The organism is Alphaproteobacteria bacterium, from assembly GCA_005883305.1.
In the GTDB taxonomy this organism is placed as follows: domain Bacteria; phylum Pseudomonadota; class Alphaproteobacteria; order Sphingomonadales; family Sphingomonadaceae; genus Allosphingosinicella.
Genome location: VBAC01000001.1, coordinates 1,228,508 through 1,336,052, shown reverse-complemented (window position 1 = coordinate 1,336,052; position 107,545 = coordinate 1,228,508). Strand labels below are relative to the sequence as shown.

Annotated in this window: 126 protein-coding genes, 3 tRNA genes, 1 other RNA gene and 3 pseudogenes (2 of these 133 cut by a window edge); 75 read left to right on the top strand and 58 right to left on the bottom strand. The window is 67.5% G+C overall.

Translation table 11 applies throughout. The features are described from left to right. Positions 1-62, top strand: the end of a protein-coding gene (locus E6G92_06705) for a hypothetical protein (GenBank protein ID TMJ19462.1). Its footprint begins 340 nt before the window's first position; the window shows 62 of its 402 coding nt (coding positions 341-402); its start codon lies off the left edge, out of view; it ends in the stop codon at positions 60-62. A gap of 57 nt (positions 63-119) precedes the next feature. Here the strand turns inward: E6G92_06705 and E6G92_06700 are convergent, their stop codons facing one another. Then, on the bottom strand, positions 120-719 hold the full coding sequence (locus E6G92_06700; protein TMJ19461.1) for a class I SAM-dependent methyltransferase: 600 nt from the start codon (positions 717-719) through the stop codon (positions 120-122). Positions 720-755: 36 nt separating this feature from the next. On the opposite strand from E6G92_06700, the gene E6G92_06695 reads away from it, so the two are divergent. Continuing rightward, positions 756-1,424 carry a protein-L-isoaspartate(D-aspartate) O-methyltransferase gene (locus tag E6G92_06695; protein ID TMJ19460.1) on the top strand — a complete coding sequence of 223 codons (669 nt, stop codon included), beginning with the start codon at positions 756-758 and terminating at the stop codon, positions 1,422-1,424. Between the two features lie 55 nt (positions 1,425-1,479). Then, positions 1,480-1,839 carry a hypothetical protein gene (locus tag E6G92_06690; GenBank protein ID TMJ19459.1) on the top strand — a complete coding sequence of 120 codons (360 nt, stop codon included), beginning with the start codon at positions 1,480-1,482 and terminating at the stop codon, positions 1,837-1,839. Positions 1,840-2,033: 194 nt separating this feature from the next. Here the strand turns inward: E6G92_06690 and E6G92_06685 are convergent, their stop codons facing one another. Both E6G92_06685 and E6G92_06680 read right to left on the bottom strand, forming a co-directional pair. Continuing rightward, positions 2,034-3,083, bottom strand: a complete 1,050-nt coding sequence (locus E6G92_06685; GenBank protein ID TMJ19458.1) for an ACP S-malonyltransferase — start codon at positions 3,081-3,083, stop codon at positions 2,034-2,036. Beyond that, complete coding sequence (locus tag E6G92_06680) at positions 3,076-5,283, bottom strand: MFS transporter (GenBank protein ID TMJ19457.1); 2,208 nt, start codon at positions 5,281-5,283, stop codon at positions 3,076-3,078. The genes E6G92_06685 and E6G92_06680 overlap by 8 nt, the downstream gene beginning before the upstream one ends. A gap of 104 nt (positions 5,284-5,387) precedes the next feature. Here E6G92_06680 and E6G92_06675 point away from each other — a divergent pair, with 104 nt between their 5' ends. After that, positions 5,388-5,687, top strand: coding sequence for an SCP2 sterol-binding domain-containing protein (locus tag E6G92_06675; protein ID TMJ19456.1), 300 nt, complete (start codon positions 5,388-5,390; stop codon positions 5,685-5,687). Positions 5,688-5,746: 59 nt separating this feature from the next. On the opposite strand, the gene E6G92_06670 is transcribed toward E6G92_06675, so the two are convergent. Both E6G92_06670 and E6G92_06665 read right to left on the bottom strand, forming a co-directional pair. Next, positions 5,747-5,935, bottom strand: a complete 189-nt coding sequence (locus E6G92_06670; GenBank protein ID TMJ19455.1) for a hypothetical protein — start codon at positions 5,933-5,935, stop codon at positions 5,747-5,749. Positions 5,936-6,087: 152 nt separating this feature from the next. After that, positions 6,088-6,825 (bottom strand): proline hydroxylase, encoded by a 738-nt coding sequence (locus tag E6G92_06665; protein TMJ20744.1) that lies wholly within the window; start codon positions 6,823-6,825, stop codon positions 6,088-6,090. 146 nt (positions 6,826-6,971) lie between these two features. On the opposite strand from E6G92_06665, the gene E6G92_06660 reads away from it, so the two are divergent. From E6G92_06660 to E6G92_06635, 6 genes are all read left to right on the top strand, one after another. Then, positions 6,972-7,679, top strand: a complete 708-nt coding sequence (locus E6G92_06660; GenBank protein ID TMJ19454.1) for a CoA transferase subunit A — start codon at positions 6,972-6,974, stop codon at positions 7,677-7,679. Continuing rightward, a complete protein-coding gene (locus E6G92_06655; protein ID TMJ19453.1) occupies positions 7,676-8,653 on the top strand; it encodes an acid phosphatase in 978 nt (325 codons plus the stop codon). Before E6G92_06660 ends, E6G92_06655 begins: the two co-directional genes overlap by 4 nt. Beyond that, positions 8,653-9,288: a 3-oxoacid CoA-transferase subunit B gene (locus tag E6G92_06650; protein ID TMJ19452.1), complete on the top strand. Its 636-nt coding sequence runs from the start codon at positions 8,653-8,655 to the stop codon at positions 9,286-9,288. The genes E6G92_06655 and E6G92_06650 overlap by 1 nt, the downstream gene beginning before the upstream one ends. Before the next feature lie 85 nt (positions 9,289-9,373). Further along, on the top strand, positions 9,374-9,721 hold the full coding sequence (locus E6G92_06645; GenBank protein TMJ19451.1) for a hypothetical protein: 348 nt from the start codon (positions 9,374-9,376) through the stop codon (positions 9,719-9,721). Beyond that, positions 9,718-11,055 carry an NAD(P)H-hydrate dehydratase gene (locus tag E6G92_06640; protein TMJ19450.1) on the top strand — a complete coding sequence of 446 codons (1,338 nt, stop codon included), beginning with the start codon at positions 9,718-9,720 and terminating at the stop codon, positions 11,053-11,055. The genes E6G92_06645 and E6G92_06640 overlap by 4 nt, the downstream gene beginning before the upstream one ends. Further along, on the top strand, positions 10,983-12,200 hold the full coding sequence (locus E6G92_06635; protein ID TMJ19449.1) for a class I SAM-dependent RNA methyltransferase: 1,218 nt from the start codon (positions 10,983-10,985) through the stop codon (positions 12,198-12,200). Before E6G92_06640 ends, E6G92_06635 begins: the two co-directional genes overlap by 73 nt. Here the strand turns inward: E6G92_06635 and E6G92_06630 are convergent. The 5 genes from E6G92_06630 to E6G92_06610 form a co-directional block, all read right to left on the bottom strand. Continuing rightward, positions 12,197-12,643 (bottom strand): MAPEG family protein, encoded by a 447-nt coding sequence (locus E6G92_06630; GenBank protein TMJ19448.1) that lies wholly within the window; start codon positions 12,641-12,643, stop codon positions 12,197-12,199. The genes E6G92_06635 and E6G92_06630 overlap by 4 nt on opposite strands. Positions 12,644-13,057: 414 nt before the next feature. Further along, positions 13,058-13,375, bottom strand: coding sequence for a hypothetical protein (locus E6G92_06625; GenBank protein TMJ19447.1), 318 nt, complete (start codon positions 13,373-13,375; stop codon positions 13,058-13,060). 10 nt (positions 13,376-13,385) lie between these two features. Further along, the gene (locus tag E6G92_06620; protein TMJ19446.1) at positions 13,386-14,306 is read right to left on the bottom strand and encodes a hypothetical protein; all 921 of its coding nucleotides are present in this window, start codon (positions 14,304-14,306) and stop codon (positions 13,386-13,388) included. A gap of 127 nt (positions 14,307-14,433) precedes the next feature. After that, positions 14,434-15,489 (bottom strand): deoxyhypusine synthase, encoded by a 1,056-nt coding sequence (locus E6G92_06615; GenBank protein TMJ19445.1) that lies wholly within the window; start codon positions 15,487-15,489, stop codon positions 14,434-14,436. Between the two features lie 107 nt (positions 15,490-15,596). Next, positions 15,597-16,835: a type III PLP-dependent enzyme gene (locus E6G92_06610; protein ID TMJ19444.1), complete on the bottom strand. Its 1,239-nt coding sequence runs from the start codon at positions 16,833-16,835 to the stop codon at positions 15,597-15,599. 199 nt (positions 16,836-17,034) lie between these two features. On the opposite strand from E6G92_06610, the gene E6G92_06605 reads away from it, so the two are divergent. After that, positions 17,035-17,946, top strand: a complete 912-nt coding sequence (locus tag E6G92_06605; protein ID TMJ20743.1) for a pyridoxal-phosphate dependent enzyme — start codon at positions 17,035-17,037, stop codon at positions 17,944-17,946. Further along, positions 17,903-19,123 (top strand): hypothetical protein, encoded by a 1,221-nt coding sequence (locus tag E6G92_06600; GenBank protein TMJ19443.1) that lies wholly within the window; start codon positions 17,903-17,905, stop codon positions 19,121-19,123. Before E6G92_06605 ends, E6G92_06600 begins: the two co-directional genes overlap by 44 nt. Before the next feature lie 145 nt (positions 19,124-19,268). Here E6G92_06600 and E6G92_06595 read toward each other — a convergent pair whose 3' ends face one another. Continuing rightward, positions 19,269-19,925, bottom strand: coding sequence for an alpha/beta fold hydrolase (locus tag E6G92_06595; GenBank protein ID TMJ19442.1), 657 nt, complete (start codon positions 19,923-19,925; stop codon positions 19,269-19,271). 105 nt (positions 19,926-20,030) lie between these two features. Between E6G92_06595 and E6G92_06590 the strand changes: the two genes are divergently transcribed. From E6G92_06590 to E6G92_06550, 9 genes are all read left to right on the top strand, one after another. Next, a complete protein-coding gene (locus E6G92_06590) occupies positions 20,031-21,095 on the top strand; it encodes an aminotransferase class V-fold PLP-dependent enzyme (GenBank protein ID TMJ19441.1) in 1,065 nt (354 codons plus the stop codon). Between the two features lie 56 nt (positions 21,096-21,151). Beyond that, a complete protein-coding gene (locus tag E6G92_06585; protein ID TMJ20742.1) occupies positions 21,152-22,312 on the top strand; it encodes a cysteine desulfurase in 1,161 nt (386 codons plus the stop codon). An 8-nt stretch (positions 22,313-22,320) separates the two neighbouring features. Further along, positions 22,321-22,656 (top strand): 2Fe-2S iron-sulfur cluster binding domain-containing protein, encoded by a 336-nt coding sequence (locus E6G92_06580; GenBank protein ID TMJ19440.1) that lies wholly within the window; start codon positions 22,321-22,323, stop codon positions 22,654-22,656. Between the two features lie 32 nt (positions 22,657-22,688). After that, positions 22,689-22,931 carry a type II toxin-antitoxin system ParD family antitoxin gene (locus E6G92_06575; protein TMJ19439.1) on the top strand — a complete coding sequence of 81 codons (243 nt, stop codon included), beginning with the start codon at positions 22,689-22,691 and terminating at the stop codon, positions 22,929-22,931. Next, positions 22,889-23,218, top strand: a complete 330-nt coding sequence (locus tag E6G92_06570; protein TMJ20741.1) for a type II toxin-antitoxin system RelE/ParE family toxin — start codon at positions 22,889-22,891, stop codon at positions 23,216-23,218. The genes E6G92_06575 and E6G92_06570 overlap by 43 nt, the downstream gene beginning before the upstream one ends. A gap of 24 nt (positions 23,219-23,242) precedes the next feature. Beyond that, positions 23,243-23,342: signal recognition particle sRNA small type (gene ffs / locus E6G92_06565), an RNA gene on the top strand. Between the two features lie 49 nt (positions 23,343-23,391). Then, entirely contained in the window at positions 23,392-24,018 is a 627-nt protein-coding gene (locus E6G92_06560; GenBank protein ID TMJ19438.1) for a hypothetical protein, read from the top strand. A gap of 93 nt (positions 24,019-24,111) precedes the next feature. Then, positions 24,112-25,701: a DNA polymerase III subunit gamma/tau gene (locus E6G92_06555; protein TMJ19437.1), complete on the top strand. Its 1,590-nt coding sequence runs from the start codon at positions 24,112-24,114 to the stop codon at positions 25,699-25,701. After that, entirely contained in the window at positions 25,701-26,024 is a 324-nt protein-coding gene (locus E6G92_06550) for a YbaB/EbfC family nucleoid-associated protein (protein TMJ19436.1), read from the top strand. Before E6G92_06555 ends, E6G92_06550 begins: the two co-directional genes overlap by 1 nt. Here E6G92_06550 and E6G92_06545 read toward each other — a convergent pair. The 4 genes from E6G92_06545 to aroA all read right to left on the bottom strand — a co-directional run bounded on the left by E6G92_06545 (position 26,021) and on the right by aroA (position 28,894). Further along, complete coding sequence (locus E6G92_06545; protein ID TMJ19435.1) at positions 26,021-26,335, bottom strand: hypothetical protein; 315 nt, start codon at positions 26,333-26,335, stop codon at positions 26,021-26,023. The genes E6G92_06550 and E6G92_06545 overlap by 4 nt on opposite strands. A gap of 164 nt (positions 26,336-26,499) precedes the next feature. After that, positions 26,500-26,781 (bottom strand): hypothetical protein, encoded by a 282-nt coding sequence (locus E6G92_06540; GenBank protein ID TMJ19434.1) that lies wholly within the window; start codon positions 26,779-26,781, stop codon positions 26,500-26,502. Positions 26,782-26,990: 209 nt separating this feature from the next. Continuing rightward, the gene (locus tag E6G92_06535) at positions 26,991-27,611 is read right to left on the bottom strand and encodes a (d)CMP kinase (protein TMJ19433.1); all 621 of its coding nucleotides are present in this window, start codon (positions 27,609-27,611) and stop codon (positions 26,991-26,993) included. Further along, positions 27,608-28,894: a 3-phosphoshikimate 1-carboxyvinyltransferase gene (gene aroA / locus E6G92_06530; protein ID TMJ19432.1), complete on the bottom strand. Its 1,287-nt coding sequence runs from the start codon at positions 28,892-28,894 to the stop codon at positions 27,608-27,610. Before aroA ends, E6G92_06535 begins: the two co-directional genes overlap by 4 nt. A gap of 98 nt (positions 28,895-28,992) precedes the next feature. Between aroA and E6G92_06525 the strand changes: the two genes are divergently transcribed. Both E6G92_06525 and E6G92_06520 read left to right on the top strand, forming a co-directional pair. Further along, a complete protein-coding gene (locus E6G92_06525) occupies positions 28,993-29,319 on the top strand; it encodes a TIGR02300 family protein (GenBank protein TMJ19431.1) in 327 nt (108 codons plus the stop codon). An 85-nt stretch (positions 29,320-29,404) separates the two neighbouring features. Continuing rightward, positions 29,405-29,480: transfer RNA gene (locus E6G92_06520), tRNA-Ala, on the top strand. Between the two features lie 179 nt (positions 29,481-29,659). On the opposite strand, the gene E6G92_06515 is transcribed toward E6G92_06520, so the two are convergent. From E6G92_06515 to E6G92_06505, 3 genes are all read right to left on the bottom strand, one after another. Then, positions 29,660-29,959: a hypothetical protein gene (locus E6G92_06515; protein TMJ19430.1), complete on the bottom strand. Its 300-nt coding sequence runs from the start codon at positions 29,957-29,959 to the stop codon at positions 29,660-29,662. 113 nt (positions 29,960-30,072) lie between these two features. Then, the gene (locus E6G92_06510) at positions 30,073-30,693 is read right to left on the bottom strand and encodes a hypothetical protein (GenBank protein TMJ19429.1); all 621 of its coding nucleotides are present in this window, start codon (positions 30,691-30,693) and stop codon (positions 30,073-30,075) included. A gap of 523 nt (positions 30,694-31,216) precedes the next feature. Continuing rightward, positions 31,217-32,605, bottom strand: a complete 1,389-nt coding sequence (locus E6G92_06505; protein ID TMJ19428.1) for an MFS transporter — start codon at positions 32,603-32,605, stop codon at positions 31,217-31,219. Positions 32,606-32,814: 209 nt separating this feature from the next. Between E6G92_06505 and pgsA the strand changes: the two genes are divergently transcribed. Further along, on the top strand, positions 32,815-33,381 hold the full coding sequence (gene pgsA / locus E6G92_06500; GenBank protein TMJ19427.1) for a CDP-diacylglycerol--glycerol-3-phosphate 3-phosphatidyltransferase: 567 nt from the start codon (positions 32,815-32,817) through the stop codon (positions 33,379-33,381). Positions 33,382-33,426: 45 nt separating this feature from the next. Here the strand turns inward: pgsA and E6G92_06495 are convergent, their stop codons facing one another. Continuing rightward, on the bottom strand, positions 33,427-34,326 hold the full coding sequence (locus E6G92_06495) for a hydrogen peroxide-inducible genes activator (protein ID TMJ19426.1): 900 nt from the start codon (positions 34,324-34,326) through the stop codon (positions 33,427-33,429). A 113-nt stretch (positions 34,327-34,439) separates the two neighbouring features. On the opposite strand from E6G92_06495, the gene E6G92_06490 reads away from it, so the two are divergent. Beyond that, positions 34,440-34,982 carry a peroxiredoxin gene (locus tag E6G92_06490; protein TMJ20740.1) on the top strand — a complete coding sequence of 181 codons (543 nt, stop codon included), beginning with the start codon at positions 34,440-34,442 and terminating at the stop codon, positions 34,980-34,982. A 97-nt stretch (positions 34,983-35,079) separates the two neighbouring features. Further along, positions 35,080-35,598: an alkyl hydroperoxide reductase gene (locus tag E6G92_06485; GenBank protein ID TMJ19425.1), complete on the top strand. Its 519-nt coding sequence runs from the start codon at positions 35,080-35,082 to the stop codon at positions 35,596-35,598. 5 nt (positions 35,599-35,603) lie between these two features. On the opposite strand, the gene E6G92_06480 is transcribed toward E6G92_06485, so the two are convergent. The 6 genes from E6G92_06480 to E6G92_06455 all read right to left on the bottom strand — a co-directional run bounded on the left by E6G92_06480 (position 35,604) and on the right by E6G92_06455 (position 40,903). Next, positions 35,604-35,933, bottom strand: coding sequence for a hypothetical protein (locus E6G92_06480; protein ID TMJ19424.1), 330 nt, complete (start codon positions 35,931-35,933; stop codon positions 35,604-35,606). Positions 35,934-35,945: 12 nt separating this feature from the next. Then, positions 35,946-36,959 (bottom strand): adenosine deaminase, encoded by a 1,014-nt coding sequence (locus E6G92_06475; protein ID TMJ19423.1) that lies wholly within the window; start codon positions 36,957-36,959, stop codon positions 35,946-35,948. A gap of 37 nt (positions 36,960-36,996) precedes the next feature. Further along, complete coding sequence (locus tag E6G92_06470) at positions 36,997-37,284, bottom strand: hypothetical protein (GenBank protein ID TMJ19422.1); 288 nt, start codon at positions 37,282-37,284, stop codon at positions 36,997-36,999. Next, positions 37,281-39,470, bottom strand: a complete 2,190-nt coding sequence (gene katG, locus E6G92_06465) for a catalase/peroxidase HPI (protein ID TMJ19421.1) — start codon at positions 39,468-39,470, stop codon at positions 37,281-37,283. The genes E6G92_06470 and katG overlap by 4 nt, the downstream gene beginning before the upstream one ends. A gap of 128 nt (positions 39,471-39,598) precedes the next feature. Next, on the bottom strand, positions 39,599-40,429 hold the full coding sequence (locus E6G92_06460; protein ID TMJ19420.1) for a hypothetical protein: 831 nt from the start codon (positions 40,427-40,429) through the stop codon (positions 39,599-39,601). A 99-nt stretch (positions 40,430-40,528) separates the two neighbouring features. Further along, a complete protein-coding gene (locus tag E6G92_06455; GenBank protein ID TMJ20739.1) occupies positions 40,529-40,903 on the bottom strand; it encodes a DUF202 domain-containing protein in 375 nt (124 codons plus the stop codon). A 154-nt stretch (positions 40,904-41,057) separates the two neighbouring features. On the opposite strand from E6G92_06455, the gene E6G92_06450 reads away from it, so the two are divergent. Genes E6G92_06450 through E6G92_06440 form a run of 3 tightly spaced genes read left to right on the top strand, consistent with a single transcriptional unit; the run spans position 41,058 to position 44,024 of the window. Next, positions 41,058-42,905 carry a DUF885 family protein gene (locus E6G92_06450; protein ID TMJ19419.1) on the top strand — a complete coding sequence of 616 codons (1,848 nt, stop codon included), beginning with the start codon at positions 41,058-41,060 and terminating at the stop codon, positions 42,903-42,905. A gap of 52 nt (positions 42,906-42,957) precedes the next feature. Beyond that, positions 42,958-43,674, top strand: a complete 717-nt coding sequence (gene cysE, locus E6G92_06445; GenBank protein ID TMJ19418.1) for a serine O-acetyltransferase — start codon at positions 42,958-42,960, stop codon at positions 43,672-43,674. Further along, positions 43,674-44,024 carry a DUF2794 domain-containing protein gene (locus E6G92_06440; protein TMJ19417.1) on the top strand — a complete coding sequence of 117 codons (351 nt, stop codon included), beginning with the start codon at positions 43,674-43,676 and terminating at the stop codon, positions 44,022-44,024. Before cysE ends, E6G92_06440 begins: the two co-directional genes overlap by 1 nt. A gap of 60 nt (positions 44,025-44,084) precedes the next feature. Here the strand turns inward: E6G92_06440 and E6G92_06435 are convergent, their stop codons facing one another. The 9 genes from E6G92_06435 to E6G92_06395 form a co-directional block, all read right to left on the bottom strand. After that, positions 44,085-45,197, bottom strand: coding sequence for a hypothetical protein (locus E6G92_06435; protein TMJ19416.1), 1,113 nt, complete (start codon positions 45,195-45,197; stop codon positions 44,085-44,087). Between the two features lie 126 nt (positions 45,198-45,323). Continuing rightward, the gene (locus tag E6G92_06430; GenBank protein ID TMJ19415.1) at positions 45,324-45,683 is read right to left on the bottom strand and encodes a hypothetical protein; all 360 of its coding nucleotides are present in this window, start codon (positions 45,681-45,683) and stop codon (positions 45,324-45,326) included. 108 nt (positions 45,684-45,791) lie between these two features. Next, a complete protein-coding gene (phoB, locus tag E6G92_06425) occupies positions 45,792-46,595 on the bottom strand; it encodes a phosphate regulon transcriptional regulatory protein PhoB (GenBank protein TMJ19414.1) in 804 nt (267 codons plus the stop codon). Beyond that, entirely contained in the window at positions 46,483-47,196 is a 714-nt protein-coding gene (phoU, locus tag E6G92_06420) for a phosphate signaling complex protein PhoU (protein ID TMJ19413.1), read from the bottom strand. The genes phoB and phoU overlap by 113 nt, the downstream gene beginning before the upstream one ends. An 11-nt stretch (positions 47,197-47,207) precedes the next feature. Then, complete coding sequence (locus E6G92_06415; protein ID TMJ19412.1) at positions 47,208-48,014, bottom strand: phosphate ABC transporter ATP-binding protein; 807 nt, start codon at positions 48,012-48,014, stop codon at positions 47,208-47,210. A gap of 5 nt (positions 48,015-48,019) precedes the next feature. Further along, positions 48,020-48,958: a phosphate ABC transporter permease PstA gene (gene pstA, locus E6G92_06410; protein ID TMJ19411.1), complete on the bottom strand. Its 939-nt coding sequence runs from the start codon at positions 48,956-48,958 to the stop codon at positions 48,020-48,022. Then, positions 48,951-50,333, bottom strand: coding sequence for a phosphate ABC transporter permease subunit PstC (gene pstC / locus E6G92_06405; GenBank protein ID TMJ19410.1), 1,383 nt, complete (start codon positions 50,331-50,333; stop codon positions 48,951-48,953). Before pstC ends, pstA begins: the two co-directional genes overlap by 8 nt. A 27-nt stretch (positions 50,334-50,360) precedes the next feature. Beyond that, positions 50,361-51,398, bottom strand: a complete 1,038-nt coding sequence (locus tag E6G92_06400; protein ID TMJ20738.1) for a phosphate ABC transporter substrate-binding protein — start codon at positions 51,396-51,398, stop codon at positions 50,361-50,363. Positions 51,399-51,442: 44 nt separating this feature from the next. Further along, complete coding sequence (locus E6G92_06395; protein ID TMJ20737.1) at positions 51,443-52,507, bottom strand: ATPase; 1,065 nt, start codon at positions 52,505-52,507, stop codon at positions 51,443-51,445. 255 nt (positions 52,508-52,762) lie between these two features. Here E6G92_06395 and E6G92_06390 point away from each other — a divergent pair, with 255 nt between their 5' ends. From E6G92_06390 to E6G92_06375, 4 genes are read left to right on the top strand one after another with little or no spacing between them, the layout of a single operon-like run. After that, entirely contained in the window at positions 52,763-53,170 is a 408-nt protein-coding gene (locus tag E6G92_06390; protein ID TMJ19409.1) for a hypothetical protein, read from the top strand. Between the two features lie 14 nt (positions 53,171-53,184). After that, a complete protein-coding gene (locus tag E6G92_06385) occupies positions 53,185-53,451 on the top strand; it encodes an HPr-rel-A system PqqD family peptide chaperone (protein TMJ19408.1) in 267 nt (88 codons plus the stop codon). Next, a complete protein-coding gene (locus tag E6G92_06380; protein TMJ19407.1) occupies positions 53,448-54,314 on the top strand; it encodes an HprK-related kinase A in 867 nt (288 codons plus the stop codon). The genes E6G92_06385 and E6G92_06380 overlap by 4 nt, the downstream gene beginning before the upstream one ends. After that, a complete protein-coding gene (locus tag E6G92_06375) occupies positions 54,311-55,303 on the top strand; it encodes a nucleotidyltransferase family protein (protein ID TMJ19406.1) in 993 nt (330 codons plus the stop codon). The genes E6G92_06380 and E6G92_06375 overlap by 4 nt, the downstream gene beginning before the upstream one ends. On the opposite strand, the gene gph is transcribed toward E6G92_06375, so the two are convergent. Then, positions 55,300-55,962: a phosphoglycolate phosphatase gene (gene gph, locus E6G92_06370; GenBank protein ID TMJ19405.1), complete on the bottom strand. Its 663-nt coding sequence runs from the start codon at positions 55,960-55,962 to the stop codon at positions 55,300-55,302. The two genes, E6G92_06375 and gph, sit on opposite strands and share 4 nt — an antisense overlap. Positions 55,963-56,023: 61 nt before the next feature. On the opposite strand from gph, the gene glmU reads away from it, so the two are divergent. From glmU to E6G92_06340, 6 genes are all read left to right on the top strand, one after another. Beyond that, complete coding sequence (gene glmU / locus E6G92_06365) at positions 56,024-57,385, top strand: bifunctional UDP-N-acetylglucosamine diphosphorylase/glucosamine-1-phosphate N-acetyltransferase GlmU (GenBank protein TMJ19404.1); 1,362 nt, start codon at positions 56,024-56,026, stop codon at positions 57,383-57,385. 31 nt (positions 57,386-57,416) lie between these two features. Then, the gene (locus tag E6G92_06360) at positions 57,417-57,650 is read left to right on the top strand and encodes a CopG family transcriptional regulator (GenBank protein ID TMJ19403.1); all 234 of its coding nucleotides are present in this window, start codon (positions 57,417-57,419) and stop codon (positions 57,648-57,650) included. A 5-nt stretch (positions 57,651-57,655) separates the two neighbouring features. After that, positions 57,656-58,021 (top strand): type II toxin-antitoxin system VapC family toxin, encoded by a 366-nt coding sequence (locus tag E6G92_06355; GenBank protein ID TMJ19402.1) that lies wholly within the window; start codon positions 57,656-57,658, stop codon positions 58,019-58,021. A 14-nt stretch (positions 58,022-58,035) separates the two neighbouring features. Continuing rightward, the gene (glmS, locus tag E6G92_06350) at positions 58,036-59,859 is read left to right on the top strand and encodes a glutamine--fructose-6-phosphate transaminase (isomerizing) (GenBank protein TMJ19401.1); all 1,824 of its coding nucleotides are present in this window, start codon (positions 58,036-58,038) and stop codon (positions 59,857-59,859) included. Between the two features lie 91 nt (positions 59,860-59,950). After that, positions 59,951-60,802, top strand: coding sequence for a PilZ domain-containing protein (locus tag E6G92_06345; protein TMJ19400.1), 852 nt, complete (start codon positions 59,951-59,953; stop codon positions 60,800-60,802). Between the two features lie 7 nt (positions 60,803-60,809). Next, on the top strand, positions 60,810-61,220 hold the full coding sequence (locus tag E6G92_06340) for a hypothetical protein (protein ID TMJ19399.1): 411 nt from the start codon (positions 60,810-60,812) through the stop codon (positions 61,218-61,220). Here the strand turns inward: E6G92_06340 and mtgA are convergent. Continuing rightward, positions 61,211-61,954, bottom strand: coding sequence for a monofunctional biosynthetic peptidoglycan transglycosylase (gene mtgA, locus E6G92_06335; GenBank protein ID TMJ19398.1), 744 nt, complete (start codon positions 61,952-61,954; stop codon positions 61,211-61,213). The two genes, E6G92_06340 and mtgA, sit on opposite strands and share 10 nt — an antisense overlap. A 45-nt stretch (positions 61,955-61,999) precedes the next feature. On the opposite strand from mtgA, the gene E6G92_06330 reads away from it, so the two are divergent. Together E6G92_06330 and E6G92_06325 are read left to right on the top strand one after the other, a co-directional pair. Then, positions 62,000-63,157 (top strand): aminotransferase, encoded by a 1,158-nt coding sequence (locus E6G92_06330; protein ID TMJ19397.1) that lies wholly within the window; start codon positions 62,000-62,002, stop codon positions 63,155-63,157. 53 nt (positions 63,158-63,210) lie between these two features. Next, complete coding sequence (locus E6G92_06325; protein TMJ19396.1) at positions 63,211-63,366, top strand: DUF3309 domain-containing protein; 156 nt, start codon at positions 63,211-63,213, stop codon at positions 63,364-63,366. On the opposite strand, the gene E6G92_06320 is transcribed toward E6G92_06325, so the two are convergent. Together E6G92_06320 and E6G92_06315 are read right to left on the bottom strand one after the other, a co-directional pair. After that, positions 63,363-63,926: a hypothetical protein gene (locus tag E6G92_06320; protein TMJ19395.1), complete on the bottom strand. Its 564-nt coding sequence runs from the start codon at positions 63,924-63,926 to the stop codon at positions 63,363-63,365. The two genes, E6G92_06325 and E6G92_06320, sit on opposite strands and share 4 nt — an antisense overlap. A 157-nt stretch (positions 63,927-64,083) precedes the next feature. Continuing rightward, on the bottom strand, positions 64,084-65,301 hold the full coding sequence (locus E6G92_06315; GenBank protein ID TMJ19394.1) for a toxic anion resistance protein: 1,218 nt from the start codon (positions 65,299-65,301) through the stop codon (positions 64,084-64,086). Positions 65,302-65,616: 315 nt separating this feature from the next. Here E6G92_06315 and E6G92_06310 point away from each other — a divergent pair, with 315 nt between their 5' ends. Genes E6G92_06310 through E6G92_06300 form a run of 3 tightly spaced genes read left to right on the top strand, consistent with a single transcriptional unit; the run spans position 65,617 to position 67,647 of the window. After that, positions 65,617-66,081: a cytochrome c gene (locus E6G92_06310; protein TMJ19393.1), complete on the top strand. Its 465-nt coding sequence runs from the start codon at positions 65,617-65,619 to the stop codon at positions 66,079-66,081. After that, positions 66,081-66,722: a Ni/Fe-hydrogenase 1 b-type cytochrome subunit gene (locus E6G92_06305; GenBank protein TMJ19392.1), complete on the top strand. Its 642-nt coding sequence runs from the start codon at positions 66,081-66,083 to the stop codon at positions 66,720-66,722. Before E6G92_06310 ends, E6G92_06305 begins: the two co-directional genes overlap by 1 nt. A 58-nt stretch (positions 66,723-66,780) precedes the next feature. After that, a complete protein-coding gene (locus E6G92_06300) occupies positions 66,781-67,647 on the top strand; it encodes a helix-turn-helix transcriptional regulator (GenBank protein TMJ19391.1) in 867 nt (288 codons plus the stop codon). 205 nt (positions 67,648-67,852) lie between these two features. On the opposite strand, the gene ligD is transcribed toward E6G92_06300, so the two are convergent. The 4 genes from ligD to E6G92_06280 all read right to left on the bottom strand — a co-directional run bounded on the left by ligD (position 67,853) and on the right by E6G92_06280 (position 71,865). Then, complete coding sequence (gene ligD, locus E6G92_06295; protein ID TMJ19390.1) at positions 67,853-70,330, bottom strand: DNA ligase D; 2,478 nt, start codon at positions 70,328-70,330, stop codon at positions 67,853-67,855. A gap of 144 nt (positions 70,331-70,474) precedes the next feature. Continuing rightward, entirely contained in the window at positions 70,475-71,329 is an 855-nt protein-coding gene (locus E6G92_06290; protein TMJ19389.1) for a Ku protein, read from the bottom strand. 58 nt (positions 71,330-71,387) lie between these two features. Further along, complete coding sequence (locus E6G92_06285) at positions 71,388-71,771, bottom strand: hypothetical protein (protein TMJ19388.1); 384 nt, start codon at positions 71,769-71,771, stop codon at positions 71,388-71,390. A 20-nt stretch (positions 71,772-71,791) separates the two neighbouring features. Next, a tRNA-Cys gene (locus E6G92_06280) sits at positions 71,792-71,865 on the bottom strand. Positions 71,866-71,927: 62 nt separating this feature from the next. Between E6G92_06280 and E6G92_06275 the strand changes: the two genes are divergently transcribed. Genes E6G92_06275 through E6G92_06260 form a run of 4 tightly spaced genes read left to right on the top strand, consistent with a single transcriptional unit; the run spans position 71,928 to position 74,224 of the window. Further along, positions 71,928-72,668: a ComF family protein gene (locus tag E6G92_06275; protein TMJ19387.1), complete on the top strand. Its 741-nt coding sequence runs from the start codon at positions 71,928-71,930 to the stop codon at positions 72,666-72,668. 46 nt (positions 72,669-72,714) lie between these two features. After that, positions 72,715-72,972: a glutaredoxin 3 gene (gene grxC / locus E6G92_06270; protein TMJ19386.1), complete on the top strand. Its 258-nt coding sequence runs from the start codon at positions 72,715-72,717 to the stop codon at positions 72,970-72,972. Then, on the top strand, positions 72,969-73,796 hold the full coding sequence (locus E6G92_06265) for a carbon-nitrogen hydrolase family protein (protein ID TMJ19385.1): 828 nt from the start codon (positions 72,969-72,971) through the stop codon (positions 73,794-73,796). Before grxC ends, E6G92_06265 begins: the two co-directional genes overlap by 4 nt. Continuing rightward, complete coding sequence (locus E6G92_06260; GenBank protein ID TMJ19384.1) at positions 73,793-74,224, top strand: DUF1178 family protein; 432 nt, start codon at positions 73,793-73,795, stop codon at positions 74,222-74,224. Before E6G92_06265 ends, E6G92_06260 begins: the two co-directional genes overlap by 4 nt. Here the strand turns inward: E6G92_06260 and E6G92_06255 are convergent. After that, positions 74,221-74,928 carry an isoprenylcysteine carboxylmethyltransferase family protein gene (locus E6G92_06255; GenBank protein TMJ19383.1) on the bottom strand — a complete coding sequence of 236 codons (708 nt, stop codon included), beginning with the start codon at positions 74,926-74,928 and terminating at the stop codon, positions 74,221-74,223. The two genes, E6G92_06260 and E6G92_06255, sit on opposite strands and share 4 nt — an antisense overlap. A gap of 59 nt (positions 74,929-74,987) precedes the next feature. On the opposite strand from E6G92_06255, the gene E6G92_06250 reads away from it, so the two are divergent. From E6G92_06250 to E6G92_06230, 5 genes are all read left to right on the top strand, one after another. Then, a tRNA-Arg gene (locus E6G92_06250) sits at positions 74,988-75,064 on the top strand. Between the two features lie 74 nt (positions 75,065-75,138). Continuing rightward, a complete protein-coding gene (locus tag E6G92_06245) occupies positions 75,139-75,990 on the top strand; it encodes a hypothetical protein (GenBank protein TMJ19382.1) in 852 nt (283 codons plus the stop codon). Between the two features lie 55 nt (positions 75,991-76,045). Next, entirely contained in the window at positions 76,046-76,660 is a 615-nt protein-coding gene (gene folE, locus E6G92_06240) for a GTP cyclohydrolase I FolE (protein TMJ19381.1), read from the top strand. Further along, complete coding sequence (locus E6G92_06235; protein ID TMJ19380.1) at positions 76,660-77,130, top strand: hypothetical protein; 471 nt, start codon at positions 76,660-76,662, stop codon at positions 77,128-77,130. Before folE ends, E6G92_06235 begins: the two co-directional genes overlap by 1 nt. 53 nt (positions 77,131-77,183) lie before the next feature. Then, the gene (locus E6G92_06230) at positions 77,184-78,437 is read left to right on the top strand and encodes an MHS family MFS transporter (GenBank protein ID TMJ20736.1); all 1,254 of its coding nucleotides are present in this window, start codon (positions 77,184-77,186) and stop codon (positions 78,435-78,437) included. Positions 78,438-78,570: 133 nt separating this feature from the next. On the opposite strand, the gene E6G92_06225 is transcribed toward E6G92_06230, so the two are convergent. From E6G92_06225 to E6G92_06215, 3 genes are read right to left on the bottom strand one after another with little or no spacing between them, the layout of a single operon-like run. Beyond that, the gene (locus tag E6G92_06225; GenBank protein ID TMJ19379.1) at positions 78,571-79,236 is read right to left on the bottom strand and encodes a Fe2+-dependent dioxygenase; all 666 of its coding nucleotides are present in this window, start codon (positions 79,234-79,236) and stop codon (positions 78,571-78,573) included. Then, positions 79,236-80,231, bottom strand: a complete 996-nt coding sequence (locus tag E6G92_06220; GenBank protein TMJ19378.1) for a hypothetical protein — start codon at positions 80,229-80,231, stop codon at positions 79,236-79,238. The genes E6G92_06225 and E6G92_06220 overlap by 1 nt, the downstream gene beginning before the upstream one ends. A 2-nt stretch (positions 80,232-80,233) precedes the next feature. Continuing rightward, positions 80,234-81,643, bottom strand: coding sequence for a beta-lactamase family protein (locus E6G92_06215; GenBank protein TMJ20735.1), 1,410 nt, complete (start codon positions 81,641-81,643; stop codon positions 80,234-80,236). A 309-nt stretch (positions 81,644-81,952) separates the two neighbouring features. On the opposite strand from E6G92_06215, the gene E6G92_06210 reads away from it, so the two are divergent. Then, entirely contained in the window at positions 81,953-83,026 is a 1,074-nt protein-coding gene (locus E6G92_06210; protein ID TMJ19377.1) for a hypothetical protein, read from the top strand. Positions 83,027-83,241: 215 nt separating this feature from the next. Here E6G92_06210 and E6G92_06205 read toward each other — a convergent pair whose 3' ends face one another. From E6G92_06205 to E6G92_06195, 3 genes are read right to left on the bottom strand one after another with little or no spacing between them, the layout of a single operon-like run. Beyond that, positions 83,242-83,892 carry a 50S ribosomal protein L9 gene (locus tag E6G92_06205; protein TMJ19376.1) on the bottom strand — a complete coding sequence of 217 codons (651 nt, stop codon included), beginning with the start codon at positions 83,890-83,892 and terminating at the stop codon, positions 83,242-83,244. Positions 83,893-83,904: 12 nt separating this feature from the next. Continuing rightward, positions 83,905-84,129 carry a 30S ribosomal protein S18 gene (gene rpsR, locus E6G92_06200; protein TMJ19375.1) on the bottom strand — a complete coding sequence of 75 codons (225 nt, stop codon included), beginning with the start codon at positions 84,127-84,129 and terminating at the stop codon, positions 83,905-83,907. A 14-nt stretch (positions 84,130-84,143) separates the two neighbouring features. After that, entirely contained in the window at positions 84,144-84,578 is a 435-nt protein-coding gene (locus E6G92_06195) for a 30S ribosomal protein S6 (protein TMJ19374.1), read from the bottom strand. Positions 84,579-84,785: 207 nt separating this feature from the next. Between E6G92_06195 and E6G92_06190 the strand changes: the two genes are divergently transcribed. Genes E6G92_06190 through fabG form a run of 4 tightly spaced genes read left to right on the top strand, consistent with a single transcriptional unit; the run spans position 84,786 to position 87,670 of the window. Continuing rightward, the gene (locus tag E6G92_06190) at positions 84,786-85,457 is read left to right on the top strand and encodes a spermidine synthase (GenBank protein TMJ19373.1); all 672 of its coding nucleotides are present in this window, start codon (positions 84,786-84,788) and stop codon (positions 85,455-85,457) included. Positions 85,458-85,517: 60 nt separating this feature from the next. Beyond that, positions 85,518-86,441: an ACP S-malonyltransferase gene (fabD, locus tag E6G92_06185; protein ID TMJ19372.1), complete on the top strand. Its 924-nt coding sequence runs from the start codon at positions 85,518-85,520 to the stop codon at positions 86,439-86,441. A 43-nt stretch (positions 86,442-86,484) separates the two neighbouring features. After that, complete coding sequence (locus E6G92_06180) at positions 86,485-86,928, top strand: GxxExxY protein (protein TMJ19371.1); 444 nt, start codon at positions 86,485-86,487, stop codon at positions 86,926-86,928. Positions 86,929-86,932: 4 nt separating this feature from the next. Beyond that, complete coding sequence (gene fabG, locus E6G92_06175) at positions 86,933-87,670, top strand: 3-oxoacyl-[acyl-carrier-protein] reductase (GenBank protein ID TMJ19370.1); 738 nt, start codon at positions 86,933-86,935, stop codon at positions 87,668-87,670. On the opposite strand, the gene E6G92_06170 is transcribed toward fabG, so the two are convergent. Then, complete coding sequence (locus tag E6G92_06170) at positions 87,640-88,854, bottom strand: DUF2029 domain-containing protein (protein TMJ19369.1); 1,215 nt, start codon at positions 88,852-88,854, stop codon at positions 87,640-87,642. The genes fabG and E6G92_06170 overlap by 31 nt on opposite strands. Positions 88,855-89,000: 146 nt before the next feature. Here E6G92_06170 and E6G92_06165 point away from each other — a divergent pair, with 146 nt between their 5' ends. The 3 genes from E6G92_06165 (at position 89,001) to mltG (ending at position 91,790) form a co-directional block, all read left to right on the top strand. Next, positions 89,001-89,237, top strand: coding sequence for an acyl carrier protein (locus tag E6G92_06165; protein TMJ19368.1), 237 nt, complete (start codon positions 89,001-89,003; stop codon positions 89,235-89,237). Positions 89,238-89,346: 109 nt separating this feature from the next. After that, positions 89,347-90,603, top strand: a complete 1,257-nt coding sequence (fabF, locus tag E6G92_06160; protein ID TMJ19367.1) for a beta-ketoacyl-ACP synthase II — start codon at positions 89,347-89,349, stop codon at positions 90,601-90,603. Positions 90,604-90,797: 194 nt separating this feature from the next. After that, a complete protein-coding gene (gene mltG, locus E6G92_06155; protein ID TMJ19366.1) occupies positions 90,798-91,790 on the top strand; it encodes an endolytic transglycosylase MltG in 993 nt (330 codons plus the stop codon). A gap of 201 nt (positions 91,791-91,991) precedes the next feature. On the opposite strand, the gene E6G92_06150 is transcribed toward mltG, so the two are convergent. From E6G92_06150 to E6G92_06135, 4 genes are all read right to left on the bottom strand, one after another. Then, positions 91,992-92,408 (bottom strand): hypothetical protein, encoded by a 417-nt coding sequence (locus E6G92_06150; protein TMJ19365.1) that lies wholly within the window; start codon positions 92,406-92,408, stop codon positions 91,992-91,994. Between the two features lie 58 nt (positions 92,409-92,466). Beyond that, positions 92,467-93,378 carry an NlpC/P60 family protein gene (locus E6G92_06145; protein ID TMJ19364.1) on the bottom strand — a complete coding sequence of 304 codons (912 nt, stop codon included), beginning with the start codon at positions 93,376-93,378 and terminating at the stop codon, positions 92,467-92,469. Next, on the bottom strand, positions 93,293-93,634 hold the full coding sequence (locus E6G92_06140; GenBank protein ID TMJ20734.1) for a MarR family transcriptional regulator: 342 nt from the start codon (positions 93,632-93,634) through the stop codon (positions 93,293-93,295). The genes E6G92_06145 and E6G92_06140 overlap by 86 nt, the downstream gene beginning before the upstream one ends. Before the next feature lie 137 nt (positions 93,635-93,771). Next, positions 93,772-95,160, bottom strand: coding sequence for a leucyl aminopeptidase family protein (locus tag E6G92_06135; protein TMJ19363.1), 1,389 nt, complete (start codon positions 95,158-95,160; stop codon positions 93,772-93,774). Positions 95,161-95,333: 173 nt separating this feature from the next. Here E6G92_06135 and E6G92_06130 point away from each other — a divergent pair, with 173 nt between their 5' ends. Together E6G92_06130 and E6G92_06125 are read left to right on the top strand one after the other, a co-directional pair. After that, positions 95,334-95,618: a hypothetical protein gene (locus E6G92_06130; GenBank protein ID TMJ19362.1), complete on the top strand. Its 285-nt coding sequence runs from the start codon at positions 95,334-95,336 to the stop codon at positions 95,616-95,618. Between the two features lie 235 nt (positions 95,619-95,853). Then, a complete protein-coding gene (locus E6G92_06125; protein ID TMJ19361.1) occupies positions 95,854-96,300 on the top strand; it encodes a hypothetical protein in 447 nt (148 codons plus the stop codon). Here E6G92_06125 and rimO read toward each other — a convergent pair. From rimO to surE, 3 genes are all read right to left on the bottom strand, one after another. Continuing rightward, positions 96,282-97,625: a 30S ribosomal protein S12 methylthiotransferase RimO gene (rimO, locus tag E6G92_06120; protein TMJ19360.1), complete on the bottom strand. Its 1,344-nt coding sequence runs from the start codon at positions 97,623-97,625 to the stop codon at positions 96,282-96,284. The two genes, E6G92_06125 and rimO, sit on opposite strands and share 19 nt — an antisense overlap. Positions 97,626-98,124: 499 nt before the next feature. Next, on the bottom strand, positions 98,125-99,174 hold the full coding sequence (locus E6G92_06115) for a potassium channel family protein (protein TMJ19359.1): 1,050 nt from the start codon (positions 99,172-99,174) through the stop codon (positions 98,125-98,127). Between the two features lie 246 nt (positions 99,175-99,420). Further along, positions 99,421-100,188, bottom strand: coding sequence for a 5'/3'-nucleotidase SurE (surE, locus tag E6G92_06110; GenBank protein ID TMJ19358.1), 768 nt, complete (start codon positions 100,186-100,188; stop codon positions 99,421-99,423). An 88-nt stretch (positions 100,189-100,276) separates the two neighbouring features. Between surE and E6G92_06105 the strand changes: the two genes are divergently transcribed. The 5 genes and pseudogenes from E6G92_06105 (at position 100,277) to dksA (ending at position 102,895) form a co-directional block, all read left to right on the top strand. Further along, the gene (locus E6G92_06105) at positions 100,277-100,717 is read left to right on the top strand and encodes a host attachment protein (protein TMJ19357.1); all 441 of its coding nucleotides are present in this window, start codon (positions 100,277-100,279) and stop codon (positions 100,715-100,717) included. A gap of 77 nt (positions 100,718-100,794) precedes the next feature. Next, a complete protein-coding gene (locus E6G92_06100) occupies positions 100,795-101,112 on the top strand; it encodes a hypothetical protein (protein TMJ20733.1) in 318 nt (105 codons plus the stop codon). A gap of 31 nt (positions 101,113-101,143) precedes the next feature. Beyond that, positions 101,144-101,233, top strand: a pseudogene (locus E6G92_06095) (NUDIX hydrolase). 23 nt (positions 101,234-101,256) lie between these two features. Continuing rightward, positions 101,257-101,613: pseudogene (locus E6G92_06090) on the top strand (hypothetical protein). 841 nt (positions 101,614-102,454) lie between these two features. After that, positions 102,455-102,895: an RNA polymerase-binding protein DksA gene (dksA, locus tag E6G92_06085; GenBank protein TMJ19356.1), complete on the top strand. Its 441-nt coding sequence runs from the start codon at positions 102,455-102,457 to the stop codon at positions 102,893-102,895. A gap of 43 nt (positions 102,896-102,938) precedes the next feature. Here the strand turns inward: dksA and E6G92_06080 are convergent, their stop codons facing one another. After that, entirely contained in the window at positions 102,939-103,115 is a 177-nt protein-coding gene (locus E6G92_06080; protein ID TMJ19355.1) for a DUF465 domain-containing protein, read from the bottom strand. A 215-nt stretch (positions 103,116-103,330) separates the two neighbouring features. On the opposite strand from E6G92_06080, the gene E6G92_06075 reads away from it, so the two are divergent. The 7 genes and pseudogenes from E6G92_06075 to E6G92_06045 form a co-directional block, all read left to right on the top strand. Next, complete coding sequence (locus E6G92_06075; protein TMJ19354.1) at positions 103,331-103,543, top strand: DUF465 domain-containing protein; 213 nt, start codon at positions 103,331-103,333, stop codon at positions 103,541-103,543. Between the two features lie 80 nt (positions 103,544-103,623). After that, positions 103,624-104,085 carry a DUF1465 family protein gene (locus E6G92_06070; protein TMJ19353.1) on the top strand — a complete coding sequence of 154 codons (462 nt, stop codon included), beginning with the start codon at positions 103,624-103,626 and terminating at the stop codon, positions 104,083-104,085. Between the two features lie 126 nt (positions 104,086-104,211). Next, complete coding sequence (locus E6G92_06065) at positions 104,212-105,672, top strand: acyl-CoA thioesterase (protein ID TMJ20732.1); 1,461 nt, start codon at positions 104,212-104,214, stop codon at positions 105,670-105,672. 23 nt (positions 105,673-105,695) lie between these two features. Then, positions 105,696-105,935, top strand: a pseudogene (locus E6G92_06060) (hypothetical protein). Further along, positions 105,928-106,398 (top strand): type II toxin-antitoxin system VapC family toxin, encoded by a 471-nt coding sequence (locus tag E6G92_06055; GenBank protein ID TMJ19352.1) that lies wholly within the window; start codon positions 105,928-105,930, stop codon positions 106,396-106,398. Before E6G92_06060 ends, E6G92_06055 begins: the two are co-directional and overlap by 8 nt. A gap of 29 nt (positions 106,399-106,427) precedes the next feature. Continuing rightward, on the top strand, positions 106,428-106,877 hold the full coding sequence (locus tag E6G92_06050) for a GFA family protein (protein TMJ19351.1): 450 nt from the start codon (positions 106,428-106,430) through the stop codon (positions 106,875-106,877). Between the two features lie 19 nt (positions 106,878-106,896). Then, positions 106,897-107,545, top strand: the 5' portion of a protein-coding gene (locus tag E6G92_06045; GenBank protein TMJ19350.1) for an alpha/beta hydrolase. The gene runs 95 nt beyond the window's last position; only the first 649 of its 744 coding nucleotides appear in the window; the start codon lies at positions 106,897-106,899; its stop codon lies off the right edge, out of view.

The window sequence follows — 107,545 nt, the reverse complement described above, 5'->3', positions numbered from 1 at the left end:
CCCGCCAGCAAGGCGAAGACAGCGACGATTTCGAGAAAGGCGGCTCGGGCCAGCCCAGCTGACCCCTCCGCGATCACGACGACTAATTTGCCGCGGCCGGTCGATCCGGCCGCGGCTTTTCATTCCTTTATCGCGAGCCACACCGTCGAGCCGCCGCAGTCGGGATCGCTCGCCTTGTGGGCGGCGACGCCGAAGCCGTTCGCGGCGAGCAGCGCTCGATATTCCTCGGGCGCGAGGCTGCCATGATAGAGCGGCTCGCCCATCCACTCGCCGATCGCCTCGCCATGGCTGGTTCCGCTGGTGAACATCAAGGGCGCGCCGGGAGCCGAATGGGCGGCGAAGATGGGAAACATCCCCCGCTGGTCGTCATGGGCGAGGTGGAAGAAGCTGTGCCAGGCGAGGATGCCGTCGAACGCCCGGCCGAGGTCCAGCCCGCGCATGTCTCCGACGAGCCATTCCATCTCGGGGAAACGGCTTTCGGCGAGGGCGATCAGCGAGGGCGCGGAATCGGTGCCGGTGATCCGGTAGCCCCGCTCGATGAACCAGCGGGCGACCGGCTCGCCCATGCCGCAGCCGATGTCGAGCACGCTGCCGCCGGCCGGAAGGAAGGCGGCGAAGCGCTCGAGCCAGGCCGCCTCGTGCAGATCGCGGGGGCGCTGGCGGTCCCAGGCGGCGGCATGGTCCTCGTACAGGCCGACGATCCGCTTCGAATGAGACATCGGGAACGCGCTCCGGCTTCAACCATTTAGCGCTGCATGCCAGACTTCGCGGCCGCGCGCGAGGAGATGGTCCGCCGCCAGATCGAGGGCCGCGGACTTGCCGATCCGCGCCTGCTTGGAGCGATGCGCGAGGTGCCGCGCGAGGCTTTCGTGCCCGAGCACCTCGCCCATCTGGCGCACGCCGATACGCCGCTGCCGATCGAGGCCGATCAGACTATCTCCCAGCCCTATATCGTCGCTCTGATGATCGACGCGGCCGAGATCGCGCCGGGGGATAAGGTGCTCGAGATCGGGGCCGGCTCCGGCTACGCGGCGGCGGTGATGGGCCGGATCGCGGGCGAGGTGATCGCCGTCGAGCGGCACGCCGAGCTCGCCCGCCTCGCGGCGGAGCGGATGGGGCGGCTCGGCTACGGCAACGTCCGGATCGTCGAGGGCGATGGCTCGGCGGGTCAACCGGAGGACGCGCCGTTCGACGCGATCCTCGCCGCCGCCAGCGGATCGCATGTGCCGGCGGCGCTGAAGCGGCAGCTCGGCGTCGGGGGCACTTTGGTCATGCCGGTCGGAGAGCCGAATGCGGTGCAGAGCCTGGTCAAGGTCACCCGCACAAGCGAGGACAGCTACCGAAGCGAGGATCTCGGCGCGGTCCGCTTCGTGCCGCTGATCGGGGAGGAAGGTTGGGACGAGAGCTATCCATTTGGTCTTTAGGGCGAAACCCATTATGGTTAACCTTCATCGCCACACGCGAGACAGGAGTCGGCCAATGAAGGAGCGTATTCTTTTCGGCGCAATTGCAGGGCTGGGTCTGGTCAGCGCAAGCCCACCCGTCGCGACCGCCCCGGCGCACTCCGACATGGCTTATCCGGCCTGCTCGCGCACCGTCACCGACCATTGCATCCAGCTCTACGAGCGCGGAGTCCGCACCCGGCAGAACCTCGCCGCCAACCGGATCGACTCGCCGGCGGTTGCCATGGCTCCGGCCGCTGCTCCCGCTCCCTCGGGCGCGGGCGCGATCGCTTCGACGACCGAGGCGCCGCCCTGCTCGGCGACGGTCACCGATCATTGCCAGCAAAGGCCGATCCGGCTCACCGCCCGAGTCCGCCGGGCGGGCGAGCGGGGGTAGGCGCACGCACTCAGCCGAGTCTCACATCCACGGATTGGCTCGGCACTTCAGAGTCATCCCGGCGCAGGCCGGGACCCATGAACTCTGACGGCGAGATCCGGCTCCGGCGGCGTCGCTAGTCCTCCATCATCGGCGTTCATGGGTCCCGGCCTGCGCCGGGATGACTCGGTTAGTTTGGCGGGGCAGGGCTTCCGCTAATTGAGTTCGGACCTTCGCTCCGCCGTCACCAGCGCCCGCTGGTCTTCCCGCCCCATGGCGAGAAGGACCGGTGCCCCTGAAGCCTGCGCTTCCTGAAACTCGGCCTTCGAACGCATCCCGCGCCATTCGATGGCGATCAGCGCCTGGGCGATCGCTCCGCCCAGCGTGTCGCCGGGGCCGAGCAGGATGATCCGGTCGGGCGCATATTCCTTCACCGCCACCTGAATCGCGCGGGTGAAATCATAGGGCTCCAGGATCTGGTCGGCGAAGGTGTAGCGCCGAAGCGCTTCCGCGTTGCTGGCGTGGGGACGCCAGATATGGCCGCGGCCGTCGATCATCGGCACGCCGGGCCCGCCGATCCATTCCGCGGGGAGATCGAGCGCTCGCTCGGACGAGCCTTTCATCAGCGGCGTGTGGAAGGGGCCGTGATTGACCAGCCGAAGCGGGTCGCGCGCCGGAGTTGGCGGGGCCTCGGCGAGCAGGGTCTCTAGCGCCTTCTCGGTGCCGGCGAGGACCATCATTCCGCCGAGCTCGATCGAGACGTAGAGGCCGTCCACGCGCTCGACGAGGGCAAGCACCTGCTCGCGAAGGCCGGGCAGCGGGCGCCAGTCCTCACCGACCAGGGTCAGCAGTACCTGGCCGCCGGGCTCGCCGGCCTGGCTGTTCTCGCCCATCGCGTCGACGATCGCGAAGCCGCGCTCCGCGCTCGCCGCGCCGCCGACGGCGAGCGCCGTGTACCAGCCCATCGAATTGCCGGTCACCGCGGCGACGGCGAAACGCTCGCGGTCGATGCTTAAAAAGTCGGCATAGGAAGCGGAGAAGATCAGCGGCGAGGCGATGTCGCCGCGCGTGTGCAAAGCGGGGCTGAAGCGCTCGGCGCCGTCGAGCTCGGAGATGGTCGGCTGCCCCCGTTTGGCGCGAAGGGCGTCGAAGGCTTCGATCAGGCCGGCCTTGTCGCCGTGGAAGCGCTTCAGATAGCGGAGCTCGGCCTTGCCGTAGGTTCCCCGGCCGGGGCAGACGACGAGCGCGGAGAGTTTCTCAGCCACGGACCAGCTCCAGCGCCGCGGCGACGATCGAATCGCGGCTCGGCAGGGTCAGGGTCGCCGCGCGGCCGAGCGGGATGAAGCTGTCCTCGGCGGTGATCCGGGCGCAGGGAGTTCCGGGCGCGCGCTCGGCGAACAGGGCCATCAGCGCCTCGCTCTGCGAGCCGGTCCTCCGGCATTCGTCGACGATCAGCACGCGCTCGCAGCCCTCCGTCGCCTCGATCAGGCCGTCCTCGTTCAGCGGCGCCAGCCAGCGCAGGTCGATGACCCGAAGCTTCAGCTTGTGCTGCTCGGCGAGGATCTTCTCCGCCTGGCGGGAAAGGTAATAGCCGTTGCCGTAGGTGACGATGGCGAGGTCGGTGCCGGTGCCATGGACTCCGAGATCGCCGAACCGGACCGGCTTGGCCTCGCCGGGCGCGGCATAAGGCGCGGTCCACAGGCCGTCGCCTTCTTCGTGCAGGTCGCGGGTCATGTAGAGCGCGATCGGCTCCAAAAAGACGATCACGCGCTGATCCTCGAGCGCGAGTCGCGCGCACTCGCGAAGCATCTCGACGGCGTCGGCGCCGTTGCTGGGGCAGGCGAGGATCAGCCCCGGGATGTCGCGGAAGACGGCGAGGCTGTTGTCGTTGTGGAAATGGCCGCCGAAGCCCTTCTGGTAGCCTAGCCCGGCGATGCGGACGATCATCGGGTTGGTGTACTGGCCGCTGGAGAAGAAGCTGAGAGTCGCCGCCTCGCCGCGCAGCTGATCCTCGGCATTGTGGACATAGGCGAGGAACTGGATCTCGACGATCGGCAGAAGGCCGTTATGCGCCGCGCCGATGCCGAGGCCGAGGATGCTCTGCTCGTCGAGCAGGGTGTTGATCACCCGCGCCGGGCCGAAGCGCTCGTGCAGCTTGGCGGTCACGTTGTAGACTCCGCCCTTGGGCCCGACATCCTCGCCGGCGACGATAACGTTCCTGTGCGCGAGCATGAGATCGGCCAGCGCCCAGGACAGCAGCCGCGCCATGTGCTGCGGCTTGTCCATCATCCCCAAGTCGCGCGCGAACAGCGCCTGGCGGTCTTCGGGCGAGGGCGTGTTCGCCGCCGGCAGATCCCGCTTCGGCGGGATCAGGCTTTCCATCACCGCCTTGCTGCTGGTCAGCTTCGGGCGCGTGATCGCCTGCTCGCCGATCCGGGCCAGCGTGGTCTCGGTTTCGTTATAGATTTCCAGGATGTCGGCTTCCGAGAGGATGCCCTGCTCGACCAGCAAAGCGGCGCTGTAGACGAGCGGATCGCGCTCTTCGTCGGCCTCGATCTGCGCCTTGGACAGGTAGGCGCTCTGCATGTCGGATCCGGCATGGCCGTAGAGCCGCACGCAATCCATGTGCAGGAAGACGGGCTTCCGCTCGGTCCGCGCATAGCGCGTCGCTTCCCGAGCGCCGCGCCAGGCGTCCACCATGTCGAGACCGGTGCAGTGGATGTATTTGAGCGCCTCGCGGTCCTGAAACGAGGCCGCGATCCAACCGCGCGGCGTGCGGGTCGAGATGCCGATGCCATTATCCTCGCAGAGGAAGACGAGCGGCATCGGCGTGCCCTGATAGGCGGCCCAGGCGGCCGTGTTGAACGCGCCCTGTGCCGTCGAATGGTTGGCCGAGGCGTCGCCGAAGCTGGCGAGCACGATCGAATCGCGGGCAAGGGGAGCGTCGTCGAGCTTCAGGGTTCGGGCGATGCCGATGCTGAACGCCGCGCCCACCGCCTTCGGCAAATGCGAGGCGATGGTGCTCGTCTGTGGCGGGATGTTGAGCGGCCTGGAGCCGATCACCTTGTGCCGGCCGCCGGAGATCGGGTCCTCGGCCGAGGCGGCGAAGGACAGCAGCATGTCCCAGCAGGGCGTCTGCCCCGGAAGTTGCTTGGAGCGGTGGAGCTGGAAGGCATTGGAGCGGTAGTGGAGGAAGGCGATGTCGCCCAGGCGAAGCGCCTCGGCGACCGCCGCGTTGTTTTCGTGGCCCGAACTGCCGATCGTGTAGAAGCCCTCGCCCCGCGCCTGCAGCCGGCGCGAGAGGCGATCCATCTGGCGGCTCGCGACCTGACTGTAGAACAGCTCGACCATCGCCTCGCGCGACAGGCCGACCTCGTCCGGCTGGATGTCGCTCATCCGCCGCGGCAGCCGTCCGCTGCTCAGCCTGGCGACGAACTTTTCGTGGATGGCTTCGGCGGCGTCCATGCCCGCCCGACTAGCGGGCTTGAAGCGGGGAGGGAAGGAGGCGGCTTGACGGGCGCGGCGGCGAAAGTCAGGGAGTGGCGATCGTCCAACGGAGAGCAGAGAACATGACCAAGAGCGAGATGGCCGCCCGCCTCAACGAGGCCCAGGCTTTCGTCCCCGGCAAGCGCGTCAAGCTCGACTTCGGCGATCAGGGCGTCGTCATGCTCGACGGCAATGCCAGCGCGGTGACCGAGGAAGACGGCGACGCGGACACGACGCTGAAGGTCGCCTGGAGCGATTGGGAGGATCTCGCCAGCGGAAAGCTCGACGGCATGACCGCCTTCATGCAGGGCAAGCTCAAGGTCGAGGGCGACATGTCCAACGCCATGCAGCTCCAGGGCGTGCTGGCGAAGCTCAAAGGCTAGGCAGCAAAAAGCCCCGGGGCCAAGCGGACCCGGGGCTCTCCACTTTGGCCCGTGGAGCCTTAACGGGGACCCTTCGGCCCCGAATTCGAGGTGGTCAGCTGGGGATTGTGCGCGCCCGAATTGCCCGGGGGCGGGCCGGACTCGGCGCCGTTGCCGTAGCCGTTGTTGTTCTTGGTCGTGGTCGGCGGGCAGGGCGAGCAGCCGGCGCCGCTGACCTGCGAAAGCTCAAAAGCGTGAAGATCGCGCATTCGATGTCTCCTGTTGGCGGGCCGTGGCCCCTGGTCCCATCAGCCTTCCCCGGCTGGTGTGATGGGGTGCCTGACAGGCTCAGATCGCTGCGACAACAGCGAAAAACGGCCCGTCCCAAGGGGGGACAGGAGCGCGTCAGCGGGTTAATCGGTTAGCGCGAACCGCTGCGCAGCCAGCCGGTTACCGCCATTCGGCGATGCGGCGCTGCGGGGGTGACGATCGACACGCTGTGCTGGCGCGGCACCGAGAACAGATCCAGCGTGTTGAAGCGCGGCACGTTGCCCGCCGCGGTGCGGTCGTGCTCGCCGTGGAACAGCAGCAGCCCGCCATATTCGAGCCGCCAATAGGGCGTCAGCCCGAACACGTAGGCGGCCAGCCGGTCCTTGCCTTCGACATCGTCGTCATGGCCGGTGAGGAAGTCGCCGGGGCCATAGGCGGTGGCCTGGCCGTCGGTGAAGCTCAGAGCGTCGTGGCCGGTCGCCGCGCGCAGGAATTCGAGCATTTCGCCGCTCTGCATGAAGCGGGCGAAATCGGTCAGCGGGTCGTCCAGGGAAGCCATCTCCTCCGCCGTCGGCACGCGCAGCGCCTGGTAGCGATATTGGAAGGCTTCGCGCACGCGCAGGTGCGCCTCCGCCTCGATCGCGGCCCAGCGCCTCTTGCCGATCCGCGCGCGCTCGGCGGGATCGATCTCGAGGACGTCGGCGCCGTTGTTGATGAGGTAGATCCAATCCGGCCGATCGCTCAAATGATCGTGCAGCTGGGCCGCGCCATCGACGAGCAGATTGTAGATCCGGACGCGGCCATCTTCATCGTAGGCGCGCCGGATCGCGCCGAGATCGAGCTCGGGATTGATCCGGAACGGCGTGGCGAGCGCGGGCGCCTGCCGGATGGGTACGTGGAGCAAAGGGCATTCCCCTGTCGGGTGAAAGCCCCTCCATAGCGGCACGCACTTTCGCGGCGGTTAAGGCCTGGCCGTCGCGGTTGACCTCGGTGGCGCGGGGTGACTATCGCGGCTTAGGACGAGGGAGCCTGCCGATGAAGAAAATCTACCCCGACGCCGCAGCCGCGCTCGAAGGGCTGCTGCTCGACGGAATGACGATCTGCGCCGGCGGCTTCGGCCTGTGCGGCATCCCCGAGCGGCTGATCGACGCGATCCAGGCATCGGGCGTCAAGGATCTCACGATCGCCTCGAACAATGCCGGGATCGACAATGAGGGGCTCGGCAAGCTGCTTCGCACGCGCCAGGTGAAGAAGATGATCTCGTCTTATGTCGGCGAGAACAAGGAGTTCGAGCGGCAATATCTGGCGGGCGAGCTGGACATCGAATTCTGTCCGCAAGGGACCCTCGCCGAGCGCTGCCGCGCGGGCGGGGCCGGCATTCCGGGTTTCTACACCAAAACCGGCGTCGGCACCGTCGTCGCCGAGGGCAAGGAGGTGAAGAATTTCGACGGCCAGGATTACATCCTGGAGCGCGGTATCCGCGCCGACCTTTCGATCGTCAAGGGCTGGAAGGCCGACGAGAGCGGCAACCTCGTCTTCCGCAAGACCGCGCGCAACTTCAACCAGCCGATGGCCACGGCGGGCAAGGTCTGCGTCGCCGAGGTCGAGGAGATCGTGCCCGTCGGCAGCCTCGATCCCGACTGCGTCCACGTGCCGAGCATCTATATCAAGCGCATGATCCTCGGCGCGCCCTACGACAAGAGAATCGAGTTTCGCACCGTGCGGGAGAAGGACGCGGCATGAGGGGGCGGGCCAAGGTTTCACGAGATCCGTTCGTGTCGAGCGAAGTCGAGACACCCTATCGAGCGAAGCCGAGATCAAGGGCCTCGGCTTCGGTCGGCGGGGTCCCTCGACTTCGCTTGGGACGAACGGTTTTGGGACTTGGTGTGGCTCTTTTCGCCGCCGCCGCTTCCGCCCAGACTCCGCGTCCCGCCACGCCGCCGGCCGGCATGCAATGGCTCTACGGCTCGGGCGAGGGCGGGGCGAGCGGGATTCAGGCCTATCACGCGTTCCGCAATTACGTCGTGGCGGCCGCCCGGCACCGTCCGCGCCAGAGCGTGGTGCTCGCCCCGGGATCGACGCTTGCCGCGCCGCGCTTCCTGCCTTGCGGGCGGCGGCCGCTCGCGGTCGTGCTCGACGTGGACGAGACGGCGCTTCAGAATCTCGGCTACGAATATGACGACGCCATCCATCCCGGCCGGACCTACGACCAGGAGCGCTGGAACCGCTGGGAGGAGACCGGCGCGAACGCCGTGCTTCCCACACCCGGGGCGGTGAGCGCCCTCAACGCCATCCGCCGCGCCCGCGTCACGGTGATCTTCAACTCCAACCGCCTGTCGCGCTTCGCCGCCCAGAATACCGCCACGATAGACGGCGCCGGCCTCGGCCCCGTGGAGCATGGCCGGACGCTCTGGCTTCAGGGCGACGTGGCGGCGGGCTCGGCCAAGGACCCGCGCCGCACGGCGATCTCCGAGCGTTATTGCGTGATCGCCATGGCCGGCGACCAGCTCGGCGACTTCTCCGACCTGTTCAACGCGCGCGACCTGCCCGTCCCGGAGCGCCGCCGCGCCGCGATCACGGAGCCGTTCGCCTGGCTCTGGGGTAACGGCTGGTTCATCCTCCCGAACCCCGTCTACGGCTCGGGCCTTCGCGGCGGAATCGACGACGTCTTCCCCGCGGATCGCCGCTGGCCCGCCCCCGAACGAGGAAACAACTGATGCCCTGGGACCGCAACCAGATGGCCGCCCGCGCCGCGAAGGAGCTGCGCGACGGCTATTACGTCAATCTCGGCATCGGCATCCCGACGCTCGTCGCCAACAACATCCCGCCGGGCATGGAGGTGACTCTGCAGAGCGAGAACGGGATGCTCGGCATCGGCCCGTTCCCTTATGACGACGAGGTAGACCCCGACCTGATCAACGCCGGCAAGCAGACGATCAGCGAGCTGCCCTCGTCGAGCTATTTCTCCAGCTCGGACAGCTTCGCGATGATCCGCGGCGGCCATATCGATCTCACCGTGCTCGGAGCGATGGAGGTGGCCGAGAATGGCGACATCGCCAACTGGATGATCCCCGGCAAGATGATCAAGGGCATGGGCGGCGCGATGGACTTGGTCGCCGGCGTCAAGAAGATCATCGTCGTGATGGAGCACACGTCCAAGAACGGCGATCCCAAGTTCATCCCCGCCTGCACGCTGCCGCTGACCGGCAAGAACGTGGTCGACATGATCGTCACCGATCTGGCCGTGTTCCAGCGGCCCGATCACCAGAGCCCGTTCAAGCTCATTGAGCTGGCCCCCGACGTTGCGGCTGAGGAAGTGGCCGCGAAGACGACTGCCCGCTACGTTTCCTGAGCCTTGCAAGGGCGCCCGTTCACGCTTTCACCGTGAACGCCGCGCCGCGATGCGTCCGGTTGCGGGTCGAAGCCATGCCACCGAGATGATAGGGGGTGCCATGCGTTTGGCTCTGCTTGCCCTTTTTCTCGCTTCCTGCGGGCCGGCGCCGCAGGGAAGCGCGGTGTCCGTTGCGGACGACCGGATCGACTGTCAGGTCGAGGGTTCGACCGCGTTCGAGCACAATTGCATCGTCGAGGCCGAGGGGCCGCTGCTGACCGTCCGCAAGCCGGACGGCGGCTTTCGCCGGCTCAGGGTCGCGACGGACGGAACGGGCGTGGGCGCTGCGGACGGGGCGGAGCAGGCGGTGGTCACCCTGCTCGACGACGGCCGCATCGAAGTGGCCATAGGCGGCGACCGTTTCCGCCTCCCGGCGCGGGTCCGCGGGCGTTGACCGGACGAACGATCCTCACCGCCGCCGAAATGCGCGCGGCCGAAGCGGCGGCAGTCTCGGCGGGTGCCAGCGTGGAACAGCTCATGGACCGCGCGGGCAAAGCCGCGGCGGAGGCAATCTGGCGCTTTGCCGGGCCGCTTCCAGCGCTCGTCCTGTGCGGCCCGGGCAACAATGGCGGGGACGGCTATGTCATCGCCCGCGAGCTCGCCGCGCGCGGAATGGCGGTGCGCGTCGCGGCGCTCGGCGAGCCCGGGACGGCGGCCGCCGGCTCGGCCCGGGCACGCTGGGGCGGGCCGGTCGAGGCTTTCGACGAGGCGGAACCGGCGGCGCTCCTGATTGACTCGCTGTTCGGCACCGGCCTCACGCGCCCACTCGACGATCAGGTATCGCGCCGCCTGTGCGCGCTGCCCGCCCGCGTTCGCGTGGCGGTCGACCTGCCCAGCGGTGTCTCGAGCGACGACGGCGCCATCCTCTCGCCCGTTCCGGACTGCGATCTCACCGTCACGTTCCAGACGCTGAAGCCCGCGCATCTGCTCCAGCCCGCCGCGCGCCACATGGGCCGGATCGTCGTCGCCGACATCGGTATCAGCGCCGAGAGCCGCCTCGCCGAGATCCCGCGGCCGATCGCGGCGGTGCCCGGGCCGGACAGCCATAAATATACGCGCGGCCTCGTCACGATCATCGCCGGCGACATGCCCGGCGCGAGCGCGCTCGCGGCCTCGGCGGCGATGCGGTCCGGCGCCGGCGTGGTCCGCCTCCAGGCCCGCGAATTCGTGCCGGGCGTGCCGGCCGCGGTGATCCAGATGCCCGGCGACCCGCTTGACCGGCTCGACGATAAGAGGATCGGGGCTCTGCTTCTCGGGCCGGGCCTCAGGAGCGGGCGGGAACTGCTCGACGCCGCTTTGGCCTCGGGGCATCCCTTGGTGCTCGACGCCGGAGCGCTCGCCATGCTCGCCGACGGCGGACCCGAGCGAATCGAAGGCGCGATCCTCACCCCCCATGACGGCGAGTTCCAGAAGCTGTTCGGCGCGCTGGAAGGAAGCAAGGTGGACCGCGCCCGCGCCTCCGCGGCGCAAAGCGGCGCGGTCATCGCTTACAAAGGTCCGGACACCGTCGTCGCCGCGCCGGACGGGCGGGCCGCCATCCACGGCACAGCGCCTCCCTGGCTCGGGACAGCCGGCTCCGGCGACGTCCTTGCCGGCATCATCGCCGCCGAGCGCGCCGCGGGGAAGGAGCCGTTCGAGGCCGCCTGCGCCGGCGTATGGCGCCATGCCGAGGCGGCGCGGCGGGCCGGTCCGAAGATGATCGCCGACGATCTCATCAGCTGCCTGTGAGCGAGGGGGAAACCATCGTCGCCCTCGCCGCGCGCGGCGACGGAGTGACCCAAAGCGGCCGGTTCGTGCCGATGACCGCGCCGGGCGACCGGATCGAGGGCGCCGCGGTGGTGCCCGGCCCGCACCGGCAGGATCCGCCCTGCCGCCACTTCCCCGAATGCGGCGGCTGCCAGCTCCAGCATGTCGACGACGCGGCCTATGCGAATTACCTGAATGACCGAATCGCCGCGGCGCTGGCCGCCCAGGGCCTAGGCATTCCCGATCTGCGCGCGCCTCACCTTTCGCCGCCGCGCACCCGCCGCCGCGCATCGCTGAAGGCGGCCGCAGGGCTGGTCGGCTTCAACGCCGAGGCCAGCCACCGAATCATAGACATGCGCGAATGCCACGTCGTGCGCCCCGAATTGTTCGCCCTCGTCGCCCCGCTCCGCCGACTGATCCGCGGCAGGGCGGCCGCGACCATGACCCTGGCCGACCAGGGCGTCGACCTGCTGCTTGAAGGAGTCACCGTAGAGGGGCTCGAGGCGACCGAGGCGATGATCGCCTTCGCGCAGGAGAACGGCCTCGCCCGCCTCGCGCTCGACGACGGCTACGGTGCGCAGACCCTCTGGGAGGCGCAGCCGGTGACGATCAGCCTCTCCGGCGTTCCCGTCGCCCTTCCGCACGGCGCCTTCCTCCAGGCCACCGCCGAGGGAGAGGCCGCGCTGGTCGCCGCGGTGCGCGAAGCCGCCGGCGGTGCAGGCATAGTCGCCGATCTCTTCGCCGGTCTCGGCACCTTCGCGCTGGCGCTGAATGCCAAGGTCTACGCGGCGGAAGGCGCGCGCGACGCGGCCGCCGCGCTCAAGGGCTCGGGCAGGGGCGTCTTCGTCGATCACCGCGACCTCTATCGCCGCCCGCTCGACGCCGCCGAGCTCAATCGATTCGAGGCGGTCGTGCTCGATCCGCCGCGCGCCGGCGCGCGCGAGCAGGTCGACGCGCTCGCCGCCTCATCGGTGCCGCGGATCGCCTATGTCTCGTGCAACCCGGCCACCTTCGCCCGCGACGCCAGGGCGCTGATCGAGGGCGGCTACCGGCTCGACTGGGTCCAACCGGTCGGCCAGTTCCGCTGGTCGGTCCACGTCGAGCTCGCGGCCTGCTTCTCGCGCTAGTGGGCGAGATGGCCGTGCAGGAGCATCGCCCCGGCGTGGACGGTCAGTCCGAGCAGGCAAAGCGAGGCCGCGGCGAACAGCAGGAAGCGCCAGCGGACGACGTTGGTCGTCGCCTGCACCAGGCTGTGGAGGATGCGAAGGCCGACATAGGCCCAGGCGAGCCAGACGTTGATCCAGATCCCGCCGCCGCCGATCAGCGCCAGAGTGATGCAGATCGCGTAGAACAAGGTCGGCTGCTCCAGCAGATGGTTGTAATTGTGCGCCTTCCACTGGACCTCCGGCTCGACCATTCCGTCGAGGTCGCCGCCCTTGCTCCCGACCCGGCCCTTGAGGCTGATGCCCTTTCGCCGCATCGCCGGGAAGCGGACTGCGTAGAGCCACAGCATCATGACGAGCGTCCACGCGACGAGCGCCACGACGGGCGCAAGAATCGAGCTGTGCATCTGCGTCTCCCTCTTCGATCCGGCGAACGTGCGGGAACCATTGCGCCGACGCAACGGACATGACAGCCTCGGTCGGGTAAGGGAAGCGGGATGACCTTGGCACGCAGGCAGATCGCGGCGAGGACGATCGGCAACGTGCCGATCTGCGCATTCGCGCCGGGACCTTGGGAGTCATTTACGCCCTCGCCATCGCGATCTTCGGAGGCACGACGCAGTTCGCGGTCAAGCAGCTGATTGACTGACCGGAAGCCGGTCGTGCCCGGCTGGTACATGATGATCGCCGTGCTCGGCGGCTTCGTGGGCATCCTCCTGATCGGCGAGGCGCCGCGGCGCCCTCTCGCTCTCCTCGCCGAGCGGGAAACATGAAACTCGATCGGTACTCAGAACGAAGTGCGCGGCCGGCCGGAATAGCACTCAAACCTGCGTCGTCCGGCCTGCCAGGCGCTCGCGTACCAAGTTGAACAGGCGAAACGCCAGGCCCTGGTGAGGCGGTTCCCCGGTTATAACCGGTGCTTCGGCCTGCCGGAGGGGAACCGCACTAAAGAGCAATTGGTGTAGATCGCCGATCCGCTTTTCCCGCTCCGTCGCCCTCGCCTCATCCTCCGGAGAAGTCGCGAGATAGGGATTGGTCGTGAAACGTTCGGCGATCAATCGGTTATACTCGGCCAAATCGGCCTCGGTGGCCCCGGCTGCAAGCGCTTTCGCAATATCGACGGGTCTCAGGGGTTCCATGGCGCGTTCCTCAACGGGACATAATGGTCCGGATGCGATCCAGCAAGAATTGGCGAGTCAGCTTGTCGTGACGGCACCGCTCATACTTACCGCCGGCGGCCTTCCAGAAGTCGTCCATCACCGCGGGATAGGCAGTATCGACGAGCTCGCAATGATAGGAAGTCCAGTCGTCCGGATAGGTCAAAGTTCCACCGCGATTGGCGGAGGCGGCATACCTGGTTCCGTCATAAACCGCGAAAAGGGAGGGTACTGGCCTGCCGCGGCGCTTGTTGATTCCCGACCCGCCATCGACATAGAGGTCGGTGACCATTCCGTTTTTCCAACTGGACGCGGCATGGCCGAATTCGTGCAATCCGACGATCGACGACGCACTCGTGTGAAGCGCGACCGTACCCGGCATGATGTTTTCGGGTCGGTGTACCATTGTCCGTCCGTCGATCGTGAAGCTGCGGCCGGCAACGCCCTCGTCATCCAGCGTGAACCAGGCACTGCTGCGGTCATGGGTGGCGGAGCCTGTAATCGCAAATACGACATCGGCCTTCAGCCTGCCCATTCCCGTCACTTCGATCGTTTCAAGGAATGGCGCGAACTTATCCTGCCGCGGCACGACGATGTTCGTGTTGTCATGCGAGATGAGGGCATTCTCATCCGAGCGCGGCCGCTCGGCATCGAACACGCTGATCACCCGGAAGTCTTGGGCCATCGTCCCCAGCATTGTCTCGCCCTGGCCCGGGAGACGGCCGAAGATCGCTTCGAGCAGGAAGCTGGCCCGCTCGTCAAAGACGTCTTCGTTCGAGATGATCGGGTCGATGACGAACCCATCGGGGCTCTCAGGCGCCTCGATCCAAGGATTGGCCAAGACAACGATCGTATAGGGCCAATGTTCTTCCGGCTTGATCATGCCCTGTTGAATTGTTCGCACGGTCGCCATCGCTCGACTCCACGGTCAGGCGACGGACATTGTCGGCCGCTGCTGGGAGCCCGTCAATCCCATCTGGCGCGGTCTGGGCCTTGGTAGGACGATCCGACTATTGCGGGTGTGAATTAGATTCGGAAAATCAGTCGAACATCTTACCGAACGCACGCTTCGTACGCTTCCTCCAGTGGCCGCGGTGATAGGCGTCGCTGGCGAGCAAAGGCAGGACGGTGGTCGCCTCGGCGAACACCATCTGCTCGAGCGCGGTCGAGACCTTGCCCCAGCTCGCCGCCTCCTGGAGGGTCGAGGAGGAGCAGGCGCCGTCGCGCACGTCGGCGACGGTGATCTGTACCGCATATTTATGCACCTCGACATCGTCGTGGCCGAGGATCTCGGCGCAGACGACCGTGTCCTGAACGAAATTCTTCGGCACGCCGCCGCCGATCATCAGCAGGCCCGTGGTCCCCGCCTTGATCTTGATGTCGGTCAGCTCGCGGAAATCGGCGATCGAATCGATCGTGAGATAGGGCCTGCCCGCCTTCATCGAGTCGACCTGGTGCTTGACGAGGCCGAAGCCCGCCGAGCTGTCGGTGAAGGCCGGGCAGAAGATCGGCACGTCATGCTCGAAAGCGAGCCTGACCAGGCTGTGGTCTTTCTTGCCGTGGGTCTGGAGGTAGCGGCCCATCTCGCGGATGAAGGCGCGCGAGCTGTAGGCCCTGGGCTCCAGCGTCTCGGCGATCTCGAAAATCGTGTGGTCGACGTGCTGGAGCTGCTCCTCGTCGATATAGGTGTCGTAGATCCGGTCGATGTAGAGCGAGCGCAGGGTGTCGTCGTCAGGGATCTCGTTCGCCTGGTAATGCTTGTGGCCGAGCGCCTCGAAGAAATCCATGTCGACGATGGTCGCGCCGGTGGCGACGATCGCGTCGACCATGTTGTGCTTCACCAGGTCCGCATAGAGATCCATGCAGCCGCCCGCCGAGGTCGAGCCGGCGACGACGAGGATCACCGAGCAATCCTTGTCGGCGAGCATCTCGTTGTAGATGTCGGTGGCGCGGCCCAGGTCGCGGCTGGAAAAGCTCATCTTGCGCATCGCCTCGACGATCGGGCGCGCGTCGAAGCTCTTGATGTCGATATGCTCGACGGTCGTCGACAGCAGCTCCGCCTTGCGGGTGTCGTTGGCGAGGGTGTCGGTGGTCATATTGGTCTCCATCCACCGTCATTGCGAGGAGCGAAGCGACGAAGCAATCCAGCCGGCCCGGACGCCGCACTGGAATTGCTTCGCTACGCTCGCAATGACGAAAAAAGTTACAGCGTAACGACGTTCGAAGGAACCGCCCGTTCCGCCTCGGCAGCCCCGTAGAGCGTCGCCATCGGCTCGTCCCCGGCGACGACGCGCATGTCCGAGCCGAAGCCGTTGAAGCCGGTCCGCATCGCGCAGCCATAGGCGCCGAGCATTCCGATCTCGACATAGTCGCCGGCCTGGACGTCCGAAGGCAGAAGGAACGGCCCGGCCATATGGTCGAGGTCGTCGCAGGTCGGCCCGTAGAAGCTGAACGGCATGTCCTTCGCGTTCGATCCCCCCTCGCGGAGCAGCTTCACCGGGAAGCGCCAGCCGATATGCGCGGCGTCGAACAGCGCGCCATAGGCCCCGTCGTTGATGTACAGCGTGTCGCCGCGGCGCTTCTCGACGCGCACGACCAGGCTCGCATATTCGGCGCAGAGCGCCCGGCCGGGCTCGCACCACAGCTCCGACGAATAAGAGACCGGCAGGTCTTCGAACGCCTTGTGGATGACCTCGAAATAGGTCTCCAGCGGCGGGGGCTCCATGCCGGGATACCAGGAGGGAAAGCCGCCGCCGACGTCGACGATGTCGACGGTCACCGCCGCCTCGACGATCGCCGCGCGAACGCGCTCCATCGCCTCGGCATAGGCCGCCGGGGTCATCGCCTGGCTGCCGACGTGGAAGCAGATGCCGAGCGCGTCCGCCGCCTGGCGGGTGGCCATCAGCAGCGACTTCATCTCGTTCGGCTCGGCGCCGAACTTGGAGGCGAGGCTTAGCTTGGAATGATCGGAGGAGACGCGAATTCGCACCAGCAGGTTGAGGTCGCTGGCCGCGACACCGCCGGTCGCCGTCGCATCGACGATCTTCTCCAGCTCGTCCTCGGTGTCGAGGCTGAAGGTGCGCACGCCATGGACGTGATAGGCCTCGGCGATCGCCTCCTCGGCCTTCACCGGGTGCATGAAGCACAGCACCGCCCCGGGCAGCGTCTCGGCGACCAGGCGCACCTCGGCGATCGATGCGACGTCGTAATGCGTGACTCCCGCTTCCCACAGGACCTTGAGCAGTTCCGGCGACGGATTGGCCTTCACCGCATAGAGCGAGCGGCCCGGAAACTTCTCGACGAAGAATCGGGCGGCGCGCCGCGCGGCGTGCGGGCGAATCAGCGTGACAGGCTGCACCGGGCGCAGCTTGGCGAGTTCGGCGCCGCAGGCGGCTCCGGACGGGGCGGTCGCTAGCCCCAGCGCGCTATGATGCTTGTGCAACTCAAGGGACCTCCAACGGGCAGTTGACGAAAAAGCAGCCTTGCGGTTTGGAAGTCCCCTGGGGCTGCGGGGCGCGATATATGGGTCACGGTCCGCCGTGTAAAGACCTTCGAATTTCCATTGTTTCAGAGGAGCTTGTGTGACTCAGAGAAGGCCCACGGCGAACGGTGTCAGCGAAGCGGCGAAAAGACTGGCCGGGATCGTCACCCAAACGCCGCTCCTGCCGCTCGATTGGCGTGGCCGGCGCCTCTGGGTGAAGGCCGAATGCCTCCAGCAGGGCGGAAGCTTCAAGCTGCGCGGCGCGAGCAACCGGCTGGCGCTGCTCGGCGAGGCGGAAAGGCGCCGCGGCGTGGTCGCCTTCTCCTCGGGAAACCACGCCCAGGGCGTCGCCCGCGCCGCCCGGGCGCTCGGCATTTCGGCGACGATCGTCATGCCCGCCGACGCCCCCGCGGTGAAGGTCGAGGGCACTCGGGCCGCCGGCGCCACGATCGTCTTCTTCGACCGCGCGACCGAGAGCCGCGAGGAGATCGGCGCGCGCCTCGCGGCCGAGCAGGGCGCGACGCTCGTCCCCTCGTTCGACGATGTCGACGTAATCGAAGGGCAGGGCAGCGTAGGGGTCGAGATCGCCGAGCAGCTCGGCGACGATCCCCCCTTTGTGCTCGTGCCGTGCGGCGGCGGCGGCCTCTCCTCCGGAATTGCGCTTGCGCTGCCCGGCTCGTGCACGATGGTCGTGGAGCCCGAAGGGTGGGACGACATGGGCCGCTCGCTCGCGCTCGGGCATATCGTGCCGGTTGTCGAGCCTGCTCCACCGACGCGCTGCGATGCGCTCCAGACCAAGCTCGTCTCGCCGCTCACCTTCGGCACCCTGCAGATGGTCGGCGCGACGGCGCTGGCCGTGAGCGAGGCCGAAGTCGCCGCGGCGATGCTGTTCGCCTTCCGCGAGCTCAGGATCGTCGCCGAGCCCGGCGGAGCGGTCGCGCTGGCGGCTTTGCTCGCGGGCAAGGCGGGCGACGTGCCCGAGGGCAGCGTCGTCGTCGTCTCAGGCGGGAATGTCGATTGGGCGGTTTATGCGGAGGTGCTGGAGACGGCCGCGACGAGCCGCGTCAGCTGACCCACCTGCCGCGCGGTGGCGCGGACGCCGGCCGAATAGGCCTCGGCATCGACCCCGGGCCGGGCGAGCGAGGCGCTCTCGATCACGCTGTCGAGCAGCCGCGAAAGATTGGGCAGGATCGCCTGGTCGATCGTGTCGACCGCCTGTTCGAACGGGCGATGCGCGGCAAAGCTCATATGCCTGGTCTATCCGCGCGCGCTTAAGGCTTTGTGAAAGCCGAACGCCGTGCCATCAACCGGCGAATGAACGGTCCCGGCGGCACCATCCTGTCCATCCTGATGATCGCCGCGTTCCTGCTGGCCGCGGGCGGGCTTTACCTGATCCTCAAGCGGGGCGAGCGGACCAAGGGCGCTCTCATGATCCTCGCCGCTTTGGTCGCGCTCGGCAACGTGCTGGTCTGGACCCTGTGAGCGTCTTCGCCTTCGACAATGCGATCGTCCGCACCCCCGCGCCGAGCGTCGTCCAGGGCCTGCGCACCGGCGCCGAAGCGCCGACCTACGAAGGCGTGCTCGCCGAATTCGAGGCCTATCTGGCCGCGCTTGAGGCCGCCGGCCTCGCGGTCGAGAGGCTCGAGCCGCTCGAAGCCTATCCCGATTCGGTGTTCGTCGAGGATCCGGCCTTCGTCCTCGCCGAGGGCGCGATCCTCCTCAAGCCCGGGGCGTGCAGCCGGATGGGCGAGGCAAGCGAGATCGCGCCGGTGCTCGAACGCCGCTTCGAACGGGTGCTTGCGCTGGACGAGGGCTTCGCCGACGGCGGCGACATCCTGATCCTCCCCGGCGAAATCCTGATCGGCCTCTCGGCGCGCACCGACAAGCTCGGCGCCAAGCGCTTCTGCGAGCTCGCCCGAGCGCTTGGACGCGAGGCGCGGGCCGTCGAGACCCCGCCCGGCGTGCTCCACCTCAAGACCGCCTGCGCGCTGGTCGACGAGGGGACGGTCATCGCCACGCCTGCGCTGGCCGGCATGTTCGGCGGGATGGAGGTGATGGAGACGCCCACAGGCGAGGAGAAGGCCGCCAACCTCCTCCGCCTGAACGACACGATCCTGATCGGCGCCGATTACCCGCGCACGGCGGAATTGCTCGCCGCCCGCGCGCAGATCGTCCCGCTCCCCGTCGCCGAGATCCGCAAGATCGACGCCGGCCTCTCCTGCATGTCGCTGCGGTGGAAGGGCCGATAGGGAAAGGCCGAGAACCAACGAGTCATCCCGGCGAAAGCCGGGACCCATGAACACCGAATTTCCACAGGAGGCGACGAACTGATCGCCTCATCTTCAGGAGCCCGCGTTCATGGGTCCCGGCTTTCGCCGGGATGACTTTAAGGGGTCACCTGATCGGGCAGGAGGGATCCAGCCGGAAGTCGAGATAGTCGTCGACCGCCTTCATCAGCTGGTCCATCTCGTGGGCGAAGAAGTGGTTGGCGCCCGGGATCGTCTTGTGCTCGATCGTGATGTGACGCTGGGTGCGGAGCTTGTCGACCAGCTTCTGGGTCGCCAGCGGGGTCACCACCTCGTCCGCCTCGCCCTGGATGATGATTCCCGAGGAGGGGCAGGGGGCGAGGAACGAGAAATCGTACATGTTGGCCGGCGGCGCGATCGAGATGAAGCCGCGCGCCTCGGGCCGGCGCATGAGGAGCTGCATGCCGATCCACGCGCCGAAGGAGAAGCCGGCGATCCAGGTCGTCTCCGCCTCGGGATGGATGGCCTGAACCCAGTCGAGCGCGCTCGCCGCGTCGCTAAGCTCGCCGATGCCGTTGTCGAACACGCTCTGGCTCTTGCCGACTCCGCGGAAGTTGAAGCGCAAGGTGGCGAAGCCGCGCCGAACGAAGGTCTTGTAGAGCGCCAGCACGATCGCGTTGTTCATCGTTCCGCCGCCCTGCGGGTGCGGGTGGAGGATCAGCGCGACCGGCGCGCGCGGGCGGGGGCCGGGGCTGAAGCGCCCTTCGAGACGGCCCTCGGGCCCTGGAAAGATGACTTCGGGCATTGCACCTGCGTTTGGAATATTCAAAGGAACGCGCACGTGAAGCGTGCGCGGGCGCCCTATATAGGGAAGCGGCGGCGATCCGCAATTTGAAAGGACGAACGGCCGGTGGCCACGCGCATCTATCTCGATCACGCCTCGACCACGCCGATCCTTGCCGACGCGGCCGAGGCGATCCGCGCCGCCTGCGATAGCTGGGCCAATCCGTCCTCGGCCCATGCCGAGGGACGCGCGGTCCGCGCCGCGATGGAGGATGCGCGCGCGCGCATCGCCGCCGCTCTGGGCTTCGAAGGCACCCTGGTCTTCACCGGCGGCGCCACCGAGGCGCTGGAGATCCCGCTTCGCCGCGCCAAGGCGGGGCCGCGGATCGTCTCGTCGATCGAGCATCCGGCGATCCTGCGCACCGTCCCCGACGCGCGCCAGATCGCGGCGCGCGCCGACGGCACGCTCGACCTCGCCGATCTCGATGCGGCCCTCGCGGGCGCCGATCGCCCCTTGGTCGCCGTCCAGTCGGTCAACAACGAGACCGGCGTGATCCACCCGATCGCCGACATCGCCGCGCGGGTGAAGGGGGCGGGCGGGCTGCTGCTCGTCGATTGCGCGCAGAGCGCCGGCAAGCTCCCAGTCCCGCAAGCCGATTTCGCGGTCGTCGCCGCGCACAAGCTCGGCGGCCCGCCGGGGATCGGCGCGCTGCTGATCCGCGATCCCGCGACGCTCGAAGCAGTCGGCGGGCAAGAGGGCGGCGTCCGCCCGGGCACGGCGGCGGTTCCGATGATCATGGGCTTCGCCGCCGCCATCGAGGCCGATCACGGCTGGTACGAGGAAGCGAAGCGCCTGCGCGCCCGGCTCGACGCGGCGATCCGCGATTCCGGCGGCGAGATCGTTGCCGAGGCCGCCCCGCGCATCGCCACGATCGGCGCCTATCGCATGCCGGGCGTCCCCGCCGCCGCGCAGATGATGCAGCTCGATCTCGCCGGAATCGCCGTCTCGGCCGGCAGCGCCTGCTCGTCGGGCAGCCTCAAGACCAGCCACGTCCTCCTCGCCATGGGCATGGCGGAGGAGCGGGCGCGCGAGGTGATCCGGGTGAGCTTCGGCCCGCGGACCTGCGAGGCGGACATCGACGCGCTGCTCGCCGAATGGCGCAAGCTCTACGAGCGCCGCCGGGCGGCGTGACGATCTACCTCGATTACCAGGCGACGACGCCGATGGCCCCGGAGGCCCTCGCGGCGATGCGCCCCTGGCTCGAAGAGAAATTCGCCAACCCGCACAGCCCGCACAAATTGGGGCGTGAGGCGGCTGCTGCGGTGGAGGTGGCGCGGGAGCAGGTCGTAGAGGCGCTGACCAATCCATCCGTTCGTGTCGAGCGAAGTCGAGACACCCATTCGAGCGAAGCCGAGAAACAGAGCCTCGGCTCCGCTCGGCGGGGTCCCTCGACGGAGTTTACCCAGAGCGACGCCGCAGGCGGCGTCGAAGGGCTCGGGACGAACGGGTCTTTGCACTTCACCTCCGGCGCCACCGAAGCGGCGAACTGGGCGCTCAAGAGCAGCGGCGCGAAACGCATCGTTACCCTCGCCACCGAACATGCCTGCGTGCTCGACAGCGCCGAATGGCTGGCCGGGCAGGGCATTGAAATCGAGATCCTCCCGGTCGGCCGCGACGGCCTCGTCGACCTCAACCTGGTCGAAGAGCGCATCACCCCCGGCACCGGCCTGGTCGCCGCGATGCTCGTCAACAACGAGATCGGCGTGATCCAGCCGGTCGCGGAGATCGCCCGAATCGCCCATTCGGCCGGCGCTCTGTTCTTCTGCGACGCCGTCCAGGGCTTCGGCCGAGTCCCGCTCCCGATCGAGGCCTGCGACATGGTCGCCTTGTCGTCCCACAAGATCCACGGCCCCAAGGGGATCGGCGCGCTCTGGGTCGGCGACGGCGTGGCGCTCGAGCCGTTCATGCACGGCGGCGGGCAGGAGGGCGGCGTCCGCTCCGGAACGCTCTCGCCCGCGCTCTGCGCCGGCTTCGGCGCCGCCGCGGCCTTGCTCGGGGAGGACGATGTCCAGCTTTTGTGGACGATCGCCCGCGAGATGCTGTCCGACTGGACCCTCAACGGCTCGGAGACCCGGCGCTACCACGGCAATCTCAACCTCCGCCGCGACGGCATCGACGCAGCCCGGCTGATCTCGGAGGTGCGTGGAGTGGCCTTTTCCGCCGGCTCGGCCTGCGCCAGCGGCTCGGGCCGGCCGAGCCAAGTCCTCGCCGCGCTCGGCCTCACCGAGCGCGAGGCCCGCTCCTCGATCCGCCTCGGCTTCGGCCGCTATACGAGCGAGGAGGAATTGCGCTCCGCTTTGGCCCTCATCAACGAAGCCGCCGATCGCCAGCCCGGCTTCGCCGCATGACCCCAAAAATGGTCAGCGTCCGCTTCGTCTCGGCCGACGGCAACGAGATCCAGGAGGTACTCGCGCCGCCAGGCGCGCGCCTGCTCGACATCGCCCAGAATGCCGGCCAGCCGCTCGAAGGCACGTGCGAGGGGCAGATGGCCTGCTCGACCTGCCACGTGATCGTCGCCGCCGAGGATTTCGCCAAGCTCCCGCCCGCCGGCGAGGAGGAGGAGGACATGCTCGATCTCGCCGCCCACGTCACCCGCCGCTCGCGCCTCGCCTGCCAGATCTGGCTGACGGAAGCGCTGGACGCGCTCACCGTCCACATCCCGGGCGGCTTCCACAACATGCAGGGGCGTTGACAATCTTTGCCATAGAATCGTAAAATGGCGTCATGGCCACGATGAACATCTCGCTCCCGGACGAAATGCGGGCTTATGTCGAAGCGCAGGTCGCGACAGGCTATTTCGCCAATGCCAGCGATTTTATGCGCTACCTCATCCGCGTCGATCGCGAGGACGGCCGCGGCCGCCTGCGCGAGCTGCTGGCCGAAGGCGAGCGTGGCGGCGTGAGCGATCTGACCCTGGACGAAATCTGGGAGCGTGCCCGGGAGCAGGCGAAATCGCGCGCCGCCTGATTGTACGCCGGCGGGCGGAAGAGGACCTTGCCGGTATCTTCCTCTACACCATCGAAAACTGGGGCCTCGAGCAGGCCGTCAAATATCGCGACCTCATCTTTGCCGCGATTGAGGGGTTGAGGATCAGTCCGAAACGAGGTGTTCCCGTCCCAGAGGCGCCGCGGCTCCGCTCCCGCAAGGCGGGCAGCCACCGCATCTATTATGTTTTCGATCAGCACGAGCTGCAGATCATCCGCGTTCTTCACGAGCGGATGGATGCGCCGCGGCATTTCCGGGGCCTTGCTTGATTGCGGCTTTCCTCCCATATGGCGCGCGGGAGTCGGGCGGACGGCGCTCTCGCCAACCCGGTCAGGTCCGGAAGGAAGCAGCCGCAACGAGTTCACGCGCCGGGTCGTTCCGGCTCCCACCTTTCCCTTTGATTCCGGCTCTGCCATCACTCCCTCCAGGGGGGTGAGCGCGCATGGGCGATTTCGAGTTTCTCGCCGGCTTTTACGGGATCCTGCTCGGCCTGATCGTCGCCGAGGTCGCGGTGAAGCTGGCGGACGCGATCGATTCGCATTCGCGGCGCCCGATCGGATGGCTCACTCCGATGCTGGCCGTGCTCGTCCTGTTCGACGTGGCGTCCTTCTGGATGTGGCTGTGGTCGCTCAGGACCGTTCTCGAAGTCACTTGGCCGACTGTGATCGTCTCGACGGCGCTGGGCATCGCCTATTTCCTCGCGGCGGCCCTCGTCTTCCCGCGAACGCCCGACGAATGGCCGGATCTCGATGCGCATTACTGGGCGCGCAAGCGCTGGGTGCTCGGCACGCTGGTCGGAATCAACGCGATCGTCTTCGCGCGCAATCTGGCGCGGCTCTTGCCGGCGTGGAACGACGTCTGGTTCTTCTATTGGCAGGGGGCCTATTACCTCCCGCTCGTCGCTTTGCTGTTCACCCGCAAGCGCCGCTGGGACGTCGCCCTGCTCGCCTTTTTGATCGTCTACTGGTCGCTCGGCGCGATGGACATCATGCCCGATTCCGATTGGGCCGATCGCCTCGGCGTCAATGGAACGCGCGCTTCGACGGGCGCCGTCGTCGCCCCGCGCTAGCGCGATGGCTCTCACGAACGCATCAATTTTGTCCCCTCTGGAGCCGGTCCTGGAGCTTCGACAGGCCCCGCCCGACTCGCTAGGGTGCGCGCGATGAGTGATTCCCCCCAGCCCTACCGGGTCCTCGCCCGCAAATACCGGCCGCAAAGCTTCGCCGAGCTGATCGGCCAGGAGGCGATGGTGCGAACGCTCGCCAACGCGATCGCGCGCGACCGGCTCGCCCACGCCTTCCTGCTCACCGGCGTTCGCGGGGTCGGCAAGACCTCGACCGCGCGCCTCATCGCCAAGGCGCTGAACTGCGTCGGGCCGGACGGCAAAGGCGGGCCGACGATCGAGCCCTGCGGAATTTGCGAGCCCTGCCGGGCGATCGCCGAGGGCCGCCATATCGACGTTATCGAGATGGACGCGGCCTCCAACACCGGCGTCGACGACGTTCGCGAGATCATCGATGCGGTGCGCTATTCGGCGGTCACGGCGCGCTACAAGGTCTATATCGTGGACGAGGTCCACATGCTCTCGAAGAATGCGTTCAACGCGCTTTTGAAGACGCTCGAGGAGCCGCCGGCGCACGTGAAGTTCCTGTTCGCGACGACCGAGGTCAACAAGGTCCCGATCACCGTCCTCTCGCGCTGCCAGCGCTTCGATCTGCGCCGGATCCCCGCGGAGCTGCTCGCCCGCCATTTCGGCGAGGTGGCGCAAAAAGAGGGCGTCGAGGTCGAGCCCGAGGCGCTGGCGCTGATCGCCAGGGCCGCCGAAGGGTCGGCCCGCGACGGCCTTTCGATCCTCGACCAGGCGATCGCCCACGGCGCCGGCAGCGTCGGCGCGGCCCAGGTCCGGACGATGCTCGGCCTCGCCGACCGCGGCGCCAACCGCGCGCTTCTCGGCCTGATCCTCGGCGGCGACGCGCCCGGCGCGATGGCTGCGCTGAGGGACCAGTACGATCTCGGAGTCGAGCCTTCGGCGGTGCTCCGCGGCCTTCTGGAATCGGTCCACGGAATCACCCGCGCCAAGGTCGGCGGCGGCGAGGATCCGGCCTGGTCGGCCGAGGAGCGCGAAGCCTATGCCGATTGGGCGGCGAAGCTCGGCCACGGCGCGATCCACCGCCTCTGGCAGCTCCTGCTCAAGGGGCTGGGCGAAGTCCACAGCGCGCCGATGCCGCTCGAAGCGGCGGAGATGGCGGTGCTGCGCGCGATCTATGCCTCGGAGCTTCCCGATCCGGGCGCGGTGCTTTCCCGCCAAAGCGGCGGGGAGGGGGCCGCGCCGTCCGGCACTCCGGCGCCCAGGGCCGACGAGCAGGGCGCGCTGCTCAAGGCCCCCGAAAGCTTCCCTGAGCTGGTTCGGGCGATCGAGCGCGGCGGCAAGGCGCATCTCGCCCAGCAGCTGCACGATTATGTCGGCCTCGTCCGCTACGCCCCTCCCGAGCTCGTCATCCGCCCCGCAAAGCCGCTGGCCGGCGACTTCCTTCGCGATCTGGGGGCGGCGCTCAAGGCGCTGACCGGAACCCAGTGGCAAGTCGGCGCGTCGGACGGGGAGGCCGAGCCGAGCCTGCTCGACCAGGAAAAGGGCGAGGCCGAGCGGCTGCGCCGGGACGTGCTCGAAACGCCGATCATCAAGGCCGCGTTCGAGGCCTTTCCGGATGCCGAGCTGGCCGGATTCAAGATTGAGGAACAACGGAGCGCGTGATGCAGAATCTCGATGAACTGATGAAGATGGCCCAAGAGGCCCAGACCAAGCTGATGCAGGCGCAGGAGGATCTCGACAAGGTCGAGGTCGAGGGGGCGTCGGGCGGCGGGCTGGTCAGGGTTCGCGCCTCGGCCAAGGGCCGGATCATCGCCGTCACGATCGACGAGAGCCTGCTCCAGCCTTCCGAAAAGCAGATGGTCGAGGACCTCGTCGCCGCGGCGATCAACGACGCCCGCGCCAAGGCCGACGTCGCCGCCACGGAAGCGATGCGCGGGGCGACGGGCGGCTTGCAGCTCCCGCCCGGGTTCAAGATGCCGTTCTAAGACGTCGGGACCTCGATCAGCCGCACATGATCGACCCTCTCAACTTGGATCGTCGCCTCGAAGGCAGGCCGTGGCACCCTTGGGTCGTTGCGCGCGGCGTTGGGCAAGGCGCGAATGATCCCTTCGAACTCAGCTTCGGCCGCGAGCGTGCGGGTCGCCGTGGAGAGGCGCCGGGAATCCATGATGGCGCGGTCCACTTCCGATATCGGCGACTCCCGCCAGTCGATCACAATGTGACGATCGCACCATAGCCCGCTGCTTTGTTCGGTCAGGAATGCGTATTCGACGTCCTGAATGACGATCGCCCTCAATCGCACTCTTTGCCCGTTGACGCGTTCCGGATGCCGAGCCACTTCGCATGTGTCGTGGGTCGGCAGGGTAAGGTGCGTGATAGCGGCGTCCTTCGCCGCGTCCCTTTGAGCGTTGCCGCCCTGCGGACTGCAGGCAACGGCCAAAGCGGCCGCTGTCGCCAATGCTAGCAAGGCCCGTTCTTGCACCATTGCCGATTGGTCTGCGCCTTCTCGACGTCGAGGCGGCTGAGGCGGCGCTGCTCGTCCCATTCGGCTTGGGTGACGCACACCCGCTGCCGGCGCAGGCGCGAGCTGGAATCGCTTTGGCTTCGGCAGACCATCTTGGTCGACTCGCTCGGGCCGGTGCCGGTGCCGGACGGCGCGGCGGAGGGCTGCGGCGCCTGGGCGAAAGCGGCGGTGGCCGCCAGCGCGGCGGCGGTGGAAAGGAGAAGGACCGGACGGCTCATCTGCTTGCTCCTGCTGGCCTTTTCCAAAGCTCCCTCAAAGCACGAGCCGGCGCAACCCCTTTCGGCCTAGGATGGATCGGCATTTCAATTTTCATCGTCATTCCCGCGAAAGCGGGAATCCAGCTTCTTCAATCGCCTGGGAGAAGAAACAAGCTGGCCCCCCCTTTCGCGCGGGTGACGGGCAAAGGGATGCCCGAATGTCGATCGGCCTAGCCCCGCCGCGCCTCGACGAGCGCGATCGCCGCGGCGATCGCCTCGTCCGGAGTCATCGCGCTGGTGTCGAGCAGATCGGCCCCCGGCGCCATCACCAGCGGGGCCGCGGCACGGCCGCTGTCGCGCGTGTCGCGGGCGTGGATGTCGGCGAGCACGTCGGGGAGATGGACCTCCAGCCCGCGCGCCGTCAGCTCCGCGAAGCGGCGCTCCGCACGCACCTCCGGGCTGGCAGTGACGAACAATTTGGCGTCGGCCTCCGGCGCGATCACCGTGCCGATGTCGCGTCCGTCGAGCACCGCGCCGTCCGGGTTGGCGGCGAAGCGGCGCTGGCGCTCGAGCAGCGCCTCGCGGACCAGCGGATAGGCGGAGATTCGCGAGGCGATTCCGCCGACCGTCTCGCTCTTGAGCTCCGGGTCGGCGAAATCGATCTGGCTGATGTCGCAGGCACGCGCGGCCTGGAACTCGCTTTCGGGATCGCCGCCCATCTCCAGCAGGTTGAGCGCGGCGGCGCGGTAGAGCAGGCCGGTGTCGAGATGCGGCAGCCCGAAACGGGCGGCGAGCGCTCGGGCGATCGTGCCCTTGCCCGAAGCGGCAGGTCCGTCGACGGCGATGATCATGCGTCCGCCAGTGTGTCGAGCGCGGCGGCAAAGCCCGGAAAGGAGGTCGCGACCGGTTCCATGTCGGCGATCCCTAGGGGCAAGCGCGCGTGAAGGCCAGCCACCGCGAAGGCCATCGCGACCCGGTGGTCCAGCCGCGGGTCGATCACGGCGCCGCCGGCGAGCGGCTCGCCGCCGCTGCCCTCGACGGTCAGGCTGTCGCCCGCCTCCTCCACTGGCACGCCGATCGCCGCCAGCCCCGCCGCCATCGAAGCGATCCGGTCCGATTCCTTCAGCCTGAGCTCCGCGAGGCCGTGCGCTCTGGTGCGCCCGCCGGCGAAAGCGGCGGCGACGAACAGGATCGGAAATTCGTCGATCATCCGCGGCGCGATCTCCGCCGGCACGTCCACCCCGGTCAGGGCGCTGTGGCGCACGACGAGGTCGGCGACCGGTTCGCCCGAAACCTCGCGCCGGTTCTCGAAGGCGATGTCGCCGCCCATTTCGGCCAGCACCTCGTAAAGTCCGGTACGCCCCGGATTAACGCAGACTCCTTCGATGCGAATCTCGGAGCCCGGCACGACGAGCGCGGCCACGGCAAGGAAGGCGGCGGCCGAGGCGTCGCCGGCTATCGTCAGATGTCGAGGGAGAAGCTCCGCTTGGCCCCGCAAGGCGATCCGCGGCCCGTCGACCTCGATTTCGGCGCCGAAAAGGCGCAGCAGCCGCTCCAGATGGTCGCGGGTCGGCGCGCTCTCGGTCACCTCGGTGATCCCCGGCGTGTTCAGTCCGGCGAGCAGCAGCGCGGATTTAACCTGCGCCGAGGGGATTTCGAGCCGGTGGCGGACGGGAAGCGCAGGACAGGCACCTTCGATCGTGAACGGCAGCCGGTTGCCGGAAATACGCGCTCCGATGCGGCGCAGCGGGTCGGCGGCGCGGGCCATCGGCCGCCGGCTCAGCGAGGCGTCGCCCGTGAAGGCCGCGCGAATTCCGTGGCCCGCGACGAGGCCCATCAGCAGCCGCGCCGACGTCCCCGAATTGCCGAGCGCGAACGGCGCTTCCGGCTGGAGCAGGCCGCCGACGCCGACTCCGTCCACCGTCCAGATGCGGTCGGCCCCTTGCCCGATCCACGCGCCCATCGCCCGCAGAGCGGCGATCGTCGCCGCCACGTCTTCGCCGTCGCTCAGCCCTTCGATCCGGCTCCGCCCGACGGCGAGCGCGGCGAGGATCAGGGCGCGGTGGGAGATGCTCTTGTCGCCGGGGACCCGGGCCGTGCCTCGCAAGGGCCCGCGCGGCGCGAACGACATCATGGCTTGGCTTTGACAGCGCCTACCCCATGTGGCAAGGCGCCCCGCGATCACGGCCTGTGCGCCGGCTCTTTCATACGAAACACGGAGATTTTTCACCCATGGTGAAACCGGAATGGGGCACCAAGCGGACCTGCCCCAAATGCGCCACCCGCTTCTACGATCTCGGTAAGGACGATCCGGTCCACTGCGTCAATTGCGGGGTCGCCTGGCAGCCCGAGCCGGTGCTGAAATCCAAGCAGCCGATGCCGTTCGAGCAGGCCAAGCCCGAGGCCGAGGTCGAGAAGGAAGACGCGGATCTCGCCGCCGAGGAGCTGGAGATCGACGTCGACGAGGAAGCCGAAGAAAATCCCGACGACGAGGTCGATCTGGGCGGCGACGACGATATCGGCGTTCCGGGCGCCGGCGGGGACGAAGAAGAGGTCTAAACCTCCCTTGCGAAGGGACGGCGCTTTGCCTACATGCGGCGTCCTTCGACCGCTCCCGGACCCACCCGGGAGCTAAAAAAGGTTCGGGGCCGTAGCTCAGCTGGGAGAGCGCTGCAATGGCATTGCAGAGGTCAGGGGTTCGATCCCCCTCGGCTCCACCAGCCTTCGCCCTGACGGGCTACGGCTGGCAAGCCAGCCTTGGTCCGGATAGGGCGAAGGCTGCCCGCCATAGCCTCTGGCGGAGGCGGGCTACAGGCGTATGAACTACGTCTACATCCTGCAAAGCATCGGCCATCCTGACCAGGTTTATATTGGCCTCATCGCGGCCATGCCCGGGCGGTCAGCCCGCCTCGCGGACCTCCGCCTGGGGCCGGGACGCGTCCAGCCGCGCCGTCTCGCGCTGCTCGGTGGCAAGCTTGAGCTCCCGCTCCAGCTCCTGCAGGATCTGGCTCGCGCGTTCCGACGGCTCACCCGCGGCTTCTATTTCCGCCACGATCCGGATCTGCTCGGCGACGCGGCGCGATACCTCCTCGACGCGGCGGTCGGCCGTCAGCAAATTGTAGTCCTCGACGGCAGCGTCGTCGATGCGGCCGGATGAGCCATGATCCTGGCCCGTTTCGGGAAGTTTCTGGATCGTCATGCCTCTGCGAATACAAAGGCTTTTTTGAGTGTAGCATGAACGAAAGCGGGAGAGTGGGTGCCTTTTTTGGGACCTCGTCCCGGCACTTCTCCCGCAGGCCCTCCTCCGCCGCTCTAGAATCTTGCGCGAAGGACGGCGACGACACGCGGCTCGTAAATGGCGCCGAGCGCCGACTGGGCGGTGTCGTAATAGCGGACGTCGACCGAGACATGGCGGGCGAAGCTGTAGCCGATTCCGGCGTTGAAGGCGGTATAATCGGGCGCGCCGTCGCGCTCGCGCCGGCTGACATTGGCGCTGAAGGTCGCGCGCGGGAACAGTCCGACCGCGGCGCCGGCTTCCGCGTAAAGCGATTCGCCGGTGCCGCCGAAATCGTCGGGGCTGTAGGTGACGCTGATCCGCGGAGTCACCGGTCCCACGCCGCGCGACGCGGTGACGTTGAATTCGAATCGGTCGTCGTCGAAATGCCCGATCGCGCCGGTCTGGATGTGATAGCCCACCGTCCCGGCCAAATCGAAGCCGCCCGCCCGCGTGCGGTAGCCGACGAAGGATTGGCCCTCTCCGGCGGCCATGGCCGAATCGATATTCTTCCACAAAAGGCCGGCGAAGACGTGGCCGACGGCAACCTCGCCTCGGACGAGGAATTGCGCATCCTCGGTCTGGCGCAGGCCCTTGGACACGCCCTGGCTGGCGATGCTGACTTCGAACGCGGGGTCGGGAGGCGGCAAATGGAGCATGTGCGATGGTTCTATGACGAATGTGAAACTTTGATGACGGGCGCGTTCCTAACCATCGGAGCGCCTCTTGTCCCGCCGCGAGACGGGTGGGACCATCGGTGAAATCTCCGATTGAACATGATGGTGAATCCTTTGTTAATAGCGATCATGAATCGCCTTTCGCCGCTCATCGTTCGCCGCTCCGGCCACCGGGCCCGGTCGCTGGCGGCTTATCCCGCGCGGCCGTTCGAAGGCGTCGAGGCGGCGGCCTGGCTCGACGATCTCAAGCTCTTCGCCACCGGATGGATCGGCGGCCTCGTCTTCTTCGGCACGCTCTTCAGCTAGGGTCCGTACTCAACGAGAAGGTCGGGTGTCGCTCCCAAGAGGAGTCACCCCGGCGAAAGCCGGGGCCCATGAACCGAAGCGGTCTGGGGCTGGCGGTGCGGTCTCGCTTTACCTCGAAAGCCGTGTTCATGGGTCCCGGCTTTCGCCGGGATGACTCTGTAATCGAACGAAAAACCGCCCAGCCTAATTGATTACGACCCTAAACGGTCGGCGGCAGGATTTCCGCGTCGGTGCAGGGCGCGTCGTCGCACGCCTTGTGCAGCTTCCACGCCAGCCACGCCGAAACCAGGCACATCGCCGCGGCAAGCAGCAGCTGGTCCTCGGTCGTGACGCCGATCTGGGTGAGGCCGAGCGCGAGCACCGAGCCGATCACCATCGCTCCCGAATTGACGATGTTGTTGGCGGCGACGGTGCGCGCGGCCTGCGCCTTGGGCACCGTCGTCGTGAGGAAGGCGTAGAGCGGCACGACGAACATGCCGCCGGCCACCGCGATTCCGAGCAGCGACCCGACGAGCGGCATCGCTCCGGGGTGGTGAATGAAATCGCCGATCCGGTAGAGCGTGCCGTCGGCCGCGCCGATCCAGGTCTTGGCCGTAATGTGGAAGGCGACGACGAACAGGCCCATGGCCAGCACCGACGGCGTTGCGTAGCGCGCCGACACCTGGTTCTTGAGCAAGCGGTTCACGGCCACCGAGCCGATCGCGACTCCGACCGAGAAGATGGCGAGGAACAGGCTGGCGACCGACTTGTCCGAGGTCAGCACGTTCTTCACCAGCGGCGGGAACTGGATGAACAGCACCGCACCGATCGTCCAGAAGAAGCTGATCGCGACGATCGCGAGGTAAAGGCGCGGGATGTGGAGAGTCGCCTGGACGAGCCGGATCGAGGAGCGCACGACATTGAGGTCGATGGGATGCCCGCCCTCGAGCGCGGGCGCCGGCGGCACGCGCCGTCCGGTCAGATAACCCACCACGGCGATCGCGATCACGGCGGCCGCCGAGGCCTGAACCGAAATGACTCCGGCGAGCAGGGTGCCGCCCAATATGGCGATATAGGTCCCCGCCTCGACCAGCCCGGTCCCCCCCAGCACTTCGTCGGCGCGCAATTGCTGCGGCAGGATCGCGTATTTGATCGGCCCGAAGAAGGTCGAATGAACCCCCATCGCGAACAGGGCCAGCAACAGCAGCGGCATGAACAGGATGTGGAAGACGGGCTGGAGATAGGGCGCATGCCTCGTCAGCCACGCTTGCCCGGATGGCCCGTAGAGCATCCAGGCCATCAGCAGGCCCGCCGCGCCGGCGATCATGATCGCGATCTCGCACGCCTTGACGATACGAATGATCCGCGCCTTGTCCGTTGCGTCGGCGAGCTGGCCCGACAAAGCCGAAAGCAGAAAGAAGGGCAGAATGAACACGCCCGTGGTGATCGCGCTGAACCAGGTCTCCGCCTGCTCGTTGTTGTAGACCTGATACACGACGAACAGGACCATCGCGTTCTTGAACAGATTGTCGTTGAACGCGCCCAGCATCTGAGTCGCGAAGAGCGGCAGGAAGCGGCGGGTGCCGAGAAGATGGAAGGCTCCGGTCATCGGGAACGAAAGCGAGCAAGTCCCTTGGCGGACGCCAGGCCAGTGATCACTTTATCGGCATCCTTGTGTCGTTATCAAAAACGGGCCTTGCGCGATGGTCATAGTCCGCGCCCGCGAAGCCGCACAAGACCCCGCAAACCGGCTATGTCCGTTCGAATCGTGCCAAGGCGCTCCCAATCCTGCCCTATTGGGGCTAAGGCCGGCCTTGCATGTTGACGCTGCCCAACCTGCTGACGCTCTCGCGCATCCTCGCCGTGCCCATCCTCGTCTTCCTGCTGTGGAGACCGGGCGGGTGGGATTATGCGGTGACCTTCGTGCTCTACTGCCTGGTCGGAATCACCGATTATCTCGACGGCTACCTCGCCCGCGCCCAGGGGACGGTGTCGCGGCTCGGCCAGTTTCTCGATCCGATCGCGGACAAGATCATGGTCGCCTCGGTGATCGTCCTCCTCGTGGCCCGGCCGCCGCTCGACGGGACTCCGGTCATCGCCGAATGGCACCTCATTCCCGCGCTCGTCATCCTCTTGCGGGAAATCATCGTCTCGGGCCTGCGCGAGTTCCTCGCCACCCTTCGCGTCTCGGTGCCGGTCAGCCAGCTCGCCAAGTGGAAGACGACCTTCCAGCTGGTGTCGCTCGGTGCGCTGATCCTCTCGGGCGCGCTGCCGCAATGGCCGTGGGTCCATCTCGTCGGCCTGATCAGCCTCTGGGCCGCGGCCGCCCTGACCCTGGTCACCGGCTGGGACTATCTGAGGGTCGGGCTGAAGCACATGGACTAGATTTCCTCCCTGTGAAGCGCAGCTTCATGGGGGAGGGGGGATAAGCTAGGCCGCCGCCTTCAATGCGTCGGCCAGCAGGCGAAACTCCTTCTCGCGCGGGCTGCCCTTGCGCCAGACGAGGGCTATGCGGCGGGACGGGTGGTCGGCGTCGAGGCGGCGGGCGACGATCCGGGTGCCCTCGAGAATGCCCGCGGTGACGGCCATTTGGGGGACGAGCGTCGTGCCGAGGCCGTTGTCGACCATCTGCACCAAAGTATGCAGCGAGGTGCCGAGAATGGCCGCCTCGGCGCGCATCTCCGGCCGGTTGCAGGCGGAAAGCGCATGGTCCTTGAGGCAGTGGCCGTCCTCGAGCAGCAGCAGCTTGGTCTCGTCGATCGCCGAGGCCGGCACCGCGTCGGGCAAGCCATCGGCCGCGCCGGGCGGAAAGGCGATCAGGAAACGGTCCTCGAACAACTCAGCCCGCTCGACCTCGCCGCAGGCGAAGGGGAGGGCGAGGAGCACGCAATCGAGCTGGCCGCGCTGGAGCGCGTCGCAGGCCGCCTGGCTGGTCTCCTCGCGCAGGTAGAGCTTGAGGTCCGGCCATTGATCGCGCAGTCGCGGAAGCAAGGTCGGAAGCAGGAACGGAGCGATGGTCGGGATCACGCCCATCCGGAGCTCGCCGGCGAGCGGCTCGCCGGCCGCGCGCACCATGTCCGCCAGATCCTCGGTCTCGCGCAGGATCCGCTGCGCCTTTTCCGCCACCCGGATGCCGAGCGGGGTGAAGCGCACCACGCGCCGCGTCCGCTCGACGAGCATCACGCCGATCAGCGACTCGAGCTCCTTGATTCCGGCCGAAAGGGTCGATTGGGTGACGAAGCACGCCTCCGCGGCGCGGCCGAAATGGCCGTGGTCGCGCAGCGCGACCAGATACTGGAGCTGCTTCAGAGTGGGTAGATAGGTGCTCATCGCCTTACTCGATCAAAGACAGCGATTTAATCTATTGGAACGATAAGTGCCAGCCCCTATATGCGCTGCACAAGGCTTTTACCGCAGCGCACAAAACAGGAGAAATGCGTTCCATGCTTACCGTTGGCGACAAGCTTCCCGACCTCACTCTTCCGGTCCAGCAGGGCACGTCCGCTCTTCCCTCGGGAGAGACGATCGATCTCGCCGAGACGAACGGCAAGTGGAAGATCCTGTTCTACTGGCCGAAGGACTTCACCTTCGTCTGCCCGACGGAGATCGTCGGCTATGGCGAGCTCGCGCGTGACTTCGCCGACCGCGACGCGGTGCTGATCGGCGCCTCGACCGATACCGCCCACGTCCACTTCGCCTGGCGCCGGTCGGACGAGCAACTGGCCGCTGCCGATTTCCCGTGGATCGCCGACAATGGCGCGAAGCTGGCCGAGGCTCTCGGCATCCTCGACAGGAACGAGCATGTCGCTTTCCGCGCCACGTTCATCGTCGATCCCGACAACATCATTCAGCATGTCACGGTCAACGGCCTCAATGTCGGCCGCAATCCGGCCGAGACTCTGCGCGTTCTCGATGCGCTGCAGACCGACGAGTTGTGCCCCTGCAACTGGTCGGCCGGCGAGGAGGTGCTCAGGCCCGCGGCTTAACCCCCCTAAGCCCCCGAACCGCCTGACACCTCGGAAGGGGCGCGGCAGCCCTGAAGGCGCCGCGCCCCTTTTTCATTCACGAACAAGGACGATCGCAATGGCTTTGAAGGAATTCGCCGACACGCTTCCGGACTATGCGAAGGACATCCGGCTCAACGTCGGCTCGCTGCTCTCCGACCAGATTCTCGGCGACGATCGCAAATACGGCCTGCTCCTCGCCTGCGCTCACGGCACGGGTTACAAGCCGCTGATCGACGCGACCGAGGCCGAGATCGCGGGCAAGCTCGACGAGGCTTATGCCAACGCCGCGCGCGCCGCGGCGGCGGTGATGGCGATGAACAACGTCTACTACCGCTTTCTCCACCTCGCCTCGAACCCGGTCTACCAGACCCTTCCGGCGAAGCTGCGCATGAACGTGATCGGCGCGCCGGGCATCGACAAGGCCGACTTCGAGCTGTTCAGCCTGGCGGTCAGCGCGCAGAACGGCTGCGGCATGTGCATCGACGCGCACGAGCGCGTGCTCACCCAGCACAACGTCAAGGCCGAGACGATCCAGTCCGCCGCGCGCATCGCCGCGGTAATGAAGGCCGCGGCGACGGTTCACGCCGCGCTCTAGGACAATCACCCGCCGATGCTGGTCTCGGCACCCTCGCAGTCGAGGAAGCGGGCGATGGTGTGGCCGTGCATCGGCGTCGGCTCCTGGGTGAAAGTGACTCCGTTCGCCTCGTGCGTGGCGTAGAAGCCGGCAAGGTCGTCGGTGCCGAAGCCGAGCTGGACGCCGCCGGCGGGGTGCTCGGCCGAAGCCGCGTGAAGCGCCAGCGTCGTCGCTCCGGTGTCGAACTCGCTCCAGAAGGGCGAGGCGAATTTGAGCGTCAGGCCGAGAATGTCGCGATGAAAGGCGACCGCCTTATCCATGTCGGCGACATATTTGATGGCGTAGGTCAGGCGCATCTCCGCTTTCCCTCAGGCCGCGGCGACATAGGCGTCGAGACGGGCAATATGCGCCGCCTTCGACTCTTCGTCCAGAAAGGCGCCGAGGAAGGAGTTGCGCGCGAGGGTGGCGAGGTCGTCCCGAGTCAGCCCGCGCGCGTGCGCGACGGCGCGATAATTGTCGTTCACGTAGCCGCCGAAATAGGCAGGGTCGTCGGAGTTGATCGTCGCCCGAAGGCCGAGCGCGAGCATCCGGTCGATCGGATGGGCGTCGATCGAGGCGACGTTGCACAATTTGACGTTCGACAGCGGGCAGACGGTCAACGTCATTTGCTCGCCCGCGAGGCGCTCGACGAGCGCCTCGTCCTCGAGGCTTCGATTGCCGTGGTCGAGCCGGTCGATCTCCAGCACGTCCAGCGCCTGAAGCACATAGTCCGGCGGCCCTTCCTCCCCGGCATGGGCGACCCGCCTGAGGCCCAGCGCGGCGGCGGCGGCGAAGACTCGCGCGAACTTCTCCGGCGGATGGCCGAGCTCCGATGAATCGAGGCCGACCGCCGCGATCCGGCCGAGCCAGGGCCTGGCCTGCTCCAGCGTGACGAAGGCGTCGGCCTCGTCGAGATGCCTCAGGAAGCAGAGGATGAGCCTGGAGGTGATGCCGTGCCGCGCCTCCGCATCGGCCATTCCGGCCAGCAGCCCGCGCACGACGGTGTCGAAGGGAATTCCGCGCGCGGTATGCGTCTGGGGGTCGAAGAAAATCTCGGCGTGGCGCACGTTGTCGGCCGCCGCGCGCTGGAAATAGGCGGCGGCGAGATCGCGGAAATCCTCTTCCGTGCGAAGCACGTCGGCGCCCTGATAGTAGATGTCGAGGAAGTCCTGCAGGTTCGAGAAGCTGTAGGCCGCGCGCAGGTCCTCGACGCTGGCGAACGGGATCTCGATCCCGTTGCGTTCGGCAAGCGCGAACATCAATTCGGGTTCGAGGCTTCCCTCGATGTGCATGTGCAGCTCGGCTTTCGGCAGGCCGGCGATGAAGGCGTCTAGATCGGTCATCGGGCGAGAATGAGCGAAGGCGCGGCCGCGCGCAAGGTCAGGACAGCCCGAGCAGCCAGCGCGCGAGGTCGGCGGGCGCGACGGCGGCATCGGGCGCGGTCCGGGCCAGCTCGGCGCGGTTGGCCATGATCCATTCGAGGCAGAGCGCCCGGCTTTCGAAGCAAGGATAATTGTCGCGCGCCGGGCGGCGGCTGTCCTCGTCGATCAGGAAACGCGCGCCGCGGCGGCAGCCGGGCGCGCCCGCCCAGTCGCGCTCGGGCGCCCGAACGCTCGGCACCCACCAGGTCCGCGACGCGTCGAGCGCCTCGATCTCGGCGCGCTTCATCCCTTCAGGTCGAAGCGGTCCGCGTTCATGACCTTGGTCCAGGCGGCCACGAAATCGCGGACGAATTTCTCGCCGGCGTCGGCCGCCGCATAGACTTCCGCCAGCGCGCGGAGCTGCGCGTTCGAACCGAATACGAGGTCCGTGCGCGTCGCCGTCCACCTTTGCTCGCCGCTGGCCCGGTCGGAACCGACGAAGGTCTCGTCGCTGCTGTCGTCGACCTGCTTCCACGCCGTCGCCATGTCGAGCAGGTTGACGAAGAAGTCGTTGGTGAGCGTGCCCGGGCGGTCGGTGAGCACCCCGTGCTTCGATCCGCTTTGGTTGGCGCCGAGGACTCGAAGGCCGCCGACCAGCACGGTCATCTCCACCGCCGAGAGGCCGAGCAATTGGGCGCGGTCGATCAGCAGCTCTTCCGTGGGCACGTTGTAGCGGACCTGGAGATAGTTGCGGAAACCGTCGGCCTTGGGCTCGAGCGGCTCGAAGCTCTCGGCGTCGGTCTGCGCTTCGGAGGCGTCGCCGCGCCCGCCGGTGAAGGGCACGCTGACGTTGTGGCCCGCATCCCGAGCCGCCTTCTCGACCGCCGCGGTGCCGCCGAGGACGATGGCGTCGGCGAGCGAGACGCTGCCGCGCAATTCGTGGAGCTTGGCCAGCACCTTGCGCAGCTCGGGCGGATCGTTGACCTCCCAATCGGTCTGCGGAGCGAAGCGGATGCGCGCGCCGTTGGCGCCGCCGCGATGGTCCGACTTGCGATAGGTGCCGGCCGAAGCCCAAGCCGCCTTGACCAACTCGCTGATGGTCAGACCGCTATCCAGGATTTTCGCCTTGAGCTCGGCGACCTCGCTGTCGCTCGGGGCAGTCCCGGCGGGCACCGGGTCCTGCCAGATCAGATCCTCGGCCGGCACCTCCGGTCCGAGGTATCGAACCTTCGGCCCCATGTCGCGGTGGGTGAGCTTGAACCATGCGCGGGCGAAGGCGTCGGCAAAGGCGGCCGGGTCCTGGCGAAAGCGCTCGGAGATCTTGCGATATTCCGGGTCGGCCTTGAACGCCATGTCGGCGGTGGTCATCATCGTCGGCACGCGCCGGTCGGGGCTGTGCGCGCCCGGCGCCATGTCTTCCGGCTTCTGATTGACGGGCTGCCATTGCTGGGCGCCGGCGGGGCTTCTCACCAACTCATATTCGTAATCCAGCAGCATGTGGAAATAGCCGTTCTCGGTGTTCCACCGCTTGGGCGTCGGCGTCCACGGCCCTTCGAGGCCGCTGGTGATGGTGTGATCGCCCATGCCGCTCTCGTGGCCGCTCTGCCAGCCCAGGCCCTGCTGGGCGATGTCGGCGCCTTCCGGCTCGGCGCCCACCTTCGACGCGTCTCCGGCGCCGTGGCACTTGCCGAACGTGTGGCCGCCGGCGGTGAGCGCGACCGTCTCCTCGTCGTTCATCGCCATTCGGGCGAAGGTCATGCGGATGTCGCGCGCCGACTGGAGCGGGTCGGGGTTGCCGTCGGGGCCTTCCGGATTGACGTAGATGAGGCCCATCTGCACGGCGGCGAGCGGGTCCTCGAACGCCTTGCCTTCGACAATTCGCGTCTTGGCGCCCTTGCCGACCCAATTCTCCTCGGTGCCCCAATAGACATCGTGCTCGGGCTCGTAGACGTCGGCGCGGCCGCCGCCGAAGCCGAACACGGGGCCGCCCATCGATTCGATCGCCACGTTGCCGGCCAGGACCAGCAGGTCCGCCCAGCTCAGGTTGCGGCCGTATTTCTGCTTGATCGGCCAGAGCAGGCGCCGCGCCTTGTCGAGATTGGCATTGTCCGGCCAGCTGTTGAGCGGGGCGAAGCGCTGCTGCCCGGAATTGGCGCCGCCGCGCCCGTCGCCGGTGCGGTAGGTGCCCGCCGCGTGCCAAGCCATGCGGATGAAGAAGGGGCCGTAATGGCCGTAATCGGCCGGCCACCAGGGCTGGCTGTCCGTCATCAGTGCCGTCAGGTCGCGCTTCACCGCGTCGTAGTCGAGCGCCTTGAATGCCTCGGCATAATCGAAATCGTCGCCATAGGGGTCGCCGCTCTGGCCGTGGCGGGGCAGGATTTCGAGGCTGAGCTGGTTGGGCCACCAGTCGCGGTTGGTGCGGCCGAGGAGGGAGCGGAGCGCTGCCGGCTCCTTCGAAGGGTCGCTGAGCGGGCTTCCGGTCCTTACGTCCATCTGGTCTCTCCGATCGCTACGGCTGTGCGCCGCAAGGCTTAGGCGCGCCGCGTCAGCCGCTGAAACGATTAAAAGCGCTGAGTGTGATCGAATGAGACGATGTTATTGCGCCGCAACATGGGCGGCGGTCAAAATCCTACCTCGATGAAAGCCGCAGGCCCGGCGAAGGAGTAAGTGAAGCGGCCATTATAGTTCGGCTTCTCCACGTCTACGCGATAATCGACGTAGCGGAACATGATACCGGCGCCGAAATTGCGGGCGAAGCGGTAGGACAGGCTCGCCTGGGTGTTGAACAGCCGCCCGTCATAGTCGCCGAGCCCGAGCGACAGCCAGTCGATCCGTCCCCCGAGCGTCAGCCGCGGCGCGATCTCCCAAGTGCCGAATAGCCCGATCGTCGGCATCGGCGCGAGGAAGTCGTGGCGGCGGACCTGGTTCGATATCGGCGCCGTCCCGACCGTGCCCTGGCCCTGAAGGCTGATCGAGAAATCGGTCGCGTGAAGCCCGATCGAGGCGCCGAGCTCCGCATTGTCGCGCCTGAGGAAGGCGTAGCCGATGCTCAACCGATAGACGTCCGAGCCGAAGCCCGCGGTGACCGACGCGTTGACCGGATAAGTCACATTCTCGACGGTGATCGCGCGGTTGATCGTGGCCGTCGTATTGCGATCCAGCCGGTAATAATCGGCGATGATCGAGAAACGGCCCCCGATCCGGGCGCCGGCGTTGATCGCGGGCAGGATCTCGCGGTCGTCGAGCCCGAAATCGCCTTCGAGGTCGATCTCGGTGCCGCCGTCCGGATTCGACGCCGGGGCGAGCCTCACATCGGTATCGATTTTCGGATAATAAGCCGAGGCCTGGAGCCAGAACCGGTCCTGGAGCGCCTGCGCGCCGGCCGGCGAAGCGGCGAAGATCGCGACCCCGAACGCGGCGGTGCCGAACAGCCTGATGATCACTCCGTGCATCTTGCCTTCCCCTATTCTCACCGAGTCGGGCTATCAGCCGAATCCCTAGGGCACACTCGGGAATAGACCTGAGAGGGGCATGCTGCCGCCCGGATGCCGTCAGACGAGCCGCTCAAGGATTCCGGCGAAGATCAGAAGGCTCGCCGCCGACATTATCAGGGCCATGATCAGAACGAGCCGGATGAGCCGGAAGGGCTCCACGCGGCTGACGTCGCGCAACGTCATCCAATAACTGATTGTGCCGAACAGGATGGACGCGATTCCCATCGCGCAGAGGACGAGCGCGACCCGGCGCGGGCTTTGCGTCCGCTCGAGAATGCCTTCCAGGACCATTCCATCGAGGAACTTGTAGATCGCGAAGCCGAAGCCGAGCATCGCCAGCGACGTGCGGATCCAGGCCATCAGCGTGCGGTCGGCGGCCAGGATCGTCCGCACTGCGGCGAGGTCGTTGGGCAATGCCGGCGGACGGCTCATCGCTTCATTGTCAGGAGTGGTGGCGCGGCGACCATCGGGCCAAACCCCGGCGGCCGCTTCCGATTCCCCCTTGATCGCCTCGCCCCTTGCCAAGCCGGTGCGCGGCTGGAACGGTAGGGTCTCAAACGACTCACTCCTGGCGGGATTGGCACTCATGGATAGACGAAATTTCCTCGCGTCGGCCGGCGCGGCCTCGGCGATCGCATTGCTCGCCGGTCTCCCGACCGGGCTTCTGGCCCAAGGCGCGGCGACCGCGCCCGCGGGCGCCTCCGATGCGGCGCTCTCGGCGCTGATGGACCGCATCTTCGCATATTTCATGGAGAACAATCCGGAGTTCGCGACCCAGCTCGGGCTCGACACCGGTCCGCGCGCCGGGCTGCGCAGCAAGCTCGGCGACTATTCGCCGGCCGCGCGCGCGCACGATCTCGCCGCCTTCCGCCGCTTCAAGGGCGAGATGGATGCGATCCCGCGCGCCGGTCTCTCGGAGCGCAGCCGGCTGCACTACGACACGCTCGGGGCGATCAACGGCATCGCGCTCGAGGGGTTGGAGCGGTTCGACTACGGCAATAACGGCTTCGGCTATTCGCCTTACGTGATCAGCCAGCAGGACGGCGCCTATCAGGGCGTCCCCGACTTTCTCGATCGCGCCCAGCCGCTCGCCAACGCCGCGGACGGCGAGGCCTATCTGGCCCGAATCGCGGCCTTCGCCACCGCCCTCGACCAGAATAGCGAGAAGCAGCGCCAGGACGCCGCGAAGGGCGTCTTCGCCCCGTCCTTCGTGCTCGATACGACGCTCGCCCAGCTGCGCGCGCTGCGCGATCATCCGGCGGGGGAGAGCGTGCTGGTCAGCTCGCTGGCGCGCAAGGCGGGCCAGGCCCATCTGGGCGGCGAATATGCCACCCGGGCCGAGGCGATCGTCTCCGGCCAGGTCTACCCGGCGCTCGACCGGCAGATCGCGCTTGTCACCGAGCTGCGCGGCCGGGCCACCGACGCCGCGGGCGTCGGCCGCCTGCCGAACGGGGAGGACTATTACGCGGCCGCTGTCCGCGCCGCGACCACCACCAACCTCACGCCGGAGGAAGTGCACCAGCTCGGCCTCGCCCAGGTCGCGGAGATCAGCGGGCGGATCAATACGATCCTCGACCGCCAGGGAGTCGCAGCCGGAGACACCGGCGCCCGCCTGACCGCGCTCGGCAACGATCCGGCCCAGCTCTATCCGAACACCGACGAGGGCAGGGCGACGCTCCTCGCCGATCTGAACCGCCAGCTCGATCATATCCGCCCGCTGCTGCCGCGCGCCTTCGCCACCCTGCCGCAGGCCGAGCTCCAGGTCGTGCGGGTCCCCGCATTCATCCAGGACGGCGCGCCCAACGGCTATTACAACAGCGCTCCGCTCGATCATTCGCGGCCGGCGCTCTACTACATCAACCTCAAGGACACGCACGACTGGCCGAAATACGGGCTGCCGACGCTGACCCACCATGAGGGCCTGCCCGGGCACCATCTCCAGATCAGCCTCGCGCAGGAAAGCCGCGACACGCCCATGCTGCTCAAGCTGTCGCCCTTCGGCGCCTATACCGAAGGCTGGGCGCTCTATTCCGAGCAGCTCGCCGAGGAGCTCGGAGTCTATGAGGGCAATCCGCTCGGCACGGTCGGCTATCTTCAGTCCCTGCTGTTCCGCGCCGCGCGGCTCGTGGTCGACACCGGCATCCACCACAAGGGCTGGGGCCGAGCCCAGGCGACCGACTACATGGTCCGCACGACCGGCTTCCCGGTACCGCGCACGCAGCGCGAGATCGACCGCTATTGCGTCGCTCCCGGGCAGGCGTGCAGCTACAAGGTCGGCCACACCGTTTGGACCCGGGTGCGCGCCAACGCGCAGCAGGCGCTGGGCAGCCGCTTCGATCTCAAGGAATTCCACCAGATCCTGCTCAAGGGAGCCTTGCCGCTCACCATCCTCGAGCAGGAAGTGAACCGCTGGGTCGAAACCCGGCGCGCCTGAGGGCACGCTGCGCGCTCTGGAAATGTTAACCGAAGCGGACTATCTCTAGGCCATGGCATCGGCCCTTCTGGCCTATCTGGACTCGGTCAAGGCGCGCGATCCCGCGCCTCGGTCCCGCTGGGAAATCCTGCTCTATCCGGGCGTCTGGGCGCTGCTCTACCACCGCATCGCGCACTGGCTCTACAAGGGCGGCCTGTTCTTCCTCGCCCGGCTGGTCAATCACTGGTCGCGGATGCTGACCGCGATCGACATCCATCCGGGCGCCGAGATCGGCCGCAATTTCTTCATCGATCACGGCTTCGTGGTGATCGGCGAAACCGCGACGGTCGGCGACGACGTCACCATCTATCAGCAGGTCACGCTCGGCGGCACCAACCCGACCGACGGGACGCCGGGCAAGCGCCACCCGACCATCGGCGACGGAGTCATCATCGGCTCGGGCGCTCAGGTGCTCGGCCCGATCCATGTCGGCGCGCGCGCCCGGATCGGCGCCAATGCGGTGGTGACCAGGGACGTGCCGCCCGGAGCGACGATGGTCGGCATTCCGGCGCGCTCCACCCTGGTCATGGCGGAGCAGAGCTCGAAAGCCTTCCTGCCCTACGGCACGCCGTGCACCGACACTCTCGATCCGGCGACTCAGAAGCTCGAGATCCTCCAGTGCGAGGTCGAGCAGCTGCGCGCCCGGCTCGCCGAGCTGATCGACGCGCAGGGCGGCATCGAAGGGAGGGCGTCCAAGGGACGCAAGGTCAGCAACCGGAGCGGCGCCTGATGGGCACGGTCCTCCCGTTTCCGCAGCAGGGCTCGGGAGGGCGCGAAGAGACGGTCGGTTTCGACCGCGGCGAATTGAAGCGAATCGTCGACCTTTACGGCCGGATGGTCGCAGCCGGCCAGTGGAAGGACTATGCCATCGCCTTCGAGCCGGGCGCCGCCGCCTTCTGCGCCTTCCGCCGAAGCTCCGAGCGCCCCGAATGCCGGATCGAGAAGCGCCCCGCCCTTCAGGACCGGCAGGGCATGTGGGCGCTGATCGGCGAGGCGGGCCAAGTGCTGAAGCGCGGCCGCGACCTCGGCCCGGTCCTCGCGCCGATCGAGCGGCGCCTGCTCAAGGTCGTATCCGGCTGAAAATCAAAGAAAACCCCCCCCGTGTCGCCACGGAGGGGTCAGGTAGTCGGCCGGCTCGGCTCAGGCAGGCAGCGGCACCGCGGCGGACCTGTCGAGCACCGGAAGGCGCGCGCGCAGCCCCTCGGGCAGCGGGTTGACGACCGCCCGGCGAGCGCTTGCCCAGAAGGCGGAGAGCAACAGCAGGGACGATCCGATCACCAGCGCCGTGAGCGCGAAGTTGAGCTCGACGACGCCGTAGGTCTCGAACAGCCGGTTCAGCGCGAACAGCACATAGGCCAGCGCCGAAACGAGCAGCGCCCGGCGGTCGATCGCCAGCGCCACCATGCCGAGCCCGACATAGAGCACGACCACCGCGATCGCCCCGAGAGCCGTTGCCGCGCCCTGGGTCAGCCCGAGCAGGTCGAAGATCGGGTGGACCATCAGCGGAGCCGCCAGCAGGTGGAGCCAGAAGGCGACGTCGGAGCGGCGGGTCTCGCGGCGCGGATCGGACGAATCCCAGCGCATCGCGAGGAGGAACGTGCCGAGGCCGAGCAGCAGGGCCACGGGCTCGAGGACGTTCTTCATCCGCTCGGCGTCGGCGTCATTCATGTCCGGCGTGACGTAGCCCGAGGCGAGCAGGCCGAGGACCAGCGCGACCACCGCGGCGGCGCCGACGGCGACCGTGATCGGGACCCGGAACCGCCGCCAGTGCATCCAGGCCGCGGCTGCCGCGACCGCGGCGCCGAGGGAGATGACGATCGCCACCGCCGATCCGTTTTCTTCGAAATAAGCGTCGCCGAGAGCGGTGCCCGCGCCGAACACGATCGTTCCGAAAACGCCGCCGACGAAGGCGAGCAGCAGGATGATGCTCGGCAGAGCCATCCGCCGCTGGCGAGTGAAGAATTCGGCGAGGCCCCAGGCGGTCGCGGCGACGAACAGGCCCATGAAGGGCGTGGGTCCGTCGTCCCCGACATGCGGCCCGACATAATAACCGAGCGCTCCCACCGCGATCAGCATGATCGCGGCGGCGATGCCGACGAACACGTCGTTGAAGCCGGTCAGCAGCCGGAAATGTTCCTCGTCGACCATCGGCGCATGGCGCCCGGCCGCGACGTAGCCGCGGAAGCTTTCCGCCTGCGCAGGGGTCAGCGCCCCCGCCGCGACGGCATTTTCCAGATCGCTCTCGCTATACATAGATCCACCCTCCTGTGGGCAGAGGCCTAGCACAAGTGTATTGGTGAGGCAATACAGCAAGGCGGAGACGAAAAAAACCCCGGCCGGGCGATTGCCAGGCCGGGGAATTCCTTGCCTCGACAGGCCTTAGCGGGTGGGGCTGCGGCCCCGCTCGTAGGTCTGGACGCAATTGTCGGTGACGGTCCGGCTGCACGCCGGATAGGAGGCGTCGGCGGGCTGGGTCGCCGGCGGCGAGGAGGCGTCGACCAGCGGGCCGCCCATGCCGTTCATGCCGGGCGCCTGGTTGAAGCCGGCCGGCGCCGTGGCCGGATCGGAGATCACGGGGATGCCGCGCGCGTCGCGCTCGGGATTGGCGTTGCTCGGCATGACGGTCTGGCTCGTGGCCATCTCCGGCGCCGTCGTCGTGGTCGTCGTCGTGGTCGAATAGGTTTGGGCCGTGGCCGCGCCTGCGAACAGAAGAGCGGTGGCGAACAGAGCTGATTTCATGATGGACCTCCTTGTTTAGGCGCTCCCGTTGGGCGCCCGTCATGTGTCACCGCGGCGCAGCGCGCGGACGATGGAGGCTAAACGTGCAACGCGTTGCTTTGCTCCACGTCATGCCTGCCGATCGAGGTCGAGCGCGTATCCGGCCGACCGGACCGTTCGAATGATGTCCGCCATCCCGCCCGCATTGATCGCCTGCCGGAGGCGACGGATGTGGACGTCGACGGTGCGCAGCTCGATGTCGCTGTCGCGGCCCCAGACGGAATCGAGCAGCCGCTCGCGCGAGAAGACGCGGCCCGGATGTTCGAGAAAATGGCGCAATAGGCGAAATTCGGTGGGCCCGAGCGCGAGGGGGCGGCCACCGCGTTTCACCCGGTGGGCGACGAGGTCCATCTCGATGTCCGCGTAGGACAGGGTTTCTCCGGCGAGCGCTGGGCGGACCCGGCGAAGCACGGCGAGCACGCGCGCCACCAGCTCGCGCGGGGAGAAGGGCTTGGTCACATAATCGTCGGCGCCGGTTTCGAGGCCGCGGATTCGGTCGCCCTCCTCGCCACGCGCCGTGAGCATGATGATCGGCACGTTGGCCGTCTCCGTCCCGCGGCGGAGGCGGCGGCAGACCTCGATCCCCGACAGGCCTTCCAGCATCCAGTCTAGGATCACCAGATCGGGCGGCCCTTCGCGGGCGATCAGCAGCGCGTCCTCGCCGTCCGGCGTGCTCCGGATCTCGAAGTCCTCGCGCTCGAAATGATAGGTCAGCAGCGCGACCAGCGCCGGGTCGTCCTCGACGAGCAGGATCCGGCCTCTAGCTGCCAAGGTCGTCGGCCCCGATCGCGGTCGTGTCCGCGCCCTTCGGCCGGTCGGCGAGATGTTCGCCGGTGGCCGCGAAATAGACCATCTCGGCGACGTTGGTCGCATGATCGCCGATCCGCTCCAGATTCTTGGCGACGAACAGCAGGTGGGTGGCAGGCGTGATGTTGTGCGGGTTCTCCATCATGTGAGTCAGCAGCGAGCGGAAGATCGAATTGTAGAAATCGTCCACCGCGGCGTCGCGCTCGCACACCATGGCGGCCTTGGCGGCGTCGCGCGCGGCGAAGGCGTCGAGCACGTCGCGCAGCATCTCGCCGGCGATCCGCGCCATTTCGGGAAGCAGCGACAGCGGCCTGATCTTGCTGTCCTCGATGCTCGGGACGCGCTTGGCGATGTTCTTGGCATAATCGCCAATTCGCTCGACGATCCCGGCGATCTTGAGCGCGGCGACGACCTCGCGCAGGTCGTCGGCCATCGGCGCGCGCAGGGCGATGATCTGGACCGCCTGGCGCTCGATCTCGAACTCCAGCTCGTCGATCCTCTTGTCGCGCTTCACGACGGCTGCCGCCGCCTCCTGGTCGCGGCGGACGAGCGCCTGCATCGCGCCCTGGATCGCGGTTTCGGCGAGACCGCCCATCTCGCAGATCGTGCCGCGCAGAGTGTCGAGCTCCGCGTCGAACGCCTTGATCGTGTGGCCGATCGTCGCCATGCCTGTTCTCCTCAGCCGTAGCGGCCGGTGATGTAATCCTTGGTGCGGGTCGCCCTGGGATTGGTGAAGATATCCGAGGTCTCGCCATATTCGACGAGGCTCCCGAGGTGGAAGAAGGCGGTGCGCTGGGAGACTCGGGCCGCTTGCTGCATGTTGTGGGTGACGATCACGATCGCATAGCGGCCGCGAAGCTCGTGGATCAGCTCCTCGATCTTGGCGGTGGCGATCGGATCGAGCGCAGAGCAGGGCTCGTCCATCAGGATCACCTCGGGATCGACGGCGATCGCCCGGGCGATGCACAGCCGCTGCTGCTGGCCGCCGGAAAGCGCGGTACCGCTCTCCGCCAGGCGGTCCTTGACCTCCTCCCAAAGGCCCGCGCGTCGCAGCGAGCGCTCGACGATCCGGTCCATCTCGCTCTTGCCCGAGGCGAGCCCGTGGATTCGGGGCCCATAGGCGACGTTCTCGTAGATCGACTTCGGGAAGGGGTTCGGCTTCTGGAACACCATGCCGACCCGGGCGCGAAGCTGTACGACGTCCATCGACGAGGCGTAGATGTCCTCTCCGTCGAGCGCGATCCGCCCCTCGACCCGCGCCGAGGGAATCGTGTCGTTCATCCGGTTGAGGCAGCGAAGAAAGGTCGATTTGCCGCAGCCCGAGGGGCCGATAAACGCCGTCACGTGCTCGCGGCCGACGTCGATCGAGACGTCGTCGATCGCTTTCTTGTCGCCGTAGAAGACGGAAACGCCGCGCGCGGTCATCTTCACCGCGCCCTCGGCGGGGCCCGCTTCCTCTGCGGCAATGGAGCGAAGGTCCGTCATATGGTTCACCAGCGTTTCTCGAATTTGTTGCGAAGATAGATGGCGATGCCGTTCATCGCGAGCAGGAAGACGAGCAGGACGATGATCGCCGCCGAGGTCTTCTCGACGAAGCCGCGGCTGACCTCGTCCGACCAGAGAAAGATCTGCACGGGCAAAGCGGTCGCCGGCTGCTCGAAGCCGCCCGGAGGCGCGGCGATGAACGCGCGCATTCCGATCATCAGAAGCGGTGCCGTCTCGCCGAGCGCTCGGGCCATGCCGATGATCGTGCCGGTGAGGATTCCGGGCAGCGCCAGCGGCAAGACGTGGTGGAAGACGACCTGGATCCGGCTCGCGCCGATGCCGAGCGCCGCGTCGCGGATCGAAGGCGGCACCGCCTTGATCGCGTTGCGTCCCGCGATGACGATCACCGGCATGGTCATCAGCGCCAGCGTCAGCCCGCCGACCAGCGGCGCCGAGCGCGGCAGGTGCCAGGTGTTGAGGAAGACCGCGAGCCCCAGCAGGCCGAAGATGATCGAGGGCACCGCGGCGAGATTGTTGATCGAAACCTCGATCATGTCGGTCCAGCGGTTCCGGGGCGCATATTCTTCGAGATAGACCGCCGAAAGCACGCCGACCGGGAAGGCGAGCAGAAGCGTGACGATCATCGTCAGCAGGGAGCCCTTGAACGCCCCCCAGATCCCGACTCGCACGGGTTCGGTCGCGTCGGCCCCGGTGAAGAATCCCCAGTCGATGCCGCCATTCTCGACAAAACCGCCAAGGCCGTTCATCAGCATGTTGCCGAGCAGGAAGGCGAGGAAGCCCGCGGAGATGAGGATCGCCGCGAGCCCGGCCAGCCGGAAACGCCGCTCGGCCGCGTAGCGGCGGCGGATTCGCCGCTGGATCGCGCTGCCGCTCCAGTCGGTCGGCGCCGGGCCGGCCGCCGCTTCGAGGGTCGGGTCACTCATAGGCTTCGCGATATTTCTTCACAACGCGAAGCGCGACGATGTTGAGCGTGAGCGTGATCAGGAACAGGACGAGGCCGAGGGCGAAGGCGGCGAGCGTCTTCGGGCTGTCGAACTCCTGGTCCCCGGTCAGCAGCTGGACGATCTGGGTCGTCACCGTGGTTACGCTGGCGAAGGGGTTGGCGGTGAGGTTTGCGGCGAGCCCCGCCGCCATCACCACGATCATCGTCTCGCCGATCGCCCGGCTGACGGCGAGCAGCACGCCGCCGACCACTCCGGGCAAGGCGGCGGGCACGAGCACCTTCTTGATCGTCTCGCTGCGGGTCGCGCCCATCGCCAGGCTGCCGTCGCGCATCGCCTGCGGCACCGCGGCGAGGCTGTCGTCGGCCATCGAGGAGACGAACGGGATGATCATGATGCCCATGACCAGGCCTGCCGCAAGCGCCGATTCGCTCGAGGCCGGAATGCCGAGGGAGAGGCCGAGGTCGCGAATGGCCGGCGCCACCGTCAGCGCCGCGAAATAGCCGTAGACGACCGTCGGCACTCCGGCGAGGATCTCCAGCAAGGGCTTCATCCAGGCGCGCAGGCGGGGACTCGCATATTGGGTCAGGTAGATCGCGCTCATCAGCCCCAGCGGAATGGCGACGATCATTGCAATGATCGCGCCGATGAAGATCGTCCCCCAGAAGAGCGGGATGGCGCCGAACGCTCCGGACGATCCGGCCTGATCGGCGCGGATCGCCATTTGCGGGCTCCACTTGAGGCCCGTCAGGAATTCGAGCGGCGAGACGAAGCCGAAGAATCGCAGGCTTTCGAACAGGAGCGAGACGACGATGCCGAGAGTCGTCAGAACCGCGATCAGCGACGCCCCCAGCAGCAGCCCCATCACCATTCGCTCGACGCGCGTGCGCGCGCGGAATGCGGGGGAAATGCGGGTGTAGGCGAAGGCGCCGCCGGCGAAGGCGATCAGGGCCGCGACAGCCAAGCCGATCCAGGCATAGAAAGAGATCGCCTGCGCGTAGACCGGCGCGAGGGCGCGCGCCTGCGGGTTGAAGGCTGCGGTCGCTGCGCCGGTGGCGAGCGCATAGGCCTCGCCGAGGATCGCCGAGCGCTGCATGGCGAAGCTCGGCAGCGCCGTCGCCTGCGGGCTGGCCATCACCTGCTGATAGATCAGCCCTCCCGACACCTGGCCCCAGACGACCAGGAAGACGATCGCCGGGACGGCCGCGAACAGGGCCGCATACCAGCCATGATAGCTTGGCAGCGAATGGGGCCGGGCGCGGTCCGGCCCCAGGAACGCCCGCGCTTTGGCGCGCCCCGCCAGCCAGGCGATAAGCCCGAAGCCCAGCAACAGCAGCGCTATGGTCGTCGTGGTCACTTCCGGTTCGCCCCGGCTCGATCCGCTCTAGTGCAGCCCCTCGGCCGTGATCGGCGTCGGATTTTGCACGATCGCGAGCGACGCGGCGCGCTCGGCGTCGGTCAGCGGGATGAGGCCGTGCTGGGCGAGATAGCCGCCCGGTCCCCAGGCTTGCGAGTAAGCGGCCAGGAACTCGCGAAGGCCCGGAACGGCGCCGAAATGCTCCCCCTTCACGTAAAGGTAGAGCCGCCGCGCGCCGGGATAGGTGAAGTTCTGGATCGTCTCCGCCGTGGGAGCGATTCCGCCGATCGGAATGCCGCGCACGCGATCCGCATTCTCCTCCAAGAACGAATAGCCGAGAACGCCGATCGCGCCCTGATTCTCGGCGACCCGCTGCATCAGCAGATTGTCGTTCTCGCCGGCCTCGATGAATGCGCCGTCCTCGCGGATATGCGTGCAGACCTGCTTGTGGCGGTCCGAATCGGCCGACTTGAGCGCGACCATCGCCGGATCGCTGTCGCAGCCCTTTTCGAGGATCAGCTCGGCGAAGCTGTCGCGTGTGCCGGAGGTGGGCGGCGGGCCGTAGACCCGGATCGGGACGTCGGGCAGCGCAGGATTGACCTCGTGCCAGCTGTGCGCCGCCTGAGGACGGCCGAACGGGTTGGCGGCGAGCGCCATGTAGATGTCGCGCGGGGTGAGGCGGAAGCCGGTCGGCCGCTGCGAGGATTCGATCAGGGCGAGCCCGTCGATTCCGACGGGGACCTCGACGATCTGGCGCACCCCGTTATGGACACACTGCTGGAACTCGCTCGCCTTGATCCGCCGCGACGCGTCGGCGATGTCGGGATGCTGAGCGCCGACTCCGTTGCAGAACAGGTTGAGGCCCGCACCGGTGCCGGTCGATTCGACGATGGGGGCGCGGAAGCCGCCGCTCCCTTGAGCGAATCGCTCCGCGACCGCCACGGTGAAGGGGTAGAGCGTCGAGGAGCCGACGATTCGAATTTCCTGCCGCGGGGCGGTTTCGCCGCCTGTGCCGGTCGGGCTGCCGCAGCCGGCGAGCGCGAGGGCCGCGCCGAGGATCGTCATCAGCGATTTTTTCAAGTGAGCCTCCCTGGCGACCCTCAGGCGGGTCAGGACGGGATGGCTTGTGTGGCGTCTGGATGACTCTTTGATGACAGGCCTTCCGCCAGCGGCAGGTAGACGCTGACGGTGGTGCCGACTCCGGGCTCGCTGGCGATATCGAGGCGGCCGCGATGGCGCAGCACGATGTGCTTGACGATGGCGAGGCCGAGGCCCGTCCCGCCGACCTGGCGGCTGCGGCCAGCGTCGACGCGGTAGAATCGCTCGGTCAGTCGAGGGATGTGCTCCGCTGCGATGCCTTCGCCCTCGTCGGCGACGCTGAGGCGGACGCATTCGCCCTGGGCCGCCTCCAGCCTAATTCGCACAGGCGTCCCCTCGCGGCCATATTTGATCGCGTTGACGACGAGGTTGCTCAGCATCTGCGCCAGCTCCCCGCGGTCGCCGCGGACCGCCGCGCCGGGCACACGATCGTCGACCGCGACGTCGTGCCCTGCGACGACCTCCGCGACGATCGGCGCGAGCGCGACCGTCTCACCTGGCAGCGCGTAACGGTCGGCCTCGATCCGCGAGAGGGACATCAGATCGTCGATCAGGTCGCGCATGCGCTTCGCCTCGCCGGACATAATGGCGAGGAAGCGGTTGCGGGTCGCCGCATCGCCGCCCGCCGCCTCGTCCTCGAGCGTCTCGAGAAACCCGAGCAAGGTCGCCAGCGGGGTCCTGAGCTCATGGCTCGCATTGGCGACGAAGTTGACGCGCATCTGCTCCGCCGCCCTGACCTGGCTGTGGTCGCGCAGCCTCACCGTGCGGCTGCCGTCGGGAAGCGGCGTTACCGCCAGCTCCCATTGCCCGCCCGACTCGCCGAGGCTGATCAGCTCGAACGCCTCTTCCCGCTGGCCGTGATCTCCAAGCCGCTCGGTCGCAGCGGGGTGGCGAATGGCGAGGCGGACGTCCGATCCTTCGATATGGTCGCCCAGCAGGTCCTTGGCCGCGCGGTTGGCGATCAGCACGCGGCGGTCGCGCACGAGCAGCATCGGATCGGTGACCGAGTTCAGAAGGTCGCCGGCGGGGGGAAGGGGCGTCGGGGCGGGCCCGGCAGGCACGGTCTCCGCAGGCATTGGAGCCTCCGCACCGGCCGCGATCGCATAGGAGGCAATTCCGGCGACAAGCGCGATGAGCGCCGCGACGGGAGGCGCGCCGGCAAGGATGGCGGCGCTCGCCCCGGCAGTGCCCGCGACGCTGATCGCCGCTGCCTTGATCGCCGTCTTCTCCGTCATCCCGCCCCTGTCCCGAAGCGGGACGCCTGGATATGCCGCCGCTCGCCTCGTCCCCGCTTTACCCTTATTAAAGGGCCCAGGTGTATCGGAAATTCCATGAGCGGCACTGACGAAGAGGCGATCGGGACGAGCGGCTTCGTTCCAAGCCGGCGCACGGTCCTCGTGCTGGGCGCGGCGGCCGCTTCGACGGTCATCACGGTGCGCCCTGCGCTGGCCCAGACCGCGGGCTCGGTGCTCAACTGCGAGATACCGGTGCCCGCGCCGACGGCCGGCGGCTCCTATGTCGCGCCCGACGGCAGCCTGGTCGCTCCCGGCACGCCTGGCGCCGCGCCCCCTTTGGCGCGCCCGCTGCGCGGGGAGGAGGTCAAGAACCTGCTGCGCTCCGGCGCCACGCCCGCCGGCGTCGATCCGAGCGCTGCTCAGGCCTATGCCAATTACATCCGGCGGCTGCAGGCGGGGATGAGCGGCTTCACCTGCTACGCCTCGCTGCAGATGCCGCGCTGAGCGGGGCGCGGCCGATGGCCGATCCCGTCTATATCGCGGATTGCGGAGCGGTTCGTTCGGTCCCGCTCGATGGCCTCACGGTCGTCTATCATGTATCCTCCGGCATGACCCACATCGTCGCGCCGCCGGCGCCGGAAATCCTCGACGCGCTGGGCGCGGGCCCCGCCGACGCCGCCGAGCTGCTCCGCCGCCTGGGCGCCCGTTTCGCGTTCGAGGGCGGCGAGGTCATCCATGCCCGGCTGAACGAGCTTGAGGCGGCCGGTCTGGTGCGACGGGCATGAGGCACCAGTTCGACGTGCAGATCGGCGCGGTGGGCTTTCGCATCGGCAGCGCCTGGCCCGGGCCGCTCGACGCGCTCGCCGATCTCTACCGCGGCTATCCCGCGCCCGAGGGGGGCATCGCCGATTTCACCGTGCGGCTCGAGCCCGAGAAGCCCTGGCGGCGATTCCTTCGCCCCTCGGTGGCGATCCGCGGCGATTACGTCCTGCCCGACGCCGCGCCCCTGCCCTTGGCCCTGGGCCTGCTCGCGGCCGAGATGGGCATGAACCTGCAAATGGCGCTCGGCCAGAAGAACTGGCTCCTTCTCCACGCCGCAAGCGTCGAGAAGGACGGGCGCGCGCTCATTCTCACAGGCGAATCCGGCGCGGGCAAATCGACTCTCGCCGCGCTTCTCGGCGAGCGCGGCTGGCGCCTGATGGGCGACGAATTCGCCCTGCTCGACCTGGAAAGCGGCATGCTGCTTCCCTTCCCGCGCGCGGTCAGCCTCAAGAACAAGGCGATCGCAGTGATGGAGGCGGAGGCCGAGGCCGCGCGCTTCGGCCCGCGCCTCGCCGGCACGCCCAAGGGCGACATCCGTCACCTGCGGCCCAATCGGGAGGCGGTCGAGCGGATGGGGGAGGGCGCGAGGCCGGCGCTCATTCTCTTCCCGCGCTTCGGTGCCGAAGCGGCCGTGCGTGCGGTCGGGCAGGCGGAGACGTTCATGCGGCTCACGCAGGCCTCGACCAACTATGTCGCGCTCGGGGAGCCGGGTTTTACGGCGCTGACCCGGCTCGTCCGCGCCGTGCCCGCGCTCGCCATCGACTATCCCGACACGGCGACCGCGCTCGGCCTGGTCGAGGATTTCCGGCAGGAGCTTGCCGCGTGAAGGCCGCCGGGCTTCTCGCTCGCGCCCTGAGCGATCCGCACGGGACGGCGATCGAGGACTGGAATGCGCTCATCAGCGCCGCGCGCGCCGAGCAACTTATCGGCAGCCTCGCCTGCCGCATGGAGGGCCGCGCCGTTCCACCGCGCGTCGCGGCTATATTCGACGCCGCTCGCCGCGACTCCGCCCGCCAGCGCACACAGGCGCTGTGGGAGGCGGAGATGGCCCGCCGTGCGCTCGCCCCGCTCGGCGTGCCGGTGATTCTGCTGAAGGGCACCGCCTTCCACGCCGCCGGACTGGAAGCCAGCGCCGGGCGCAGCGTCGGCGATCTCGACATCCTCGTGCCCCGCGAATCCCTCGACGCGGTCGAAGCGGCGCTGCTGGCCGCCGGCTGGGAGCATGTGAAGGACACCAAGGGATATGACGACGGTTATTACCGCCGCTGGATGCACGAGCTGCCCCCGCTGATCCACCGGGACCGCGACCGGATGATCGACGTGCACCACACGATCCTGCCCCCGACGGCGCGGCCCAGCCCCGACGCTGGGGCGCTGATCGCGGACAGCGTCGCGCTCGAAAACGGGCTTCGCACGCTTTCGCCGGCGGACATGATCGTCCACGCTGCGGCGCATCTCTTCGCGGACGGCGACCTTGCTGGCGGTCTCAGGAATCTCTGGGACATCGATCGTCTGCTGCGCGAGTTCGATTCGGACGATTTCCGGCGGACGCTCGATGCCCGCGCGCGGCGTCACCAGCTTGCCGGCCCGGTCGCTCGCGCGCTGCGGCTTGCGCACCGCCTTTACGGCACCCCGGCTGGGGCCGGCCGCGCGCGCCTGTCCGACCGGCTCTTCGAGGCACGCCTGCTCGCCCGCAACGGATGGGGCCAGGAGCGCCGCAAATTGATCCGCTTTTTCTTCTACGTGCGCTCGCACTGGCTTCGAATGCCGCCGCTGATGCTTGCGCGGCACCTATGGATCAAAGCCACGCGCTAAAGGCGCTCCAGCACATCGATCAGCTCGGCATAGTCGTCGATCACCGCGTCGGCCCCGAACTCGGTCGTCGGAAGGTCGGAAAAGCCGAAGCTGACGGCGATGAATGGGATGCCTGCCGCTTGCGCCGTCTCAGCGTCGATGATCGAATCGCCGACGAAGGCCATCCGACCGCCGCCGACGCGCTCCAGGGTCTCGAGCAGGGGACGCGCGTCCGGCTTGCGCCATGGCAAGCTGTCGCCGCCAACTATGGCGGCGAAGCGCTCGGACCAGCCGAGCGCGTCGAGCAGCTTGCGGGTCAGCGCCTCCGGCTTGTTCGTGCAGAGCGCGAGCCGCACGCCGCGCGCGGCCAGATCGTCCATTGCTTGCTCGACATGGGGATAGCGGACCGTGCCGGCGCAGACGTTGTCGCCGTAACGGTCGAGGTAAATCGGATAGCCCTCTTCGACGAGGGCATCGCCAGCCTCGCCCGTGGCCGCCAGCGCCTTGCGGATCAGCGATTTGGCGCCGTCGCCGATCAACGAGCGAATATGTTCGGGCTTCAGCGGCGGCCGCCCGAGATCGCCGAGCATCAGGTTCAAGGCCGCAGCGATGTCGGGCGACGTGTCTGCGAGTGTGCCGTCGAGATCGAAGGCGACGACGTCGAAAGGAAATGAGACCATCGCCGTCGATTGGGGACGGCCTCTGGAAATGGCAAGGCTGTCGTGCCATGCCGCAGCACACATGACGCGCGCCCGCCCCTTTGCCGCCATCATCCTCGCTGCCGGTAAGGGCACGCGAATGAAGTCCGACGTGCACAAGGTGCTTCACCCGATCGCCGGCCGGGCGATGCTCGATCATCTGCTCGGAATCGTCGACACGCTCGCTCCGGCGCGCAAGATCGTCGTCGTCGGGGCCGGCCGGGAGCAGGTCCAGGCCCTCGTCGAGGCGCGCGGCGGCGAGCTCGTCGTCCAGGATCGGCAGCTCGGCACGGCCCACGCCGTGCGCCAGGCCGAAGCGAACCTCGCCGGCTTCGAAGGCGACGTCCTAATCCTCTACGGCGACGTCCCGCTGATCGAGGCCGAGACGATGGCCCATATGCTGACGCGGCTGAACGCGCCGGACTCGCCCGCGGCGGTCGTGGTCGGGTTCCGCCCCGCCGATCCGCAGGCCTATGGCCGGATTCTCGCGGCGCCCGACGGAACCATTGAAAAGATGGTCGAATATAAGGACGCGACTCCGCAGGAGCGCGCAGTGGACCTCTGCAATTCGGGGCTGATGGCGGCGCGCGCCGAAGATCTGTTCGCCTTGCTCGCCCGGGTCGGCAACGACAATGCGGCCGGCGAATATTATCTTCCCGACGTGGTGATGCTCGCCGGGCGGGACGGCCGCAAGTCGGCCGTGATCGAGGCCGAACCATGGGAGATGGCCGGCGTCAACAGCCGCGCCGAGCTGGCCCTGGTCGAGGCCGAGTGGCAGCGGCGCCGCCGGCTCGAGGCTATGGCGGACGGAGTCACCCTGGTTGCCCCGGACACCGTCTGGTTCGCCCACGACACCCGGATCGGGCGCGACACGGTGATCGAGCCCAACGTGGTTTTCGGCCCCGGAGTCACGATCGGCGAGCGGGTCACGGTGAAGGCGTTCAGCCATATCGAAGGCGCTGTCATCGCGGCGGGCGCACAGGTGGGTCCCTATGCGCGTCTTCGTCCCGGCGCCGACATCGGCGAGGACGCCCGGATCGGCAATTTCGTCGAAGTGAAGAAGGCGAAGCTGGGCAAGGGCGCCAAAGCCAATCATCTCGCCTATCTCGGCGACGCGGAGATCGGCGCGGGCGCGAACATCGGCGCGGGCACGATCACCTGCAATTATGACGGCTTCTTCAAATATCGGACGGTGATCGGCGACGGAGCCTTTATCGGCTCCAACAGCGCACTCGTTGCCCCGGTGACGATCGGCGACGGCGCCCTGGTTGGCGCGGGCTCGGTGATCACCAGAGATGTGCAGCCGGACGCCGTGGCGCTGGGCCGGGGCGTCCAGACCGAAAAGCCGGGCGGCGCCAAGCGTTTCCGCACGGCGATGGCGGCCAAGAAAGAGAAAACGAGTTGAGTATGATATCGCGATATGATATCAACATATCATGCGCACGCTGATCGACATTCCCGATGACGATATTGAAAAGCTCGATGCCTTGGCCGCCAAGCGCAAGCAATCCCGTGCGGCGGCGATTCGCGAGGCCGTGATCCTTTACCTGGCGCGCAATTCGAACAACGACTGGATCGACCGCGGCTATGGCCATTGGTCGGGCCGCGCGGACATCCGGGATGGATTGGAATACCAGCTCGCCATTCGCGAGGATCGGACCTTCGACTGACCTCCATGTCCGATCCCTTTTTCGACACGAATATCGTTATCGACTGGCTGCTCCGCCGCGCGCAGGCGCGAGCGGAGCTCTTCCGCTATCCGCGCCACCGCATCAGCAGGATCGTTTGGACGGAGGTAATCGCCGGCGAACCGCTCGAAAGCCGGGCGGAGGTTCAGCAGTTGATCGAGCCTTTCGAGGTGGTCGAGCTGGACGCGCGGATCGCCGCGGCCGCCGCGGACATCCGGCACCGTTCGCGGATGAAGCTGCTCGATGCCTTCATCCTCGCGACGGCGCAGGTGAACGGCGCGGTCCTCGTCACGCGTAACACCAGGGACTTCCCGGCGAACATGCCAGGGGTTCATGTACCCTACACTTTGTAGAAAGAGCATTTCTGATGTGCGGAATCATTGGGATCGTCGGGCGGGAGGAGACGGCCTCGCGCCTGATGGACGGCCTGAGGCGGCTCGAATATCGCGGCTACGACTCGTCCGGCATCTGCACCATCGTCGACGGCCGGCTCGACCGCCGCCGCGCCGAGGGCAAGCTCGACAACCTGCAGCGCGAGCTCGAGGCGGCGCCGCTGCCCGGCCATGTCGGCATCGCCCATACCCGCTGGGCGACCCACGGCGCGCCGACGGTCGGCAATGCCCATCCGCATGTCGTCGAGGGCGTGGCGGTGGTCCACAACGGGATCATCGAGAATTTCAAGCCGCTCCGCGAAGAGATGCAAGCCAAGGGGCGCAAGTTCGAGAGCCAGACCGACAGCGAGGTCGTCGCGCATCTGGTCGCCGACCAGCTCGCCCAAGGCCTGGAGCCCCGTAATGCGGTCGCAGCGGTGCTGCCGCGCCTTCACGGCGCTTTCGCCCTTGCCATCCTGTTCCGTGACCATCCGGGGATGATCGTCGGCGCCCGGCTCGGCGCGCCGCTGACGGTCGGCTTCGGCGCGGGCGAGAATTATCTCGGCTCGGATGCGCTCGCGCTCGCCGCGCTGACCAAGCGGATCGCCTATCTCGACGAGGGCGACTGGGCGGTCGTTACCCACGACGCGGTCGAGATTTTCGACCGGGACAACAATCCCGTTGACCGCGAGACGGTCGATTCAGGCGCCAGCGCCGAGCGGGTGGACAAGGGCAATCACGCCCATTTCATGCAGAAAGAGATTTTCGAGCAGCCGGTGGTCGTCGCTCAGACGCTCGGTTCCTATCTGCGCCCGCTCGAGCAGAAGATCGCCCTGCCGCAGATGGACTTCTCCTTCGCTCCGGTTCCGCGGATCACGATCGTCGCCTGCGGCACCTCCTTCTACGCGGGCATGGTCGCCAAATATTGGCTGGAGCGCTTCGCCCGCGTGCCGTGCGACCTCGATGTCGCGAGCGAGTTCCGCTACCGCGATCCGGTCCTGGAAGAAGGCGGGCTGGCGCTTTTCATCAGCCAGTCGGGCGAAACGGCCGACACGCTCGCCGCGCTTCGCCATGCCCGCGAGCAGGGGCAGAAGATCGCGGTCGTCGTCAACGTGCCGACCAGCTCGATGGCGCGCGAAGCCGACCTGCTGCTTCCGACCCATGCGGGGCCCGAGATCGGCGTCGCCTCGACCAAGGCCTTCACCTGCCAGCTCGCGGTGCTCGCCGCTCTCGCAGCCAAGGTGGCGCGGGACAAGGGAAGGATGAGCGAGGAGGAGGAACGCGAAATCGTCCTCCACCTGACCGAGGCGCCGGCGGCGATGAACGCCGCGCTCGGCCACGACGAGGATATCGCGGCCATGGCTCATCTCATCGCCGAGGCCCGGGACGTGCTCTATCTCGGCCGAGGCCAGGATTACCCTCTGGCGCTCGAAGGCGCGCTCAAGCTCAAGGAGATCAGCTACATTCATGCCGAGGGCTATGCCGCGGGAGAAATGAAGCACGGGCCGATCGCATTGATCGACGACAATGTCCCGATCATCGTCCTGGCGCCGTCCGGCCCCCTGTTCGAGAAGACCGTCAGCAACATGCAGGAAGTCCAGGCGCGCGGCGGCAAGGTCGTTCTGATCTCGGATGCCCAGGGAATCGCACAAGCGGGCGAAGGGGCAATCGCGACGATCGAAATGCCCCATGTTCACCCGCTGATCGCCCCGCTCGTCTACGCCGTCCCGGTGCAGCTACTTGCCTATCACGTGGCCGTCGCGAAGGGCACGGACGTCGATCAGCCGCGCAACTTGGCCAAGTCGGTAACCGTCGAGTAATTAATCCAGATTAGACTCCAGGGTAACAATTCCTCAGCAATTTTCGTGGCATAGGCCCAAATCCGGAAGCGGCCGGAAGGGGGTTTGGTTTATGCACGAGATACGTTCACTCATGCAGGGGGGCGGCGCGCGCGAGATCGTCGTCCGCAAGGGCGCCGAGCGCGCCGCTCCCCGGCCCAGTGCGGGCCTTACGGGAATCGCCGTTCGCCGAGAGGAATCGCGCACGACCAACCAGCGGCGCGAGGATCGGCACATGAACCTCGCCGACAAGGCGGTGATCACCTTCCGCCGGAAGAAGATCGAGGTTGCGGTCGTCAACGTCTCGTCGCACGGAGTCATGATCGACAGCGACATCGAGGCGCGGGTCGGCGAGCGAATCAGCATCAGCATCGAGGATTGCAACCAGACCCGCTGTGCCGTGCGCTGGGTCAAAGGGCGGCACATCGGCCTGGAATTCGCCGAGGAAACGGTGCTCATCGCTCCCGCCAACGTGCGCCAGCTGATCGTCAGCGGCCGCCGCGCGGGCGAGCAGCCGGAAAAGATCGCGATGAGACCGGCCCGGGCCCCTCGCCAGGCCCTGATCCTGAAGGGCGTGCTCCATTGCGGCATCGAATCGCACGAGGTTCGGCTGCGCAACATTTCCGCCAACGGCGCGATGCTCGATTGCGGCGAGGATCTCCCGGAAGGGGCGCCGGTGGTGCTCGAGCTTGCCGGCGGCGGCGCGGTCGCCGCCCAGGCCCGTGTGCGCTGGTGCCGCTCGGGCCAGATCGGCTTGCTGTTCGAAGCGCCGTTCGACATGCGGCTGCTCGCCGACGGAACGCCCGTCACGGCGCCGAAATCGGGCCTGTCGCGCTACGTGAAGCCCGATTATCTCGGCAGCGACGGCGATCCGGAATCGCCCTGGTCGGCGCGCACCTACGGCCTTCGGCCCGAGGACCTTTGAGCCGGGCATGCGGACTGCCGTCGATAAAAGGCTCGCGCTCGACGAGGATGTTCGGCTCGCGCCCAACGATTGGAGCAGCGTGGAGGTGCGCCTGCTCGAATGCAGCGAGACCAGCTTTCGCGCGACCTGCGACGTCACGCTCAGGCTCCACGCGCCGGTGACTCTCGAGGTGCCGGGCATCGGTCCGCGTCGAGCCTATGTCGCCTGGCGCCGCAACGGCGAGTTCGTCGCCAAGTTCGAGGACCCGATCGATCTGGACCGCGCGACGTTCATGTCGCTCAAGCAGGAGGTCGTGCTCGCCAGGCTGCTCTCGGAGCGTGCCCGCGCCCATGCGGCCGGGCGGGAGGCAGATGAGCGCGCCTTACGGGCGCAGATTCGGATCGGCCTCCCCGTACGCCGAGGCGACGTTCAGCCGTAGACGCAGCGGTCCAGCCCGTCGCGGCCGGTGATCCGCATGCGGGCCAGGATCATGTTGCCGTAGCGGCGGGTGAAGCCGCGGGGGTCGATCGCCGCGCGCCGCTTCGGCAGCGGGAAGACGGCCGCGATTCGCGCCGCCTCGGCGGGGCTCAGCGAGGAGGCGCCATGGCCGAAATAGCGTTGGGCCCCGGCCTCGGCGCCATAGGTCCCGATCCCCGTCTCGGCGACGTTGAGATAGATTTCCATGATCCGCCGTTTTCCCCAGATATTCTCGATCAGCAGCGTGAACCAGGCCTCGAGGCCTTTGCGGGAATAGCCGCCGCCCTGCCAGAGGAAGACGTTCTTCGCCGTCTGCTGGCTGATCGTCGATCCGCCGCGGATGACCGCGCCACCGGCCGCGTTGCGGCGCATCGCCGCCTCGATCGCCTCGGGATCGAAGCCCCAATGCTCGCAGAACTTGCCGTCTTCGCCGGAGATGGCGGCGCGGACCATGTCGCGGTCGATCCGCTCGATCGGAAGCCAGGCCCGCGTCAGGCCATTGCCCCACATTCCGTCGGCGGCCTGGGTGAAGGTGATCGGGGGATCGACGAAGCGGTAGGCGAGCACCCAGAGCACGCTTCCGATGAGGAAGATCAGCAGGCCGCCGACGAGCCATTTGAGAATGCGGAAGGGGAGGGAGCGGCGGGAGCGGCGGGGCATGGCGCCCGGCTTAGCGGCGGCGCCCGGGGCCGTCATCTCCCAAGCTGTTCCGCCCGTGCCGCGCCATGCTAGAGCAAGGCGATGAACCCGCTCTTCGCCAACATGCCGACCTCGATCTTCGAGGAAATGTCGATGTCGGCGCGCGCGGTTGGCGCGGTCAATCTGGGCCAGGGCTTCCCGGATTTCGGCTGGCCCGAGGACGTGGTGGCGAGGGCCGCCGAGGCGTTGACGGCGGGCTCCAACCAATATCCGCCGATGCGCGGCCTGCCCGAGCTCCGTGCGGCGGTCGCAGCCCATTATGCCCGCCACCAGGCGCTCGCGCTTTCGCCCGAGCAGGTGATCGTCACCTCGGGGGCGACCGAGGCGCTCGCGGTGAGCCTGATGGCCCTGATCGAGCCCGGCGACGAGGTCGTCCTCTTTCAGCCGCTCTACGACGCCTATCTTCCGCTGGTCCTGCGCGCCGGCGGGGTGCCGAGGCTGGTCCGACTGACTCCGCCCGGCTGGAGGATCACCGAGGAGTTGCTGGCCGAGGCTTTCAGCCAGCGCACGCGGCTGGTCCTCTTCAATAACCCGCACAACCCGACCGCGCGTGTGTTCGATGAGGGCGAGCTGGCGCTGCTCGCCGATGCGGCGGCGCGGGCCGGGGCGATGATCCTTTCCGACGAAGTCTGGGAGCATCTCGTGTTCGACCGGCCGTTCGTGCCGATCGCATCCCTGCCGGGCATGGCCGAGCGGGTGATCAAGATCGGCTCGGCGGGGAAGATATTCTCGGTCACCGGCTGGAAGGTCGGCTGGGTCGTCGCGCCGCCGACCATCGCCGAGACCATTGCCAAAGCGCATCAGTTCGTCACCTTCGCCACCGCGCCCAATTTGCAGAGCGCCGTGGCTTACGGTCTCGCCAAGGACGACGATTATTTTAATTCGATGCGCTCCGGCTTCGCGCAGCCGCGCGAGGCGATGCGCGCCGCGCTGGAGGCCGCGGGCTATGCGGCCTTGCCCTGCGAAGGGACCTATTTTCTGTGCGTCGACCTCGCGGCATCGGGCATCGCATTGGCAGACATGGATTTTTGCCGCCGCGCAGTCGCCGAAGCGGGGATCGCCGCCATTCCCGTTTCGGCCTTCTACGCCGAGGCGCCGGTCACCAATGTCGTGCGCCTGTGCTTCGCCAAGAGGCCCGAGACGATCGCCGCGGGCGTCACCGCGCTGGCCCGAGCGAGGGAGCAGTTCACCCCCGCGTGAAACCAGCCGCCGCCGCGCTCGTTACGCCCTCGTACAACATTGGGAGAGTTTCCATGCTCGGCACGATTCTGATCATCCTTTTGATCCTCCTCCTGATCGGCGCGCTGCCGTCGTGGGGCTACAGCCGCGGCTGGGGATACGGCCCGTCGGGCATCCTCGGCCTGATCGCGATCGTCGTGATCGTCCTGCTCCTGATGGGCAGGATCTAGTCGCTCTCTAGCGAACCGTCCGCCTTGTAGCGGGACTCGATGAAGCGGCCCTGGGTCTGGAAGGCGTCCACATCCTCGCGGGCAAGCTTGCGGCCGAGATCGTCCAGCGCGGTCTTGGCCGCATCGAGCCCCTGAACGAGCCGGTCATCCACGCTCAGCCCCTCGGCGTCGCGCTCGCGGCGGTAGGGGGCGGGCACGCGCTCGTAGCGTTCGATCAGCTCGGGCAGATGCTTGCCCATCAGCCGCCGCGCATCCTGAGCGAGCGGATCGAGTAACTGAGTCTCGGACAGGCGGCTTTCGAGCAACGGGAGCTGAGCGCTGATCGCATCGATCCGGCTTGCCGCCGGGGCAGGAAGGGCTGTGCGCTTGCGCGTGAGCAATGTTCCAAGCCGCTCCACGACAGCTTTATTCGGCATGTCCTCCCTATAATCGACGATCGGCTTTTCACGCCCGGCGTAGAGCATCAAGCCGGCGACGATGATCCCGAGCAAAACCACCGTGAACACCCCGCCCAAGCCAATCGGTCCAACGATAAGACCGAACGCGACCGTGGCGACCAAAAGGCCCACGAACGCCATGGCCAGCGCGGCAATTCGCTTCGCCCAAGCCGTAGTCGTGCGCGAGAAGCCCTGCCGCGCCGCAGTGACGCGCGGGATTCGCGCATTCGCTTCGTCAAAGCGGGCAACTACCCGATGGACCCGAGAGTCGGCGGTCATCTCATCCCTCGAGCGCGGTGAACGGCGAATCCGCGGTCCGCCCGGCCAGCTGGTTCTGGGCAACTCCCTCGGCGCGGGCGATGTAGCCGCGACTCTTCTCGACCTCGCGGCCGAGCGTGTCGACCGTCTGCTTCATGTTGCCGAGCGCCTCGACCTTGAAGCGGTCGATCGTGTCCATCGTATCGTAGATGTTCTGGAACGCGCGCTGAAGGGTCTCGAGCGGAATGGTCGAGGACGCGGCCTGCTTGTGGATCTCGGCCGATTGGCTCTTGAGCAATTCGCCGGTCGATTCGATCATGTTGGCCGTCGTGGTGTTGAGCGCGGTGATCTGCTCCAGCACCAGCCTCTGGTTGGTCAGCGCCTGGGCGACGGTGACAGCGGTCCGCAGCGCCGAGACGGTGGTGGTCGACGCGCGGTCGACGCCCTTCACCAGCTCGACGTTGTTCTTCTTGACGATGTCGAGCGCGAGATAGCCCTGAACGGTCACCGCCATCTGGGTCAGCAGGTCGGTGGTGCGCTGGCGGGTGTAGAAGAGCGCGGTCTCGCGGATCGCCTTGGCCTTTGCGGGATCGGTCGCATCGAGCTCGTTCGCTTTCTCCTCGAGCTTCGCGTCGAGCGCCTTGGAGATGTGGATCATTTGCTCGAGCTTGCCCATCGACTTCCACAAATTGGCGCGCTCGGTGTCGATCGCGGCATTGTCCATCAACAGCTCGTCCTTGCCGGAGGCGAGCGCGGCGAGGATCGCGGCGATGTGGCTCTGGGCGGACTGGTATTTCAGGAAATAGCCGCGCAGCCGGTTGCCGAACGGGATGATGCCGAACAATTTGCGCGGCTTGGCCAGCGCGCCGCCGCGGCCGGGATCGAGATCCTCGACCGTCTTCCTGAGCTGCGTGAGGTTGGCGCCGATGCCGGTGTTGCTGTCAATCGCCTTGACCGGCCGGTCGAGGAAACGGTTGGAGGCGCCGGCGGCTTCGGCGATCTCCTTGCGGCCCATCGTCGTCAGCTGATCGACCTTCTTGCCGAAATCGGGCGAGTTGGCGTCGAGCGCGACCAGCTCGCCGATGAACTGGTCCACCTTTTGCTCCAGCGCCGATTTCTCCTCGGCCTTGAGCGGTACCAGGCCCGCCGCCTGCTCGGGCTGAACCATCTGGAGCGGCTGGGGCGGATCGAGCGTCAGAGTGGACGCGGCGGTGGCTTGGGTGTCGGTCTGGGTGGCCATGTCTGTCCCCGTTCGTGATCGGAGGAGAGATTGGTGCCTCGCGCCTGCGAGCGCAAGGGATAAAGTGTATTATTTATACAATACACGTTCCCGCAAATGCTGAACGGCGGCTGACGAATGCGGTCAGCCTCGCTTCAGCCGAAGGTCGGTAGAAGCATCCTCGTAGCGATCTATCGGTACGGGCCAGTTGCGTAACGCCCCGCCGGTTGCAGGCGCCCCGGCTCCCCCCTGGCCGGGGCGCTTTTCGTTTGGCCGGCTGGACGCGCGCCGCACCTTCATTATGAGGAGCGGCCCGAGTAAGCGTGGAGTGGATCTGTGAAGCATCTCATCCTTACCGCCGCGGCGCTGGCCGCTCTCGTCACCACCGCCGCAGCGCAGAATCGCGCCTCGTCCGCCGCCGAGACGATCCGGATGCGCCAGGCCAATTACAAGCAGATGGGCGGAGCGATGAAAGGGATCAACGACCAGCTGAGGAGCGGCGCGCCGTCGATCGACGCGATCCGCGCCGGCAGCCGAACCATCGTCGGCCACGCGCCGAACGTGCTGCGCTGGTTCCCCCGCGGCACCGGAGCGGAAAGCGGCGTGCGCACGCGCGCCCGGCCCGAAATCTGGAGCGACCATTCCGGCTTCACCCACGCCGGCGCGGCATTGCTCGTGGCCGCGCGCAATCTCGATGCCGTCGCCCGGCGCGGCGATGTCGACGCCGTCCGCGCCGCGGTCCCGGCGGTCGCGCGGGCGTGCAGCAACTGCCACGACAGCTACCGGGCGCCCGAGCATTGATGGTCGAGAGGGTTCGAGTCTGGGATCTGCCGATCCGACTGTTTCACTGGGCGCTGGTCCTACTCGTGCCGGCGCTCTGGGCGACGCACGAACTCGATATGATGGACCTCCACATCCTGCTCGGCGAGGTCGCTTTGGGCCTGGTTCTGTTTCGTCTGATCTGGGGCCTGATCGGCAGCTCGACCGCGCGTTTCGCCGGCTTCCTTCGTGGCCCGAGCGCCGTGCTTGCCTACCTGCGCGCGCCCGGCGGCGCCTTCGGACACAACCCGCTCGGCGGCTGGAGCGTCGCGGCGATGCTGGCCGTGCTCGCCGTCCAGATCGGCCTCGGCCTGTTCGCGAGCGACGAGGACGGGCTTGAGACCGGGCCGCTTTCGCACCGGGTCTCCTACGAGAGCGCACGAACCCTCGCCGAGCGCCACGAGACCTTCTTCTATGTCCTGCTCGGCCTGATCGCGCTCCATCTGGCGGCGATCCTCTATTATCGCTTCGCCAGGCGCGAAGATCTGGTCATTTCGATGATTACCGGGAGCCGGGAAGCGCCGCTGTCCGGAGAGACGATGACTTCCGCGCCGCTGTGGCGTTTCTTGGCTGCCGCCGCCCTGTCGCTCGGACTTACCCTGATCGTCGCCAATTATTTGTAAGCTGGCATTCAGATTCGCGGTCCTACTGTCCTAGAGGGATAAGACACGGGACGAGCGAATGGGCTGCGACTTCACCGTGATGGATCGGCAAATCGAATCGCCGCGCGGGCCGGTGCCCGACGGCAAGCTGGTCTATTGCGCGCTTGGGCCGGGCAGCTCGATGATCGGAGCCCCCGCGCCCTCGCTCAAGCTCGTGCTCGACGGCGACGAGCGCTACGAGATCGACGGACGGACGATCTCGGTCAAGCCGGGCGAGTTCCTCTATCTCGACGCCGGCAGCCAATGCATCGGCACCAACCGCTCGGCGATGACGGGCCTGTGCCTACTGCTGCCGACCAATGGGGCCGCGAACCTGCCCGCGGGCCATGGCGACGATCCCGTGCTCGGCCGCGCTCTGGTCCTGTCGACCCGCGCCAGCGCGCTGGGCCGGACCTTGTGGGACTACGGCCGCCGGATCGCCCACAACCCGCTGCTCGGGCCGGCGATCGCCGACGAGCTGGTGGCCCGGGTCGAGGTGGCGATCGCCGAGCCGCTCGAGCGCAGCCGCGCGGCGATCGACGGGCTCAAGGCGGTCAAGCTTTCGACCCGCCGCGAGCTCTTCCGCCGGCTCGAGCGAGCGCGCGAATTCCTTCACGCACATATCGCCCGGGCGGTGACGCTGGCCGAGATGGCTTCGGTGGCCGGACTGTCGCAATTCCACCTCGCCCGATACTTCAAGGATGCCTACGGCGAATCGCCCATCTCCTACCATCGTGCGCTGCGTCTCGATCGCGCCGCGAAGTTGCTTGCGGCCGGCGGCCGCTCGCTCGCGGAGGTGGCCGAAGCGACCGGCTATTCCGACCAGGTCGCGCTGAGCCACGCCTTCCGCCGCACCTACGGCGTCTCGCCGCAGAGCTGGACCCGGCAGCGGGGGCTGGCGGCGTAGAGTCCGTATCCGATTGGAAATTCCCCTGGAGTGGGAATTCAACGGAGTCATCCCGGCGAAGGCCGGGACCTATGAACACCTTGGATCGGGAAGAAGCGCAGACCTACGTCTTTCCCACCGAACATTGAGTTCATGGGTCCCGGCCTTCGCCGGGATGACTCTAAAGATTGCTCGCCAATCCAAGCAAGCCAATTGAGTCCTGACCCTAAACCTTCGGCAAAACCTGGCTCGCCTCGCCCCAGCCCTGCAGCAGGCGCGAGGAGGCGCGATCGAGCAGCAGATCGGCATCGCGCACGCTGAAGCGGGCGCCCGACTGCATCTCGTCCAGCTCCTCCCAGTTGATCGGGGCGGCGACCGGGGCGCCTTCGCGGGCGCGGGCGGAATAGGGCATGATCGCCGTCGCCCCGCGCTGGTTGCGCAGATAGTCGATGAAGATCCGGTCCGTCCGCTTCGCCTTCGAAAGCGCTGCCGTGAAGCGCTCGGGCTCGGCCTCGGCCAGCGCCAGCGCGAAGCGGTGGCAGAAATCCTTGACCTCCGGCCACTCGGCCTCGGGAGTCAGCGGAGCGATCACATGCACGCCCTTGCCGCCGGTCAGCATCGGGAAGGTGGTGAGGCCGATATCCGCGAGGTGGCGGCGAACGTCGCGCGCCGCCTTCTTCACCAGCTCGAAATCGAGCCCGACGTCCGGATCGAGGTCGAACACGATCCGGTCAGGCTTCTCGACGTCGGCGACCTTCGATCCCCAGCCGTGGAACTCAATCGTCCCCATCTGCACGCAGGCGATGACCCCGGCCGAATCCTCGACGTAGAGATAATCCTCGTTGTGCCCGTCCTTCTCGCGGATCGGGACATGAAGGACGTGGGCGCCGAACGTGCCGCTGTCGTGCTTCTGGAAGAAGCATTTCTTGGCTCGGCCCTGCGGGCAGCGCACCAGGCTGATCGGCCGGTTCGCGGTCCATTCGGCCATGAGCTCGCCCACCTCGCGATAATAAGCGGCAAGCTCGCCTTTGGTGACCTTGGCGTCGGGGAAGATGACCCGGTCGGGATTCGAGATCTTCACGTCGTCGGTGGCGGCGGCGGGCGTCTTTTGCGGCATTTCGGCGACGACCTCCTTGGCCGGCTTGTCGCCGCGCAGCCCGAGGAAGCTCGCGTGGCGGACGACATTGTCGGCGGTGAACTCGGCGAAGGCAATCTCGGCGACGAGCGTGGGCTTGACCCAATGCGCGCCCCGCGCTTCGGCGCGAGGAACGGGAGCAGGGGCCTTCTGCGTCGCCAGCTTGTCGAGCCTGGCGCGCAAATCGTGCTGCACCGCCTGCGAGAAGCCGGTCCCGACCTTGCCGGCGTAGCGCAGCTTCCCCCCTTCGTGGAGGCCGAGCAACAGCGCGCGGAATCCGCGGCCCTTCTTGTCGCTCTCGCTCCAGCCGACGATCACGAACTCCTGGCGGCGGGTGCATTTGATCTTCAGCCAGCTCTTAGTCCGCGCGTGGCGATAGGGAGCGTCGGCCTTCTTGGAGATGATCCCTTCCTGGCCGGCCTCGCACATCGCCCGGTAGAGCTGCTCGCCCTTGCCGAGGATATGGTCGGCGTAGAGGATGAACGGAGGGCGGCCCGGGCCGAGCAGGGAGGCGAGCTTCTGCTTGCGCTCCAGATTGCCCTTGCCCTCCAATTTCTCGCCGTCGATCTCCAGCGCGTCGAACAGGAACAGGCTGAGCCCGCGGCCGCCTTCCGAAATGGCCTGCTGAAGCGCCGAGAAGCCGGTATTGCCCTTCTCGTCGAGGGCGACGATCTCGCCGTCGAGCAGGGCGCTGCCGCATTCGATCCCGCGCGCCGCCTCGGCGATCTCGGGGAACTTGTCCGTCCAGTCGAGGCCCTTGCGGGTGTAGATCCGCGCCTCCCCGCCGGCGATCGCGAGCAGGCAGCGATAGCCGTCATATTTCATCTCGTGCAGCCAGCCGGCGCCGGTGGGCACCTCGTCGACGAGGGTGGCCTTCTGCGGCTCGCGGAATTTGGGGAAAGCCGTTCCCCGGCGCGGGTCGGGGTCCAGGCCTGCGGCCTGCCTGGGCCCCGGCCTTCGCCGGGGAGCAATTTCCCTCGCCTTCTTGCCCGACGCGATCTCGTCCATCGTCCGCCCGGTCTTGACCGACGTCAGATAGGTGTCGACGAGGCCGGTGGGGCTGCCCGCATAGGCGTCGTCGACCTTCTTCAAGATCCAGTTCTCGCCGCGCTCCTTCCCTCGTGGCTTCATCCGGAACATCACCCATTCGCCCTTCATCCGCTCGCCATCGAGGGTGAAATGGAGATGGCCTTCCTCGATCGTCCGCCTCGGGTCCTTGCCGGGCGCCGGAGTCCAGGTGCCGCGGTCCCACAGCATCACCGTTCCGCCGCCATATTGGCCCTTGGGGATGGTGCCTTCGAACGTGGCGTAGGACAGCGGGTGATCCTCGGTGCGCACGGCAAGGCGGCGGTCGGCCGGGTCCAGGCTCGGCCCGCGGGTCACTGCCCAGCTCTTGAGGACTCCGTCCATCTCGAGCCGGAAATCGTAATGGAGCCGGGTCGCGTCGTGCTTCTGGACCATGAAGCCATGGCGGTCGCCTTTGGCGAGCGCGCCGGCAGGCTCCGCGGTTTTCGCGAAATCGCGTTTCTTATTGTAGGTGGCGAGGGGGTCGGTCTTGCGGGAGGGCATGGTTCAGACGCGGCGCAAAACGCCCTCTCCCGTGGGGAGAGGGTCGGGGTGAGGGGGTCGGGCGTCGGCGGGTAATCGCGGAGGCTGAAACCCCTCACCCAACCCTCTCCCCACGGGAGAGGGCTTTATGACCGCGCCCTCCATTTACGCCCGCTTCCTTGCCGGCGCCGCCTTTTTCGCCGGCGCCTTCTTCGGGGCGGCCTTCGCGCCGGGCTTTTCTATCGATTTCTTCAGCGCGGCCATCAGATCGACGACGTTGGAGCCGCGCCGCGGCGTTTCGTCTTCCTCCTCCGCTTCGATCCGCGCCCCCTTCGACTTGCGCTTCTTCTCGATCAGCTCGCGCAGGGCATCGACGTAGCGGTCGTGGAACTTGGCGGGATCGAATTTGGCGGTCTTTTTGTCGATCAGAGTCTCCGCGAGCTCGAGCATTTCCTGGTCCGGCTTGGCGTCGGTGATCTCGCGGAAATAGCCCTGCGCCTTCACCACCTCGTCGGAATAGCGCAACGTTTCCAGCAATATGCCGCGCCCGCACGGCTTGAGGCTGACGACATATTCGCGGCCGCGCAGCGTAAGCTGCCCGAGGGCGACCTTCTTCGTGTCCCTCAAAGCCTCGCGCAGCACGACGAACGCTTCCTCGGCGAGGTCGTCCGCGGGCACGACATAATAGGGCCGTTCGTAATAAAGCGGGTCGATCTCGCCGGGCTCGACGAACTGGGTCAGCTCGAGCGTCTTCTTGCTCTCCAGCTTGACCGCCTCCAGCTCCTCGTCGTCGAGCAGCACGTAGCTGCCCTTGCTGTATTGATAGCCCTTGACGATCTCGTCCGGATCGACCGCGCCGACGCCGGGCACGACCTTCTCATATTTGATCCTCTTGCCGGTCGGCTCGTGGATCTGGTTGAAGGCGATGGTCGCGCCGGAGCGGGTCGCCGAATAGATTTCCACGGGGATCGAGACCAGAGCGAGCCTGATCTGTCCCTTCCAATAAGGCCGCGCGGCCATGATTCGCCTCCCGATCGTGTCGCAGGCGATTCAATTGATGGGGAAGGGGAGGGTTCCCTCAGCGCGCGGGCATCGCGGCGCCGGCATAAGGATCGGGATTGGCGGGCGGCGGCTGGGGAATGGCCGGCGGCGGCGGCGCGGGCGCGGGCTGGTAGGCGTAGGCATCCGTCTGGGCTCCGTCGTCGGCGCGCAGGCCCGCGACGATCGAGCGGGCGCCGAATAGGATGAAGCAGCCGAGGACGACGACGATTCCATGGCGCAGGTTCATCCGCCCGGTGAGCATCATCAGCCCGATCGAGGCGATGGCGATGACGGCGACGGTCGTCGCGACAGTGCCGAGCAGGGTGCCCTCGAGCCACGACACCGCCGCGACGAGGACGCTGGAGCCGGGAGGATCGGTTAGCGAATAGGAATAGGATCCGGCGATCATGGAGGCCATCATAGCGCCGGAGCGATCATATTTGGAGGCCCGAGCCGGAATCGAACCGGCGTGCAAGGATTTGCAGTCCTCTGCGTAACCACTCCGCCATCGGGCCGCCGCGGGCGAAATGGGCGGGATTGGCTTGGCTGTCAACCGCGCCGGCGCTAGTCTTGGGCGATGCAAGCCGCGGCGTCCCTGGCGCGAAGCGCATTCAGGCCGATCCTCGATTTCGCGCTTCCGCCGCGCTGCCCGGCCTGCGGGGCGATCACGCCCGACCCGCACCGCTTCTGCCTCGATTGCTGGTCGAAGCTGGTCTTTCTCGGCGATCCTTGCTGCGCGCGCTGCGCGCTGCCGTTCGACTATGGCGAAGGCGGCGCGGTGATCTGCGGCCAGTGCATGGCCGAGCCGCCGGCGTTCGACCGGCTGCGCGCCGCGGTGGCCTATGGCGACATATCGCGCGCGGTGGCGCTCAAGCTCAAATATGGCGGCCGGCCCGGAATCGCCGAGACGATGGCCGCCTTGATGCTTCGCCATGTGGACGCGGGCGATCTGTTCGTCCCCGTGCCGCTGCATCGGTGGCGCATCTGGCGGCGCGGCTACAATCAGGCGGCCCTGATCGCCACGGCTCTCGCGCGGCGCACCGGCGGCGAGGCCCGGCTCGACTTGGTCGAACGGGTCAAAGCGACGCCGGCCCTTCGCGGCCTCGGCCGCCGCGCCCGCCGCGACGCGGTGCGCGGCGCCTTTCGAATCGACCGTCGGCGCAAGGAGGAGATCAAGGGCCGCGCCGTGACCCTGGTCGACGACGTCTATACGAGCGGCGCGACGGCCAATGCCTGCGCGGGCGCTCTCAGGCGAGCGGGCGCGGTGCGGGTGAACGTCTTGTGCTGGGCGCGCGTTGTCCGCGAGGAGGATCATTGACAGGCGCACGGCTGGCCCTCACCTCCGCATTCGAGGAGAATTTTGAATGGCGCGCGTCGAAATCTACACCAGGGCCTTTTGCGGCTATTGCTCGCGGGCGAAGCGTCTGCTCGATGGCAAGGGCGTCGCCTATGAGGAGATCGACGTCGGCATGGACTCGGGGAAGAAGGCGCAGATGATCCAGCGCGCCAAGGGGCGCACCACGGTGCCGCAGATCTTCATCGACGATCGCCACATCGGCGGATCGGACGACCTCCACGCGCTGGACAGCGACGGCCGACTCGATTCGATGCTCGAGGCATGAGGATCGCCCTGTTTCAGGCGCAGACGGGGATCGATCCGGAGGCGAACGCGAACGAACTGGCGGGCCGTGTCGCGGAAGCGGCGGGGGGCGGCGCGAGGATGCTGTTCACCCCCGAGATGAGCGGCCTGCTCGACCAGGACCGGGCCAGGGCCGCGGCCCATCTCCATGAAGAGGCGGACGATCCGGTGCTGGCGCGGGTGCGCGCGGCGGCGGCCGGGGCCGGGATCTGGGTCCATCTCGGCTCGCTTGCGCTGAAGGGCGGCTCGGACGGCAAGCTGGTCAATCGCGGCTTCGTCATCGACGGCGAGGGCAGGGTCCGCGCGCGCTACGACAAGATTCACCTGTTCGATGTCGACCTGCCTACCGGGGAGAGCTGGCGCGAATCGGCCTCCTATCGCGGCGGGGACCGCGCTGTCGTGGTCGACACTCCGCTCGGCCCGCTCGGCCTGTCCATTTGCTACGACCTTCGTTTCGCCGGGCTTTATTCGGCGCTCAGCGACAGCGGCGCAAAGGCCTTCAGCATCCCGGCGGCCTTCACCGTGCCCACCGGCCAGGCTCATTGGCACGTGCTGATGCGCGCCCGGGCGATCGAGGCGGGGGCCTTCGTCATCGCCGCCGCCCAGGTCGGCAAGCATGAGGACGGCCGCGCCACCTACGGCCATTCGCTGGTGGTCGATCCCTGGGGCAAGGTGCTGCTCGACATGGGGGGCGAGGGGCCGGGCATCGCCTTCGCCGAAATCGACCCCGCAGCGGTCGACGAGGTGCGCCAGCGCGTCCCGGCCATCCAGCATCGCCGCGCGATTCCACGGCCCGAGCTCGCGTGATCATCTTCGATCTGCGCTGCGCTGCTCAGGGCCACGTTTTCGAGGCATGGTTCGGTTCGAGCGAGGATTATGAGGCGCAGCGCGCGCGAGGCTTGGTCGCCTGTCCGGTCTGCGGCGCGGCCGAAGTGGAGAAGGCCCCGATGGCCCCCAGCGTCGGAGCGAAGGGAAACCGGGCGGCCTGCTTGCCTCCCGAGGCGGTGAAGGCGGCGCTGGCGGGGATGGCCGAGGCCCAGAAAAGGCTGCTCGAAAAAAGCGAGCATGTCGGCGACCGCTTCCCCGACGAAGCCCGCGCGATCCATCTCGGCGAGGCGGAAGCGCGGGCGATCCACGGCAGCGCCACGCCGGCCGTCGCCGAGGGCCTTCGCGAGGAGGGAATTCCGGTCGCCCCCTTGCCCTTCCCGGTCACTCCGCCGGGCGAGCAGAACTAATAGAGGCCGGGAATCAGCCGGTAGCGCACGTCGGCCTGGTAATCGCGATAGGCTGCATCGCGCGACAGAATCTTCTCCTCCTCGCCGATGCGCATCACCTGCATCGTCCACGACAGCGCGTAAACCGCTGCGTTCCACAACGAGGGATTGATGAGAAGAAAGCCGATCTGGGTGACGATGTAGCCGGCGTACATGGGATGGCGGACAAGGCGATAGGGGCCGCCGCGCCGAACGCCCCTGCTGGCCGCGACGATGCCGAAGCTTCGCCGCAGAAAGCCTTTGGCGGCAAGGCTGAACATGAGGCCGGCGACCATCAGGCCCGCCGCCACTGCCACGGGGAGCCCGGATTCGTTCGACGTCGGCAGCACCAGCAACGGCGCGCACGTGCCCAGGATCGCGATCGCCCAGGCGTAGAAGCTGGTGGCCATGGGTCCGGGCCGGCGGACCAGGACGAGGAGCGCAGTCAGCGTCTCCGAGACGAGGATGAGCATATTGTACGGATGGTCTGCGACGCTTGGCAGGATGTGCGACAGGAACCAGCCGAAGAAGAGCAGGAGGATGAGGCGCTCGCCGAAGTCGACGGACTGCGCTCCCTGCCAGCCGCGAGCGAGCGCGCCGTTCGGATTGAGGTTGATCGGCATGCCTGTCTCCCTTGAGCCAGTGTCTAGTTGCGAGTGGTTAACAAGGGGTAAGATTGGTCGCATGGCGGAGTGTCGAGAATTGACCGCGCCGGGCCGGTGCGCCAAACCGCGGCCGTGGCGGAGGCCCCGTAGCTCAGCAGGATAGAGCGACTGATTCCTAATCAGTAGGCCACAGGTTCGAATCCTGTCGGGGTCACCACCGCGTAAGGCGGCGTTCATTTCCCGCCCGTTACGAGCGCTGCCATCCATCCCTGTGCGGAAGGGAACCAGCCGATGAAGCCGACTCGCCCGATAAGCAGGCGTTCGTTCCTCGCCAGGGTCGGAACCGGCGCCGCCGGGGCGGGCTCGTTCCTCGCTCTCACCGGCTGCGTCGGAATGGGCGGCCACAGCGATGCCGACCCCTACGATCCGATCGGCGCCGGGCACGGCTATCGCGGCTACGGGCGCTACGCAGGCGGCTATCAGGGCGGCCGGGGCGGCTGCTCCGACAGCGATTCGGGCGGTGGCGCGGATCCGGCGGGCAACGGCCGAAACTGCCAGGGCGGCGGCGGCTTCACCGACAATGACAGCGGGCCCCAGGCCGATCCGGCAGGGCACGGGCGCGGCGGCGGCGGCTATTCGGACAGCGACAGCGGCCCGCAGGCGGATCCAGCGGGGCATGGCCGAAACGGCGGCGGCGGCAGAGGCGGGGTCACCGACAACGACAGCGGCGCTTATGCCGATCCTGCGGGCCACGGGCGCGGCGGCGGCGGGGGCTATTCCGACAGCGATTCCGGGCCGAGCGCCGACCCGGCCGGCCATGGGCGGCGCGGCCGCGGCGGGACGAGCGACAGCGATTCCGGCCCCAACGCCGATCCGGCAGGGCACGGCAGGCGCGGCAATGGCGGTGGCGGCGGCCTGACCGACAACGATTCCGGGCCCAACGCCGATCCTGCCGGCCGCGGCCGGCGCGGCGGTTTCGGCAACGGCAACGGCGGCGGAATCACCGACAGCGACAGCGGTCCGCAGGCCGATCCGGCAGGGCGCGGCCGCGGTGGACGCGGCGGCAGCCCGCGCCGAATGGGGTGCACCGACACCGACAGCGGCCCCAATCGCGATCCCGGAGGCGGCGGCCGGCACTGCTGACATCTAGGCGCAGGCCCGGCCGCCGTGTATTCGCCCTCCCGAGGGAGACAGGCGAATGAACGGCGGCGGCCCCGAGGACGGGGATCTGGTGGGCGAACCGAACAAGATCGCGGTTCCGAAGGACGTCCAGGAGGCGGTGCGAACGCTGATCCGCTGGGCCGGCGACGATCCCGAGCGCGAGGGGCTGCTCGACACGCCGGCGCGGGTGGCGCGCGCCTGGAAGGAATATGCCCGCGGCTATGACGAGGATCCCGCGCGTCACCTTTCGCGAACCTTCGAGGAGGTCGGCGGCTATGACGAGATCGTGCTGCTCAAGGACATCCCGTTCCAGTCCCATTGCGAGCATCATCTCGCGCCGATCATCGGCAAGGCAGCGATCGCCTATCTGCCGCGCAACCGGGTCGTCGGCATCTCCAAGCTCGCCCGCGTGCTGCACGGCTATGCGCGCCGCCTGCAGGTCCAGGAGCGGCTGACGGCGCAGGTCGCCGACTGCATTTGCGAGCATCTCCAGCCGCTCGGCGTGGCGGTGGTGATCGAGGCGAGCCACGCCTGCATGAGCGCCCGGGGAGTGGCGACTCCCGGCGTGATGATGACCACCAGCCGGATGATGGGCGTGTTCAGGGACGACGAACGAAGCCGCCGCGAGGTGCTGGCCCTGATGGGCTATTGATGCGCGCCTGGCTGGCGATCGTGTTGCTGGCGGCCGGTTGCGGCCAAAGCGGCGAGCCGGTGCGCGGCGGCGCCAGCGAGAATCAGATCAAGCAGCTCTCGACTCCGGAGAAGGAAGAGGTCGATCCCCAGGCCGCCGCGCGGATCGCGCCGCTCGCGCCCACGGATCTGGCCGCGCTGGGTGTCACGGCCTGCGATTTCAGCCGCGGCGGGCGCATCCTGCTTGCGGTCACGCCGTCCGGGGCGATCGCCCGGGTCGCCGGGCTGCTCCGTCGCTTCACTCCTTCGGGTCCGATGGGACCGACCGGGGGCTTTTTCGAGGATCGCGAGGTCGGCATCAGCGTCGGGCGCACCGGCGAGATTCCGGCCGGCGAGGGCGCGGCGGGAAGCTGGCCCGGGCGGATCACGGTCACCAACCGCCGCGCCAGCCAGCAGATGGAGCTGGACGGCGTGTGGCGCTGCGGAACCTGAAGGGGGAGGGGACTTTGGCACAGGAGCAGGCGACGCCGCTGAGGCGGGTGCTGATGGCGAGCCTGATCGGCACGACCATCGAATGGTATGATTTCTTCCTCTACAATTCGGCGGCGGCGCTCGTCTTCGGCCACCTCTTCTTCCCGCAATACGATCCGCTGACGGGGACTCTGCTGGCCTTCGCCACTTATGCGCTGGGCTTCGTCGCCCGGCCGCTCGGCGGAATCGTCTTCGGCCATTATGGCGACCGGATCGGACGCAAGCGCCTTTTGATGCTGAGCCTGCTGCTGATGGGCGCCGCGACCGTGCTGATCGGCCTGCTTCCGACTTACGAGACGATCGGAATCTGGGCGGCGGTGGCCTTGATCGTCCTGCGCCTCGTCCAGGGCTTCGCGGTCGGCGGGGAATGGGGCGGGGCGGTGCTGATGGCCGCCGAGCATGGCGACGCCGCGCGGCGCGGCTTCTGGGCGAGCTGGCCGCAGGCGGGAGTCGCTGCCGGCTTCCTGCTCTCCGCCGGAATGCTTGCCGCCATCAGCGGCACGCTGAGCGAGGCGGATTTCCTCGCCTGGGGCTGGCGCGTGCCGTTCCTCGCCTCGATCGTCCTGATCGCGGTCGGCTTCTACGTCCGCAACCGCGTCGCCGAGAGCCGGATGTTCGAGGCGGCGCTGGAGGAGTCGGAGACGCCGCCCAAGCTTCCGGCGATCGAGGTGCTGCGCGAGCGCCCCAAGGCGGTGCTGCTCGGGGCGGGCCTGAGGCTCGGCGAGAACATTTCCTATTACGTGCTCACCGCCTTCTCGCTCACCTTCCTCGTCGAGATTTCGGCCGAGAGCCGCTCGCTCGCGCTCAACGCGCTGCTGATCGGCGCGGCGGTGCAGTTCGCCGCCATCCCGCTCGCGGCGCGGCTTTCCGACCGGATCGGAAGGCGGCCGGTCTATGCGATCGGCGCCTTCGGCCTCGCCGGCTGGAGCTTCGCTCTGTTCCCGCTGCTGGCCAGCGGAGACAAGCTGGCGATCGTCGCCGCGCTCGTCGTCGGGCTGGTGCTCCACGGCACGATGTACGGGCCGCAGGCGGCGATGATCGCCGAGCTGTTCCCCACTCGCATCCGCTATTCGGGCGCCTCGATCGCCTACCAGCTGACCGCGATCTTCGCCGGCTCGCTGGCGCCGATCGTCGCTTTGCGGCTCTACCAGAGCTACGGATCGGCGACGCCCGTCGCGCTCTACGTCGCCATCGCCTGCGCGATCAGCGGGGTCTCGGCGCTGCTGGCAAAGGAGACGAAAGGGGTGGCGCTGGACGCGATACGCTAGGCCACGTCGCCCTGGTCAGTTCGTCATTGCGAGGAGCGTAGCGACGGAGCAATCCAGCGGGCCTCGGACTCAGCACTGGATTGCTTCGCTACGCTCGCAATGACGGACCAAATCAGGCCCAGTCGATCCTGTCTCAAGCCGTCTCGCCCCATTTGCGCAGCAGGTTCGCCTGGACCAGCTGGAGGCGGGTGAAATTGGCCTTGTCCATCCTCAGGCCTTCGAGCGCGGCGACTTCGTTGAGCTCGTAGAGCGTCTCGCGATTGGCGGTGTCGGGGATTCGGCTCTGGATGAAGGTGATGGCGACGAGGCGTTCGCCCTTGGTCACCGGCTCGACCTCGTGGAGCCTGTCCGACGGATAGACGATCGCGCTTCCCGGCTTTCCGCGGAAGGAGACGCTCCGAGTGCCGAGGTGGATGGTGAGCGCGCCGCCCTCGTAAGCCGCCGGATCGCCGAGGAAGATCGTGCAGCTGAGGTCGGAGCGAAGCGCCTGCGCCCCGAGCTGCAGGAAGGCCGCGTCGGCATGGGCGCCGTAGCGCATGCTGGGCGTGTAGCGGGTCATCAGCGGCGGCAGGATCGCCACCGGGAAGGCGAAGTTGCGGAAATCCTCGTGCGCGTAGAGCGCCTTCAGCATCAGTTGCGAGGAGGCCTGATAGGCCTTGTCGTCGTCGAGCTGGAGGTTGTTCTTCACCGTCGAATGCGGATTGGAGATGCGGCCGTCGACGAACCGCGCGGCGCTCGCGATTCGGGTCAGTTCGGCGACCTGGGCCTGTGTCAGTAGATCCGGGATTTCCTTGAACATCAGCCCTCCCCGCGCGCCCGGCGAATCGCCTGCGCGGCGCAAGGATAGCGGCTTTCGAGGGCGGCTAGCCAGTTCAAGGCGTCGCGGATCGGCGCTGCATGGCGGCGGCGGGCGTCGGCGAGGATCTCGCGGCGGAGCGCGGGGGAATATTCATATTCCAGCGCCTTGGAATAGCGGCGCATCAGCGGGCCTTCGCAGACCGCTTTGGCGGTCGCGGAGTCCACGCTTTCCCCGAAATGGGCGGCGATTTCGATGAGGTGGCGGGCGGGATCGTCGAGGAAGCGGTCGAAATCGAGCCACATCACGCTTCCTTGCGGCAGCGCCGCGGCGGCCCGCTCGAGCGAGGTCGTCTCGCAGGCCCAGCCGAGCGCCGCCTTGAGCCCGTCGTGCATCGCGGCGATGTCCGCTTCGAGGCCGGGGCACCGGCTTTGCAGCCGCGCGAGGCGGGTCGGGCTCAGCGCTGCAAGCGTCTGCCAGCTGTTCTCGCCGGCGAGGATGTTCTCGAGATAGCGCTCGGGCGAAGCGTAGAGGAACAAGGCGCGCGAGCCCGGCGCGACCAGGCGCGGCGCGATCTCGCTGGTGAAGCTGGTGGCCTTGACGTTGGCGCGCTGCTCCGGGCGAAAGGTTCGCGAGAGGAGCGCGACGAGCGTGTCGAAGCGCTCGCCCGGCGGCGGCGAGGCGGCGAAATCCCGAAGGAGGAGCGGCTCGCGAAGGGCGAAGATCCCGGGCAGCTCGCCCAGCAAGCGCGAGATCAGGGTCGAGCCGACATTGCCGATGTGGAAGATCCAGTTGGCGTCCCGCCGCGCCTCGGCGGGCAGGGCGATCTCGGCCCACCCAGCGGCGCGAAGCTCGGATCGGGGCGTCAATATGCGCTGGTCGAGAAAGCTCGCCGCGCGATAGTCCGCTTCCTCGAGCTTCAGCAGGCAGATCCCGCCGCTTGCCGGATCGGGCGCGAACGGCAGCCATTGCGGGCTTCGGGCGATGCCTTCGATCATGCTCAGCCGGCCGGCATCACCAGAAACTGCTCGAACCTCCCGGCCGCGCCGGGCTCGGCATAGGTGACGACGGTCAGCCGGCGGCCCTGGTAGGTCACCGCGTAATTGCGGTTGACGAAGCCGCCGCGAAGCCGCGCCGGCCCGCTCGCGGCGAAGCCCTGCGGGTCGCCGAGGGGGCCGAGGCTGTCCCGATAATCGTGCTGGACCTCGTCGGTGAAGTAGAAGTTGGCGTCCTCGGTCAGCAAAGCGCGGTCGAGCCGGCCGCCGCGCAGCTGGTCGTAGACCCGGCGCGCGGCGGCCAGAGCGGCATCGTCGTCGCCGGTGGCGCCGCTCGCCAGCGGCGGGTGCATGATGTCGATGATCCCGCGCGCGATCCGGTCGTGCGAATCGCCGAACCAGGCATTGACCAGCACGACCACCGCCTCGCGGTCGCGGGGGAAGACGATGTTGGTCGAGAGGAAGCCGACCGCCTCGCCGCCATGGCTGATGGCGTGGCGGCCGGCGATGTCGTTGGTCTGGACGCCGAGGCCGTAGCTGGTCGTGCGGCCGGTCGAGAGGTCGACCGGCGTCTCCTGCTCCTGCCAGTCGCGCGCCGGCAGGAGGGAGCGGTCGATCCGCGCGATGTCCCAGCGGGCGAGATCCGGCGCGCTCATCGCCAGCTCGCCCGCCGCGTAGAGCCAGCCGGTCCCCGCCGGAGTCTCCGGCCGCACCGGCCCGAGCGCATTGCGGCGATAGCCGACCGGAAAGCCCCGGCCGACGGCGAGGTCCTGGTCGATCGGGTGAATGCCGAGCGGGCGGAAGATGTGCTGCTGGAGGAAGGCCAGGAGCGGCTGGCCGGAGACGCGCTCGACGATCAGCCCGGCGACGACATAGCCGGTGTTCGAATATTGCCACTGCGTGCCGGGCTCGAAGTCGAGCGGCTTGCGTGCCCAGCGGTCGACGATCACCTGCGGGGTCGTCGGGTGCGACATCGCCTCGAAGCTGTAATCCTGCGGCCAGTAATCCTGCAGGCCCGACGTGTGGCTGAGCAATTGGCGGATGGTGATCCGCTCGCCGCCGGTGATCCCGGGAATATATTTGGAGACCGTGTCGTCGAGCGAGAGGCGGCCCTGATCGCGAAGGATGAGGATGGCGGCGGCGGTGAACTGCTTGGACACGGAGGCGATCTGGTAGAGCGCGTCGGGCGAGGCTTCGCGCAAGGCCGGCGATTGCGTGCCGTAGGCGCGGGCGAAGACGATCCGGCCGCCGCGAACGACCGCGATCGAGGCCGAGGGCACGCCCGTCGCTTCGAGCGAGCGGTGGACCAGCGCGTCGATCCGCGCGGTCTCGGCCGCCGTGAATTGCTGGGCGGAGGCAGGCGCCGCGCCGGCGACGAGCAAGAGAAACAGGATCCGGCCGAACACCCGCAGCATCATCTCATTCACCCTCTTCCTGGCCCGCCGCTCATAGGCAAAGCGGAAGAAAAAAGAAAAGGGCCGCCGACTCCAGCGGAGCGGCGGCCCGTTCGCAATTCGTCATTCCGAGCTAGATTTCGGAGTCCGCCTTCTTGCCCGTGCATAGTCGCGGAATAAGAATCTCTTTCGTTGATCCGGACGCGCAACCTTTCGAACTATCCTTTTTAGAAAATACACCTGCTTCGGGGTCGAAACCTTAAATTGAAATAGTTTTTCGGACCCGGCATTGTGGCGGCGGGGGGATCAGCGATGTGTCACCGTTTCTTGTTGGCGGTAGCCCTGATGTTTGCCGGGTTGGCGGTCGCCGCTGCGGCTCCGGCACCCAAACATCGGCCAGCTCCAGCCCCTGCTCCGGCGGCGAACATCACGGCTGAGGCGTCTTCGGCTTCGGCCAACGCATCCGCCTCGTCTTCTGAAAATCTTGAAGAAGTTTTCAGAAGGCCCCTGCTACCGCCCGCCAATATCTTCACCGCGTATCCCAATCCGTGGAGCGACGATTGCTATCGCGCTCGCAATCACGAAGTCGCCGACCTATGCGCACAATGGCGCGCTGCGGAAGCCGCGACCGAGTCCGTTAACGTCGCCAACAATAGCCTCGTAGTGGCTTCGATAGGCGCCATCCTCTCTCTTATGAGTATCGTTCTTGTCCTCAGGGCACTCGGGCAAGGCCGGATCTCTATCGCGCTCGCACGCGAAACCGCTGATGAAACGAAGAAGGCGACGAGTCATCAGGAGGCGCAATTGAACCTCGCGCGGGCTGTGGCTCGTGCGGAGCTACAGCCCTACGTTCACGCTACGCGCGCACTGGTCTACCTATCCGAAGAAGAGGGCCGGCTGCCTCACGCGAAGGTCACCTTTGAGAACAGCGGGCGGACACCTGCGATTTCTGCGGAGTTCTACGCCTTTCTCGATGCCGGCGATTGGAAGGCCGTGAACCGATACAAGAAGGTTGCCCGCAACATATCGAGTAATGTCGGCGTGATTCCACCGGGTCAGCGCCGCGATAGGGAAGTGCGGCTGACGCGCGAGGGCATCCGCAAGGCTTGGGCGAAGTGGTCTGAGTTAGAGGCGGATGAGCCTAGAGGGCACTTCGTCCTGAGGGGCTTTGTCCGTTATCAGGATACCTTCGGGGCCAGCTACGTCACAGAGTTTTGTTATGTCGCGCCCGAACTCGACAATGACGGTGAGACAAAGTTGAAGCCGGTGCACATTGTGGGGCCGACCTATCAGCCCGTAGATGCGAAGACGAGCCTATGGGTTGGGGCGCCAAGCTCGGGTTCGTCGGCCCGCCGGAAGCTATGTTGGACGACGTGGACTCTGACGCGTAAATTCGTCAACTGAATTCGATGCGACGTCACCGATCTGCCCAATGGGCTGACCTTCATGGGAGCGAATTAGGATGCAGATGTTCCGAGCTCGCTTGTCTGGTCGCATGTGCTGCGCGGCGGCCGAGAGGGAAGATGGACCCCGGATCAAGTCCGGAGTGACAAGGAATTAAGGCAAAGAAAAAGGCCGCCAGCGAACTGGCGGCCTCTGTCTTTTTGTCGGCGGCAGCGTCAGGCCTGGTCGGCCGTCTCGCCTTCCTCGTCCGCGCCAGCCTCGGCGGTCTCGGCCGGAGCAGCCTCGGCAGCTTCCGCCGCCGGCTCCGGTGCGATCTCGCCCGGCTCGAGCGTCTCGTCGCGCTCCTCGATGAAGCCCGAGACATCCTTCTCGAACATCTCGGCCATCACGTCCTTGCCGGCCGCCTGAAGCTCGGCCTCTTCGGGCGAGCGGGCGACGTTTACGCTGATCGTCACCGACACTTCGGGGTGAAGCGCGATCCGAACGTCCTGAAGGCCGATCGACTTGATCGGCTTGTCGAGGACGATCTGGTTCTTGGCGACCTTGTGGCCTTGGGCCTCCAGCGCCTCGGCGAGATCGCGCGCGCTGACCGATCCGTAGAGATGGCCGGCGTTCGACGCCTGCCGGATCAGTTGGATCTTGGCGCCGTCGATCTTCTTCGAATCGGCCTCGGCCGCGCCGCGGCGCTCGGCGTTGGTCGCTTCGATCTTCTCGCGATTGGCCTCGAAGACCTTGCGGTTGCTATCGTTGGCGCGAAGGGCCTTGCCGCGGGGAAGGAGGAAGTTGCGGGCATAGCCGTTCTTCACCTTCACCACGTCGCCGATCGAACCCAGCTTCTCGATGCGCTCGAGCAGAATGACGTCCATCGTCCTCGCTCCTTATTTCACGACATAGGGAAGCAGGCCGAGATGGCGGGCGCGCTTGATCGCCTTCGCCAACTCGCGCTGCTTCTTGGTGGAGACCGCGGTGATGCGGCTCGGGACGATCTTGCCCCGCTCGGAGACGAAGCCCTGCATCAGGCGGACGTCCTTATAGTCGATGCGCGGCGCATCCTTGCCGGAGAAGGGGCAGGACTTGCGGCGGCGGAAAAATGGGCGTGCCATCGTGTCTTGCCTCCTTAAGCTTCGATTTCGTCGCGGTTGCGGCGCGGGCCGCGGTCGCCGCGGTCGCGGTCGCCGCCGAAGCGATCGCCGCGATCGCCACGCTCGTCGTCGCGGCGCTTGTCGCGCTCGCCGCGGCGCATCATCGCGCTCGGGCCGGCCTCGTGCTCATCGACCTTGATCGTGAGGTAGCGGATCACGTCCTCGTTGATCTGGGTCTGGCGCTCGAGCTCGGCGACAACGTTGGATGGCGCCTCGAAATCGAGGGCGACGTAGTGCGCCTTGCGGTTCTTGGCGATCCGGTAGGCGATGTTGCGAAGACCCCAGGTCTCGGTCTTGACGACCTTGCCCCCGTTGTCCTCGATGATCTTGGTGGCGTTTTCCGCCAGCGCGTCGACCTGGGCCTGGGCCAGATCCTGACGCGCGAGAAACACATGCTCGTAGAGAGCCATGTCGCGCTTGTCCTTCTTTTGGCCGATCGCTGGCGCCGCCCAATGCGGACGCCCCTCCGGCTGTCGTCGTAAAGCAAAAGCCGGGGCGAAAGGCTGAGCCTTGGCCCCGGACTGCGGCGCCTCTGGCCGAGATGGGGAGAAAAAGCAACCCCTGCGGGTGCCAGCAATGACTCGACAAAGCGGCGGCCCGCGTCGAGGGGAGCCCCGATGATTCTGCGCGAACTGATCGACACGACCGACGTGCCCGGCGGCGAGCAGCTGCGGCTGTTCCGGCGCGGGGCGGACTACATGATCGTGCTCGACCGCAACGAGCTGATGAACAGCCGGATGAGCGGATCGGAGGCGGCGCTCGCGGAGATGAGCGTCGTGCGATTGCAAGGGCGCCGCGCGCCGCGCCTGCTGATCGGCGGTTATGGCATGGGCTTCACCTTGCGCGCGGCGCTGGCGGCGCTCGGCAAGGATGCGACGGTGGTCGTCGCCGAGCTGGTGCCGGCGATCATCCGCTGGGCGCGGGGGCCGATGGCCGAGCTGACCGCGGGCTGTCTCGACGATCCGCGCGTCAGGCTGATCGAAGGCGACGTCGCCGCCGAGATCGGCGCCGGACGCGCGGTTTACGACGCGATCCTGCTCGACGTCGACAACGGGCCGGACGGGCTGACCCGCGCCGGCAACGACGCGCTCTATTCGGCGGCGGGGCTGGCGGCGGCGCGCGGCGCTCTGAAGCCCGGCGGACTCCTCGCCATCTGGTCGGCGGCGCCGGACAAGGCGTTCGCGAGGAGGCTCGGCGGCTCCGGCTTCGCGGTCGACGAGGTGGCGGTGCGCGCCCGCGCCAACGGCAAGGGGCCGCGCCACGTCATCTGGTTCGCGACGCGACGCTGAGGCTGCTTGCGCGCCGGCGGGACGCTGCCTAACCAGCGCCGCACGACAAGGAGACGGACCATGCGCGCATTCATCTTCCCTGGGCAGGGGAGCCAGTCGGTCGGCATGGGCGCGGCCCTGGCCGGGGCCAGCCGGGAGGCGCGCTCGGTGCTCGAGGAGGTCGACGAGGCGCTCGGCCAGTCGCTGGCGCGGCTAATGGCCGAGGGCCCGGCGGAGGAGCTGACGCTGACCGAGAACGCCCAGCCGGCGATCATGGCCAACGCCATCGCCACCTTGCGCGCTTCGGGAATCGACCTTCAGGACAAGGCCGATTTCGTCGCCGGCCACAGCCTTGGCGAATATTCGGCGCTCTGCGCAGGTGGCACGTTCGATCTCGCAACGACCGCGCGCCTGCTCAAGACGCGCGGCCGGGCGATGCAGGCGGCGGTGCCGGTGGGCGAGGGGGCGATGGCCGCCTTGCTCGGCGCCGATCTGGCGCTTGGCCAGCGCGTGTGCGAGGCGGCGGCGCAAGGGGAGGTCTGCACGGTCGCCAACGACAACGATCCGTCGCAGATCGTCATCTCGGGCCACAAGGCGGCGATCGAGCGGGCGCTTGAGATCGCCAGGGAGATGGGCGCCAAGCGGGCCTTGCTGCTGCCGGTCTCGGCGCCGTTCCACTGCCCGCTGATGAAGCCCGCGGCCGACGCGATGGCCGAGGCGCTGGCCGGCGTCGCGATGAAGCCGCCGGCGGTCTCGCTCTACGCCAACGTCACCGCTTCGCCGGTCGACAGCCCGGACACGATCCGCGAGCTTCTCGTCGAGCAGGTGACCGGGCGCGTGCGATGGCGCGAAAGCGTCGCCAACATGGCCGCCGCGGGCGTCACCCATTTCGTCGAGCTGGGCGGCAAGGTGCTGGGCCCAATGGTCAAGCGCATCGCGCCGGACGCGGGCGTGAGCAGCGTGATTACGATGGACGACATCGACGCGCTGGTGAAGGAAATATAGTTCACGCGGAGGCGCGGAGAAGAAAGGAGAGGCGCGGAGAAGGATGAAGGAAATTGACGAGATCACCGCCGATGTCCTGGATGTAGCCCTGCGCCTGCATCGCGAGCTCGGTCCCGGTCTTCTGGAGTCCGTCTATGTGGCGCTGCTTGCGGGGCGCCTCAAGGATTTGGGCTATGGTGTCGTCACGCAGCAGCTCATCACCGCCGAGTTCGAGGGAATCGTCTTCGAGGCGGCGTTTCGAGCCGATCTCGTTGTGGACGACCGGCTCCTGGTCGAGGTCAAATCGGTGGAGCGCCTTATGCCGGTCCATAGCAAGCAGCTGCTGACCTACCTTAGATTGAAAAGGCAGCCCGTTGGGCTGCTCATAAATTTTGGCGGCGAAACCTTGAAGGAAGGCGTGAAGCGAGTGGTCAACGATTACCGCCCCTCCGCGCCTTCCCCTTCTTCTCCGCGCCTCCGCGTGAACATCCCTTCTTCTGGAGCCTGAAACCATGTTCGACCTCAATGGAATGACCGCACTCGTCACCGGCGCCTCGGGCGGGATTGGGTCCGCGATTGCGAAGGGCCTCGCGGCGCAGGGGGCCCGGCTGGCGGTTTCCGGGTCGAATGCCGAGAAGCTGGAGGCGTTTCGTGGGGAGCTGGGGGGGGAGCATGTCGCTTTGGCCTGCGATCTCGGCGACGGGGCGGCGGTCGATGGGCTGGTGCCGCGGGCGGTCGAGGCGCTGGGGCAGCTCGACATCCTCGTCAACAATGCCGGAGTGACTCGCGACAATCTGGCGATGCGGATGAAGGACGAGGAGTGGTCGGACGTCATCCGGATCAACCTCGAGGCCGCCTTCCGCCTCGCCCGCGCGGCGATGAAGCCGATGATGCGCGCGCGCTTCGGGCGGATCGTCTCGGTCACCTCGGTGGTCGGAGTAACCGGCAATCCGGGCCAAGCCAATTATGCCGCGTCCAAGGCGGGCCTGATCGGCATGTCGAAGGCGCTCGCCCAGGAGGTCGCGAGCCGCGGGATTACGGTCAACTGCATCGCTCCGGGCTTCATCCGATCGGCGATGACCGACGTGCTGCCGGACGCGCAGAAGCAGGCCCTGCTCGGGCGGATCCCGATCGGCGATCTCGGCAAGGGCGAGGACATCGCCGCGGCCGCCGTCTATCTCGCCAGCCGCGAGGCCGGCTACGTCACCGGCCAGACTCTTCACGTCAACGGCGGGATGGCGATGTTTTGAGGCGCGCCGTCGAGCGCGGCGGCGCGGCGCAGCGCCAGCACGAGCACGATGATCGCGCTGGCCTGCCCGAGGGGTAGCAAAGCGAGCGCCCCGAGCTGGCGCGCGAAGAAGGGCGCGATCCAGCAGAAAGCGAGGAGGGTCTTCTCCCAGTCCAGGAAGCCGCTCCGAAGGCCGTCGGCCGCGAGGAAGGCGATGGCGATCCCGAGCAGGACGAAATCGTAGTCGAGCACATAGGGCGTGGAGATGAGCGCCGCCGCCAGCGCCGCGGCATTGCGCTCCGCGGCCCGGCCTTGCCATGCGAGCCACAGCGCGGCGCCGATCGCGGCGAGGGTGGCGAAAGCCTGCACCGCGTAGGCGAAGGCGATGCCGCCGCCCCACATGCGGATCATCGCGAACGGGCTCTGGATCTTTTCCCAGCCGGTGCTGCCGGCCTCGAGCACGACCGATTGGGTGAGCGGCAGCGAATCGAGAAAGGCCCGCCATACCGGCCAGCCCCAGATCGCCAGCGTCAGCGCGACGAGCAGGCCCGCCGACAGCGCCGCGCCCGGGATCGCGCGCCACTGCCGGGAGACGAGCAGCAGCGGCGGGATCAAGAGCGCGAATTGCGGCTTGTAGATCAGGCAGCCGAAGAGGAAGCCAGCGAGGAACGGGCGCCGGTCGAGCAGCAGCAGCCCGCCGCCGAACAGCGCGCCGGTCAGGAAGCCGTTATGCCCGTGAGCGACGCAGATGAAGGCGACCGGCGCGCCGAGCGTGGCGAGCAGCGCGGTCCGGCCCGGAACGATGCGCTGCACGAGCAGGGCGGCCGCGCCGAGCGTCGTGGCCTGCCAGACGAACAGGGCCGCGAGATAGGGCAGCGTCGCGAGCAGCGCCGCGACGAGCAGGAACGGGGGCGGATAGTGCCAGCCGTAAAAGGGCACGGCGGGATCGCCGTGGAGTGCCTGCTGGGCGCCGTGATGGGCCTCCCAGTCCCAGGCCTGGGCCGCATGGCCGTCGAGCGCCATCCGGCCGGCGCTCCAGACGCCGGAGAAATCGGTGCCGAGCGGCCGCCCGTAGCGGTCCAGAGTGCCGTGCGCCGTGGCGATGAGGAAGACGATCATCGCCACCGCCGCCGCGAGGGAAAGCAGGGCGATCGTGCGGAGCCGCCGCTCCGTCAGCCATGATCCGCTCGCCAGCCCCCTCAACATGGCTCCTGAGTGGCGCAAAAGGGATTAAAAGACCATCTCGACGACAGGCGAGGGCTGGAGACCCGCACCCCATCTCCACTTGCCTTTCCCGCCCGCGTGCGGCTAGGGCGTGTGGCAACGAATAAGCCTCTAGGGAAAGGTGAACTATGAGCGAGACCGCTGACCGCGTGAAGAAAATCGTCGTCGAGCATTTGGGCGTCGAGGCGGACAAGGTCACCGAGGAAGCGAGCTTCATCGACGATCTCGGCGCCGACAGCCTCGACATCGTCGAGCTGGTCATGGCGTTCGAGGAGGAATTCGGGGTCGAGATCCCGGACGACGCCGCCGAGAAGATCACGACCGTCAAGGACGCGATCGACTATATCGACCAGAACAAGGCCTAACCCTTAGGGAGCGCCTCCGCCGGCCGGCGGAAAGCGAGCCGCTTTGTCTTAAAAACGGCTCCCCGTCTCCGGTCGGGGGGCCGTTTTTGTCTTGAAGGAGTATCCGTACATGCGCCGCGTCGTCGTCACTGGTCTGGGTCTCGTCACGCCGCTCGGCGGTGACGTCGAGACGAGCTGGAGGAACATCCTGGCGTCCAAGAGCGGCGCCGGAAGGATCACCAAGTTCGATCCGAGCGACCAGAAGTGCACGATCGCTTGCGAGGTGAAGCCGAAGGATCATGAATATGGTTTCGATCCGGACAAGCGCGTCGACCATAAGACGCAGCGGCAGGTCGATCCCTTCATCATCTACGGCCTCGACGCGGCCGGGCAGGCGCTCGAGGATGCGGGCCTCACCGACATGGACGAGGCGACCCGGCTTCGCGCCGGGGTCTCGATCGGCTCGGGCATCGGCGGCCTTCCGGGAATCGAAAGCGAAAGCCTGCTGCTGGCCGAAAAGGGGCCGGGACGCGTCAGCCCGCATTTCGTCCACGGGCGGCTGATCAACCTCATCTCGGGCCAGGTGAGCATCAAATACGGCCTGATGGGGCCGAACCACGCGGTCGTCACCGCCTGCTCGACCGGCGCCCATTCGATCGGCGACGCGGCGCGGATGATCCGCGACGACGATGCCGACATCATGCTTGCCGGCGGAGCGGAAGCGACAATCTGCCCGATCGGAATCGCCGGCTTCGCCCAGGCCCGGGCGCTCAACATGAGCTACAACGACCGGCCGGAGCAGGCGAGCCGCCCCTATGACAAGGACCGCGACGGCTTCGTCATGGGGGAGGGCGCCGGGGTCGTCGTGCTCGAGGAATATGAGCATGCCAAGGCGCGAGGCGCGAAAATCTATGCCGAGGTGGTGGGCTACGGCCTGTCGGGGGACGCGCATCACGTCACGGCGCCGCATCCGGAAGGCTCGGGCGCCTACCGGTCGATGGAGATGGCGCTGAAGAAGGCCGGAATGGCGCCGAGCGACATCGACTATATCAACGCGCACGGCACCTCGACCATGGCCGACACGATCGAGCTCGGCGCCGTGAAGCGCCTGTTTGGCAACGCGATCGGCAAGGTTTCGATGAGCTCGACCAAGTCGGCGATCGGCCATTTGCTGGGCGGCGCGGGCGCAGTCGAGGCGATCTTCTGCATCCTTGCGATCCGCGACCAGATCGTGCCGCCGACGCTCAACCTCGACAATCCGGACGAGGGCACCGAGGGCGTCGACCTCGTGCCGCACAAGGCCAAGAAGCGCGAAGTGAAGGCGGTGCTCAACAACAGCTTCGGCTTCGGCGGGACCAATGCCAGCCTGGTGATGAAGGCGATCTAGGGTTCGTGCTCAATTAGAATTGAGGTTTGGGGCAAAAAAGGGAGTCATCCCGGCGAAGGCCGGGACCCATGCACACCGGAGGGCGAAGAAAGGGTGGCAAAGTCCGGAGCTTTTTCTGGCGATGCAGAGTTCATGGGTCCCGGCTTTCGCCGGGATGACTCTGTAATTGGACGGAAATCGCCAAACCTAATTGAATGCGGACCCTAAGCCGGGTGTCGCGCCGCCTCCTGCTCGTCCTGTTCGTCCCGGCGCTGCTGATCCTCGCCGCGGGCATTGGGACGTGGCTGCTGTGGGTGGGGCCCGGGCCGGCCTCAGCGCCGGTGACGATCATCGTCGACCAGGGATCGAGCGTGGCCAAGGTGGCCGGGCAGCTCGAGGCGGCGGGCGCGATCCGCGGCAACGCGACAACCTTTCGCGGCTTCGCCCGGCTGTTCGGCGCCCACGCGCCGGTCCAGGCGGGCGAGTTCCTGCTGCCAGCCGGAATGAGCGCGGCGGCGGTGCTTCACCACCTCCAGTTCGGCCGGCCGGTGCAGCGGGCGGTGACCGTTCCGGAGGGCATGCCGTCCGTGCTGGTGCACGAGCGACTGATGCGGCTGCCCTATCTCACCGGCGCGATCGAAGTGCCGGTCGAGGGCTCGGTGCTGCCCAACACCTACAATTACCGGCGCGGCGAGAGCCGGGCGGCGGTGCTCGCGCGGATGCAGAATGCGATGCGGCGCGAGCTCGACCGGCTGTGGCGCGCGCGCAGGCCGGGCGCGGCGGTGGTCAGCCCGGAGGCGGCGATCATTCTCGCGTCGATCGTCGAGAAGGAGACCGGAAAGCCCTCCGAGCGGCGGCTGATCGCCGGGGTCTATTCGAACCGGCTGAGGCGCGGAATGCCGCTCCAGGCCGATCCCACGGTGATCTACCCGGTCACCCGCGGCCGGCCGCTCGGGCGGCGGATCCTATTGTCGGAGCTGAGAGCCAATAACGGCTACAACACCTACGCCTCGGCCGGCCTTCCGATCGGGCCGATCGCCAATCCCGGGCGCGATTCGATCGCCGCCGTGCTCGATCCGGCGCCGACCAATGCGCTCTACTTCGTCGCCGACGGAACGGGCGGTCACGTCTTCGCCGACACGCTGGCGCAGCACCAGGCCAATGTCGCGCGCTGGTATGCACTCCGCCGGGCGCGGGGGGAGATGTGAGGGTTAGAGCGTGAGATATGCACAGGTCTTCGGCCGACCAACCAAACCGAGTCATCCCGGCGGAAGCCGGGACCTATGAACTCCGACGGTGAGATGCGGGCCAGGCGGCGGCACCTCTCCTGAAACGACCGATGTTCATGGGTCCCGGCTTCCGCCGGGATGACTCTTTCTGGCCGGCCCGAGCTGATCGAGAGCGGACTTCTAGCTGAGCCAGCCTTTCCTGTCCGCGTCGTGAGCGAGCCAGGCGAGGAAGACGGCGATTACCAGCACCGCGATCGTCACGCCCATTTCCGCCCCGGCCATGGTCGAACTGAGGCCGGAGAGCGCGAACATCCACACGTCCATGGCGATCACGCCGAGCAGCGACAGCAGCAGCAGGAGCTTCGACCAGCGCTTGAGCATGAGCAGGCCGACGCAGCCGAGGGCTCCGCCGAAGACGGCGATGGCGAAGGCGCCGGTGACCCAGGCGGGCATGGAATCGGCGGCGGCGGCGTCCATGCCCTCCACCATTCCCACGGTCATCAGATAATTGTAGATACCGAACAGGTTCCAGACCAGGCCGAGCGCCGCGACGATGCGAAGCCAGGCCGGCGCGGGCGCGCCGATCGTTCCGTTCATGCCATCCTCCCCTTTGTTATCGGGGGAAGGTGCTCGTTTCGGGAGCGAAATGCAATGGTCAGGCCAGCCGGTGCAATCGCCTCTCGGGATGGAGCGCGAGCGCCTCGACCGTCACCCGGCCTGACTCCGCGCTGGCGTGGATCATCATCAGATCGTCGATCATCAGCCCGGCACCGCCTTCGAACAGCACCAGATCGCACCGCTCCGCTCTGGCGCCGTCCGGGACCGGGTCCCCGAAGCTCCTGAGCTGGTCGGGCAGGCGCGGCGAGCGGATTCCGGCGAGGCCGAGCGCGAGCTGGACGAGGCCGGCGGCGTCGATCCCTTGCTCGCTGCGGCCGCCGGGAAGCCAGGGGACTCCGAGCAGCCGCTCGGCGACGACCACCGGATCGGGCTCGGGATCGTCGAAGGCGCGCAAATGACTCATCGAAACGCAGCCATATTCGGTAGCGAGGCAGCCGCCGCAGGGGTGGCCGTGAAGCCGGGCGCCCATCGGCAGATGGGCGATGACCGGCGAGGTCACCCGTTCGTCGGCGGCGACCGGCGCGTTCCTTTCGCAAACCACGTGGGTCGGCTCGATCGGGTCGGCCAGAGCGATCGCCTCGACATAGCCGACGACGTGATCCGCCTTGCAGAAGCCCCAGGCGCGTCCGCCGGCATATTCGAGCACCGCGAATTCCTCCCCGGGGAGGAGCTCGCTGATCGCGTCGCCGTCGCCGAGGGCGCCGGGCCAAACGAAAGCGGGCTGAGAGCCGCAGGCGCGGACGATCGGCCTGGCGTAGTGAGGAGCGAAGATCCGGCCGGCCAGAGCGACGTCGGCGAGGTCGCTGCGCCAGGCGTGGATCCGGGCGTCGATCGGCCGTGAGGGGCCGTCGAGGCGGAAGACTTCATCCGTGCTGGAGGAGGAGTCCGGACTCCCGGGGCGCTCTGCGGTCGCTCCCCGAATGTTCGAGATTGCGGTTGAAGCCTTCAAGAAATTCCTGTCCCGTGCTGGTCTTCGCGACGAAGACATTGCGCCTGTCGCTCTCGTCGCGAACGCGGCGCAGATAGCCGAGCGCGCCGAGCGTGTTCAAGGCGCGAGTGATGACCGGCTTCGACACGCCGAGCAGCTGCGCGAGCCCGCGCACCGTGTGCGGCCCCGGCGTCAGATAAACGAGCATCATCAGCGCCATCTGGCGGTTGGTAAGATCGGGCTGCCCTGAACGCACATAGTTGATCAGCGTGTGCATCCAGCTTCGCAGGGCTTGATCGGCCACGTTCCTGCTCCGACTCGGTAAGAGGGTAAGGCTGTTCGAACGTAACAACCTTCCAGAGACCGTTTCGTTTCCGATTAGTCGCGGGAGCGAGGCGATTCGGCGGCGGAATGCTATCGGCCGTAGCGCCGGCGAAGCACTTCCCAGGCGGCGCGAAGGCCGAGCGCGTCGCCGCCCTTCGGCCGCCCCGGTTTGGCCGACGAGCGCCAGGCGAAGGTGTCGAGATGGGCCCAGGGGGTGCCCTCCGGGACGAAGCGCTGGAGGAACAGGGCCGCGGTGACGGCGCCGGCCATCGGCGCCTCGGCCATGTTGCCGAGATCGGCGATGTCCGACGCGAGCATCTCGTCATAAGGCTTCCACAGGGGCATGCGCCAAAGCGGGTCCGACGCTTCATGGCCGCAGGCGAGCAGCTCGGCGGCGAGCGCCTCGTCGTTGACGAAGGTCGCCGGAAGATCCGGCCCCAGCGCGACCCGGGCCGCGCCGGTCAGGGTCGCGAAATCGAGGATCAGCTCCGGGGCGCCTTCGGCCGCCTTGGCCAGAGCGTCGCCGAGGATCAGGCGGCCCTCGGCATCGGTGTTGCCGACCTCCACGGTCAGCCCCTTGCGGCTTTTGAGTACATCGCCCGGCCGGAAGGCGGCGGCCGAGACGGCATTCTCGACCGCCGGGATCAGCAAATGGAGGCGGACCGGGAGCTTGCCGTGGATCACCATCCGCGCCAGCGCCAGAGCGTGCGCAGCGCCGCCCATATCCTTCTTCATCAGCCGCATTCCGGAGGAGGGCTTGATGTCGAGGCCGCCGGAATCGAAGCAGACGCCCTTGCCGACGACGGCGATTCGCGGGTGGCGCTGGTCGCCATATTCGAGCTCGATCAGGCGCGGCTCGCGGCCCGGGGCGGCGGCGGCGCCGACCGCGGCGATCATCGGATAGCCTTCGGCCAAGGCGTGATCGCGGGTGACGGTAACCTTTGCGCCGCTTTCGTCGGCGAGGGCGAGGACGGCGGCCTCCAGTTCGGCGGGACCCAAGTCCCCGGCGGGGATGTTGACGAGGTCGCGGACGAGGAAGGTCGCTTCGGCCGCGAGCACCGCCTCGCCGATCCGCGCCGGATCGTCGGTGAGAAGCACGCGCGGGCCGGCCGGCCTCTTTTCCTTTTTATAGCGATCGAACCGGTACTGCCCCAGCAGCCAGCCGAGAACCGCGGGCCCCGGCCCGCGTCCGGCCACGCGGTAAGTGCCTTCGGGAAGCGCTTCGGCGGCCTTGGCGAGGCACCAGGGGCTGAGATCGTCGACATTGGCGACTCCCAGCGCCGCGGACCATTCGTCGCGCTCGCCGGGGAGGATTGCAAGCTGGAAGCCCTCGCCGCGAAAGCCCTGGGCATCGAGCGCGCCGCGAACTCGGGCGGGCTGGTCCTTGAGCCAGGCCTCGAAGCCCTTCCTGTCGACGAGCTGGAGTGGAATCGCATTCCGGCCCTGATCGGGTTTCAGCAGCGCTTTGAGGTCGATCATGCGCACCCGCTTAGCCCAACCGCGCGAGAGCCGCCAACTGGAACAGCGTGCCCGGGGCGGGCAATCGTTGCGGCCAAGAAATTAATTGCCAATTGCCCCCGTCGGACCGATAACTTGGATGCGCAGATCACTGCACCAGTATGCGTTTCCACAGATGAAGGGGGGAGTTCGGCATGTTGATAACATATATTCTCGTGGCGGCTGCTGGCTGGGTGTTTGACGATTTCTGCGGAACGCCGCCGCGCGGGCCGGGCCCGGGACCATGGTGGGCCTTCTGGCTGCGCAAGGCCGCGGCGATGGCTGCCGCGATCCTCGCCGCGCGCCAAATCCATCCCAACTGGGCCGAGGGCGACATCACCTCGATCATCATCGTTGGAGGCATTGCCGGCGGGTTTGTCGGATCGCTCCTCGGCGCGACCGGTATTCTCGGCCGCAAGTCCGAGCAGGCGGGCGGCTGACAGGCCGTAAGGAGCGCCCGTGGCTCCGCGTGGGCTACGGGCGGTCCATAGGGCTCCCTCTCCCGTGGGGAGAGGGCTGGGGTGAGGGGTTCCAGCATCCGCGAATAACCGCGAACGCCGTAAACCCCCACCCTACCCTCCCCCTCAGGAGGAGGGATTAGACAGTTGAGTTTCCGTACGACCTAGCGAGTCGCCCCCGCCGCACTTATGTCGGACCGGCAAGAGGGAGAGCGCCATGGTCTCGGGCATCGTGTTGCTGGTCATTGTGGTGATGAGGCTGTTTCCCGCGATTCCGCTGTCGCGCGCGCTTCATCGGGCGCTGGTCGAGGCGCCGCTCGAGAGACTCGGGGCGATGAGCCGGAGACACCTGATCTATGCCGCGCTGCTGGCGGGCATGATGATCGCCGGGGCCGAGGTGATCCTCCTGCTCGGATCGGCCGACATGGCGATGCTGATGGCGTGGGACGTTTCGCTCTATGTCGACGGCTTGATCGCGACCTGGACGATAAGCGCGCTCGTTAGGGGCAAATCGGCCTGGAATGTTGTGGCGGCCCGCTGGCTCTCACCCTTACGCAGGGCCGCAAGGCCACGTGCGCGGCGGCAGAGGCGCGACCCGACCCGGACGGCCGCAAACGACTCCGACGAAGGCGGGGGAGGCCGGGCTTACGCGTTCGCCGCCTGAGCGGGCACGCCGTACAAATCGTGCTCGTCCGCGTCCTCGATGAGGACCGGGACGATGTCGCCCTGCGACAGGTGCCCGGAGTCGCGCAGATGGACCTCGCCATCGATTTCGGGGGCGTCGGCCTTGGAGCGGCCGGTGGCGCCGCCTTCCTCGCCGACCGCGTCGACGATCACGTCGATCGTCCGGCCGACCTTTGCGGCGAGCTTCGCCGCGGAGATGGCGGCGGTCTTTTCCATGAAGCGGGCGTAGCGCTCCTCCTTGACCTCTTCGGGGACGATGCCCGGAAGATCGTTGGCCGCCGCGCCGCTGACGGGCTCGAACTTGAACGCGCCGACCCGGTCGAGCCGGGCCTCGTCGAGCCATTGCAGCAGATAGTCGAAATCCTCGTCGGTCTCGCCGGGGAAGCCGACGATGAAGGTCGAGCGGATGGCGATGTCCGGACAGATCTCGCGCCAGCCGCGAATGCGCTCGAGCACCTTGGCCTCGTTGGCCGGCCGCTTCATCGCCTTCAGCACCTTGGGGCTCGCATGCTGGAAGGGGATGTCGAGATAGGGCAAGACCAGCCCCTCGGCCATCAGCGGCACGACCTTGTCGACGTGCGGATAGGGATAGACGTAGTGGAGCCGGACCCAGGCACCGAGCTTGCCGAGCTCGCGGGCCAGATCGGTCATGTGGGCGCGGACCTCGCCGCCTTTCCAGGGCCATGAGGCGTGCCTGAGATCGACTCCGTATGCCGAGGTGTCCTGGCTGATCACCAGAAGCTCTCTGGTGCCGGCCGCGACGAGCTTTTCCGCCTCGCGCAGGATCGCGTCGGGGCGGCGACTGACGAGGTCGCCGCGCAAGGACGGGATGATGCAGAAGGCGCAGCGATGGTTGCAGCCTTCGGAAATCTTCAGATAGGAATAGTGGCGCGGCGTGAGCTTAAGCCCTGCGTCGGGCACCAGGTTCAGATAGGCGCTCGGCGGGATGGGCGCGGCGACGTGGACGGCGCCGACCACGTCCTCATATTGGGCGGCGCCGGTGATCGCGAGAACTTCGGGGAAGCGCGCGCGGATCATCTCCGCTTCCTTGCCCATGCAGCCGGTGACGATCACCCGTCCGTTCTCGGCGATCGCCTCGCCGATCGCGCTGAGACTCTCCTCCTTGGCGGAATCGAGGAAGCCGCAGGTGTTGACCAGGACGACGTCGGCGCCGGCATAATCGGGCGACATCTGGTAGCCGTCGGAGCGCAGCTTGGTGAGGATGCGCTCGGAATCGACCAGCGCCTTGGGGCAGCCGAGCGAAACCATGCCGACCTTGGGCGGGGAGGGGAGTTCGAGTTCCATGGGAGCGCGCCACATAGTGGCTGCGGGCGGATTTTCCTAGGCCGAAAGCCGCAGCGGGGCGGACCGCCGCCGAATGCGCGCCGGGCGAGCGGATTTTCGTCCGATCTCGACGATTCGGCCGGCGCCGGGCCTTCGATGGCGTTTGACACGTCCGGGGCCGCCGGTTAGCCCTTCGAGAATAAGTCTTTCCCGGACTTAGATAAAACTCAAACGAGGAGGGGATCATGAAAGCTTTGCTTAGCGTCGCAATTCTTGCGCTCGCCGCCGCCGCGTCGCCGGTCGGCGCCGCGTCGCCGGATCACGGGCCGCGCGCGCAGACCGGCCTGCCGCCCGGCTGCACCTATGTGATGGGCGTCCTGATCTGCGTCGACGAGCCGATCGGCCCCTAGGCCCGGGCCGGACAGCCGGGGCTTGCGAGCCTCGACAGCTGATTGGGGGCTGAAGGACTCGAATCCTTCAGCCCCTTTTCGTTGGCGGAAGGGCGCCGGACCGAATCCGCTCAGGTCGGGCCGAGCGCGGCCTCGGTCGTGGCGGTCGGCAAGATCTCGACGATGCAGTCGCCGGGGATCAGAGACTTCGCTTCCGGCTCCCAAAAGCCGTAGGGCCGGCCGTCGCGGTAGAGGCGGACGCCGAGCCCGCGCGTGATTCCGGACAAAGGCTTGCCGCATTCCTCGTCCGTCACCAGGCGCTCGTGAAGGCGGACCCGGCCGCTGGAGGAAGCGAGATCGGCGATATAGTCGGCGATATGGGCGCCGTGGGTCGATCCGGCGAGCAGCAGGCCGGCGAAGCTAACCGGGTTGATCACCGTGGTCGCTCCGGCCTGGCGGGCGAGAAGCTCATTGTCCTCGTTGCGGACGGAGACGCTGATCGTGAGGCCCGGGGCGAGGTGGCGGGCGGTGAGGACGATCAGGATTGAGGTGTCGTCGCTGCCGGCGGAGATGACCAGCGCCCTGGCGCGGTTGATGTGCACCGCGTTCAGGGTCTCGTCGCGGCTCGCATCGGCCTGGAGGATCGCGCAGCCGAGCGCTTCCGCGCGCTCCAGCACCTCCCCGGAGCAATCGATCACGACGATGTTCGACGCCGCCGTGCCTCGGGCGATCAGCTCGTCCACTGCCTCCGAGCCGCTCGTGCCGTAGCCCGCGACGATCACATGGCCGCTCAACGTCCGTTGCAATCTAGCCATCTGCCATTTGTCCCATGTCCGGCGGAAAACGAAGGTGTAGGCCGTGCCGATGAAGATCAGCACGAAGAAGATGCGGATCGGAGTCACCACCAGGGCGTCGAACAGCCGCGTGTGATCGGCCACGGGCACGACGTCGCCATAGCCGGTGGTGGTGATGCTGATCATCGTGAAATAGATCACGTCGACGAAGCTGACCTCGCCGTCGAGATTGTCGTGAAGCCCGTCGCGCTCGATCCAGTGCACCGCGAGGGTGAAGAGAAGCAGGCCGAGGACCAGCGCCGCGCGCCAGCCGATCTGGGCCCAGACGGGCAGCGGGCTCTTGCGGCGGAGCGCAAGGCTGGCGGGCACGCGCGGCCGCGGAGCCATCAGCGGGAGGAGCCGGCGTTCGTCACGTCGTGGGATTAATCCGTGCCGCGGAGATTGGATAGGGGCGGAGTCGCCACTGCGTCGCTTGGACGAAGCGACATTCATTTTTCTAATCCCTCCCCCTGAGGGGGGAGGGTAGGGTGGGGGTTTACGGAGCTTGCGGTAGGACGCGGACGCCGGAACCCCTCACCCCAACCCTCTCCCCTTGGGAGAGGGAGTCTTCAGGCTCGCTATGTCGATCCGTGGCTAACCCTCGAACGCGGCGGCGAGGGTTGCGAGCGACTGCTCGTGGGTGAGATCGAGGTGGAGGGGGGTCACCGCGATATAGCCGTCGGCGATCGCCTCGAGGTCGGTTTCGTGGCCCGGCGTGTGGAGCACGGGGCGAAGGCCGAACCAGTAATAATCGTAGCCGCGCGTGTCGGTGCGCCGGTCGATCCTCAGGCGGCCATAGTCGCGAAGGCCCTGGCGGACGACGCGGATGCCCTTGACCTCGCCGGGCGGAAGCGCGGGGAAGTTCACGTTGACCAGGGTGCGCGGGGCGAAGGGGGCGGCGAGCAACGGCTCCAGCACGCGCCGGGCCCAGGCCTCGGCGGCGGCGAACGGCACGGTGTCGCCCATGCCTTCCCTGGCGTAGCCCTGCGACAACGCGATCGAGGGAATGCCGGCCAGCGCCCCTTCCATCGCCGCGGAGACCGTGCCCGAATAGGTGACGTCCTCGCCGAGATTCGCGCCGCGATTGACGCCGGACAGAATCAAATCCGGTCGCGAGTCCTTCATCAGATGCGCGAGGCCCATCATCACCGCGTCGGTCGGCGTGCCGGTGACGCAAAAGCGTCGTTCGCCGAGCTTTCGAAGGCGGACCGGGACGGTCAGGGTCAGCGAATGGCCGGCGCCCGATTGCTCATCCGACGGAGCGACGATCCAGATGTCGTCGGTGAACGTGCGGGCGATCGCCTCCAGCACGCGAAGGCCGGTGGCGTTCACGCCGTCGTCGTTGGTGAGGAGCACGCGCATGAGCCCCGCCTATGGGCGAACGCGCGGGGAGGGGCAACCATCGCGCGGCTTGTGGCGTTCATCGGGGCGGACAAGATGGAGCGCAGCGATGCATATTCCACACGACAGCTTCGTTCTGGTCGCCGACGGCCGGAAATCGCTTTTCTTCCGCAACGAGGGCGACGGCGCGTTCCCGAACCTTCGCGCGGAGCGCAAGGAGGTACGCGACAATCCCGACCATCACGAGCAGGCGAGCGACACCGCGGGAATGGCGATGAACGTGATCGGCGGCCACGGCGGATCGATGACCGAGGTCGATTTCCACCAGCTCGAGGAGAATCGCTTCGCCGCCGACACCGCGGCGATGCTGGAGGAGCGCGCGCTTCGCAACGAATTCGAGGCGCTGGTGATCGTCGCTCCGCCGAAGACCCTCGGCGAGCTGCGCAAGCATTATCACAAGGCGGTCGAGCAGCGCATCCTGGCGGAGGTGCCCAAGGACCTCGTCAACATGCCGGTCGCGGAGATCGAAAAGATCCTTCAGGCGCAATGAAAAAGGCCCGCCCGGACGGATCCGGACGGGCCTGAATTCCCGGGAGCTACGGTCAGGCCGTGGCGGCCTTCGCGCGCTTGCCGAGTCGGGCGCGGGCGACGAGCGTCGCGGCGCCGGCGCCGAACAGGAGGATCATCGGCGGGGCCGGAACGTGGGTCCCGCCGGTCGATCCCGAAGAGGAGCCCGAGGAGCTGCCGCTCGACGAGGAGCTGCCCGACGTGGACGAGCTGCCCGAGGTCGACGAGCTTCCCGACGAGGACCCGCTGGTGCTTCCGCTGGCCGAGGAGCCGAAGCTGCTCGAGCCGGTGCTCGCGCCGGAGCTGGAGCTGGTCGACCCGCTGGTGCCGGAGCTGGTCGAGCTCGACGAGGAGCTGCCCGACGAGCCGTGGCCGTGATGGCCGCGCCCGCCCGACGAGCTGCTGCTGGACCCGTTCTGGTTCTGGTTCTGGTTCTGATTCTCGTTCTGATTCTGGTTCTGGTTTTGATTCTGGTTTTGATTCTGGTTCTGGTTCTGGCCCTGCTCGTTGCTGTTCGTATTGGTGTTGTTGCCGCCAGTGTTGGTGTTGGTGTTCGTGCCGCTGCTCGTGCTGGTGCTGTTTTCGTTGCTGTTGTTGATGTTGATGATGATGCCGCCGGTTCCGCTGGCGCCGCCGTTGCTCGCACTCTGCTGGTCCGGGGTGCCGGAGCTCGTGCCGGAGCTGGTGCCGCTGCTGGTACCGGAGCTCGTTCCGCTGCTCGTGCTGGTGCTGGTGCTGGTGCTGGTGCTGGTCAAGCCGCTCGATCCGCTCGCCGAGGTCGGATTGACCACGCCGCTGCTGGTGCCGCTGCTGGTGCCGGAGCTGGCCTGGTCCTGGCCGTTGTTGATGGTGATCGTGCCGCCGGTCGAGCTGCCGCCGAAGAAGCCGCCCGAGAAGAAGCCGCCCGAGCCGCCGAAGAAGCCGCCGGAGCCGCCGATGACGATCGGCACGCCGCCGCCGCCGCTGCTGGCGATGGCCACGGGAGGCGGCGGAGGCGCGAACATCGGCGGGATGATCATCCGGGTGACGGTCTGCGGCTGCGCCGCATAGGTGCGCCGGACGGTCCGGCGGACCAGGCGGCGGCCGCTCGCGCGGTACGAAGAGCGATAAGAGGAGCGGGAAGCGCTTGCGGCGCAGCACGCATGCGCCGAGCGGACCGCGGGCCGGGGCGGCGGGTTCTCCGCGACATGGGTCGCGCCGGCGCCGATGATCGCGCCGCCGCAGGTGCAGGCGCAGAGTTTTGCCAAAGCCATTCGTACAGACATAGCAGCATTCCCTGTTCTGGCCCGGACCGTCCGGATGTTCCCGTCTGGACCGCGGCGTACAGACCACATGCAAATGAAGGGTTTAAGTGCAAGCGCGTTAACCCTCTTCTTGCCTGAAACGGGCCGGATTCGGGGGCTTGGCGGCCCTTCCGTCCCAGAACCGGACAGCCCCGCGCGGCAGGTGAACGGTTCGGGGAAAACCCGGAGGCCGGCGCGGCACACTTTTGGTCGTCCGCCGGCCCGATTCGCGGCCCGCTGCGCCGAGTCGCTCCAGGCGCGGGGCGAGGTGCTTGACTTCGCCCAATTTTCCGCCGCGTTTGAGTGACTTGTGCTGGCCTTTCGGCGTAGCTATAGGCCGGTTCGGGGTGGGAGGTTTAGATTCGGGGGCACACCTGACCCTCACCCCTTGTTCGGGCCCCCGGCGTGCGCGCCGGGAGACGGGGAGTGGAGGGGTAATGGCTACGCTTCATAGTGACGTACTGAATCCGCAATTCGTCGGCGGCTATCGTCCAAGCGCCAACGAAGAATTCATGAATTCCGAGCAGCTCGCCTATTTCCGGCAGAAGCTGCTCGCCTGGAAGGACAGCATCGTGCGGGAATCCCGCGAGACGATGGCGGCCCTGGCCAGCGGGCCGATCCAGGAAGCCGACCTCACTGATCGCGCGTCGAGCGAGACCGATTGGGGAATCCACCTTCGCACCCGCGACCGCCAGCGCAAGCTGATCTCCAAGATCGACGCCGCGCTTCACCGCATCGAGACCGGCGAATATGGCTTTTGCGAAGTGACCGGCGAGCCGATCAGCCTCGCCCGGCTGGAGGCGCGGCCGATCGCGACGATGACGGTCGAGGCGCAGGAGCGTCACGAGCGCAACGAGCGAGTCTCGCGCGACGACTGAAATCGAAAACGCCGCCCCGGCGGTCCCGGGGCGGCGGGCCGGGTCAGTGGATCGGCGACGGGCCCTGAAGCCCGTTCATCTCTTCCTTGACCCTGAGCTTCTCTTTCTTGAGCCGGGCGAGCGTCGTCGCGTCCGGCAGCGGGCGCTGGCTTTCCTCTTCGATCCTGGCCTCGAGTCCGGCATGCTTGGCCTCGAGAGCCGAAACGTGCGCCTGGTGCATTCCCATCTCCTTCGTGGCTGATGCCCCCATCCTAAGCCCGGCGGCGGCCCCTTGTCTCCCCGCAGAACCGCGTTCCAACGGATATGCACGGCGGCTCGGCGAAGGTTCGGGGCCCAAAGGTTGCCTTGACGCAAATCCGCTCCGTCACGACCATTGTGGGGATCGGGTTTGGACCCTAATATGGGCCATCGACAGCACAGCAGCGAGGGACGCCAATGGAAGCGAACCACTCAGCCGCTCAGGATCCGGAATCGCGACTCGCGATTCTGCGCACCGAGCATCGCGATCTCGACAGCGCAATCGACGCACTCAGCGGCATGACCGCCAGCGACGACGTCCAGCTCGCAAGGCTGAAGAAACGAAAGCTGAGGCTGAAGGACGAGATCGCCCAGCTCGAGGACATCCGAATCCCCGATATCATCGCCTGAGGAGGGGACGGCCCGGATCGGGACGTTCTTTACCCTCTTTTGCCGTTTTCGCCCGCCACGCGATGTGGCAGGGAATGGCGATGGGCAACCCCGCGCTCCAGGGACAATTGACGCCGAAGCTGGTCGACGCGCTCTACGTCGAGGCGATGGTGCTGGCGGACGAGGCGCGCTCCTATTTCGACACCAGCGGACGCGACGACCGCCTCTCGCTCGATCCGGTCGACCGGGTCGGCTTCTCGTGCGAGTCGCTCAAGGTCACCACGCGGCTGATGCACGTCATCGCCTGGCTGCTGACCCAGCGCGCGGTGGCCGCCGGCGAGCTTAGCCCGGCCCAGGCGGGAGAGGACGAGCGGCGGCTCGGCGAGGCGCCGCTGACAGACCGCGAGCTCTTCACCCGCCTGCCCGAGGCCGCCGCCGGCCTGGTCCAGGCGAGCGAGGAGCTTTACGAGCGGGTCAGCCGGATCGATTCCGGCCATGTCGCGCTTGAAGCGGGGGGAAGCCCCGCGCGAAGCCTGCTGAGCCGGCTCCAGCGCTCGCTTTGACGTGACGCGGGCCGAAAGCGGCTCTATTTCCACCTCCATGCAGCCTTTCGAGTTTCACTACGGCCCGAAGTTGATCGCCGGGAGCGGCGCGGCGACCCGGCTCGCGGAGCTGCTGCCCGAAGGGCCATGCCTGTTCGTGACCGACGCGAACGTGCGAGCGCTCGGCCTCGCCGACGCGGCGCTGGCAGCGCTCCCGGATGCGATCGTATTCGACTCGGTCGAGCAGGATCCCTCGCGCGGTACGCTGATGGCGGCGGTCGCCGCGGGAGTGGGCTGCGCCTCGGTGGTCGGGTTCGGCGGCGGCAGCCCGATGGATGTGGCCAAGCTCGCCGCCTACCTCATCGGCAGCGGCGACGATCTCGACTCGATCTGGGGCGTCGGCAAGGCGACCGGAAAGGGCCTGCCGCTGGCGCTGGTGCCGACGACGGCGGGCACCGGATCGGAGGCGACATCGGTTTCGGTGATCACGGTGGGCGGCAGCGTCAAGAACGCTGTGAACAGCGCGCCGCTCAATGCCGATTGGGCGGTGCTCGATCCGGAGCTGACCGTCGGCCTGCCGCGCCACGTCACCGCGGCGACGGGGATCGACGCGATGGTCCACGCGATCGAAGCCTATACCTCGGCGCGGCGCAAGAACCCGGTCTCCGACATGCTGGCGCGCGAGGCGCTTCGGTTGCTGTCGCAGAACCTCATCGCCGCCTGCGACCGGCCGGACGATCTGGAGGCGCGCGGCAAGATGCTGCTCGGCGCCCATTATGCCGGAGTCGCGTTCGACAGCGCTCCGGTCGCCGGAGTCCACGCGCTCGCTTATCCGCTGGGCGGTCACTTCCACGTGCCGCACGGCCTTTCCAATTCGCTCGTCCTGACTCATGTACTCGGCCACAACATGCCGGCGGCGATGGCCGACTATGCCGAGCTCGGCTGCGTGCTCGATCCTGGCCTGGAGGCGCTGGGGACTCAGGCTCAGGCGCAAGGGCTGGTGGAGAGCCTCGCCACGCTGACCCGCGCCACCGGGCTGCCGCTGCGCCTCTCGGAAGTCGGAATTGGGCCGGAGCATCTCGACCTGCTCGCCTCGGAAGCGATGAAGCAGGAGCGGCTCCTTCAGAACAATCCCTGCCCGATCGGCGAGGCCGACGCGCGGCGGCTCTACGAGGCCGCGCTTTGAGGGCGCGCGCCGATTATCCGGTGTGGCGCGAGATCGCCACCCGCTGGGCGGACAACGACGCCTACGGCCACGTCAACAACACGGTCCATTACGCGTGGTTCGATACCGCGGTGAACGGCTGGCTGATCGAGGCCGGGCTGCTCGACGTCGCGGCCGGCGATCCGATCGGCCTCGTCGTCGAGACCGGCTGCCGCTACGCCGCTTCGCTCGCCTATCCGCAAGCCGTCGAGATCGGCCTCGGCGTCGAGCGACTCGGCACTTCGAGCGTCACCTACCGACTGGGAGTCTTCGCCAAGGGCGGGGAGGAAGCGGCCGCCGAGGGGCATTTCACCCACGTCTACGTCGGGCGGGAGTCCCGGCGGCCGGCGCCGCTGCCCGAGGGTTGGCGGGCGAAGCTGGAGGCGATCCGCTTGAGCGAGTGATAGCACTATGTTATCAGGGCTAGATGGCGCAGGCACTCATCCGCAAGATCAAGGACGAGACCTTGGAGGCGTTCCGTGCCGCAGCCAAGGAAAAGGGCCGGTCACTTGAAGCCGAATTGCGCGAGTTGATCGAGACCAACCGCCCGTCAACCAGAAAGGACTCCGCGACGCTCCTGAAGCTATCGGCGGAGCTTCAGGCGATGACTCCGCCCGATGGGCCGGATGCCAGTGACAGCACGTTACTGATCCGATGGGATAGAGACACGGATCACGGGAGATGGGTGGACGACGGCTGGGCGGACGATCGCAGTGCCGCTCGTCGTTGACGCGAGCGTCGCGGTCAAATTTGTCGTGCGCGAGCCTCGCTCGGAAGCGGCGCGACACTATCTGGAGATTTCAGATCCTCTAATCGGTCCGGACTGGCTTTTGATCGAGGCCGCGAGCGCTTTGTGGCGAAAGGTGAAGCGATCCGAATTGCTGTCAATTCATGCGGAGCGGAATCTTGAGGCCCTGCCCGAATTTTTCGAGCGGTTGCATCCCGCGCGCGAGCTGGTCGGCGAGGCACTCGCCTGGGGCTTTCGATTGCAGCACTCCGTCTATGATTGCCTGTATTTGGCACTGGCGCTTCGCGAGGATTGTGGATTGGTGACCGACGATGAGGAGTTTCATCAAGTCCTCGAGGCGGGCGGCCATTCGGGAAGATCGGTGTTGCTGCCCAGAACCTAGAATCTGAAACCGACAGGAGACGGTGGTGAATGACTGACACGATGGCCGGCGGCTGCGCCTGCGGCAGGGTTCGCTACACGGCGCGTATCGAGAATGGCGACGCTTATCTCTGCCATTGCCGGATGTGCCAGCGCGCGACCGGGAGCGTCTCGATCGCGTTCAAGAATGCGATGAAGGCCGACGTCGCCTGGGAGGGGGAGCCGGACTGGTTCGAGAGCTCTCCGATCGCCCGGCGGCCTTATTGCGCCTCGTGCGGCACGTCGCTTGGCTTCGACTATCCGGACAGCGACAAGATCGACCTGACCGTCGCTTCGTTCGACGATCCGTCGCGGTTCGTGCCCATCAGCCATTTCGGGGCGGAGAGCATGCACCGGGACTGGCTCAATACCGAGGGCCTGCCGGAGATGCGCAGCGAGGAATACGAGCCCCTGGTCGCGCGGTGGACCAAGGCGACCGGCGGCATGCCGCATGCAGGTTGAGGCCGCGGGAGACTCGGCAATGAGGCAGGTTTTCACGGCTCCGGACGGCGTCGAGCTCGCCTGGCACGAGCAGGGGGAGGGGAAGCCTGTCATCCTGCTCCACGGGCTGTTCTCCGACGCCGACACCAACTGGATCCGCTTCGGCCACGCCGGGGCGATCGCCGGGCGCGGGTTTCGGGTGATCATGCCGGATCTGCGCGGGCACGGGACCAGCGCCCGGCCGCACGAATCCTCGGCCTATCCGAAGGACGTGCTCGCGGGCGACGGGATCGCACTGGTGAAGCATCTGGCGCTCGCCGATTACGATCTCGGCGGCTATTCGCTCGGAGCCCGGACGGCGGTGCGAATGGTCGCGAAGGGCGCGGCGCCGCGGCGGCTGATCGTCAGCGGCATGGGCTTGCAGGGGCTGCTCGACACCGGCCGCCGCTCGGAGCATTTCAAGACGATTCTCAAGGGCCTCGGGACGCATCCGCGCGGCTCGCCCGAATGGCTGGCCGAGGCGTTCCTCAAGACCACCGGCGGCGATCCCGAAGCGCTGCTTCCGCTGCTCGATTCGTTCGTCGATACGAGCGAGGAAATGCTGCGCAGCATTTCGATGCCGACGCTCGTCCTGTCGGGCGCCGAAGATCACGACAACGGCTCGTCCGAAGCGCTCGCCGCTTTGTTGC

Coding starts and splice junctions, on each gene's coding strand:
- E6G92_06700 (TMJ19461.1), bottom strand. CDS start 719: ATGTCTCATTCGAAGCGGATCGTCGGCCTGTACGAGGACCATGCCGCC.
- E6G92_06695 (TMJ19460.1), top strand. CDS start 756: ATGCCAGACTTCGCGGCCGCGCGCGAGGAGATGGTCCGCCGCCAGATC.
- E6G92_06690 (TMJ19459.1), top strand. CDS start 1,480: ATGAAGGAGCGTATTCTTTTCGGCGCAATTGCAGGGCTGGGTCTGGTC.
- E6G92_06680 (TMJ19457.1), bottom strand. CDS start 5,283: ATGGACGCCGCCGAAGCCATCCACGAAAAGTTCGTCGCCAGGCTGAGC.
- E6G92_06675 (TMJ19456.1), top strand. CDS start 5,388: ATGACCAAGAGCGAGATGGCCGCCCGCCTCAACGAGGCCCAGGCTTTC.
- E6G92_06670 (TMJ19455.1), bottom strand. CDS start 5,935: ATGCGCGATCTTCACGCTTTTGAGCTTTCGCAGGTCAGCGGCGCCGGC.
- E6G92_06660 (TMJ19454.1), top strand. CDS start 6,972: ATGAAGAAAATCTACCCCGACGCCGCAGCCGCGCTCGAAGGGCTGCTG.
- E6G92_06655 (TMJ19453.1), top strand. CDS start 7,676: ATGAGGGGGCGGGCCAAGGTTTCACGAGATCCGTTCGTGTCGAGCGAA.
- E6G92_06650 (TMJ19452.1), top strand. CDS start 8,653: ATGCCCTGGGACCGCAACCAGATGGCCGCCCGCGCCGCGAAGGAGCTG.
- E6G92_06645 (TMJ19451.1), top strand. CDS start 9,374: ATGATAGGGGGTGCCATGCGTTTGGCTCTGCTTGCCCTTTTTCTCGCT.
- E6G92_06635 (TMJ19449.1), top strand. CDS start 10,983: ATGGCGCCATGCCGAGGCGGCGCGGCGGGCCGGTCCGAAGATGATCGC.
- E6G92_06630 (TMJ19448.1), bottom strand. CDS start 12,643: ATGCACAGCTCGATTCTTGCGCCCGTCGTGGCGCTCGTCGCGTGGACG.
- E6G92_06625 (TMJ19447.1), bottom strand. CDS start 13,375: ATGGAACCCCTGAGACCCGTCGATATTGCGAAAGCGCTTGCAGCCGGG.
- E6G92_06620 (TMJ19446.1), bottom strand. CDS start 14,306: ATGGCGACCGTGCGAACAATTCAACAGGGCATGATCAAGCCGGAAGAA.
- E6G92_06615 (TMJ19445.1), bottom strand. CDS start 15,489: ATGACCACCGACACCCTCGCCAACGACACCCGCAAGGCGGAGCTGCTG.
- E6G92_06600 (TMJ19443.1), top strand. CDS start 17,903: ATGCGGAGGTGCTGGAGACGGCCGCGACGAGCCGCGTCAGCTGACCCA.
- E6G92_06595 (TMJ19442.1), bottom strand. CDS start 19,925: ATGCCCGAAGTCATCTTTCCAGGGCCCGAGGGCCGTCTCGAAGGGCGC.
- E6G92_06585 (TMJ20742.1), top strand. CDS start 21,152: ATGCGCCCCTGGCTCGAAGAGAAATTCGCCAACCCGCACAGCCCGCAC.
- E6G92_06580 (TMJ19440.1), top strand. CDS start 22,321: ATGGTCAGCGTCCGCTTCGTCTCGGCCGACGGCAACGAGATCCAGGAG.
- E6G92_06575 (TMJ19439.1), top strand. CDS start 22,689: ATGGCCACGATGAACATCTCGCTCCCGGACGAAATGCGGGCTTATGTC.
- E6G92_06560 (TMJ19438.1), top strand. CDS start 23,392: ATGGGCGATTTCGAGTTTCTCGCCGGCTTTTACGGGATCCTGCTCGGC.
- E6G92_06555 (TMJ19437.1), top strand. CDS start 24,112: ATGAGTGATTCCCCCCAGCCCTACCGGGTCCTCGCCCGCAAATACCGG.
- E6G92_06550 (TMJ19436.1), top strand. CDS start 25,701: ATGCAGAATCTCGATGAACTGATGAAGATGGCCCAAGAGGCCCAGACC.
- E6G92_06540 (TMJ19434.1), bottom strand. CDS start 26,781: ATGAGCCGTCCGGTCCTTCTCCTTTCCACCGCCGCCGCGCTGGCGGCC.
- E6G92_06535 (TMJ19433.1), bottom strand. CDS start 27,611: ATGATCATCGCCGTCGACGGACCTGCCGCTTCGGGCAAGGGCACGATC.
- aroA (TMJ19432.1), bottom strand. CDS start 28,894: ATGATGTCGTTCGCGCCGCGCGGGCCCTTGCGAGGCACGGCCCGGGTC.
- E6G92_06525 (TMJ19431.1), top strand. CDS start 28,993: ATGGTGAAACCGGAATGGGGCACCAAGCGGACCTGCCCCAAATGCGCC.
- E6G92_06515 (TMJ19430.1), bottom strand. CDS start 29,959: ATGACGATCCAGAAACTTCCCGAAACGGGCCAGGATCATGGCTCATCC.
- E6G92_06510 (TMJ19429.1), bottom strand. CDS start 30,693: ATGCTCCATTTGCCGCCTCCCGACCCCGCGTTCGAAGTCAGCATCGCC.
- E6G92_06505 (TMJ19428.1), bottom strand. CDS start 32,605: ATGACCGGAGCCTTCCATCTTCTCGGCACCCGCCGCTTCCTGCCGCTC.
- pgsA (TMJ19427.1), top strand. CDS start 32,815: ATGTTGACGCTGCCCAACCTGCTGACGCTCTCGCGCATCCTCGCCGTG.
- E6G92_06495 (TMJ19426.1), bottom strand. CDS start 34,326: ATGAGCACCTATCTACCCACTCTGAAGCAGCTCCAGTATCTGGTCGCG.
- E6G92_06490 (TMJ20740.1), top strand. CDS start 34,440: ATGCTTACCGTTGGCGACAAGCTTCCCGACCTCACTCTTCCGGTCCAG.
- E6G92_06485 (TMJ19425.1), top strand. CDS start 35,080: ATGGCTTTGAAGGAATTCGCCGACACGCTTCCGGACTATGCGAAGGAC.
- E6G92_06480 (TMJ19424.1), bottom strand. CDS start 35,933: ATGCGCCTGACCTACGCCATCAAATATGTCGCCGACATGGATAAGGCG.
- E6G92_06475 (TMJ19423.1), bottom strand. CDS start 36,959: ATGACCGATCTAGACGCCTTCATCGCCGGCCTGCCGAAAGCCGAGCTG.
- E6G92_06470 (TMJ19422.1), bottom strand. CDS start 37,284: ATGAAGCGCGCCGAGATCGAGGCGCTCGACGCGTCGCGGACCTGGTGG.
- katG (TMJ19421.1), bottom strand. CDS start 39,470: ATGGACGTAAGGACCGGAAGCCCGCTCAGCGACCCTTCGAAGGAGCCG.
- E6G92_06460 (TMJ19420.1), bottom strand. CDS start 40,429: ATGCACGGAGTGATCATCAGGCTGTTCGGCACCGCCGCGTTCGGGGTC.
- E6G92_06455 (TMJ20739.1), bottom strand. CDS start 40,903: ATGAGCCGTCCGCCGGCATTGCCCAACGACCTCGCCGCAGTGCGGACG.
- E6G92_06450 (TMJ19419.1), top strand. CDS start 41,058: ATGGATAGACGAAATTTCCTCGCGTCGGCCGGCGCGGCCTCGGCGATC.
- cysE (TMJ19418.1), top strand. CDS start 42,958: ATGGCATCGGCCCTTCTGGCCTATCTGGACTCGGTCAAGGCGCGCGAT.
- E6G92_06440 (TMJ19417.1), top strand. CDS start 43,674: ATGGGCACGGTCCTCCCGTTTCCGCAGCAGGGCTCGGGAGGGCGCGAA.
- E6G92_06435 (TMJ19416.1), bottom strand. CDS start 45,197: ATGTATAGCGAGAGCGATCTGGAAAATGCCGTCGCGGCGGGGGCGCTG.
- E6G92_06430 (TMJ19415.1), bottom strand. CDS start 45,683: ATGAAATCAGCTCTGTTCGCCACCGCTCTTCTGTTCGCAGGCGCGGCC.
- phoB (TMJ19414.1), bottom strand. CDS start 46,595: ATGCGACCAACGTCGCCGAGATGGTCTATTTCGCGGCCACCGGCGAAC.
- phoU (TMJ19413.1), bottom strand. CDS start 47,196: ATGGCGACGATCGGCCACACGATCAAGGCGTTCGACGCGGAGCTCGAC.
- E6G92_06415 (TMJ19412.1), bottom strand. CDS start 48,014: ATGACGGACCTTCGCTCCATTGCCGCAGAGGAAGCGGGCCCCGCCGAG.
- pstA (TMJ19411.1), bottom strand. CDS start 48,958: ATGAGTGACCCGACCCTCGAAGCGGCGGCCGGCCCGGCGCCGACCGAC.
- E6G92_06400 (TMJ20738.1), bottom strand. CDS start 51,398: ATGACGATCCTCGGCGCGGCCCTCGCGCTCGCCGGCTGCGGCAGCCCG.
- E6G92_06395 (TMJ20737.1), bottom strand. CDS start 52,507: ATGCCTGCGGAGACCGTGCCTGCCGGGCCCGCCCCGACGCCCCTTCCC.
- E6G92_06390 (TMJ19409.1), top strand. CDS start 52,763: ATGAGCGGCACTGACGAAGAGGCGATCGGGACGAGCGGCTTCGTTCCA.
- E6G92_06385 (TMJ19408.1), top strand. CDS start 53,185: ATGGCCGATCCCGTCTATATCGCGGATTGCGGAGCGGTTCGTTCGGTC.
- E6G92_06380 (TMJ19407.1), top strand. CDS start 53,448: ATGAGGCACCAGTTCGACGTGCAGATCGGCGCGGTGGGCTTTCGCATC.
- gph (TMJ19405.1), bottom strand. CDS start 55,962: ATGGTCTCATTTCCTTTCGACGTCGTCGCCTTCGATCTCGACGGCACA.
- glmU (TMJ19404.1), top strand. CDS start 56,024: ATGACGCGCGCCCGCCCCTTTGCCGCCATCATCCTCGCTGCCGGTAAG.
- E6G92_06360 (TMJ19403.1), top strand. CDS start 57,417: ATGCGCACGCTGATCGACATTCCCGATGACGATATTGAAAAGCTCGAT.
- E6G92_06355 (TMJ19402.1), top strand. CDS start 57,656: ATGTCCGATCCCTTTTTCGACACGAATATCGTTATCGACTGGCTGCTC.
- glmS (TMJ19401.1), top strand. CDS start 58,036: ATGTGCGGAATCATTGGGATCGTCGGGCGGGAGGAGACGGCCTCGCGC.
- E6G92_06345 (TMJ19400.1), top strand. CDS start 59,951: ATGCACGAGATACGTTCACTCATGCAGGGGGGCGGCGCGCGCGAGATC.
- E6G92_06340 (TMJ19399.1), top strand. CDS start 60,810: ATGCGGACTGCCGTCGATAAAAGGCTCGCGCTCGACGAGGATGTTCGG.
- mtgA (TMJ19398.1), bottom strand. CDS start 61,954: ATGACGGCCCCGGGCGCCGCCGCTAAGCCGGGCGCCATGCCCCGCCGC.
- E6G92_06330 (TMJ19397.1), top strand. CDS start 62,000: ATGAACCCGCTCTTCGCCAACATGCCGACCTCGATCTTCGAGGAAATG.
- E6G92_06325 (TMJ19396.1), top strand. CDS start 63,211: ATGCTCGGCACGATTCTGATCATCCTTTTGATCCTCCTCCTGATCGGC.
- E6G92_06315 (TMJ19394.1), bottom strand. CDS start 65,301: ATGGCCACCCAGACCGACACCCAAGCCACCGCCGCGTCCACTCTGACG.
- E6G92_06305 (TMJ19392.1), top strand. CDS start 66,081: ATGGTCGAGAGGGTTCGAGTCTGGGATCTGCCGATCCGACTGTTTCAC.
- E6G92_06300 (TMJ19391.1), top strand. CDS start 66,781: ATGGGCTGCGACTTCACCGTGATGGATCGGCAAATCGAATCGCCGCGC.
- ligD (TMJ19390.1), bottom strand. CDS start 70,330: ATGCCCTCCCGCAAGACCGACCCCCTCGCCACCTACAATAAGAAACGC.
- E6G92_06290 (TMJ19389.1), bottom strand. CDS start 71,329: ATGGCCGCGCGGCCTTATTGGAAGGGACAGATCAGGCTCGCTCTGGTC.
- E6G92_06285 (TMJ19388.1), bottom strand. CDS start 71,771: ATGATGGCCTCCATGATCGCCGGATCCTATTCCTATTCGCTAACCGAT.
- E6G92_06275 (TMJ19387.1), top strand. CDS start 71,928: ATGCAAGCCGCGGCGTCCCTGGCGCGAAGCGCATTCAGGCCGATCCTC.
- grxC (TMJ19386.1), top strand. CDS start 72,715: ATGGCGCGCGTCGAAATCTACACCAGGGCCTTTTGCGGCTATTGCTCG.
- E6G92_06265 (TMJ19385.1), top strand. CDS start 72,969: ATGAGGATCGCCCTGTTTCAGGCGCAGACGGGGATCGATCCGGAGGCG.
- E6G92_06255 (TMJ19383.1), bottom strand. CDS start 74,928: ATGCGACCAATCTTACCCCTTGTTAACCACTCGCAACTAGACACTGGC.
- E6G92_06245 (TMJ19382.1), top strand. CDS start 75,139: ATGAAGCCGACTCGCCCGATAAGCAGGCGTTCGTTCCTCGCCAGGGTC.
- folE (TMJ19381.1), top strand. CDS start 76,046: ATGAACGGCGGCGGCCCCGAGGACGGGGATCTGGTGGGCGAACCGAAC.
- E6G92_06235 (TMJ19380.1), top strand. CDS start 76,660: ATGCGCGCCTGGCTGGCGATCGTGTTGCTGGCGGCCGGTTGCGGCCAA.
- E6G92_06230 (TMJ20736.1), top strand. CDS start 77,184: ATGGCGAGCCTGATCGGCACGACCATCGAATGGTATGATTTCTTCCTC.
- E6G92_06225 (TMJ19379.1), bottom strand. CDS start 79,236: ATGTTCAAGGAAATCCCGGATCTACTGACACAGGCCCAGGTCGCCGAA.
- E6G92_06220 (TMJ19378.1), bottom strand. CDS start 80,231: ATGATCGAAGGCATCGCCCGAAGCCCGCAATGGCTGCCGTTCGCGCCC.
- E6G92_06215 (TMJ20735.1), bottom strand. CDS start 81,643: ATGCTGCGGGTGTTCGGCCGGATCCTGTTTCTCTTGCTCGTCGCCGGC.
- E6G92_06205 (TMJ19376.1), bottom strand. CDS start 83,892: ATGGACGTCATTCTGCTCGAGCGCATCGAGAAGCTGGGTTCGATCGGC.
- rpsR (TMJ19375.1), bottom strand. CDS start 84,129: ATGGCACGCCCATTTTTCCGCCGCCGCAAGTCCTGCCCCTTCTCCGGC.
- E6G92_06195 (TMJ19374.1), bottom strand. CDS start 84,578: ATGGCTCTCTACGAGCATGTGTTTCTCGCGCGTCAGGATCTGGCCCAG.
- E6G92_06190 (TMJ19373.1), top strand. CDS start 84,786: ATGATTCTGCGCGAACTGATCGACACGACCGACGTGCCCGGCGGCGAG.
- fabD (TMJ19372.1), top strand. CDS start 85,518: ATGCGCGCATTCATCTTCCCTGGGCAGGGGAGCCAGTCGGTCGGCATG.
- E6G92_06180 (TMJ19371.1), top strand. CDS start 86,485: ATGAAGGAAATTGACGAGATCACCGCCGATGTCCTGGATGTAGCCCTG.
- fabG (TMJ19370.1), top strand. CDS start 86,933: ATGTTCGACCTCAATGGAATGACCGCACTCGTCACCGGCGCCTCGGGC.
- E6G92_06170 (TMJ19369.1), bottom strand. CDS start 88,854: ATGTTGAGGGGGCTGGCGAGCGGATCATGGCTGACGGAGCGGCGGCTC.
- E6G92_06165 (TMJ19368.1), top strand. CDS start 89,001: ATGAGCGAGACCGCTGACCGCGTGAAGAAAATCGTCGTCGAGCATTTG.
- fabF (TMJ19367.1), top strand. CDS start 89,347: ATGCGCCGCGTCGTCGTCACTGGTCTGGGTCTCGTCACGCCGCTCGGC.
- mltG (TMJ19366.1), top strand. CDS start 90,798: ATGCGGACCCTAAGCCGGGTGTCGCGCCGCCTCCTGCTCGTCCTGTTC.
- E6G92_06150 (TMJ19365.1), bottom strand. CDS start 92,408: ATGAACGGAACGATCGGCGCGCCCGCGCCGGCCTGGCTTCGCATCGTC.
- E6G92_06140 (TMJ20734.1), bottom strand. CDS start 93,634: ATGCACACGCTGATCAACTATGTGCGTTCAGGGCAGCCCGATCTTACC.
- E6G92_06135 (TMJ19363.1), bottom strand. CDS start 95,160: ATGATCGACCTCAAAGCGCTGCTGAAACCCGATCAGGGCCGGAATGCG.
- E6G92_06130 (TMJ19362.1), top strand. CDS start 95,334: ATGTTGATAACATATATTCTCGTGGCGGCTGCTGGCTGGGTGTTTGAC.
- E6G92_06125 (TMJ19361.1), top strand. CDS start 95,854: ATGGTCTCGGGCATCGTGTTGCTGGTCATTGTGGTGATGAGGCTGTTT.
- rimO (TMJ19360.1), bottom strand. CDS start 97,625: ATGGAACTCGAACTCCCCTCCCCGCCCAAGGTCGGCATGGTTTCGCTC.
- E6G92_06115 (TMJ19359.1), bottom strand. CDS start 99,174: ATGGCTCCGCGGCCGCGCGTGCCCGCCAGCCTTGCGCTCCGCCGCAAG.
- surE (TMJ19358.1), bottom strand. CDS start 100,188: ATGCGCGTGCTCCTCACCAACGACGACGGCGTGAACGCCACCGGCCTT.
- E6G92_06105 (TMJ19357.1), top strand. CDS start 100,277: ATGCATATTCCACACGACAGCTTCGTTCTGGTCGCCGACGGCCGGAAA.
- dksA (TMJ19356.1), top strand. CDS start 102,455: ATGGCTACGCTTCATAGTGACGTACTGAATCCGCAATTCGTCGGCGGC.
- E6G92_06080 (TMJ19355.1), bottom strand. CDS start 103,115: ATGCACCAGGCGCACGTTTCGGCTCTCGAGGCCAAGCATGCCGGACTC.
- E6G92_06075 (TMJ19354.1), top strand. CDS start 103,331: ATGGAAGCGAACCACTCAGCCGCTCAGGATCCGGAATCGCGACTCGCG.
- E6G92_06070 (TMJ19353.1), top strand. CDS start 103,624: ATGGGCAACCCCGCGCTCCAGGGACAATTGACGCCGAAGCTGGTCGAC.
- E6G92_06065 (TMJ20732.1), top strand. CDS start 104,212: ATGCCTGTTCGTGACCGACGCGAACGTGCGAGCGCTCGGCCTCGCCGA.
- E6G92_06050 (TMJ19351.1), top strand. CDS start 106,428: ATGACTGACACGATGGCCGGCGGCTGCGCCTGCGGCAGGGTTCGCTAC.